This window comes from Micromonospora sp. NBC_01638, from assembly GCF_045209745.1.
Taxonomy (GTDB): Bacteria; Actinomycetota; Actinomycetes; order Mycobacteriales; family Micromonosporaceae; genus Micromonospora.
In genome coordinates this window covers 3142822-3257833 of sequence record NZ_CP109273.1, presented here as the reverse complement: position 1 = coordinate 3257833, position 115012 = coordinate 3142822, and the positions used below count along the sequence as shown (strand labels likewise).

Genomic DNA, 115012 nt, shown 5'->3' with positions numbered 1-115012 from the left:
CGTACAGGTCGGAGCTGTCGGCGACCGGATCCTTGGCTATCTCCGGAGCCTCGCGGTGGGAAGACATGGCGGACCAACCTCACTGGGCGGGAACAGGATGGCGGGGCGGAGTGTCGGGTCAGCGCCGGGCGGCACGCCGGAGCCGGTCCGCCAGACTGCGGTCGCGTACCTCGATCCGAGCCTCACCGACGAAGACGTCCATCGTTGCGGAATCGGCGTCACGCAGGTGCACGACGATCGGTTCGTCGGCTCGTCCGGCCGCGCCCGGGGCGTTCTGCGCGGCCGACAGGCCCGGCACGGTGAGTGCGGCGGCGCCGAGGGTGGCGCTGGCCGCGGCGGTCAACGTCTGCCTGCGGGTCAGTCGCGGCCAGGGCCGCTTCCGCTGATCACTGGTCATGGGCAACCTTTCGGCGGCGGCGCGAACGCGCCCGCGGGGACGGACGGGTCCGGTGCCGTCCAACGACGCCGCCGGGCCCCTTGGGGAACACCGGCGGCAGTCCTCGCCGCGACCGCCGCCGGCACCGCGTGGTACGGCCGGCGACGGGGAAAGGTTCGACCTCAGGGCCGAGCGTGACCGTACGCGGTCGTTCGCTTGCGCGCCGGACGTCCGGCCGCCTTCGCGATGGCCCGCAACTGCTCCTCGGTACGCGCCGATCCGTTGTCGGAGCCGGCCATCCGGGAGATGGTCTCCTCCATCAGCGTGCCGCCCAGGTCGTTGCAGCCACCCTGGAGCATCGCCACCGTGCCCTCGTCGCCCAGCTTCACCCAGGAGCACTGGATGTTGTCGATCCGGCCGTGCAACAGCAGCCGGGACATGGCATGCACCACCCGGTTCTCCCGCCAGGTCGGCCCGGGGCGGGCGATGCCGGCCAGATAGATCGGGGCGTTGGTGTGCACGAACGGCAGCGCCACGAACTCGGTGAACCCGCCGGTGCGGTCCTGCACCCCGGCCAGCACCCGGAAGTGCGCCAGCCACTGCCCGGGGTGGTCGACGTGGCCGTACATCATGGTGGAGCTGGACCGGATGCCCAGCTCGTGGGCCGTGCTGACCACGTCGACCCAGGCGGCGGCCGGGAGTTTGCCCTTGGTCAACACCCAGCGCACGTCGTCGTCGAGGATCTCCGCGGCGGTGCCGGGGATAGTGTCCAGCCCTGCCTCGCGCAACTGCGTCAGCCACTCGCGCACCGGTACGCCGGCCTTCGCGGCGGCGGTGACGATCTCCATGGGTGAGAACGCGTGCACGTGCATCTCGGGCACCCGGGCCTTGATCGCGCGCACGATGTCGGCGTACCCGGTGACCGGCATCTTCGGGTCGATGCCGCCCTGGAGACAGACCTCGCTGGCCCCCGCCGCCCACGCCTCCTCGGCCCGGTCGGCGACCTGCCCGACGGAGAGCCGGTACGCGTCGGCGTCCCGCTCGCGCTGCGCGAAGGCACAGAACCGGCAGCCCACGTAGCAGACGTTGCTGAAGTTGATGTTGCGGTTGACCACGTAGGTGACGTCGTCGCCGACCGCGTCCCGTCGCACGTCGTCGGCGAGCCGGCACAGCTCGTCGAGCGCCGGCCCGTCCGCACCGAACAGCGCCAGCGCGGCGTCGGTGTGCCGGGGATCGAGCAGCGCCGCCGGGTCGTCGGCCGCCAGCCGCAGTCCGGCCGCTACGGCACGGTCCGCGCCACTGCCGGTCAACGCCGGGGGTACGTCCGCTCGCCGCGCCGCCGCCTCGGGAGTGACCTTGCCGGCGACCTCGGACCAGTCGCCGTAGACGCTGTCGAAGTCGCCCCGCCGGTCGTCGGTCCGACCGGCGGTGTCGATCGTGGCGTGCAGGTCGATCCGCCCGCCGAACACCTCCTCCGGCTCCTGCCAGGGGCGGCCCTGCGGCATGGCCGACTCGACCGCCATCCCCGTCGTCGCATCGGCCAGGGCGCCGACGTGCGGCAGCAGCCTGGGGTCGAGCCACGGGTCGCCGGCGCGCACATACTCGGGGTAGATGGTCAACCGCTCCCGCAGGGTGAACCCGGCCAACTCGGTGCGCCGGGCCAACTCCTCGATCTGCGGCCAGGGGCGCTCCGGGTTGACGTGGTCCGGGGTGAGCGGGGAGACGCCGCCCCAGTCGTCGATGCCGGCGCGCAGCAGCAGGTCGTACTCGCCGGCGATGAGGTTCGGCGGGGCCTGGATCCGGGCCTTCGGCCCGAGCAGCAGCCGGGCCACCGCCACCGTGGCAGCGAGGTCGTGCAGCTCCGCGTCGGGCATGCCGCGCATCGCCGTGTCCGGCTTGGCGCGGAAGTTCTGCACGATCACCTCCTGGAGGTGGCCGTACTCCCGGTGTGCGCGGCGAATCGCGAAGAGCGCCTCCACCCGCTCGGCCGGGGTCTCCCCGATGCCGATCAGGATGCCGGTGGTGAACGGCACCCCGACCCGGCCGGCGTCGTCAAGCACCCGCAGCCGGACCGCGGGCTCCTTGTCCGGTGAGCCGTAGTGCGGGCCACCAGGCTCGGACCACAGCCGGGTCGCGGTGGTCTCCAACATCATGCCCATGCTCGGCGCGACCGGCTTGAGTCGTTGCAACTCCGACCAGGACAGCACCCCGGGGTTGAGGTGCGGCAGCAGACCGGTCTCCTCCAGCACCGCCACCGCGCAGGCGCGCAGGTAGTCCAGGGTGGAGTCGTAGCCACGCTCGTCCAACCAGCTCCGGGCCGCCGGCCAACGTTCCTCCGGCCGGTCACCCAGGGTGAACAGGGCCTCTTTGCAGCCCTGCGCGGCTCCGGCCCGAGCGATGGCCAGCACCTCGTCGCGGTCGAGGAACGGCGCCGGCAGGCGGTGCGGCACGGTGGCGAACGTGCAGTAGTGGCAGCGGTCCCGGCAGAGCCGGGTCAGCGGGATGAAGACCTTCTTGGAGTACGTGACCACGCCCGGCCGCCCGGCCGCACGCAGCCCGGCGTCCCGGACCCCACCGGCCACCCGGAGCAGCTCATCGAGCGCGTCACCGCGAGCGGACAGCAGCGCGGTCGCCTCGTCGACGTCCAGAGCCCGCCCGGTCACGGCCCGGCCCAGGGCCCGCCGCACGCTCGCGTCGCTCGGGCCGGAGTGGGTGCGATCAACCATCCGCTCAGCCTATGCGCAGCGCGAGCCCGGCCCACCAGTCCCGGCCCGCACCGTGGGAAACGGCACGCGTCCGCACTCTTGATCACTTGATGCTCAGCAGCTCAGCGGACTCGCTGACGACTACTGAGCATCAAGTGATCACAGAACCTGAGCCGTGGCTCGGTCAGCGGGGTTGGTCGGGGTGCTCGCCCGGCTTGATCTGCTGGGTGCGGTCGGTGTCCGGCTCGACGGGGCGGGAGATCGCCTGGGTCGGGTCGGCGGACGTCGGGTCTGCCGACTGGCGCGGAATGGCCTGGGTCGGGTCGGCCGACGGCGGCTGCCCGAACGGCGGCGAGGCGGGCGACGGCGGCGCGGACCGGGGGGCCGGGTTCGCCGGAGGCGCGGACTGCGGCGCAGCCGAGAACGGCGGCGCGGACTGCGGGAACGGCGGCGCGGACTGCGGTGCCTGGAACGGCGGGGAGGGCTGGGCGTACTGGCCGGGGTGCTGCGCCGGCGGATAGCCACCACCGGGCTGGCCGGGGGTCGGCCACCCGCCTGCCGGCTGACCACCGGGCTGCCCCGGAGCCGGCCAACCACCCGGCTGCTGCGGCCAGCCTGGCTGCGGCTGGCCGTAGACGCCCGGCTGGGGCTTGGGCCGCGGCACGTAGTAGTGCGCGCGCCAGACCGTGTAGACCACCCAGGCGGCGACCGCGAAGATCGCCATCCAGGCGAACCGGGCGAGCACACCGAGGAGCGCGTCGAGCACCTCGGCATCGGCCAGGCGGCCGACCGTCCAGATCAGCATGGTCAGCGTGCCGAACAGTGCGCTGACCGCGTACTCACCGAGAGCCACCTGCGTGATCAGCTTCGCCTTCGGCAGCACCGGCGAGATGTGCGTGGCCAGCAGCACGGCCAGCAGCGGGAGGCCCACCGCCTCCACCCCGATGAACGCGAAGAAGGCACTGCCCGCCCGGCCGGTGAAGGAGCTGTAGTCGTTCGGGGCGATCAACCGCAGCAGGCCCACGAAGAGGAACACGGCGTTGGCGCCGAGCAGCGCGAGCGCAGTGAGCTCGCGTAGTGGCTTGGTCAGCTGACGGGCCTGCGCCGCGTCGGAGGACGCAGGCTCGGCGGGGCTGGTCACGAGCTCCCCCTCGGGGCATGAACGGACAGGGCGCACGTGAGCCTAGTCTGCTTCCTTGTCATCGCTCATTGCTGAGCGCTTCGGATGATTCGCTCTCCGCCCGGCGGGCCGGGCTGGAGTCCGGGAGCGGCAGTCTGCTCCGATGGCGATCGGCCCGCGCCTGCACGAGCTGCTTCACCACGAAGTGCGGGGTGTGCAGGGTGATGTCGGGATCACCATGTCGTCGCAGGACGTTGATCGCGGCGTTCACGTCGGCCTGCCACACCACCCTGCACGAGGTGCAGTGAAGCCGGTCCCCGGCGCGGCGGCCGAGGCAGCCGCAGCGGTGACAGACTTGTGAGGTGTAGGCGGCGTTGACGTGCACGAGCGCAGAACCTCTGCGCTCCGACACATTCTTCAGCGCCTGCGCGGTGACTCCCTTGGTCCACGCGGCGAGACGCCGATTGGTGTTCCTGTCGAGCGGTTTGCGCCCGGCGAGCGTCTTGGTGAGGTCTTCGGCCACCACGACGGCAGCCTTGTCCACCACCTGATGCACGGCGGTAAAGATCTCCGTGCGCACCCGCGCCTGGTGACGGCCGGCCTGCCGGTCACGCTTGATCGCGCCCAGGTTGTTGCGGGCAATCCGATCAGCTTTGGCGTGGTTGCCACGCTGGGCGGCGGTGTTGGCGACTGACCGCAATCTCGCACGGCGGCGGTTCCGTTCCTTGAGGCGGTCGGACTCTGTGGTCAACAACTGACCGAGACCTGCGCCGTGGTAGTTGCCGTCGGAGTCGGTCAGCGCCTCCGTGTAGCCCTTGTCCACGCCGATCGTCGCCTCACCACCCGGTTGGCGAACTCCCCGATCCGGTAAACGCTGCTCATTACGCCCACTTGTAGCCATTTTCGGTCAAGAAATCAAGCCTAGAATCACTGCTCCGGGGCCACCGGCGGACCGGAGGCGTCACGTGCGCGAGGATGGTCGACATGCGCATTGTGGTTCTGGCCGGCGGCATCGGCGGCGCCCGGTTCCTGCTCGGCGTCCGGGCGTACGCCCGCGACGTCGGCGCGGAGGTGACCGCCGTGGTGAACGTCGGCGACGACCTGTGGCTGCACGGGTTGAAGATCTGCCCCGACCTGGACAGCGTCATGTACACGCTCGGCGGCGGCGCCGACCCGGAGCGGGGCTGGGGTCGAGTCGGCGAGAGCTGGACGGTCAAGGAGGAGCTGGCCGCGTACGGGGCGCAGCCGACCTGGTTCGGCCTCGGTGACAAGGACATCGCCACTCACCTGGTGCGGAGCACCATGCTCAACGGTGGTTACCCGTTGAGCGCGGTCACCGAAGCGCTGGCCGCTCGCTGGGAGCCGGGCGTACGTCTTGTGCCGGCCACCGACGACCGGCTGGAAACACACGCTGTGGTGGAGGACGACCAGGGTCAGCGGGCGATCCACTTCCAGGAGTGGTGGGTGCGGTACCGGGCCGACATCCTCACCCACCGCTTCGTCTTCGTCGGCGCGGAGACGGCGAAGCCGGCACCCGGTGTGCTGGACGCGATCGGTTCAGCTGACCTGGTGCTTGTCGCACCCAGCAACCCGGTGGTGAGCGTCGCGCCGGTGCTGGCCGTACCTGGGCTGCGCGAGGCGGTGACCGACGGCCCGGCGCCGGTGGTGGGCGTCTCACCGATCATCGGCGGCGCACCCGTGCGGGGAATGGCCGACCGCTGCCTCGCCGTGCTCGGTGCCGAGTGCAGCGCCGCCGGGGTGGGCCGCCTCTACGGTGGCCGGACGGACGGCGGTCTTCTGGACGGCTGGCTGGTGGCCGTGGAGGACGCCGGCACGGTGGTGCCGGGGGTGACGGTCCGCGCGGTGCCGCTGCGGATGACCGACGAGGCGGCGACAGCGGCCATGGTCCGCGCCGCGGTGGAGTTGACGTGAGGCTGGAGATCCTGCCGGTGCTGGGCATCGGCCACGTGACCGAGGGTGACGACCTGGCGGCGGTGATCGCGACCGCCGCGCCGTGGCTGCGCAACGGTGACGTCCTGGTGGTGACCAGCAAGATTGTCTCCAAAGCGGAGGGGAGGCTGGTCGATGTCCCGGCGGACGGACCTGAGCGACTGGTCGCACGGGACGAGGTCCTGGCCGAGGAGACCGCCCGGGTGGTCGCCAGCCGAGGGGCGACCCGGATCGTGCAGACCCATCACGGCTTCGTGATGGCCGCCGCGGGGATCGACGCGTCGAACGTGGACAAGACTCAGCTGGTGCTGCTGCCGGTCGACCCGGACGCCTCGGCACGGGCGCTGCGCGACGCGCTGAGCGAGCACTACGGCCTGGACGTCGCCGTGATCATCAGCGACACCATGGGCCGGCCCTGGCGCAACGGGCTCACCGACGTGGCGCTGGGCGTGGCCGGCATGCCAGCCATCCGTGACCACCGGGGCGAGGTCGATCCGTACGGCAACGAGTTGCAGTTGACCCAGATGGCGGTGGTGGACGAGCTGGCGGGTGCCGGCGAGCTGATCAAGGGCAAGTGCGATCAGGTCCCCGTCGCGGTGGTGCGGGGCTACCTCTCCGCCACCAGGCCGGACGACGCCGGTGGCGCGCGGGCGCTGATCCGCGACGCCGCACAGGACCTCTTCTCGCTCGGTACCGCCGAGGCCCGCGCCGCCGGGCTGTCCGACGCCGCCACCCTGGCCGACGGTCCCGGCCCGACGCCCGCCGACCTGACCGCGGTGCGACGGGCGATCGACGCGGTCGCCGGGGTGGTCGCCCCCGGCACGGTCTTCACCCTGGTCGACGAAACGGAGGTACGCGTCGGCCTGGTCGCCGAGATGCCCGGGTGGCCGGACGGCGCCACCCTGGTGCTCGGCTTCGCCCCGACGCCAGTCGAGCCGATCGGACTGGTCCGTTTCGGCGCCGACCTGCACCGACTGCGCGTCGCCCTGGCCGCCGAGGGTGTCGGGTCGACCCTGTTGCCACCACCGCCGGGCAGCCCGGCGAGCGCCGCGCTCGCCCTGTGACAGGTGGCCGGGTCACGCGTCCAGCATGGCCCGGCCGAGCGGAGTCAACGTGTGCAGCACGCTGTTGCGCTCCCGGTGGCTGACCAGCAGGCCGGCGTTGCGCAGCACGGTGGCGTGCTGGCTCGCCGCCGCCGGCGAGATGTTGAGCTGGCGGGCGACCTCACCGGTGGTGCAGCCCTCGTCGCTGGCCTGCAACACCGCCGCCCTGGTGCGGCCGAGCAGCGCCGCAAGGGAGTCGCGGGCAGCACCTGACGGGACCGCTGCGCTGCCGTCGATCGACGCCAGCCCGCCCAGCCGGTCCACCGGGTAGACCAGCACCGGTGGCAACGCCGGATCGAGCAGGGCGACCGGGGTGTTCGCGCAGAAGTACGACGGCACCAGCAGCAACCCCCGGCCGTCCAGGTGCAGCTCCCGGTTGTGCGGGTAGTGGCGGACCTCGAGCACGCCGCCCTCCCAGCGCATCGCCGGCCGGAGGCTGGTGAGCAGGCCCTCGACACCGCCGTCGAGCAGCGCCCGGGCCCGGCGAGCCCGGTCCGCCCCCACCGCGGCCTGGATCCTGCTCCAGTACGGGCTGATCGCCAGCGACCGGTACTGCTCCATCGACTCGGCGAGGTGGTGCAGCACCGCCACCTCGCCCCGGGCCAGCGCGGCGGCCGAGGAGGGCAGCTGATTTTCGGTCGCCAGCACGGTCAGGTCCCGGCGCAGCAACTCGGTGGGGGTACGGCGGAGCGCGTCCAGCCCGGCCTCGAAGCCGTCGACGCTGGCGTACGGGGTCAGGAAGTCGGGGAAGTAGCCGCGCGGCGGGTTCAGCGCGAAGAGCAACCGGAGTTGCTCGGAGGCGACGTTCTGACGCAACTCACGGGACACGGTGCGCCGCCAGTTCGCGGTCAGTGGATCGCGGTTGCCGCCCTGCAGCGCGTGCAGGCTGAGGACCAACTCCCAGACCGGGTTCGCCGCCGGCGCCACCCGGGTCCGGAGGATGTCCTCCCCAGAAAAGTGGATCTTCAGCATGGAGCGCTCCCGTGTCGCCGGCAGGGGGATGCCGAAAGACCGTTCGACTCTACCTGGCCGGCACTAATCTCCATCTTTAAGCCTGGACTGAAAAACCTCGACGTCGCCGGGGTCGGTTCGGCATGCTTCCAGTGGCCCGAACGCGGTGCCGGCGCGTCCTTGACGCCCCGGCCCGAGGGCACCGGGACCGGGGAGGCCCCGGTGATCGGACGGCACCACGAGGGTCTGCGGCCCTTGCTCCGCAGAGGTGCCGTCCGGTCACCCCGCCCGGCTCAGCCGCCCCAGAGCGCGACCCGTTGGTCCTCGTCCGTGACGCAGAACGGTCGTCCGTCCAACTCGGCCAGCCCCCCGACGTCGTGGAACAGGGCCAGGCAACGCCCCACCGCAGCACCGTCCAGAAGCCCCGCCGGGCGCCGTACGCGCGCAGCAGCGCCTCCGACCGCACCGGCAGCAGATCGCTGGCCGCGTTGCCGGCCACCACGAATTCGACGAGCCACCGAGCCAGCGTACGGAGCACACGCTCGTACAGTGACGGGGTGCCTGACACCGCGATCACCGGACCGACCGCCCACACGACCGACCCCGAGGCGTACGCGGCGCTGCACGCCGACACGACGGCGCTGCTTGAGGGCTGGCAGCCCACCAGCCCCGACGCAGCCGTCGCGCGGGACCGGACCCTCCGCCTGCTCGACACCGGCCCGGTCACGATGAGCCGGCAGCACCGCCCGGGGCACCTCACCGCGAGCGCGCTGGTGCTGGACGCCACCGGGGCGCGGATGCTGCTCTGCCTGCACGGCAAGTTCGGGCGCTGGGTGCAGCTCGGCGGGCACTGCGAACCGACCGATCAGACCCTGGTGGCCGCCGCGCTCCGCGAGGCCACCGAGGAGTCCGGGATCGCCGGCCTGCGCATCGACCCGGTGCCGATCGACGTGGACATACACCCGGTGCAGTGTCAGGGCGGCTCCCTGCACCACGACATCCGGTTCGCCGTGCTCGCCCCGCCCGGAGCGGTGGAGCAGGTCAGCGACGAGGCCGAGGAGTTGGGCTGGTTCCTGCCGGACCAACTGCCCGAGCCGCTGGCCGGCGGGACCGTGCAACTTGTCGCGCCGGCCCTCGCAGCCCTCAGACGTAGCCCTCTTCGCCCCGCCGTTTGAGCTCGTCGACCAGGGTCTTGACGTCCTGGGCCCGGTCGCGCGGGCAGACCAGCACCGCGTCCGGGGTGTCCACCACGATCAGGTCACGCAACCCGAGGACGGCCACCAACCGACCGGACTGCGGCACCACCACCAGATTGGTGCTGTCCTGGAGCAGCACACCCGGCTTGGCGTCGGTGCCGAGCACCACGTTGCCCGCGTCGTCGGCCGGCAGCACGTCGCCCAGAGTATGGAAGTCACCGACATCGTTCCAGCCGAAGTCGCCCGGCACGGTCGCCACACGACCCGCAGTGGCCGCGCCCTCCATCACCGCGTAGTCGACGGAGATCTTCGGCAGGGTCGGCCAGATCGCGCCGAGGATCTCGTCCTGCTCGGGAGTGCCCCAGGCGGCGGCGATCGAGGCGACGCCGGCGTGCAGCGCCGGTTGCTGGCGGGCCAACTCGGCGAGGAAGACGTCCACCCGCCAGACGAACATGCTCGCGTTCCACAGGTGCCGGCCCGAACGCACGTACGCCTCGGCGACCTCGGCGCCCGGCTTCTCCTTGAACTCGGCCACCGGCCGCCACGGCGAAACCTCGGTCTCCTCGCCGGTCTCCAGGTAGCCGTAGCCGGTCTCGGCCCGGGTCGGGGTGATCCCGACGGTCATCAACATGCCCTGCTCGGCCCCGCGGACCGCCTCCTGGACCGTGCGGACCCAGCTCTCCGGGTCGCGGATCAGGTGATCGGCCGCGAAGCTGCCCATCACCGCGTCCGGGTCCCGCACCGCGATCACCGCGGCGGCCAACGCGATCGCCGCGCAGGAATCCCGGGGGGAGGGCTCGACCAGGATGTTCTCCTCCGGCAGACCGGTCAGCTGCCGAGCCACCGCCGCGACGTGCGCGGCACCGGTGACCACAAGGGTCCGATCCGGTGTGGTCAGCGGCGCGAGCCGTTCCACGGTCGCCTGGAGCAGCGAGGCACTGGTGCCGGTCAGCGGGTGCAGGAACTTGGGATGGCCGGCGCGGGACAACGGCCACAACCTTGTGCCGCTGCCACCTGCCGGAATGACCGCATAGAGCATCCGCACATCATGCCCGACGAACCTGCCCCGAGTGGCAAGGGTCACCACAGCGACCGGGAGGGTCACGAACTGGCGCGACTCCAGGCGGCGATGTGCACCTCGGCGCTGGACTCCCAGGTGAACTCCTTGGCCCGGTCGAACCCAGCCTTCGCCAGCGACAGCCGCCGCTGCTCGTCGTCGAGCAGGGCAGCCAGGTCGATGCCGATCTGCTCCGGGTCCTCGGAGGTGTAGGCGACCGCGTCGCCGCCCACCTCAGGCAGCGAGAGCCGGGGCGTGGTCAGCACCGGGGCGGCGCACGCCATCGCCTCCAGGATCGGCAGCCCGAACCCCTCGCCGTAGGACGGATAGGCGGCGACAAGTGCGCCACCGAGGAAACCAGGCAGGTCGGCGTAGCGCAGGTAGCCGGGGCGCAGCAGACGCAGGTGCGACGGGACTTCGGCCACCGCCCGGTCGATGTCGTCGTCGTGCCCCTGCCCGCCGGCGATCACCAGAGCCGGCGGGTCAACCCGGTCGGCCACCGCGCGTGCCCAACCACGGATCAGGTTGGGCACGTTCTTACGCGGCTCCTTGGCACCGAGGAAGGCGACGTAGCTGCTGTTGCCCAACCCCAGCCGGGCTCGTACGCGGGCCTTCTCCTCCTCAGTGGGGGCGTGGAAGGCAGCCTGGTCGACACCGTGGTAGGCCACGTCGATCCGCGTCGGGTCGGCGTCGAGCAGCCGGATCAGCTCATCCCGGGTGGCCTTGCTGGGCACGATCACCCGGTTGGCGCGGCGCAGCGAGGTCTTGATGGCGCTGCGAAAGAACGTGCGGCGGGACTTGTCGTAGTGCTCCGGCTCGGTGAAGAACGTCGCGTCGTGCACGGTGACCGTGACCGGGCACCCGGCCCGCAGCGGGCAGGTGTAGAAGGGCGAGTGCAGCACATGTGCGCCCACCTGCTGGGCGAGCAGCGGCAGGCCGGTCTGCTCCCACGCGAGCCGGGCCGGGCGGTGCGCCACGGCGGCCGGGGCGGGAATGATCTCCGCGCCGGGCAGCATCCGGGTGTAACGCTCCAGGTCGGTGCGGAGGCTGACCACCGCCAAGTCCACCCCCGACCCGCACACCTTGCCGAGGGCACCGAGCAGACCGTCGACGTATCGACCGACGCCACCACGGTCGGCGGGGACACTCGTGGCGTCGATGAGCACGCGGGGCGGGCGACCGGCGGTCACGGGGCGACTCCTTGCACAAGGTCTGTGGGAAAAAACACTCCGGGGTCAAGCCTACGCCGGGGCGCGGGGCCGACGCTGACTGCGACCCGACGGTACGCCGACTTGTCATCGTCATTGAGTACGGCCCGCAGGGGCGTATCGTTCGCGCCGATGGCCGACAACATTGCCCGCGTATTCGCCGATGCGATCGCGACCGACCCGACCCGACCGTTGCTCACCTGGTACGACGATGCCAGTGGCGACCGCACCGAGCTTTCCGGCGCCACATTGGCGAACTGGGTGGCGAAGACCGCCAACCTTCTCGTCGACGAGGTCGGGCTTGCCCCGGGCACCCCGGCCGGCGTGCTGCTGCCACCACACTGGCAGACCGCTGCGGTGCTGCTGGGCTGCTGGTCGGCCAAGCTGAGCGTCACCGAGACTCCGGGCGACGTGGATGTGCTCTTCGCCGCCGTCGACCGGCTGGACGAGGCGCAGTCCTGGCCGGCCGACGAGCGGTACGCCCTGGGGTTGGCCCCGCTCGCCGCCCCGTTACGGCAGGTGCCACCCGGGTTCGCCGACTACGTGGTCGAGGTACGCCGGCACGGCGACCATTTCACCCCGCAACCCGGGCCGGGCCCCACCGACGAGCGCCTGCTGGCCCGCGCCGAGGCCCGTGCCGCTGAGCTGGGCATCCGTCCCGGCGCCCGGGTCCTCATCGACGCCGCCCGGCACCCCGACCCGGTCGACTGGCTCCTGGCCCCCCTGACCCAGGCCGCCACCGTGGTCCTCTGCGCCAACCTCGACCCAGCCCGCCTGACCACCCGCCTAACCACGGAAAAGGCCACCCACACCCTCCAGTGACCCCCGCCCGCCCCCCTACCCCGCGCCCCTGCCCCGCGCCCCCGCCCCCTGCTCTCGTCGATCTAGGGCATATCGCTGTGATCAGAGATCATCCGACGACGATATGCCCTAGATCGACGGGGCGGCGGGGGCGGCGGGCGGCGGGGCGGGGGCGGCGGGGCGGGGCGGGGCGGGGCGGCGAGTTAGGCGGGAGTGTTGTTGGTGGCTCGGCGCTGGGCGAGGGTGGCGAAGGCCGTCAGGGATTCAGGGTTGGCCAGGGCACCCTTGGCTGCGGCCTGGTCGACCGGGGTGCCCGTGAGGATCTTCTTGACCGGCACCTCCAGCTTCTTCGCCGACAGGGTGCGGGGCACCGAGCGCACCTGGTGGATCTCGTCGGGCACGTGCCGGGGCGAGAGCGCGGTCCGCAGTTCGCGGCAGATCTTGGCGCGCATCGGGTCGTCCAACTCCAGCCCCTCGGTCAGCACCACGAAGAGCAGCAGCTCACCGGCACCGCCCTCGTCGTCCTCCAGGTGCACGACGACCGAGTCGAGCACCTCGTCCAGCCCCTCGACCACCGAGTAGAACTCGGCAGTACCCAGCCGCACGCCACCACGGTTGAGCGTGGCGTCAGAGCGTCCGGTGATCACGCAGCCGCCCCGCTCGTTGATGGTGATCCAGTCGCCGTGCCGCCAGACACCCGGGTAGACGTCGAAGTACGCCTCGGCGTAGCGGGTGCCGTCCGGGTCGTTCCAGAAGCCCACCGGCATGCTCGGCATCGGCTCGGTGATCACCAGCTCGCCCAGCTCGCCGATGACCGGGGTGCCGTCGGCGGAGCGGGCCTCCACCTTCGCGCCCAGCGCCCGGCAGGCGATCTCACCGGCGTACACCGGCAGCAGCGGCACCCCACCGACGAAACCGGTGCACACATCGGTGCCGCCGGAGAGCGACTGGAGTTGGAGACGGTCACCGACGGTCTCGTACACCCAGTGGTAGCCCTCGGCGGGCAGCGGCGCACCGGTGGAACCCACGCCGCGCAGCGCCGACAGGTCGGCGACGTCGCGGGGCACCAGCCCGGCCTTGCGGCAGGCCAGCAGGAACGGCGCGGAGGTGCCGAAGTATGTCGTGCCGGTCTCCGCCGCAAGCCGCCACAGCTCGCCCAGGTCCGGCTCAGCCGGCCGGCCGGGCTCCGCCCGAACCGCCGGGTTGCCGTCGAAGAGCACGATGGTCGCGCCCACCGCCGGACCGGAGACCAGGAAGTTCCACATCATCCAGCCGGTGGTGGTGAACCAGAAGAACCGGTCGGCCGGGCCCAGGTCGTGGTGCAGGGCGAGCATCTTCAGGTGCTCCAGCAGGATGCCGCCGTGGCCGTGCACGATCGGCTTGGGCAGCCCGGTGGTGCCCGAGGAGTAGAGCACGTACAGCGGGTGGTCGAACGGCACCGGCGTGAACGTCAACGGTTCGTCGGTGGGCGCGGCCAGCTCGGCCCAGCCCAGCGCACCCTCCGGTGCGGCCGTCGGGTCCAGGTACGCGATGCTGACGGTGTGCCGCAGCGACGGCAGCGCGGCCCGGATCGCGGCGACCTCGGCGCGCCGGTCCACCGGCTTGTCGCCGTACCGGTAGCCGTCCACGGCGACCAGCACGGTCGGCTCGATCTGCTGCCACCGGTCGGTGACACTGCGGGTGCCGAACTCGGGCGCGCAGGACGAGAAGGTCGCGCCCAGGCTGGCGGTGGCCAGCAACAGGACGTACGTCTCGCCGATGTTCGGGGCGTACGCCGCCACCCGGTCACCGACGGTGACGCCGAGCCGGCGCAGCCCGGCCGACACGCGGCGGACCTGCTCGCGAAGCTCCCCGGCGGTCAGCGTGACCGGTGGTCGCGTCTGCCCGTGCGCGATCACCACCGGGTCGTCGTCGAGACGCCCCGGCATCCGCAGCACGTTCTCCGCGTAGTTGAGTGTGGCCCCGGGGAACCAGCGAGCACCGGGCATCCCCCGCTCGGCCAGAGTGGCGGTCGGCGGGGTGTGCGCGACGACCTCGAAGTGGTCCCAGATCGAGCGCCAGAACCCGTCCAGATCGGTGGTGGACCAGCGCCACAGCGCGTCGTAGTCGGCGAAGTCGAGCCCGCGGTGCTCCCGCAGCCAGCGCAGATAGCCGCCGATCCGGGACCGCTCACGTACGTCTGCCGGCGGCGCCCACAGCATGTCACCCACTGTCCCACCCTCCCCCTGGCCCGGCACGACACTGTGAATGGGCCGTGGCGCCATCTTGCCCTACCTCGAAGCGCCATTCTGCGCACCGGGTACGCCAACCGACGCGTGCCCGCCCCACACTCCACCCCGCCACCTCATGTGGGTCAGCCGGCGCGGTGGGCCTGGATGGCGCGGCGGCGGGCAAGGCGGTGCGCACGACGGATCTCCGCCTCCCTGTACCGGCGCTCGTCCTCCGCGCTCTCCGGCAGCACCGGGCGGACCACCCGCGGCGCCCCACCCACGTCCACCCCGACGAAGACCAGGTACGCGGTGGCCACCCGGACCGGCGCGTCCTCGGCCGAGTCCCATCGCTCGGCGACCACCCGCACGCCCACCTCCATGGAGGTCTGGCCGGTCCAGTTCACCTGCGCGTGCGCGTGCACGAGGTCGCCGACCCGGACGGCCTCGGAGAAAACGATCTCGTCGATCGCGGCGGTCACCGCCGTTCCGCCGCTGTGTCGGGCAGCAGCGGCACCGGCCACGTCGTCGACGAACTTCATCAGAACCCCGCCGTGCACGGTGCCGTAGAGGTTCACGTCCACAGCGGTCATGATCTTGCTCAGCGTGACGCGTGAGTACGACGTCGGCTTGCCGATCGGAGGGGCGGAGAGGTGCTCAGTCATGACGAAAACGGTACGGTGCGCGGATGCGACATCTCTGGAGCTTCCTCGCCGGGCTGGTGGTGGCGCCCATCACCTGGGTGCTGGTCACACTGGGGCAGGACGGGTCGAGCCGGACGGTCGACCGCTGGGTGGAGACCGGCACGTTCAACACCGCCAACCTGATCGAGCCAGCCGTTTACCTCGGTGTCGGCGGTGTCCTGCTGGGCCTGCTCGGCACGCTGCGCTTCTCGCCGCTGGGCCCGCTGGTGGCTGGGTTGCTGCTGGTCATCCCGTACGTCGGGATGTTCGTGGCGCCCTTCGCGGTGCGGGACGCGATCCCGCACGGGTGGAAGGTGCTCGGCGATCCGCTGCCGCTGCGTCTGCCCGTGGAGAACGGCACGCTCTTCCTGATCGGCCTGCTGCTGCTGATGGCGACCTCCAGCGTGCAGCGTTGGCGGCAGTGGCCGAGCCCGGCGACCGCGCCGGCCACCGCGCCGGCCACCGCGCCGGTCCCCGCGCCTGAGCGGGGCCCCGGCAACGACGACTTCACGCTGACCGACTGGCCGTCCCCCGCACCCGCGGAGCGCGACAACGCGCCCCTCACTCTGGGTTACCCGGACGATTCGACACCGACCGAGCCGCTGCCCCGCCGGGTGGGTGGCGAGTCGCCCTGGTCGGCCCCACCGCGCGGCCAGCCGCGCCCCGAGGACACCACCGAGGCCCGCTGATCGTCGGGGCGGGCCGGGCGACCGGCCCGCCCCCTGTCAGGGCCTGGCTCGACAGGGGGCCTTGACGCAGGTGCTAGTGCGGGGCGACCGCCAGGTCCGGGTCGACCGTGCCGAGGCTGGCGCGGGGAACGACGAGGAGCATGACCGCCAGCGCGGCGGCCATGCCGCCCGCGATGACGATCGCCATCGGTACGCTCCCGGTGCCCAGCAACCCCACCAGGGGTGCGGACACCGCGCCGATGCCGAACTGCACGGCACCGAGCAGGGCCGCGGCGGTGCCAGCGGCCTCGCTGTGCCGGCTCATGGCCAGCGCCGGAGCGTTCGGCATGGCCAGGCCCGCCGCGGCCAGGACCAGCCACAGTGACGCCAGCAGGGCGCCCAGGCCACCGAAACCGGTCGCGGCGAACATGACCAGCAGGAGCCCGGCCGCCGTTCCGGCGATCAGGGCACTGACCAGGATCTGTTGCGGGGTGTAGCGGCGTAGCAGCCGGACGTTGAACTGGGTGGCCGCGATCAGGCCGATCGAGCCCGCACCGAAGGCCAGCCCGAACTCCTGCTCGTTGAGGCCGTACTGGTCCTGCAGCACGAAGGACGACCCCGAGACGTACGCGAACAGGGCGGCCATGGCCAGCCCGGCGACCAACACCAGACCGATGAAGGTCCGGTCGTTGAACAACCGCCGGTAGTCGCGCAAGGTCGCCCTCACCCCGCCCTGCCGGCGGCGAGCCACCGGCAGGGTCTCCGGCAACCGGAACGCGGCCACGACGATCAGCAGCGCGCCCAGCACCGCCAGCGCCGCGAAGACGCCCCGCCACTCGGTCCAGCGCAGCACGCCGCTGCCCAGGGTCGGCGCGAGGATGGGCGCCAGGCCCATGACGAGCATCAGGCGGGAGAAGATCCGGGCGAAGGAGGCACCGCTGAACAGGTCTCGGACGACGGCTGTCGCGACCACAGTGGCGGCCGCGACGCCGAGCCCCTGCAGGACGCGCAGCGCGCCGAGCACCTCGATGTTGGGCGCGAATACGCAGAGCACGGATGCCACGATGTGCGCGGCCAGTCCGGCCAGCAGCGGCAGACGCCGCCCGACCACGTCGGAGAGCGGCCCGATCAGCAGCTGACCCAACGCGAGGCCGACCAGCGTGCCGGTCAGCGTCAACTGCACCGCGGTCTCGGTGGTCTGGAGACCCGCCGTGATGGCGGGCAGCGCGGGCAGGTACATGTCGATGGTCAACGGCCCGATCGCGATCATCGCGCCCAGAACGAGGACGAGTTGAAACCGCTGACGGTTGGTCATCAGGTCACCGGGCAACGATTCCTCGGTCGTACTCGGGTCTCCCCCACGGGTGCCGGGTCCGGTCTTGTCGACCAACTGCTTCATCATCTCGATCTCTCTGCGGAAGCTGGTGCGTCGTCACGCGCGGTGTTGGGCGTCATCGCACCCACGAATGCGGCGGGCACGGTGTGCGGTGCCCGACATTGGACAGCGAGAAAGTGACGAGGTAGGGGTCGTGGCGGGGATAGCCGGATGAGGCGAGCATCCCGATGGATTCTCTCGCTCGCCAACGTTCAGGAGGCGTACGACGTTCCCGGTGTGTGGGGAGTCACGCCGCCCCGGTCCCGACACGAAATCCCCTCTGGCATGACAGGCATCACGGTGAAAACAAAACCGGGGCAGCGGTACGCGTCGTCCTGCCGGTCGTGAGACGAAGTCTGGACGAGCTCGACGAGGGTGAATTGCTTCGTCGCGTCGTCGGCGCTGCGCCAGTGACGGCGCCGACCAGGCGGACGACCTCAGAGTGCGCGACCGGCCGCCACCGAGCCTCCCACCGCCAGGGCGGCACGGACCGTGCGCAGCAGGGCACCCCGGGAGGTCATCGGAAAGAAGCATCCCGGACGTCAAGAAGTAGCGCCCCCGCACCAGCGATCCACTGCCGCGGGGGCGCGTTATGCGGTGACGCAGGAAACCGCCCCGGTCAGCCCTTCAAAAGCTGCCGGGCCATGACGATCCGCTGCACCTGGTTGGTGCCCTCGTAGATCTGAGTGATCTTGGCGTCTCGCATCATCCGCTCGACCGGGTAGTCGCGGGTGTAGCCGTAGCCACCGAGCAGCTGCACCGCATCGGTGGTGATCTCCATGGCGGCGTCCGAGGCGAAGCACTTGGCTGCCGCGCCGAAGTAGGTCAGGTCCGCGTCGCCGCGCTCGGACTTGCCGGCTGCGGCGTACGTGAGCTGCCGGGCCGCCTCCAGCTTCATGCCCATGTCGGCGAGCATGAACTGAATCCCCTGGAACTCGGCGACCGCCTTGCCGAATTGCCGGCGCTCGGCCACGTACCCCTTGGCGTAGTCGAGCGCGCCCTGCGCGATCCCGACGGCCTGCGCGGCGATGGTGACCCGGGTGTGGTCCAGGGTCTGCATCGCGGTGGCGAAGCCGGTGCCCTCCGCGCCGATCATCCGGTCGGCCGGGATCCGCACGTTGTCGAGGTAGACCTCGCGGGTGGGCGAGCCCTTGATGCCGAGCTTCTTCTCGGGCGCGCCGAAGCTCACCCCGGCGTCGGACTTCTCGACCACGAAGGCCGAGATGCCCCGGGACCGGGCAGCCGGTTCCGTGACGGCGAAGACGGTGTAGAACTCAGATTCGCCGGCGTTGGTGATCCAACGCTTCACCCCGTTGAGCACCCAGTGATCCCCGTCACGTACGGCCCGGGTGGTCATCGACGCCGCGTCGCTGCCCGCCTCCGGCTCGGAGAGGCAGTACGAGAACATGGCGCCACCGGCCGCGACCGGTGTCAGGTAGCGGCGCTTGATCTCCTCGGAACCGGACAATAACAGCGGCATCGTGCCGAGTTTGTTCACCGCCGGGATCAGCGAGGAGGACGCGCAGGCACGGGCCACCTCCTCGATCACGATGGCGGTGGCCAGCGCGTCCGCGCCCGCGCCGCCGTACTCCTCGGGGATGTGCGGGGCGTGGAAGTCCGCCGCCCGCAGCGCGTCGTAGGACGCCTTGGGAAACTCCCCGGTCTCGTCGGCCTCGGCGGCGTGCGGAGCCACCTTCGCGGCGCAGACTTCACGGACCGCCTCCCGGATCGCCTGGTGCTCCTCGGGCAACCGGTAGACGTCGAACGACTCCCCTGCGGCCATGTCGGCCCTCCCCTTCACCGCTATCATGCGCAGTCTGTGACGACTCCTGACCGCCGACCGCGCAGACTGAAGACTAGCGACTGCAGTTCGGGTGACGTTACCGGCGCGTAGGTATGGGCATGAGGGTGCACCCACCCGTCGGGCAATGATGGAGAACAGACCAGTGAGCCACCCCTCCGGTGCCCCGTCCAGGCGCCGCAGCAGAATGCGACGCGACGACGCGCCGCCAGTGCGAGCGGAGAAGACAGGCGTGACGATCCCCTACCCCACCATCCAGCCGACTCCCGTCATTGCCGCGGTGACACCGCCCTCGGGCGCACCCCGGCCGCGGGTGACGTTCCTGGGGACCGGCTACCTCGGCGCGACGTACGCCATCTGCTACGCAGAACTGGGGTACGACGTGCTCGGGTTCGACGTCGACGCCGACAAGATCGCGATGTTGAACGCTGGTCAGGTGCCGATCCACGAGCCCGGCCTGGACGAGCTGCTCCGGCGCAACCTCGCCGCCGGCCGTCTCCGGTTCAGCACCGACATCGCCGAGACCGCCGAGTTCGGTGACGTGCACTTCATCTGCGTCGGCACCCCTCAGCGGGCCGACGGGATGGGCGCCGACCTGTCGTACGTCGAGGCGTCGGTCACCAGCCTCGCGCAGCACCTGACCCGCAAGGCGCTGATCGTCGGCAAGTCCACCGTGCCGGTCGGCACCGCCGACTGGGTCGAGCAGCTCGTCGGCAAGCACACCCCCCACGACCTGGGCGTCGAGGTGGCGTGGAGCCCCGAGTTCCTCCAGGAGGGCTTCGCCGTCGACGACGTGCTGCGACCCAACCGGATCGTGGTCGGCGTCAAGAGCGAGTGGGCCAACGGCATGCTCTACGCCGCCCACAAAGGCGTCTTCGACCTGGCCGCCACCGAGGACCGCGAGGTGCCGCTGGTGGTCACCGACTTCGCGACCGCCGAGCTGGTCAAGGTTGCCGCGAACGCCTTCCTCGCCACCAAGATCTCCTTCATCAACGCGATGGCTGAGGTCTGCGAGGCCTCCGGCGGCGACGTCAGCCAGCTGGCCCGGGCGATCGGGTACGACCCGCGGATCGGCAACCGGTTCCTCCAGGCCGGCCTCGGCTTCGGCGGCGCCTGCCTGCCCAAGGACATCCGAGCCTTCCAGGCCCGGGCGCAGGAGCTGGGCGCCGGCGAGGCGCTGCGCTTCCTGCACGAGGTCGACCTGATCAACCTGCGCCGCCGCACCCGGGTGCTCCAGCTCGCCGCGGACCTGCTCGGTCGCCGCACCGGGCCGGCCGGGCCGGACTTCTCCGGCACCCGGATCGCCGTGCTGGGCGCCACCTTCAAGCCCAACACCGACGACGTCCGCGACGCCCCGGCGCTCGCCGTCGCCGCGCTGCTGCAGAAGGCCGGCGCCGACGTGCACGTGTACGACCCGCAGGGCACCGAGAACGCCCGCCGCGCGGTCCCGGAGTTGACCTACGAGCCCGGCATCAACGAGGCCGTCACGGGTGCCGACCTGGTCTGCGTCCTCACCGAGTGGGCCGACTTCCGCAACGCCGACCCGGTCTCCCTTGGCGAGTTGGTCAACGGCCGCAAGGTGGTCGACGGCCGCAACTGCCTTGACTCGGCACTGTGGACCCAGGCCGGCTGGGAGTACCGGGGCATGGGCCGCCCCTGACGACAACGACCTCCGCCGGCCGGCCATCGAGCATCTCGGTGGCCGGCCGGTGTCGTTGTTTGCCCCGGACCCGCCGACAAGTGTCGAAATCCGCGCCGGCTTTAGGCATGCTGCGACAGTGGGAGTCCACAGTGCGGGTGGAGGGGTGTCGTGGCGACCTTTCAATGCTCCTCGTGCGGCCGGGAGATCAAGCCGGCCGTCCGTTGTCCGCACTGTGGGGCTGATCAGCCGCAGTGGGTCGACCACCTCTCGGATATCGAGCGTTCGATCGCGGAGATGAAGGCGCGCGACGCCGCCATCGCCCGCGAGCAGCGGCAGATCGCCGCCAAGATGCAGGCCGCACTCTTCCAGCGGGACATCCTCGCCCACGCCAGCGAGGAGCGCCTCAAGCAGGCCACCCGGCCACGCCGAGTGCTACGCCGCCGCCCCGTTCGGCGGCCACCGACCGCCACCACCGCAGCGCCGCCCCGGGTGCCACGCCAGGGCACCCCACCGGCCCCGGAGGACCCGCCGCCGCCTCCGCCCAGGGCGACCTGGCTGGACGCGGACAACCCGGAACACCCCCCGGAGGCCTCGTCGCGCGAGGTGCAGAACATCCCTCTCGGGCTGGGTGCGCTGCTGCTCGGGGTGGCGGCGGTGGTCTTCGCCGCGGTGGCGACCAGCTCGATGGACGCGCTGGCCCGGCTCGGCATCCTGCTCCTGGCCACCGTGCTGATGCTGCTCGCCCCGCCGGCGCTGGCCCGACGCGGGCTCACCTCGACCGCCGAGACCATCGCCGCAGTCGGCCTGCTGCTGGTGCCGCTCGCCGGCAACGCCCTCTGGGCGGTGGACCGGATCGGCGGTGGCAGCGCCTCCGCCACGGTCTTCACCGGAGTGATCTTCGCGGTCACCGCCGCTGTCGCAGTCGGGTACGCCGGGTGGACGGGCCTGCGCGCACCCCGCTTCGCCACCGTGCTCGCCGCCCAGCCGGTGCTGCCGCTGCTGGCGTACGACCACATCACCGGACCGGGCGGCTGGGCGCTGGTGCTGGCCCTGGTCGCCCTCGTCAACCTCTGGCTGGTCCGCTCCGGTGTGGCCGTGGAACGCCCCGTCCGGGAGGACCTGGCACCGCCGGGCACTCCGTCGGCGTCTCGCCAGCGCGACGCCGAGAGCCGGCCGGAGGGCGACCCGGAGGAGGCCGCTGAGCTGATCGACGCCAGCGCGGGGTCCGCCGACACCCGGCCGACACGCCCCGTGCCGGGGCTGCGCGAGCTGACCTGGTTGCTGCACGCGGCGGCGGTCGCCGTCTCCCTGGCGTACGCGGTCACCGCCCTCCTCCGGGCGCAGACCGTGCCGACCGCGACCGGCGCCGGGGCGGTGCTGCTGCTGGCCGCCGCGGTCGGGCTGGCCGGCGCGCTGGTGCTGCGTCGCCCGCCGCTGCCCGACGTCGCCGCCGGCATCGTCACCCTGGCCGTGATCGGCGCGCTCAGCCGGATCGCCTCGGTGGCTCTTCCCGGCCGGTCGTTGCTGCTGATCGCGGCCGTCATCACGGTGACCGGGCTGGCGGTGCGCGCGGTCCCCGAGGCGGCCCGACGCGGCCCGCAGATCGCCTCGGCGGTGGCGCTGACCGTCAGCGGTCTGGTGGTCGCGGGAGGCGCGCTACGCGCCGGGGTGGCGCCGGTCCGGGCGGCGCTGCCCGCCTGGGATGCCGACCTCAGCCGGTATCCGGGCGAGTTGGCCGCCGCGGTCGGGCCGACCACCTGGCAGCTCGCGGGCGCCGCATTCCTGCTCACCATCGCGGCGGTGCTGGCCCTGCCCACGGAGATTCGCCGCGAATTCGCGGTCGCTGGCGCGGCGCTGACCGCGCTCGCCGTTCCGGCCTCGCTCGGTCTCGGCTGGGCGACAGCACCCTGGCCGATGGTGATCACCGCGATCGGCATCGGGGTCATCGGGCTCTCCGCCCGCACCGACCGAGCCGCGGTGGCGCACGCCATCGGTGCGGCCGTGGTCGGCCTGTTCGGCGCCGGTGCCAGCCTCGCCAGCCCCACACTCACCGCTGCGGTCCTGCTCACCCTGTTCGCGGCCGGCACGCTGGTCGCGCTGGCACCCAGGGTCCGGATCGCCTCGGCCGCCTCCGACACGGTCACCGCCTGGGCCGCCGGAGGTGCCGCGTTCGCGCTGCCCGGGGCGGTGGCCGCGTTCGTGGCCGCCACCGTGCCGAGCGACCCGACCCCCACCCCGGCCAGCCTCCGGGAGGCGACCGTTCCGGTCCTGGCGGCCAGCTTCCTGGCGGTCTGCGTGACCCTCGGCTATGCCGCCGTCGTCCAGGTCTCCCAGCGCCGCATCCCCGCGCCGCTGTCGGTCGGCACCGGGCTGGGCGCGCTGATGGTCACCGCCGCCGCGTTCGGGGCGCCCGGTGCGACCGTCGCCGACGCCTGGGTGGGCGCGCTACTGCTGGTCGCGGCAGTGCTGCTCTTCCTGGCTCCGTCCATCGACGCCGGCCGTCGCGCCGACCTCACCCTCGACGGCTCGGACCTGGCCGCCGCGGCGGTCACCACCGCACTGATCGCCGCGCTGGTGCGGATCGGGGCGGTACTCGCCCCGGGTGGGCAGTTGGCGATGGCCGCCGCCCTGGTCCTGGTGGTCGCCGTGGGCGCACGCACCATGCCGGAGGAGTGGCGACGCGGGCCGATCCTCGGCCTCGCCGTCGGCGGTGTCCTCATCGGCGTACTCGCCGGCTGGTCGGCGGTGCGCGGTGGGGTCGGCGTGCTGGCCACCCCTGGCCCGCTCTGGAAGGGCGACCTGAGCGGCTGGCCGGCCGCGCCCGTCGGCGGCGCCACCTGGCAGGCACCGGTCGCGCTGGCGCTGTTGGCGCTCGCCGCCGGCATCCTGCTCCCGCCGCCGTGGCGGTGGGACGTGTCCGGCGTGGCAGTGGTGCTCGCCACGGTCGGCGCGCCGGCCGCGTTCGATCTGGCCTGGTGGTCGCCGGTCCTGGTCGGCGGGATGGTCGCCACCGTGTACGGGATGGCGGCAGTGGCCACGGAGGAAGCTCGCGCCGGGTTGTCCCGGGCCACGGTGGCCGGGGTGGTCGCGCTGCACGCCGCCGGAGCCGGCCTGGTCCGGCCGTGGACCACGGCGCTGGCGCTGGGCAGCATCGCGCTGATCGGCGTGGTGGTGGCCACGCTGGCCCGCGTCCTGGCCGGCCCACAGGTGACCGACATCGAAACCGAGGGGATGCCACCGCACCTGGTGCAGATCGGTGGTGCGGCGGTCGGCGCCGCGCTGTTGGCCCTCCCCGGTGCGCTAGCAGCGCTGGCCGCCGAATTCGGACACTCGGCGCAGGTGGTGCTGACCGCCGCGCTGGCCGCGTCCAGCCTCGGCCTGGCCGCCGTGGCCGCGGTCCGCCGGCAGGTGCCGCAATATCTGCCCTGGGTCAGCGTGGCGGTGGTCGGCGGGGCCACCATCAGCGCCCTCGCCGCCATCCCCACCGGTCTCGCCGCAGGCGTCTACGCGGCGGCCGCCGGCCTGCTCGGCGTGCTGGCCGAGCTGATCCGAGCGGCCACCGTGCCGCCTACCGGCTCCGCCCAGCCGGTCCGGCGCTGGGCGGTACGACTCGACGGCGCCCTACGGCGGCTGCCGGACGACCCGGAGCAACGGCGGTGGCGGGTCAACCCCGCCGCGGGTGCACTGGCCGCAGCGGCCCTTCCGACCGCCCTGGCACTCGCCTCGATCGCACCCGCCCTGTTCACCGCCCTGGTCGAGCCGCACCGCACGTTGGCCCGCATCTGGCAGGGGCCGCCGCCGGAGCTGCTCACCCCACCCCCGGACGTGGTCAACCCGACCCACGTGCTGACCGCGCTGCTGCTCACCGCGACCGCGGCGCTGGCCGCCACGGGGTTCAGCGGCGGGCGGCGGTCCCGGGCCGTACCGGTGGTGCTGCCCGGTGCCGCCGTCACGCTGCTGATCACGCCCATCGCGCTGGGTAGGGGCTGGCCGGCGAGCACCGTCGCCGCGCTCTCCGTCTTCACCATCGCGATGCTCGGCCTCGCGCTGACCCCGCCGCCGCCGCTGGTCGAGCAGGCCCGTTCGCTACGGCTGGCCCGGGTGCTGGTGTTCGTCATCGGGTTGACCGGCGGCAGCGCCGGGCTGGCCGGCAGCCTCGCCGACCGGCAGCTGACCCTGTTCACCCTCGGCAGCGCGGTCGGTGTGGGAGCGGTGGCGGCGCTGTTCGGCACCACTCAGCGGGCGCGCATCCTCGGCTGGCTCTTCGCCTCGCTGATGGCGCAGCTCTTCGTGCTCACCGCCGGCCTGGTCGCCGGCCTGGACGCGGTCTGGTCGGCGTTCGGGGTGCTGGCCGTCGGCGCCGTCCTGCAGGTGCTCGCCGCGACCCTGCCCCGGTTGCGCCGTCCCGAGGCGCAGCGCGAGGCCGCCACGGTGGAGTGGAGCGGATACGCGGCGGCGCTGATCGCCCTCGCCCTCGCCTTCGACTCACCCCGGCACATCGCCGCCCTGCTGGCCGCCTGGGGCGCGGTCCTCGGGGTGGCCGCGACCCGGTCCGGTCGCCGGCCGGTGGAACGCCGGATCCTGTTCTGGGCGGTGGTGGTCTGCGAGATCACCGCGTGGTGGATCCTGATGCGAGTCGCCGACGTGGCGCTGCCTGAGGCGTACACGCTGCCGTTCGCCGCACTGGCCCTTCTCGTCGGAGTTTTGGAGCTGCGCCACCGACCGGACATGAGCAGCTGGGTGGCGTACGGGCCGGCGCTGGTCGCCGCCTTCGTGCCGACGCTGGCCATCGTGTTGGCCACCGAGTCCAGCACGTTGCGGCAGATGCTGCTGCTGCTCGGGGCGGTCGCGGTTCTGATCTTCGGCTCGTCCAGCCGTCAGCAGGCACCGGTGATCGTCGGTGCGTCGGTCACCGCGATCACCGCGATCCACGCGCTGTTCAGCCTCGGCCCGTGGCTGGTGCTCATCCCGGTGGGCATCCTGCTGCTCGTGCTCGGTGCGAGCAACGAGCGCCGCCGCCGCGCCCAGGAACGCCTACAGACCGCGCTCCGCGGCATGAGATAAAAGGGTGGGGTGGGGACTACCGCAGGGTTGCCTGGAGGGCGGCTTCCTTGGTTGCCACCAGCTTCTCCAGGTCCTGCTGGTAGGTCGTCATCCTGGCGCGGAGGTTCTCGTCGTTGGCGCCGAGGATCCGTACGGCGAGCAGCCCCGCGTTGCGGGCGTTGCCGATCGACACGGTGGCGACCGGAACCCCGGCCGGCATCTGCACGATGGACAGCAGCGAGTCCATGCCGTCGAGGTGCTTCAGCGGCACCGGCACACCGATCACCGGCAGCGGCGTCACCGAGGCCACCATGCCCGGCAGCGCGGCAGCACCGCCCGCCCCAGCGATGATCACCTTGAGGCCCCGGTCGGCGGCGTCGCGCCCGTACTCGATCATCGTGACCGGGGTCCGATGCGCCGAGATCACCCGGACCTCGTACGCCACGCCGAAGTCGTCCAGCACCTCGGCGGCGGCCCGCATGGTCGGCCAGTCCGAGTCGCTGCCCATGATCAGCCCGACGGTGCTCACTGCGCCTGCTCCCTCGTTCGCGACTGCGCGGCCGGCTGGCCCGCTCACTCGTGCCCCTCGCGCAGCCAGCGCGCGGCCCGTGCGGCCCGCGCCCGTACGTCATCCAGGTCGTCGCCGAGCACCGTGACGTGCCCGATCTTCCGGCCGGGTCGCACCTGCTTGCCGTAGAGGTGCACCTTGGCACCCGGCTCGGTGGCGAAGAGGTGGTGCAGCCGCTCGTCGATCGACATGCCGCCCGGCTCGCCGCCCAGCACGTTGGCCATCACCACCACCGGCGCGGCCAGCGCGGTGTCGCCCATCGGGTAGTCCAGCACCGCCCGCAGGTGCTGCTCGAACTGTGAGGTCCGGGCACCCTCAATGGTCCAGTGCCCGGAGTTGTGCGGTCGCATCGCCAGCTCGTTGACCACGATCGCGGGCCGGCCCGCGTCGTCGCGCACCTCGAACAGCTCGACGGCCAGCAGGCCGATCACCCCGAGCGCGGTGGCCAGGTCGATGGCGAGTTGCTGGGCGGCGACCGCCAGTTCCTCGTCCAGGCCGGGCGCCGGGGCCAGCACCTCCACGTTGATGCCGTCGGACTGCACCGTCTCGACCACCGGGTACGCGGCCACCTGACCGAACGGCGACCGGGCCACCTGCACGGCCAGCTCCCGGCGCAACGGCACCCGCTCCTCGACGATCAGCCGGGTGCCGCTGGCGAGCAGCGTGACTGCCAGCTCGGTGGCCTGGGCGGCGTCGTCGACCATCCAGACGCCCCGGCCGTCGTAGCCACCCCGCGCCGCCTTGAGCACCACCGGCCAGCCGACCTGCTCGCCGAAGCCGACGAGGTCGGCGGGCTCGCCGACCGGCCGCCACGCCGGGTTGGGCGCACCCAGCTCGGTCAGGCGTTCCCGCATGACCTGCTTGTCCTGGGCGTGCAGCAGCGCGTCGGCCGGCGGGTACAGGGTCACCCCTTCCGCCGCCAGCGTGCGGATGTGCTCGGAGGGCACCTGCTCGTGGTCGAAGGTGACGACGTCGCAGCCCTTGGCGAAGGTACGCAGGGCGGACAGGTCGGTGTGGTCGCCGTACTGGACGTCGGCGGCGACAAGCGCCGCACCGTCGTCGGGGGCGGTCGCGAGCACACGCAGTGACTGGCCGAGGGCGATCGCGGCCTGATGGGTCATTCGGGCCAGCTGGCCGCCACCCACCATGCCGACAACAGGCAGACCGGTACGGGAATCCATAGCGCGGCCAGCCTATCCGGGCCGCCGACGCGCCCACCCTGAGGGCCGCCGCTCGCAGTCCGCCACCGGCCGGGTGGCAGCGGTCGCGGACTGCGGGCAACTACCGGGCGCTACGCCGGACGTCAGTGGGCTCGTTCGAGCTCGGCGAGCAACTCCTCGACAGAGGTGACCGGCCGCTGGCAGACGAACCCCCGGCAGACGTACGCGGCGGACCGCCCGTCGACCAGCGGCCGGTCGGCGAGCAGCGGCACACCGGGCTGGTCCGGACGCCCGGCGACGACCACCGCCCCGGGCGGGGCGTGCCGGCGGGCTGCGGCCACCAGAGGGTCGCCCGCCGGGTCGTCGGTCGCCACAGCGATCTCGTACGGCCCGGAGAGCAACGCCTCGCCGACCATGGCCGCGTACCCGGCGAATCGGGGGTGCTGCCCGACGATCGGCGCGACCGTGGCGAGCGCCGCCTCGGCGGCCTCCCGGTAGCGCGTCTCCCCGGTCAGCGCCGCGTACGCCACCAGCCCGGCGATCAACGCCGAACGGCCGGACGGGGTGGCATTGTCGGTCGGGTCAGCCGGCCGGGCGACCAGGCGCTCCGCGTCGTCGGCGGTGTCGTAGAAGGCGCCACCGGGCGCGGCGAAGTGCGCCAACGCGGTGTCCAGCAGCCCGCCGGCCAGCGTGAGCCAACGACCCTCGCCGGTGAGCTGGTGCAGCGCGCAGAATGCCTCAGCCACACAGCCGTAGTCCTCCAGCACACCGGCCGGCTCGCCGACCTTGCCAGCCCTGGAGACCCGGCGCAGCCGGCCGTCCACCAGGTGCACGGTGGCCAGGTGCTCGGCGGCGTCGCGCATCGCCCCGCCGGCGACGATGGTGACGCCGTCCATCAGGTTGGCGTCATTGTCGTGCGGGGACACGTACAGTGCGGCGACCTGCTGGAACTCGGCGATGGCGGTGATCGCCAGACCGTTCCAGGCGGCCACCACCTTGTCGTCGAGGGCCGGCTGCGGGCGGGTGTCCCGGGCCGCGAGCAGCCGTCCCACCACCTGCTGCCAGCGGGCGCGGACCTCGGGCGCGGCATCGTCGACGTCCCGGGCGAGCTTGAGCACGCTCAGGCCATGTTCGAAGGTGCCCTCTTCGGTGACGGTGAAGAGGTCGGCGGCGAACCTGCCGTCCTCCTCGCCCAGCGCCTCGACGAGTTGGGCGGGCGTCCACGCGTAGGTGAGCCCCTCGACGCCCTCGGTGTCGGCGTCCAGCGCGGACGCGAAACCCGCCCCCGGCCGGTGCAGCTCGTCGGAGAGGAACCGGGCGGTGTCCCGAGCCACCCGACGGGCCAGCGGGTCACCGGTGAGCCGCCACAGCTGGGTGTAGACCCGCAGCAGCAGCGCGTTGTCGTAGAGCATCTTCTCGAAGTGCGGCACCGTCCAGTGCGCGTCCACCGAGTACCGGGCGAAGCCGCCGGCGAGTTGGTCGTAGATGCCGCCACGGGCCATCGCCTCGGCGGTGTGCCTGCTGATCTCCAGGCTGCCCGGGTCGCCGGTGCGCTGGTGGTGGCGCAGCAGGAAGAGCAGGATCAGGTGCGGTGGAAACTTCGGGGCGCCGCCGAAGCCGCCGTTCGTCCGGTCGTACTCCCTGGCCAGCTTGCCGGCCGCCGCGTCGAGCAGCGTGGCGTCCAGCGGGGCGGTGGGGCCACCCACGGCCTGCGCGCCGCCGATCGCCTCGACCACCGCGGCGCCCTGGCGCAGCACCGCGTCGCGCTGCTCCCGCCAGGCGGTGGCGACCGACTGGAGCAGCTGGACGAAGTTGGCCCGCGGGAAATAGGTGCCGCAGAAGAACGGCGTGCCGTCCGGGGCGGCGAAGACGGTCATCGGCCAGCCACCCTGGCCGGTCATCGCCTGGGTCGCGGTCATGTAGACCGCGTCCACGTCCGGGCGCTCCTCACGATCCACCTTGATCGACACGAAGTTGTCGTTCATCAGGGCGCCGACCTGCTCGTTCTCGAACGACTCGTGCGCCATGACGTGGCACCAGTGGCAGGCGGCGTAGCCCACCGAGATGAGCACCGGAACGTCCCGCCGTTTCGCCTCGGCGAACGCCTCGTCGGACCAGGGCCACCAGTCGACCGGGTTGTCAGCGTGCTGGAGCAGGTACGGGCTGGTGGCGTTGACGAGTCGGTTCACCCGCCGACCATAGTGCCTCCGGATGCGGTCAGGAGGCGCCGTCGGCGCGGAGCCGGAACACGTTCGACTCCGCCGAGTCGCGCAGCGACCCCAGCACCGCGCCGATCTTGTCCGCCGGCATCGGCTTGAAGAAGTGGTAGCCCTGCGCGGAGGTGCAACCCAGCTCGGCCAGGGCCATCCGCTGCTCGGCGGTCTCCACGCCTTCGGCGACCACGCGCAGCCCCAACTCGTGGGCGAGGCCCACTGTCGTCCGTACGATCGCCGCGGCCTCCGGCGAGTCGGCCATCCGGATCACGAACGAGCGGTCCACCTTCAACTCGTCGACCGCAATCCGGGTGAGGAAGGTCAACGAGGAGAAGCCGGTGCCGAAGTCGTCGACCGCGAGCTGCACGCCCATCGACCGGAGCTTGGCCAGCACCTCGTCGATGACCTCCAGCTCACTCATCACCACCGTCTCGGTGATCTCCAGGACGAGCCGGCGCGGTGGCACCTGATGGCGGCGCAGCGCGTCGGCGATCTCCGCCGGCAACCGGGGGTCGAGCAGACTGCGCGCCGACAGGTTGACCGAGATCGGGACGTCCAATCCTTCGCGGGCCCACTCAGCGGCCACGCCGAGCGCCTTGTCCAGCACATAGCGGGTGAAGGTGCCCAGCTGCTCGCTGTTTTCCACCGGCCGGATGAAGTCAGCCGGGCTCAGCCACCCACGTCGGGGGTGCTGCCAGCGGATCAGCGCCTCCACCCCGGTGGGCGCACCCGTGGCCAGGTCGACCGCCGGCTGCAACGCCAGCACCAGCTGATCGTCAACCTTCAACGCCTCGCGTAGCTCGGCCAGCAGGGCGAGCTGGTCGGTGCTGGCCGCGTCCCGGGTGCCGTCGTACGCGGCGACGTTGCCGCCGCCCTCCTTGGCCTGGTACATGGCGATGTCGGCCCGGCGCAGCAACTCGGTCAGGTCGGCGGTGCCGGCGTTGGCCACCACCACTCCGACGGAGACCTCGATGGACATCCGTACGCCGGCCACCTCGGTCGGCGCGGCCAGCCGCTCGGCGATCTCGCGGGCCTGGCGCAACGCGTGGGCCATCGGGGCGGCCCGGTCGCCGAGCACCGGCACCGCCGTGAGCAGCAGGGCGAACTCGTCGCCGCCGAGCCGGCCGAGCAGATCGCCAGGGCGGACCAGCGCGTTGAGCCGGTTCGCGGTCAGCCGCAACAGCTGGTCGCCCGCGGCGTGGCCGAGGGTGTCGTTGACTTCCTTGAACTGGTTGATGTCCAGCAGCAGCAGCGCCACCGGGTGATCGTGCGCGAGCTGTCGCAACGACTGATCGCCCTTGCCGAGCATCGCCGCCCGGTTGAACAGTCCGGTGAGCGGGTCGTGCACCGCCTCGTACGACGAACGGGCGGTGACCAGCCGCAGCTCGCGGTGAGTTGCCGCGTCGTGCAGCGCGGCAGCGAGCGCGTCGCCGAACGCGGCCACCGCGTCGCGTTCCCGGGCGGTGGGCGGCGCCGAGCGGGGGAACCGGACCCGCAGCCGACCGACCGGTGCCGCGCCGACCGACAGTGCCCGGCTCAGCTCGTGCTCGTCCGGCTCCGACTGGTCCAGTGGGCCCGTCTCACGGTCGACCAGCTGACCGCTGGCGTCGCCCCGGTATCGGCACCACCGGCCGTCGGCCCGAGCCACGTCGACGTCCACCAGCTCGGCGTTGAACAGCGTCAGCGCCCCGGTGACCGCAGCGCTGGCCACGCCCCGCTCGTCGAGCTGGTTGAGGGCCGCCGTGGCCTCGGCGAACGCCCGCCAGGTGCGGCGCTCCTGATCGGAGCGCAGCCGGTAGCGGTAGGTCTGCTGCAACAGCCAGAGCAGCGGCGGTAGCAGCAGCAACCAGCGCGGGTCGAGCTCCAGCAGAGCGACCACCACAAGGCCGACCGCCACGTTGCCGACGAACATCAGGAGCTTGCCGCGCAGCGCGGCGAGCAGCGGCGGCCCGATCGGCAGCCCGTGCCGCATGCCCAGCGTCACCCCACCCAACCAGGCGGTCACCAGCAGGTACGTCACCGAGCCGGCGAGCACGGCCACCGCCAGCATCGGGGTGGGCGGGGCGAGCAGCGGCCGCCCGAGCGCGGTGGTCACGGAAACGGCCAGTGCCGACGCGGCGGCCAGCGACGCGGCGATCCGGACGATCTCCAGGGCCGGACGGCGGTCGTTGTGCAGCGACAGCATCGTCCAGGCCAGGCCGGTGCCGAGCAGCGTGGCGGACGGCAGCCAGCCGGCCGGCGTCAGGTAGAGGCAGACGATCAGCGCCGCCTCGCCCCAGGTGATGCTGACCATGCCTGGCGCCGAGCGGAACCGTAGCCGGGCGAGCTGGGCCAGAGCGAGGACGGCGACAGCGATGCCGAAGCGGGCCGGACCGCCGAGGGGATCGTCGGCCGGCAGCCCGGCCGGGAGGGTCAACCCGACCGCGGCGGCGACAATGGCGGTCAGCGTGACGGCGGCGGTGAGCACGAGCAGCCGGCCCGGTGTGCCACGCACCCCGAGCCGGTCGAACGGGTCGCCGGCCGGGCCGGAGGTCATCGACCTCCCCCGTCAGCCGACCGACCGACGTTACGGCGGGCGGCCGGTGCTGTGCTGGTCATCGGCGCCCCCTCCCGCACACGGCTCGGGGACTTTTGGTCCCCCCGGCGGAAGGCTAAGCCAAACGGGGTGGCCGCAACAGGGGGCGACCACCCGGTTCGGCGTGAATCATGCGCTGACTACCCGTTCCGGTGCTGCTGGTGCCCATTGGGAGCGGGCGTGGATGAATCACGCCCTCCGGTCCCGTCTGTCGGATCGACGACTGCCGCATTGACCCTGGTCGGGTCGGCCGGCCCCGTCTGCTGCGGAAACCGGTCAGGCAGACGACGCAGCCGAGCGTTCATGTTGCGGATCAGCAGGATGGTCGCGGTGGCCAGCAGCAGGATGAGGAAGAGGCCCATCGGCCCGGCCAGACCACCCGTGCGGGTGTCCCCGAAGTTGTTCTCCGCGAGCACCTGGGCAGTGGTCAGCATGGCGTTCCTCCGATGTGCGGTTGGTGACCAGGGTAGCCCCGGCCGGAATCAGCGTGCGTGCGCCGTCTCCCGTACCCCCGCGAAGAGATCGGACTCGGGCAGCGGGCTGTCGACCACCGAGCGGGCCAGCTCGTAATCCTCAGTCGGCCAGGCGCGTCGCTGCAGGTCCATCGGAACGTGGAACCAGAAGCCGTCCGGGTCGACCTGGGTGGCGTGGGCGCGCAGCGCGTCGTCGCGGACCGGGAAGTATTCGGCGCACTCCACCCGCGTGGTGATCCGCGGGCCCTTGTCCGGCCGATCCTCCCACCGCTTGAGCCACTCCTCGTAGGGCGACTCCAGACCCTCGGCCAGCATGCCCTCGTGCAGGGCCGTGACCTTGCCCTTGGAGAAGCCGATGTCGTAGTAGAGCTTCAGCGGCTGCCAGGGTGCGCCCAGCTCCGGGTAGCGCTCCGGGTCACCGGCGGCCTCGAACGCGGCCACGCTCACCTTGTGGCACATGATGTGGTCCGGGTGCGGGTAGCCGCCCTCTTCGTCGTACGTGGTCACCACGTGCGGACGGAACTCGCGCATCAGCCGCACCAGTGGGCCGGCGGCCACCTCGACGTCCTGCAGGGCGAAACAGCCCTCCGGCAGCGGCGGCAGCGGATCGCCCTCGGGAAGGCCCGAGTCGACGAAGCCGAGCCAGGCCTGCTCGACGCCGAGGATCGCCCGCGCGGCGTCCATCTCGGCACGCCGGATGTCGGCGATGTTGGCCCACACGTCGGGCCGGTCGAGTTTGGGGTTGAGCACGCTTCCGCGCTCGCCGCCGGTGCACGTCACGACCAGGACATCCACCCCCTGGGCGACATACTTCGCCGTCGTCGCCGCGCCCTTGCTCGACTCGTCGTCCGGGTGCGCGTGCACGGCCATGAGACGCAGCTGCTCTGCCAACTTCGGCGCTCCTCGTCTGTGCCGGACGGTGGACCCGACCGGGCTCGACCGGCTGACCTGCCGGGATCTTGCCTCACCGCACCCGTCGCCGGTCAGCAGCGCAGGGGATGACCTGCCATTCCTGCCGCTGGACCGGGTGCGAGGATGGGACTCTGTGTCATTCTTGCCGATGCCGCCGACAACAACGCCAGGAGATACCCGCCGGTGACCGAGACGCACGACACAATTTCACCAGGCGCGCCAGTATTCCCGGCTGACCGCTACGGCCGTCGCCGGGCATCTGGCGGAGGACGCCGTCGTACGCTGCTGGCCGCGCTGGTGCTGCTGGCGCTCGTGGCGACGCTGACCGTGATCTCGGTCCGGCTGTACCACCAGTACGGCGACCCGGTCTACGACGCCCAGGTGATCACGTACACCGAGATCACGGACACCCAGGTGCTTGTCGACTTCCGGGTGTCCGTGCCGCCGGGCGGATCGGCGGTCTGCGTGCTGCGTGCCCGTGATCGCGCGGGTGCCGAGGTGGCCCGCGAGCAGGTCACCGTGGCCGCCGAGCCCGGCGACCGGCACGTCACGGCCCGGCACCGTCTGACCACCACCGCGCGGCCGTTCATCGGCGAGGTCCTGCGCTGCCAACCCCCGTCCTGAGCTGCCAGCACAGCCGCGCGAACAAAGGCTGGAAGATCGCCTACCGGGGTCGGATCCGGACACCGGCGGTGTTGGCCCACCCGCTGCGTCGTGCCGCACTGGTAGCTTGGTAATTCACCTGTCAGCCAGCCACGCACAACTGAGGAGAACGCCTGTGTCCACTGGCAACGAGGCGCCCGCCACCTGGCTGTCGCAGGACGCGCACGACCGCCTCCAGGCTGAGCTCGACGAGCACATCGCCAACCGTCCGGCGATCGCAGCCGAGATCAACGCTCGGCGCGAAGAGGGCGACCTGAAGGAGAACGGCGGCTACCACGCCGCCCGCGAGGAGCAGGGCAAGGCCGAGGGTCGCATCCGATACCTGCAGGAGCTGCTGCGCACCGCGCAGGTCGGCGAGGCGCCGACGGCGGACGTGGTGTCGCCCGGCATGGTCGTGACGATCTACTTCGACGACGACACCGACGACACCGAGACGTTCCTGCTCGGCTCGCGGGAGATCGCGGCCACCACCGACCTGACCGTCTACAGCCCCGAGTCAGCGCTCGGCAAGGCGATCCTGGGCGGCCGGCCCGGTCAGACCTGCACCTACACGGCGCCGAGCGGCGCCGACATCAAGGTGACCGTGGTCAGCTTCGAGCCGTTCTCCGGCTGACCATCGCCGGCCGCACGACCCGCGCAGAAGCACCGCTCCCGAGGCGTGGCACCCACCGGTGTCACGCCTCGGCGGCGAAAGCCACCTGGTAGCCGCTGGCCCGCAACGCGCTGATGAGCGTGTCCGAGTGCTCCACGCCCCGGGTCTCCACCGACAGCGCGACCTCCACCTCGCCGAGGCTGAGGCGCGGGTTGGCTCGCTGGTGTTCCACGTCCACCACGTTGGCCCGGTGCTCGGCGATCTGGCTGAGCAGCGACGCGAGTTGCCCCGGCCGGTCCGAGCAGCGCACGGTCACCCGCAGATAGCGACCCGCGGCGGCCAGCCCGTGCTCGATCACCCGCATCATCAGCAACGGGTCGATGTTGCCGCCGGAAAGCACCGCCACCACCGGCGTCTCCACCTCGACCACGCCCGCCAGCAACGCGGCGACGCCGACCGCGCCGGCCGGCTCGACCACCTGCTTACCGCGCTCCAGCAGCATCAACAGCGCCCGGGAGATGTCCTCCTCGGAGACCGTGACGATCTCGTCGACCAGCTCGCGCACGTGGCTGAAGGTGATCTCCCCCGGCCGGCCGACCGCGATGCCGTCGGCGATGGTGGAGAAGGCGGGCAGCCGGACCGGCTTCCCGGCCAGCAACGAGGGCGGGAACGCCGCCGCCCCGGCCGCCTGGACTCCGATGATCCGGACGTCCGGTCGCAATGCCTTCACGGCCACCGCCATGCCCGAGATCAGACCGCCGCCACCCACCCCGGTGATGATCGTCTTTACGTCCGGGCACTGTTCGAGGATCTCCAGCGCCACCGTGCCCTGGCCGGCGATCACATCGAAGTGGTCGAACGGGTGGATCAGCACCGCGCCGGTGCGCTCGGCGTACGTGTGTGCGGCCACCAGCGACTCGTCGACGGTGTTGCCGGCCAACTCGACCTGCGCGCCGTACCCCTTGGTGGCCGCCACCTTCGGCAGCGGCGCGTTGACCGGCATGAACACGGTGGCGTGCGTCCCGACCAGGCCGGCGGCGAGGGCCACACCCTGCGCGTGGTTGCCGGCGCTCGCCGCGACCACGCCGCGCTCCCGCTCCGCCGCCGACAACCGGCAGATCCGCACGTACGCGCCCCGCACCTTGTACGAGCCGGCGCGCTGCACGTTCTCGCACTTGAGCCAGGTCGGCCCGCCCAGCGCCGCGCTCAGCGGACGGGAGGGCTCCAGCGGGGTGGTCCGGATGACGCCTGCGAGCAGTTCCCGTGCAGCCCGCACGTCGTCGAGACCGACCAGTTCCGTCATACCCCGATCGTGCCACCCGCCGTCTGAGCGCTCTGCGGCGACACCGACGTGTGCGGCAGCACCGAGGTGCGCGACGTTGACCCACTCGACATCCCTGATATCGCGGTATCAACCGCGCCTCGATAGCGCGTTTTCAAGGAGCCGGAGTGGATCAAGTGGCCGGCGACTCCGTTCCGACCCGGGGGTAGCCGGGGGCATGGCGGGCCCACGGGGCGGCCATCTCGAACTGGCCGGCCACACCGAGCAGCAGCAGCTCGGAGCCGGGCGGACCGACGAGTTGCACGGCGACCGGCAGGCCGTCCGGGCGGCGGCCGACCGGCACCACGACCGCCGGCAGGCCGGCGATGTTCCAGGGTGCGGCGTACGGGGCGTACCGGATGTTGGCTGTCATGTTCGCCCGCCAGGACCGGTCCGACCAGCGGGCCGCCTCCGGTGGCGCGGTGGCCAGCGCCGGGGTGAGCAGCAGATCGACCGAGTGGTCGGTGAAGAAGTCGACCGACCGTTGCCGCCACGCGGCCCGGTCAGCCTCCCGCACGTAACCGCGACGCTGCGCCCACTCGCCCAACGCGACGTGCCGCCGGGTACGCCGTTGCAGGCCACGCCGGTCCAACCCGGAGGCCCGGACGTCGGTGGCGGCGGCGGCGAACCAGGTGGCGATGCCCTGTAGGCCGAGCGCGGTGGGGTAGACCGGATCGGCTGGCACCGTATCGTGCCCGGCGGCGGCGAGGAGCCGGCCGGCGGCGGCGACCGCGTCCCGGTTGGGTGCGTCCGCTGCGACGCCGCGCACCGGAGAGCGCAGCGAGACGCCCACCCGCAGCCGCTGCGGCGGGACCAGCTTCTCGGGACGCCGGCCGGCGAGCACCGAGAAGCCGACCGCCGCGTCGGCGACCGTGCTGGTCAGCATGCCGTGCTCGGTGAGGCCGAACCAGTCGTCCGCGCCGAGCTGGCAGGGGACCACGCCCCGGCCGGGCTTGAGCCCGACCAGGCCGCAACAGGCCGCGGGAATCCGGATCGAGCCGAGACCGTCGTTGCCGTGCGCGATGGGCACCAGGCCGGCGGCCACCGCGGCGGCGGCGCCACCGGAGGACCCGCCGGGAGTACGCGTGCTGTCCCACGGATTACGGGTCACCGCGCTGTCGTCGTCGGTGAGCGCCCACAGCCCCAGTTCCGGCATCCGGGTCACGCCGAGGATCACGGCGCCGGCGCCGCGCAGCCGACGCACCACCTCGTGGTCGGCCTCCGCGACGTCGGTGCGTGCGGCCGTCGACCCGTTCCAGGTCGGCAGGCCGGCGACCGGAGTGTTTTCCTTGACCGCCACCGGCACCCCGGCCAGCGGCAGGTTGGCCAGGTCCTCCTGCTCGTCGACCTTCTCCGCCTCGGTGATCGCCTCGCCGCCGCGTACGGCCCGGAACGCGGCCAGCTCACGGTCGGCTCGGGAGATGTACTCGAGGTGGTCGGCGACGACCTGGGTGGCCGAGACGTCACCTCGGCGTACGCCCCGGGCGATTTGCTTGGCGGTCGCCCCGACCCAGGTCGCCACGATGTCCTGCACGGCCATCCTCCCCAGCGGTCAGCCCAGCGCCTGCTCCAGATCGGCGAGCAGGTCGTCGACCGTCTCGATGCCGACAGACAGTCGCACGAGATCGCCGGGAACTTCAAGCGGCGAGCCGGCAGCACTTGCGTGTGTCATCCGACCCGGGTGCTCGATCAGGGATTCCACACCGCCCAGCGACTCGGCGAGCACGAAGAGCTTGGCGCGGTTGCAGATCTCCACGGCGTGGTCCTCACCACCGGCGGCGCGGAACGAGATCATGCCGCCGAACCGGCGCATCTGCTTGGCGGCCACCTCGTAACCGGGGTGCGAGGGCAGCCCGGGGTAGATCACCTCGGCCACCTTGGCGTGCCCGTCGAGGTACGCGGCGATCCGCTCGGCGTTGTCGCAGTGCCGGTCCATCCGTACCCCGAGGGTCTTGATGCCGCGCAGGGTGAGCCAGGCGTCGAACGGGCCGTTGATCGCGCCCATCGCGTTCTGGTGGTAGCGCAGTTCCTCCCCGAGTGCGGCGTCGGCGACGACGAGCGCCCCACCGACCACGTCGGAGTGCCCGCCGATGTACTTGGTGGTGGAGTGCACCACCACGTCCGCGCCGTGCGCGATCGGCTGCTGCAGGTACGGCGAGGCGAAGGTGTTGTCCACCACCAGCAGCGCGCCCGCGTCGTGTGCCACGGCGGCCAGGGCGGCGATGTCGGCGATGCCGAGCAGCGGGTTGGTCGGCGTCTCCACCCAGACGATCTTCGTGCGGCCCGGCTGCACGGCCGCCCGGATCGCCGCCGGGTCGGAGACCTTGGCCGGGGTGAACTCCAGGCCCCAGCGCTGGGCGACCCGGGCGAAGAGCCGGTACGTGCCGCCGTACGCGTCGTCCGGGATCACCACGTGGTCGCCCGGCTGGCACACGGCCCGCAGCAGGGTGTCCTCCGCCGCCAGGCCGCTGGCGAAGGCGAGCCCCACCGGCCCGCCTTCCAGCGCTGCCAGGCACTCCTGGAGCGCGTCACGGGTCGGGTTGCCCGAGCGGCTGTACTCGTAGCCGAGCCGGGGTGCGCCGACGGCGTCCTGCGCGTACGTGCTGGTCTGGTAGATCGGAGGGATCACCGCGCCGGTGCGGGCCTCAGGGTCCTGACCGGCGTGGATGGCGAGCGTCTCGAAGCCGTGACTCATGCTGGTGAGGCTAGTGCCCCGTCCCGGAGGCTGGAACGGAACCCGCGCTCCCGCCGGGCCGGCACCCTGCGGTCCGGTGCTGCCGGCATAGCCTGGGCCGGTGGGCGGTTGCGTGTTCTGCGGGATCGTGGCGGGTGAGGTGCCGGCGTTCCGGGTCGCCGACACCCCGGACGGGGTAGCGTTCCTGGACACCCGGCCGGTGTTCAAGGGGCATGTGCTGGTGGTGCCCCGGGCCCATCTGGTGACCCTGGCCGAGTTGCCGGCCGACCTGCTGCCCGGCTACTTCGCGCTGGTCCAACGTCTGGCGGTGGCCGCCGAGACCGCTCTGGGTGCCGGTGGGACGTTCGTGGCGCTGAACAACAAGGTGTCCCAATCGGTGCCCCACCTGCACACCCACGTGGTTCCGCGGACCAGGGGCGACGGTCTGCGTGGGTTCTTCTGGCCGCGTACCCGCTACGACGACGACACCGAGGCCCAGACGTACGCCGACCGGGTCGCCGCCGCCCTCTGAACGGGGGCCTGACTCACCTCGGCGCGGGTAAGGAAGCAGGACTCACCGGTGTTACACGCTGGGAGAGGTACGAGAGGAGAGTCCCACGTGTTTTTGCGCCGTATGAACGCCGAAATGGTTTCGCCAGACCAGGCCCTGCCGGGCCGCCCGATCGCCATGCCGGTCGCCGACCGGCACGAGGTGCTGGGCACCCCACTGAAGGGCCCGTTCCCGCAGGGCCTGCAGGTCGCCGTCTTCGGGATGGGCTGTTTCTGGGGCGCCGAGCGGCTGTTCTGGACGTTGCCCGGCGTTTACACCACCTCCGCCGGCTACGCCGGTGGCGTCACCAGGAACCCGACATACGAGGAGACGTGTTCCGGCCGGACCGGGCACGCCGAGGTCGTCCAGGTGGTGTACGACCCGAGCAAGATCACCTACGAGGACCTGCTGAAGGTCTTCTGGGAGAACCACGACCCGACCCAGGGCATGCGCCAGGGCAACGACGTGGGCACCCAGTACCGGTCGGCGATCTACACAACGACCGACGAGCAGCGGGCCATCGCGGAGTCGTCCCGGGACTCGTTCCAGCCGATCGTGACGCGGGCCGGCAAGGGTGAGATCACCACCGAGATCGCCCCGCTCGGCGACTACTACTTCGCCGAGGACTACCACCAGCAGTATCTGGCGCCGACGAAGAACCCGAACGGGTACTGCAACCACGGCCCGAACGGGCTGAGCTGCCCGGTCGGCGTGGCCCGTACCGCGGGCTGACCGCCGCCCACCTGTGCAAACGTGATGCCCGGCCGCCCATGAGGTGGCCGGGCATTCCCATCTGCCCATGTGATCGAAATCCGTTGCCGAGCCCGCCGAGGACTCGATAACGTAGCCGTACACGTGAAGGGAGGTGGTCCAGACTTGTATAGCAATCGGACTCGTGAGGTGGCTGTCAGCTAGCCGCTGTCCTCGACAGTGATCGGTCCGCCGCGAGGCGGGCACCAGCACCATCGTCGAGACCGTGTGGCAGCGGTGCGGCGAATCCACGACAGCCACCCGACCCCCGGGGTGCCGGCCAAGTCCAGCCGGCCCGCGCACCAGCGCGGAGCGCCCCGGGGGTCGCTCCATATCCGGAGGACCCAGCGATGTCCATGCGCGAGCTGGTGGTGCTGGGAACGGCCAGCCAGACGCCGACCCGTCAGCGCAACCACAACGGGTACGTGCTGCGCTGGGACGACGAGGTGATTCTGTTCGACCCGGGTGAGGGCAGCCAGCGCCAACTCCTGCACACCACGGTCACCGCCAGCGATCTGACCCGGATCTGCGTCACCCACTTCCACGGCGACCACTGCCTCGGCCTGCCCGGCATGATCCAGCGGCTCTCCCTGGATCGGGTGTCGCACCCCGTCGCCGTGCACTTCCCGGCCGGTGGCGCCGAATACTTCGCCCGGCTGCGGCACGCCACCTCCTTCCACGAGACCGCCGAGCTGCGGGTCGAGCCCATCGAGGCGGACGGGCAGCGGATCACCCTGGGCTGCGGCACGCTGGAGGCACGCCGGCTGCGGCACCCCATCGAGACGTACGGCTACCGGCTGGTCGAGCCGGACGGTCACCGGATGCTGCCGGAGAAGCTGGCCGCGTACGGCATCGCCGGGCCGGCCGTCGGCGAGCTGATCCGCGTCGGGCACCTGGACCTCGACGGACGCCGCGTCACCCGCGACGAGGTGAGCGTGCCCCGGCCCGGGCAGCGGTTCGCCTTCGTGATGGACACCGGCCTCTGCGACGGGGTGTACGCCCTCGCCGAGCACGCCGACCTGCTGGTCATCGAGTCGACCTTCCTGGAGTCGGAGGCCGCGCTCGCCGCCGAGGTCGGCCACCTGACCGCGGCGCAGGCCGCCCGGGTGGCGACCGAGTCCGGGGTACGCCGGCTCGTGCTCACCCACTTCTCCCAGCGCTACCCCGATCCGCGCCGGTTCCACGACGAGGCGCGTGCCCATTTCGACGGTGACCTGATCATCGCCGAGGACCTGACCACGGTGCAGCTCCCACCCCGGCGGGTAACCTCGACCGGGTGACCGTCACGCTCCGCCTCGCGACCGGTGACGACCTGATGGCGGTGGGCGCCATGCACCAGCGCTCCCGGGTCGCCGCGTACTCCGCCTTCCTTCCGGCCGAGGCGTTGGCCGACCCCACGCCGGAGGCAATGGGGCGGTACTGGGCCGAGCGGTGGCACTGGGAGCAGGACAACCACCGGCTGAGGGTGGCCGAGCGCGCCGGGGCGCTGGTCGGGTTCAGCTACCTGGGCCCGGACGACGAGGACGACCCGGCCACCGGGCTGCTCAACGCGATCCACCTGGAGCCGGCCGAGCAGGGCCGGGGCACCGGACGAACGCTGATGGTGGACGCCCTGGGCGCCATGCGTGCCCTGGGCTGGCGCCGCGCGGTGCTCTGGGTGCTGCGGGACAACGCCCACGCCCGGGCCTTCTACGAACGCGGCGGCTGGACCCCGACGGGCGCGCAACGCGAGGAGTACATCGGCAGCGTCGCCACCCCCCAACTCCGCTACACCCGCACCCTGCTCGCGTAACGGCACCCTGTTGACGCCTCGACGTGACGCCTCGACGTGGCGTCGGTCGATGTTCGCTGTCGGCGGATCGGGGCATGCCGGAGCGACGGACGGCGTGGACATCGACACCGATCACACCCGGTCCGACCCGGCCGAAGAGGCCGCGCTGGACGCGTACTCCCGGGTGGTCACCACTGTGGCGGCCCGGGTGCCGCCCAGCGTGGCCGCCCTGTCGGTGCGGACCCCGCGCGGGGCCGGCGCCGGATCCGCGGTCACCGACGGCCTGCCGCTGACCAGCGCGCACGTGGTCCAGGGGTCGTCGGCGAACGAGCGGTGGTCGACGGGGTTGCAGCGGTTGACGCGCGGCCCCGCCGCTCCGCGGCCCCCCTCCGCCCCGCCCCCGCCGCCCCCCGCCCCGCCGATCTAGGGGAGATGGTCGTGATCGGAGATCAACTCACGACGGTTTTCCCTAGATCGGCGCGGAAAAGCGGCGCGGCGCGGAAAAGCGGGGCGGCGGGGCGGGGCGCGGCGCGGAAAAGCGGCGCGGCGCGGGGGTGCGGGGTGGGTTAGTGGGCGCCTAGGTGGGCCAGGAGGTCCTGGCGGGTCAGGACGCCCTTGGGCTTGCCGTCGACGAGGACCAACGCGGCGTCGGACTTCTCCAGCAGGCCCACAGCCTCGCTCACCGGCTGGCCACCGCCGATCATCGGCAGCGGGTCACCCATGTGCCGCTCGATCGTGTCGTGCAGGTGGGCCTGGCCGGTGAACAGCGCGTCGAGCAGGTCCCGCTCGGCGATCGAGCCGGCCACCTCGCCCGTCACCACGGGCGGCTCGGCCTTGAGCACCGGCAGCTGCGAGACGCCGTACTCACGCATGTAGTCGATCGCGTCGCGGACCGTCTCGGTCGGGTGTACGTGCACCAGCTCGGGAAGGCCGCCCGGCTTGCTGGCCAGCGCGTCGGCGACAGTCGGCTCCGCGCCGGAGTTGTCGAGGAACCCGTACCGGGCCATCCACGAGTCGTTGAAGATCTTCGAAAGGTAGCCCCGGCCGCCGTCCGGCAGCAGCACCACCACCACGTCGTCGGGGCCGGCCTTACGGGCGACCTCCAGCGCCGCGACCACCGCCATTCCGCAGGAGCCGCCGACCAGCAGCCCCTCCTCGCGGGCCAGCCGCCGGGTCATCTCGAAGGACGCCTTGTCGGACACCTCGACGATGTCGTCGGCGACACTCCGGTCGTACGTCTCCGGCCAGAAGTCCTCGCCGACGCCCTCCACGAGGTAGGGCCGGCCGGTGCCGCCGGAGTAGACCGAGCCCTCCGGGTCGGCCCCGATGACCCGCACCCGGCCCCCGGAGGCCTCCTTGAGGTACTGGCCGATACCGGAGATGGTGCCACCGGTGCCGACGCCCGCCACGAAGTGGGTGAGCCCGCCCTCGGTCTGCTTCCACAGCTCCGGGCCGGTGGTCTCGTAGTGCGAGCGCGGGTTGGCCGGGTTGCTGTACTGGTTGGGCTTCCAGGCGCCGGGGATCTCCCGGGTCAGCCGGTCGGAGACGTTGTAGTACGAGCGCGGGTCCTCCGGGGCGACCGCGGTCGGGCAGACCACCACCTCGGCGCCGTACGCCCGCAGCACGTCCTGCTTGTCCTGGCTGACCTTGTCGGGGCAGACGAAGACACACTTGTAGCCCTTGAGCTGGGCCACCAGGGCCAGCCCGACGCCGGTGTTGCCGCTGGTCGGCTCGACGATGGTGCCGCCGGGCTTGAGCAGGCCGGCGGCCTCGGCGTCCTCCACCATCCGCTGCGCGATCCGGTCCTTCACCGAGCCGCCCGGGTTGACGTACTCCACCTTGGCGAGCACGGTGGCCTGGATGCCCTCGGTGACGTTACGCAGACGTACCAGCGGGGTGTTGCCGATCATGTCGACGACATTGTCGTAGTACTGCACGATGTGCCCTTCGTTGCGGCGCCGGCGACGGCGGCCGGGCAGACGTTTCCTCGCCTCCCAGCGTACGTGTCGTCAGGGCACCAGCCCCCCCGGGATGACCGAGCTGCGGCGGGCCTCCCACTCCAGGAAGCGCTCGGTCTCGGCGAGCACGCTGCCGGCCAACCACGTGATCATGACCGCGTCGTCGGCCAGCCCGAAGATCGCCAGCGGGATCTCCGGGAGCAGATCGATCGGCGAGACGATGTACGCCGTCGCCGCGGTCATCAGGGCCAGCCGGAGGCCGCCGTCGTACTCCCGCTTGGTGGTGGCCCGGATCATCCGGGGCAGCGCGGCCAACCGGGTGCCGATCGACGGCCCACCGCGCGCCCCGGCCGCCAGTGCCCGCGCCAGGGCCGCGAACGCCGCGCTGCGCTTCAGTGTCTTCCCCATCGTTGCGCTCCTCTCCGCCGGATCAGCGTGGCGGGTCGGCGCAAGTCGGCCGGCCTCATCCGCACAGATACCCCGTCGCGTCGGTTTCCAGGCACCCGCGTGCCGTCACGACGACAGCGGCGTGTCGGGCCGGCGCGATAATGTCGGTGTATGGGGGTGGCTGATTCCGTCGTACCCGGAGGCGAGCGCTGGCGGCAGGCCCGGCGCTTCGCTCTCGTGGCCGCCATCGGGACGGGTGCCACGGCGGCGGCCGCGGCGGCGACCGGCGGGGTGCTCCTCGGCCAGGCCCGGCAGGCCCGACGCACCATCCCCATGGCCGAGGCACCGCCACCGCGCTGCGACGGGATGTACGGCGCGAAGTTCCCCGGCCCCGCGCTCACCATGGTCGTGCTCGGTGACTCGTCGGCGGCCGGCTACGGGGTGCACCGCCGTCGGGAGACGCCCGGTGCGCTGCTCGCGACCGGCCTGTCCCGTCGACTGCAGCGGCCGGTGCAACTGCACCGCTTCGCGGTGGTCGGTGCCATCTCCGCGGCGCTCCGCCACCAGGTGGAGGCGGCGCTGGAGTGCCGACCCGACATCGCGGTGATCCTCATCGGCGGCAACGACATCACCAACCGCACGCCGCGCGGGTTGGCGGTGCGCTACCTGGTCGAGGCGGTTCACACGCTGCGCGACGCCGGGTGTGAGGTGGTCGTCGGCACCTGCCCCGACCTGGGCGCGATCCGTCCGATCCAGCCGCCTCTGCGCTGGCTGGCGCACCGGTGGAGCCGCCAGCTCGCCGCAGCCCAGACGGTCGCCGTCGTCGAGGCGGGCGGGCGGACCGTCTCCCTCGGTGATCTGCTCGGCCCGCGTTTCACCGCCGAGCCGACCCGGATGTTCGCCTGGGATCGGTTCCATCCCTCCGCCGAGGGGTACGCGATGGCCGCCGCCGCGTTGTTGCCGGCGATGCTGTCCGTGCTTGGCGCAGGGCAGGAACGACGGGCCACACCGACGCGGGGCGAGGGCGTACGGTCGCTGCCGGAGGCCGCGCAGGAGGCGGCCCGGCACGCCGGCACTGAGGTCAGCGGCACCCAGGTCCGGGGCCGCGACCGGGGGCCGGCCGGCCGGTGGGCGCAGTTGCGTCGCAGGGCGTTCTTCGGTGTCGGCGCGGTGCCGCAGCACGGGTCCGCCTCGGGCACTTCGACAGTGGAGGAACTGGCATGAACGAGCGCAGCGAGCGGGGCGGAACCGCCGGCCTCGCCGGCCGACTGGGTCGGGCGACGGTGATCTCGCTGCTCGCCGGCACCGTTGGAGGCGCCGCCGTCCTGGCCGGCGAGGCGTTCGTCGCCCGGCACCGGCGCTACGCCCAACCGGAACTGGGGCTGGCCCTGCGGGCCACGATCGGCCGGGCGGGCGCTCCGCCGCTGCGGCTGGTGCTGCTCGGCGACTCGTCGGCTCTGGGCGTGGGTGTCGACCGTCTCGAGGACACCATCGGCGGGCAGTTGGCCACACTGCTCGCCGAGGGCCCAGCCGGCCGGCGGGTGCACCTGTCCAGCGTCGGCGTCGCCGGGTCCCGCTCGACTGACCTGGCCACGCAGGTGGCCCGGTCCCTGCTCGGCGAGCGACCCGACGTGGCGCTGATCCTGATCGGCGCGAACGACGCCACCGTGCTGCGCCGGCCCTCCGACGCGGCGGCGTATCTCGGCGCGGCGGTGCACCGGCTGCGCGAGGCGCGGGTCGAGGTGGTGGTGGGCACCTGCCCCGACCTCGGGGCGGTGCGTGCCATCGCGCCCCCGCTGCGCCAGGTGGTCGGCTGGTCCGGGCGGCGGATGGCCCGCGCGCAGACCACGGCCGTGCTGGACGCTGGCGGCTCGGTCGTCGACCTGGCCGCCGAGACCGGGCCGGTGTTCCGGGCCGACGCGGGGACGCTCTGCCACGACGGCTTCCACCCCTCCGCCGACGGCTACCGGGTGTGGGCGCACGCCCTGCTGCCCGCTGTCGCCACGGCGGCGACCGTCGCTACCCGGCGGTAGGGCCTGTTTCATAAGAACTGGCCGGCCTACGGCGGGCCCGCACGACGACCGGCGGCGTTACGCTTTCGTCCGGATACAACACCGGTATCCGGACGAAACCGCGCCTTGCCGGATCGCCGCCCGGACTCCGCCTCGGCTCGACCGCCCGTATGAAACAGGCCCTAGATCTTCCCGGCCGGGGGTGACATTTCCCGCCGCGCCGGCTCCTTCCGCGCCATGTTACCGACGGGTTAACGTTGGTCCATGCCGATTGAGTCGTCCCGCGACGCCGTCATCGTCGCCACCGCCCGCTCCCCTATCGGCCGGGCGCACAAGGGGTCCCTGCGCGACGTCCGCTCCGACGACCTCGCCGCGACCATCGTCCAGGCCGCCCTGGACAAGATCCCTCAGCTCGATGCCACCACGATCGACGACCTCTACCTCGGGTGCGGCCTGCCCGGCGGTGAGCAGGGCTTCAACATGGCCCGGGTGGTGTCCACACTCCTCGGTCTGGACACGGTGCCCGGCGCCACGCTGACCCGCTACTGCGCCTCGTCGTTGCAGACCACCCGGATGGCGATGCACGCGATCCGGGCCGGCGAGGGCGACGTGTTCGTCTCCGCCGGGGTGGAGATGGTCTCCCGCTACGCCCGGGGCAGCTCAGACGGGCTGCCTCCCGAGGCGCAGGCCCTGGTCGGCGGCAGCTGGGAGAACCCGCGCTTCGGCGCGGCCGGCGAGCGCTCCAAGCGCCGCGCGCAGGGCGACGCCGAGGTGTGGATCGACCCGCGCGAGGCCGGCGAGCTGCCCGACATCTACCTGACCATGGGGCAGACCGCGGAAAACCTGGCCCAGGTGTACGACGTCACCCGCGCCGACATGGACGAGTTCGGCGTACGCAGCCAGAACCTCGCCGAGAAGGCCATCGCCGACGGCTTCTGGGCCCGGGAGATCACCCCGGTCACCACGCCGGACGGCACGGTGGTGAGCACCGACGACGGACCGCGCGCCGGCGTCACCCTCGACGCGGTCAGCGGCCTGAAGCCGGTGTTCCGCCCGGACGGCCGGATCACCGCGGGCAACTGCTGCCCGCTCAACGACGGCGCGGCCGCCGTGGTGGTGATGAGCGCCCAGCGGGCCGAGGATCTCGGGCTCACCCCGCTGGCCCGGATCGTCTCGACCGGCGTGACCGCCCTGTCGCCGGAGATCATGGGTCTCGGGCCGGTCGAGGCGTCCCGGCAGGCACTGCGCCGGGCCGGCATGACCATCGACGACGTCGACCTCGTCGAGATCAACGAGGCGTTCGCCGCGCAGGTCATCCCCTCCTACCGCCAGTTGGGCATCCCGGAGGAGAAGCTGAACGTGATGGGCGGCGCGATCGCGGTCGGCCACCCGTTCGGCATGACCGGCGCCCGGATCACCGGCACCCTGCTCAACGCTCTCGAGTGGCACGACAAGACCATCGGTCTGGAGACCATGTGCGTCGGCGGTGGCCAGGGCATGGCCATGGTGCTCGAACGGCTGAGCTGAGCCGAGTTGACGTCAGAGCGCGCTGCGGGTCGCCGTCGCCTCGGCGGCGGCCCGGGCCAGCGCCTCGACCCCCGGATCGGCGGCCACCAGGTCCGCCGCCACCACCCGCAGCTGATCGGGCAGGGCCAGGTCGTTGTCGAGCCGGGGCACCACCCGCCGGGGCTCACCCTCGGCATCGGCGACCAGGTTGGCGATCTCCTGCACCAAACGGTGCACCAGGTCGGCGCGGGACACGTTGCCGGTGGTCGCGACCGCCGCCCAACGCGGCTGCTGCCAGTGCCCGACCTGACGGACCAGCAACTGCACGGCCTGATCCAACTCCGCTGCGCTCATCGCCGCTGAGTCTACGGCCGGCACCGGCCGCGCCTCGGCCGACTGGTCAACGGCGCAGGTAGCTGAGCAGCCGCAGCAGCTGCCAGTAGAGGAAGACCAACCCGGTGAGCAGGCCGAACGCGCTCAGCCACGCGTACCGGCGGGGTCGACCGTCGCGCACCGACCGCTCGACGAGGTCGAAGTCGAGGATGAAACTGAACGCCCCGGCGATGATGGCCACCACCGAGAAGGCGTACGGCAGCCAGCCGACCTTGCCACTGACGCTGTAGACCGCCAGGCCCGGTCGCCCGGAGATCAGGTACGACACCAGGTTGACCACGCTGAGCACGGCGATGCCGAGCAACGTGCCGATCACCAGGCGAGCCAGCCGGGGCGTCGCCCGGATCACCCGGGCCCGGTAGAGCGCCGCCATGCCGACGAACACGCCGAAGGTGCCGGCCACCGCCTGCACCACGATGCCCGGATAGACCTGCTCGAACGTGCGGCTCACCACCCCCAGCAGCAGGCCCTGGAGCACGGCGTAGCCGATGATCGGCACCGGGTTGGTGATGCCCCGCAACGAGATGACCAGGACCAGCGCGATCGACGCGAGCGCGCTGCCGGCGAGCGCGGCGCCGAGCCACACGGCGGCGGGGATCACCGCCCAGGACACCGCCGCGGCCGCGCCGGTGACGAGCAGCAACCCGACGGTACGGACCACCACGTCGTCGACGGTCATCGGCTCGACGTCGCGGGCGCCGAGCACCCGGGCCTCCACCCGGCCGGTCTCGTCCAGCCGGTTGAGCACCGGGTTGTTGCTGCGCACCGCCGCCTCCTTCGCCCGCGTACCCCCTCGCAGTCACTCTGCCCCGGGGTGCCCGGCGGCGGCGGGCAAACGGCGCGGACGACGGCGCCCGCCCCGCGAGAGCGGAAGCGGGCGCCGGTCAGCTGCGCGGACGCGTCAGTCGTCGCCCTGGAAGTAGCTCAGCAGGCGCAGGATCTCGATGTAGAGCCAGACCAGGCTGACCAGGATGCCGAACGCAGCCACCCAGGAGTAGCGCTGCGGCAGGCCCATCCGGACGCCGTCCTCGATCTCCTTGAAACTGAGCACGAAGCTCAGCGAGGCGACCACGATGCAGACCAGGCTGAAGCCAATGGCCAGCTTGCTCCCGTCGCGCAGGCCCGTGTTGACGCCGAACAGCGCCAGCACCAGGTTGATCATCATGACGGCGAAGAGGCCGACCATCACCGCGATCATGCCCTTGACGAAAGCCGGGGTGGCCCGGATGACCTTCGCCCGGTAGAGCATCGCCATCAGGAAGAAGATGCCGAAGCTGGCTGCGGCGGCCTGGAGCACGATGCCGTCGTAGCGCGTCTCGAACGCCTTGCTGACCATGCCGACGAAGACGCCCTCGACGACCGCGTACGCGATGACGAGCGCCGGGTTGGCCATCCGGGAGAACGAGATGATCAAGCCGAGGACCAGGCCGACCACCGCCGCGCCGATCCAGGCGGTACCGACCAGCGCGTCGGGCACGAGCACCCAGGCGGCCGCGGCGGTGATGCCGAGGATGCCGAGGAGGGCGACGGTCTTGACGACGACGTCGTCGACAGTCATCGGCGCCACGGTGGGCGGCGCGGCCGGGTAACCGGCCTGGGACGGGTACTGCTGGGGAATGCCGGGCTGTCCGTACGGACCGGCCGGGGCGTACCCGGCGGAGCGCTCCCGCTCGGCCGCCTGGCCGAGCCGGGCGAGCACCGGGTTCGAGGTCTTCACTGTCTGGCCTCCCTCAGGGGGTCGTTTGCACGTGAACGTGCCGTCCAAGAGTAAACGGCGCAGCCAAGTCCTGGTGATCACGGATGAGAATGTGCGCAGGCCGACGTGTGCCCGGGGCGGGGGTCGAACCCGCACGCCTTGCGGCAGCCGCTTTTAAGGCGGCCGTGTCTGCCTTTCCACCACCCGGGCGGGTGGCACCGGCGCGCCGACACGCACGGTGCAGTGTCACCGTAGCCGGTCTGCGGCGACCCGACGTACCCCGCCGGGCTCGCCACATTAGGGTCGATGTCGTGAGCAGTGCAGCCCCCACGGCCCCCGACGCCGCCCCTGAGCAGGCCTTCCGCCTCGTCGATCGGGTCAACCGTCGGCCTCGGGCCGCCCGACTGCTGGCCGCCGTCCGCCGCCACCGGGCGGACCTGCTGGCCGCTCTGCTCTTCGCGGTGCTGGCCGGCTGGCTCACCCACGGGCTGTGGCCCGACCCGGCCGGCCGCATCCTGGCGCTCAACCCGGAGGACCAGACACTCTACGAGTGGTTCCTGGCGGTCGACGCCCGCGCGCTGCTCGGCGACTTCGACCTGCTCACCAACCGGCTCAACGCCCCCGACGGCGTCAACCTGATGGCCAACACCACGGTGATCGCGCTCGGCGTCGTCTTCGCGCCGGTCACCCTGCTGCTGGGCGCGCCGGTCACCTTCGCGCTGCTCGCCGGCGCCAACCTCGCCGGCACCGCCCTCGCCTGGTACCTGCTGTTCCACCGGACGCTGCGCGCCCGCCGGCTCGCCGCCGCGCTCGGCGGAGGACTGTGCGGGTTCGGCCCTGGCATGGTCTCGCAGACCAACAGCCACCTGCACATGACCGCCCAGTGGCTGGTGCCGATGATCGTCTGGCTGGTGGTCCGACTGCTGCGCGCGTCGGACCCGGGGTCGGCGACACCCGACGGAACCGGCCGCACCCGGCCCGCCGGACCGGATCGTCGGCGGATGTTCACCTCCGCGGCGGGGCTGGCCGCGGCGGTCACCGCGCAGGTCTTCATCGGCGAGGAGGTGCTCTTCCTCGCCGCCGTCACGCTGCTGGTGATGGCGTTCAGCTATGCCGTGGTGGACCGGGACCTGGCCCGCCGGTCGCTGCCCGGCTTCGCCGGTGGGCTGGCTGTCGCCGCCGGGCTCGCCCTGCTGGTGCTCGGCTACCCGCTGTGGTTCCAGTTCGCCGGGCCGCAGGGGGTCTCCGACGGGATGTTCACCCCCGCCTACTTCTCAGCCGACCTGACCAGTTGGTGGACGGTCTCCCCGCTGTCGCTGGCCGGCAGCGGCGAATCCGCCCGGCTGACCACCGGCCCGGCCGAGTACAACACCTTCCTCGGCTGGCCCCTGCTGCTGGTCACCGTGGCCTGCGCGATCTGGGCCGGGCGACGCCGGCTGGTCTTCGCCTGCGTCGTGGCGGGCCTGGTGATGGGTACGCTCTCGCTCGGCCCGGAGGTGGTGCTCGACGGCACCAGGACAGCGCTTCCCGGCCCGTACGCCCTGATCGGCGGGCTACCCGTGGTGGACGGCGCGTTGCCGATGCGGTTCGCGCTGGCGTTGCTGCCGATCGTCGCGACGCTGCTGGTGCTGGCGGTCGACCGGGCTCTGCGCAGCACCGGTCGGGCGCGGCGGCTGGTGCCGCTGGCCGTCGGCGTGGCGCTCCTGCCGATCTTCCCGAGCCCGCTGCCGACCGCCGAACGGCCCGCCGTGCCGGAATTCATCACCGGCGGCCACTGGCGGCAGTGCGTACGCCCCGGCGGGGTGCTGGTTCCGGTGCCGCTGCCCACACCCAAGGAACCCTGGCCGATGCGCTGGGCGACCGCTGCCGACGCCAGTTTCGGTCTGCCCGAAGGGTTCTTCATCGGCCCGTACGGGCGCGGCGGCACCGCCGCGATGGGCACCTTCAAGCAGCCCACCTCCGCTCTGCTGGCGGACGTCGCCCGGCGCGGCGACCAACCGGCCATCGGCGACGAGCAACGCCGTCAGGCCGCGAGGGACGCCGACTTCTGGGGCGCCTCCTGCGTGGCGCTGACCGACGACGCCCCACACGCCGAAAGCCTGCGCGCCACCCTGGAGCAGCTCTACGGCCCAGCGACCCGAATAGCCGACGCCTGGACCTGGCGGGTCTAACGCCGCCGATCTTGCACTTACTGCCCGGACAGGACGCACCATAAAAGTGCCTAACGGCGTCCGAAAGTGCAAGATCGGCGAGGCGGAGGCCGGTCAGACGCGGGGGGCACCTACTGGTTGGGAGGCCTCGACGAACTCTTCGCGGGGGTCGTGCAGCTGGCCCAGGGCGACGACCTCACGCTTGAGGAAGAACGCCAACGACCAGTCCACCACCACGCGGACCTTGCGGTTGAACGACGGGATCCGGCTCATGTGGTACGTCCGGTGCATGAACCAGGCCGGCCAGCCGGTCATCTTGATCCCGTACACCTGGGCGACGCCCTTGTGCAGGCCGAGGCTCGCGACGCTGCCGGAGTGCTTGTGCTTGTAGTTGACCGGCTCGCGGCCCCGGATCACGGCCGTGATGTTGTCGGCCATCCGGGCGGCCTGACGCACCGCGTGCTGCGCGCTCGGCGAGCAGAAGTTGCCCGGCTCCTTGGTGAGGTCCGGCACGGCGGCGCAGTCGCCGGCGCTCCACGCGCCCTCGACCACCTGGTCGCCGTCGACCACCTGGAGAGTGGGCAGGCAGGTGATCCGTCGACGGTCGTCGCGCGGGAAGTCGGTCGCGTCCAGCATCGGCGAGGGCTTCACGCCAGCCGTCCACACGATCGTGTCGGACCGGAAGCTGTCACCGTCGGAGAGCTTGACCACCCCGTTGACGCAGGACTCGAGCCGGGTGTCCAGCCGGACGTCCATTTTCCGCTTCAGCAACTGCTGGACGGTGTAGGCGCCCATGTCCCGGTCGACCTCGGGCAGCACCCGTTGGGTGGCCTCGACCAGCACCCAACGAAGCTCGTCCTGGTTGAGCTCGGGGTAGTAGCGCAGGGCGTGGCGAGCCATGTCCTCCATCTCGGCGAGCGCCTCGATGCCGGCGTACCCACCGCCGACGAAGGTGAAGGTCAGCGCCGAACGGCGGACGTCCTCATCCGGCGTGGCGGCAGCCACGTCGAGGCGGTCCAGCACGTGGTTGCGCAGGTAGATCGCCTCACCGATGGTCTTGAACCCGATGCCCCGCTCGTGCAGGCCGGGAATCGGCAGGGTGCGGGACACCGCGCCCGGGGCCACGATCACGTGGTCGTACGTGATCTCCCGGGCCGGGCCGCTGATCGGCTGCACGGTGGCGACCTTGCGGTCGTGCTCGATCCGCGTGACCGTGCCGGCCACCATCTTGCACCGGCGCAACTCCTGCCGCAGAGGCACCACGGCGTGCCGCGGGGAGATGTTGCCTGCCGCCGCCTCCGGCAGGAACGGCTGATAGGTCATGTGCGGCTGGGGGTCCACCACCATGACCTCAGCCTCACGGGAGCTGAGCTTCTTCGACAGGCGCAGGGCGGCGTACAGACCGACATGCCCGGCACCAACCACAAGGATCCGCTTCGGATTCACGTCATCTATCTTTCCCCGGCTTGCTCAGGTAATCCCGCTCGCGCCCCCCATCTGTGACGGAGCACAACCCCTGTGACCTGCGCAACCCTCAAATCGCAGCGGTCACGGCCGCCGCAGCAGCCAGCCCAGCAACGCTGCCGTCCCCACAGCCACCAGCAGCCCCAGCACTGTCACCCACTGATATCCGGCCTCCCCGCCCATACCGGCGGCCTGCAACAACAGCACCCCCAGCACGGCGGTGCTCAGCAGGACAGCGGCCGACCGCGACAACCACCGGGTGATCAACTCGGGGTCCACCACGGCGTCGTAGGGCAACAGCGCGGCCAGCGCGCAGAGCGTGTGCGCCAGATAGAGCAGGGCGGCGAGGGCGAGCAGCCGCCAGAGGGCGACCGGGCGGCCGTACCCGTCGGTGGCGAGCAGCCAGCCACCGACCGTGACCAACGCCGTGAAGGTCGCCCAGATCCGGCGCGGACCAAAAGCGGGCAGCAGCGCCGCCACCGCCAGAAAGAGGACCGGCCGGCCGGGAAGCACCTCGGCGGGGAACGCCAGGGCGAACCCGGCAAACACGGTCACGAAGATCCCGGCCCGAACCAGGAGCGGGACGGCGCTGATGCGGGCGACAGCGTTCTGGGCCGCCCGAACCCGCCCAGTGACGGCGTCGATCATCTGTGCCTGCCCTCGCTCGCGACTGCGCGGCGCGCAAGCTCACTCCTCGCGCTCACCGACCACCCACCCGAGGGGCCGTCGCCAACCGGGCCACGTCCCGCAGCACCTGATCCAGACTGCCGGCGCCGGCCCAGGGCACCACGGGTACGCCGTGCTCCCGGAGCTGCCCGATCATGACCTCGCGATCCAAGCGCCACAGCCGGTACGCCACCTCGGCCCAGCCCCGATCCTTGGGCAACGCCAGGTCGGTCGGCAACGTGTCGACCGCCACCACGAACCGCCCGGCGCGGGCCAGCCGGGCGAGCATCTGCGCCGACCGTTCGTCCAGCAACGGGGTGAGCACCACCACCAGCGCGTCCGAGGAGAGCAGTTGCGGGCCGAACACCTGGTCGTACGGCTCGTGCGAGGACGAATGGACGGAGACGTCGAGCAGCCACTCCAGGACGGTCAGGTACTGCCGACGACCGGCGGCCGGACGCAGCCGGCGGGCTGCCGGCCCGTACTCCAGCAGGGAGACCCGGTCGCCGCGGTGCAGATAGTGCTCGGCGATCGCGGCGGTGGCTCGAACGGTGGTGTCCAGCACCGAGGCGGCGCCGCCGACCCCGCCGGAGCGGCCCGCCTCGGCGAGCACGTCGAGCAGCACCACCACCTCCGCGTCACGGTCGGAGAGGGTGGCCGCCACGTGCAGCTGCCGGGCGCGCAACGACACCCGCCAGTCGATGCGGCGCAGCCGGTCCCCCGGCCCGAAGATCCGTACGCCGGCCAGCTCGCCGCCCTCACCGGGCCGGCGGGAGTGGTGCGCCCCGACGAGGCCGGCGGCGCGGGGCATCGCCTCCACCGCCTCGAACGGCTCGGTACGCGGGTAGACCCGCACCCGGACCGGCTCGGTGATCACCGCCCGGGAGACCAGCAGGCCGCCTGCCGTGGCAACCCGGGCGCCGGCCGGGCCGACCGGGTGCCGGCCCCAGCGCAGGGCACGGCCGGCCAGTTCCAGGTCCACAGCCGTTCCGGTCGGCACCGATGTCACGAACGGCCGGTCGGCGACGGACCGGCCCGTGCCGCTGGCCGGTGCCTCTCCACCGGTCGACGTCGAAGCGGACGGTGGGGCGTCGCCGACGACCTCGTCCCCGGCGAAGCCGGCCCGGTCGATCCGCAGCCACGGCGACACGCGGGAACGCAGCACGACGAGGTCATAGTCGATCGCGTCCGGGTTGCCGACGCTCACCGCCGCCGTCACGTCGCTGCCCTCGACCAGCGACCCGCCCTCACCTGGGGTGATCCACACCTGCGGCAGCGTCGTGGGTCGACGACGCAGCGCGTACGCGGTGCCCAGCGCGAACGGGGCGGCCAGCACGATCAGGTCGACCCGCCCCAGCAGCACCCCGGCCACCAGCAGCAGGCCGGCCAGCAGCACCGCCCGGCCGAGCGCCGGGGTGGGTGCCCAGCCGGCAGCCGGTTCCGGGTCGGTGGCTTGCGGCACGGTCGGTCCGGTCATCAGCGCCGGGGCCCGCCGGCGGCGTAGCTGGGCAGCGCGCCGCTGGCCGGGGCGGGGGTCGCCTCCAGCACCTCGCCGACCACGAACGCCGGATCGACCCGGCGCAACCACATCTCCGGGCGCAGGGTGATCCGGTGGGCCAGGGCGGGCGCCGCCACCTCCTTGACGTCCTCGGGCACCACGTAGTCCCGTCCGCCGAACACCGCGCGGACCCGGGCCAGCAACAGCAGCGCCAGCGAACCACGAGGCGAGGCTCCGACCAGCACCGACGGGTGCTCGCGGGTGGCTGCGGTGAGGGACACGATGTAGCGACCGATGGAGTCCTCCACCACCACGTCCTCCAGGGCGGCCTGCATGGCCCGCAGCGTGGCCGCGTCGACCACCGCCTTGATGTCCGCCTCCTCGCGGCGGCGGCTCATCCGACGGCGCAGCACCTCCCACTCCTCTTCGTGCTGCGGGTAACCGAAGGAGACTCGCAGGAGGAACCGGTCCAGCTGCGCCTCGGGCAGCGGGTAGGTGCCCTCGTACTCGATGGGGTTGGCGGTGGCCAGCACGTGGAACGGCTCGTCCAGCTTGTAGGTCACCCCCTCCACCGAAACCTGCTTCTCCTGCATCGCCTCCAGCAGCGCGGACTGGGTCTTTGGCGGCGTCCGGTTGATCTCGTCGGCGAGGAGCAGGTTAGTGAAGACCGGGCCGGCCCGGAAGGTGAAGTCGCCGTTGCGCTGGTCGTAGAGGAACGACCCGGTGACGTCGGCGGGGAGCAGGTCGGGGGTGAACTGCAACCGGCGGAAATCCAACCCGAGCGCCTGGGCGAACGAGCGTGCGGTGAGCGTCTTGCCCAGCCCGGGCAGGTCCTCAAGAAGCACGTGCCCGCCCGCGAGGATGCCGGCGAGGACCAACTCCAACGCGTCCCGCTTGCCGACCACGACGGTGCCGACCGCGTCCAGGACCGCCCGAGCCAGGTGGCCGACCTCGGCGGGGGCAATGCTCCGGTCCACGTCGTTCATCAGATCTTCTCCAGTTCGGCGACGATCACCGCGAGGTCGCGCGGCGACGGGGTGCGGCGAGGCGGGGTCGCCAGGAACGTCCACAGCCGGGCACCCAGCAGGACACGGGCGCGGGCCGGATCCGACTCACGGGTGACGCCGTGCTTCAGGCGCATCCGCTCGTCGGCCAGTTCACCGATCCGGGGCAGGACCACCTCGGTGAATCGTTCGAGTCGGGTGTTGGACCAGTCCAGCGGCCGTTCCCAACGATTGATCGCGCCACGCAGCGCGTCCCGGGCGCCCCAGTTGTAGCTGCCGTCCTCCTCGCCCTTCCCGACCCGGCGACCCGGCGGCGGGGGTGGCGGCGCGAGCATTGCGGTGATCCGGCGGACCGCCAGGACGGCGAGCACCCCGGCGATCAGCACGGGCAGCGAGACCTGGAGGCCGACCGCGCGGAGGCCGACGAGCAGCACCGCGACCACCCCTGCGGCCCACGCGAGCAAACGCAGCAGGGGGCCCCACCGGGAACCGCGCGCCGGTGGGCCTGCCGGCGCCTCCTCCTCCTCGAACGCGAGCAGGTCGTCGATGCTGGTGCTGCTGCTCATGGGGTCACCACCGCGGTCAGCTCTCCGCGCAGCCGGCGCAGCGCCGCGCGGGCCTGCTCGCGGGTGCCCTCGACCACCGGGCGGGTGGCATACCGGGCCTCCCGGTAGACGTGCGCGAACTCGGCCAGCACGTCGGCGCTGACGATCGCCGGCACCCCGGCCGCCGGGTCACCGCGTAGCAGCCGGCTGACCAGGTCGGTGGGCGTGTCTCCGGTGAGCCGTGGAACACCGGCAGCGGCGGCGGCCTCTTCCAGTCGCACCCAGCAGGCGATCACCGCCACCCGGGGGTCGGTGTCCCGGTCGTCGAGCTCCACCAGGCCCGCATCCAGGGCGGCGACCACCTCACGGGCGGTGCCCTCGGCGGTACGCCGGGCCCGCTGCGCTGGCAGCGCCCGGGTGGTGCGACGCAGCGCGCCCCGGATCAGAACCCAGGTGAGGTAACCGAGAGCGGCGAGGATGGCCAGCCCGAGCAGAACCATCGCCACGGTGGCGATCCACTGCGGAATGTGCGCCTGGGTGGCTTCGCCGGCGTCGCGCGGCTCGATCGGGATGGACGGCGACGGCTCGACGGTCGGGTACTCGGGCACCCAGGGAACGTTGTCCGCAGCGGGTGGGATCCGGCTGGCCCCGATCGACGAGTGGGCCGACGCCAGCGCGGCACCGGCGAGTAGTGCGGCGACCGCGCCCACCGGCCACCACCGGCGGAGCAGGCCGAGCGCCGGGCGCAGCACCCCCGTCTCGGCTGCCGGGGACGGCGTGGGCGGGCGTGTTCCGTCTGTCATCGCCACCACCCCACGCGTGTCTCAGTCCACTCCGGCCAGCTGTTTAGCCTGGCCAAAGACGTCGTCCAGCATTCCTGGTGTCAGCCGCCCGGTGAAGGTGTTCTGCTGGCTGACGTGGTAGCAGCCCAGCAAGTCCGGAGCGCCCGTGCCGGACCAGTGTGCCCCATGACCGAACGCCGGTCGCGGGCTGGGCGGGCGCTGCCCGTACACCTGACGGAGCACGGGCCACCACGCGGCCCAGGCGAATGCGCCCAGCGCGACCACGACCCGCAGCGTGGGCCGGATCAGCGTGACCTCACGGTGCAACCAGGGTGCGCAATTGTCCCGCTCCTGCGGCGTCGGTTTGTTGTCCGGAGGCGCACACCTGACGGCGGAGAAGATCCGGATGTCCCGCAGCGCGAGGCCATCGTCGGCGGCGACGCTGGTCGGCTGGTTGGCCAGCCCGGCCCGGTGCAGCGCGGCGAACAGCACGTCGCCCGACCGGTCACCGGTGAAGATCCGGCCGGTGCGGTTACCACCGTGTGCGGCGGGCGCCAGCCCGAGGATGGCGATCCGCGCGTCGCCGGTGCCGAAGCCCGGCACCGGCCGGCCCCAGTACTCCTGGTCGCGGAAGGCGGCCCGGCGGGTGCGGGCAACCTCCTCCCGCCATTTGACCAGGCGAGGGCAGGCAAAACAGTCGCTCACCGCCACGTCGAGGTCGGCCAGGTCGGTCGCCCGCGCTGCGCGGGCGACCACCTGCTCGGGGGTACGGGACTCAGCCAAGCTTGGCCCGGAAGAGTTCCAGGGTGCGGGCCCAGGCGCTGGCGGCGGCGCGCTGGTCGAACGCCTCCGGCCGGTCGTCGTTGAAGAAGGCGTGCGAGGTGTCCGGGTAGTCGTAGAGGTGGCAGTCACCGCCGGCCTCCTCGATGGCCCGGCGGGCGGTTTGTACGCCCTCGGCGGCCGAGGTGCCGTCCTCTTCGGAGCAGTGGATGACCGCGGCCTTGCCGGCGTAGTCGACCCAGTCGGGGCGCATCGACTCCCAGGGCAACACGGGATAGAAGCCGGCGGTGGCGACGATCCGCTCGGAGATGGTGGCCGACCAGAGGGCCAGGCTGCCACCGGCGCAGAAGCCCACGGCACCGACCTTGCCGGTGACCTCCGGCCGCCCCGCGAGATAGTCGGCCGCGCCGGCGATGTCCTTCGCCGCCTCGTCCATCCGCATCGCCATCAGCAGCCGCTGTGCCTCGTCCGGCTCGCTGGTCGTCTCACCGTGGTAGAAGTCCGGGGCGAGTGCGACGAAGCCGGCCTCGGCGAACCGGTCCGCCACCGACCGGATGTGCGGAACCAGGCCCCACCACTCCTGGATGACGATGACTGCGGGGCTGGCCATGCCGCTGGCGGGTATCGCGAGATACCCCTCGCTCGTGCCCCCGTTGCTGCGGTAGCTCACCATCTCGCCCATGGGCTGTCCTCCTAGCGGTCAGTCATCGTTGGCTGGTCGCCCAGTGGTCCTACGTGCCGGTAGCCTGCCATGCCGCGCCCGCCGCCGGGAAGACGCCGCAACAGTGGCATTCACCTCCTGTTCGGCCGCCGTTGACTCCGGGTACGTCGACGGCGGCGGGGTTCGCGCCCGCCGCCGTCGATGCTGATCTACCGCCCCGGTCAGGCCTTCTTGGTCAGGCAGAGCACATAGCCCGTCTTGCCCGGCTCGATGCTGGAGAAGATGTAGCCCTCTTCGTTCTCCTTGAAGTACTGGTTGCAGGTGGTGTCGGCCTTGGCCTGGGCCTCGGTCTGGTCATCCAGCCGACCGACCACGGTGTACGCCGCGTCGGTGGAGGTGCACTCGACGACCTTGGCGCCGTCGACCTTCTCCTGCTCGGTGCCGCGGATCTCGGGCAGCTCGGCGATGCAGTCACCGGTCTTGGCGGCAGCGGTCTCGTCCTTGTTGAAGTAGTCGCCGATCGCCGAGGCGATGCCGAACTTCAGACCGGCGACGACGACGATTGCGAGGATCGCGCCAACGATGCCGAGGGCCTTCTTTGCACCGGACTTCTTCGCCTCCGGCTCGGCCGCCTCGGGCGCGGTCGGCTGCGGCTCGGCCGCTTGCGGCGTCTCGACGGCCGGCTGGGATGGTGCGGCGTCGGGCGCGGGGGGCGGTGCGACCTGCTCTGACACAAGGATTCCTTCCGAGGGGTTGATGAGCAGACGACACCGTAACGATCATTGATTTCCGGTGCCGTCCCGCTCGCCTCGTCCGTTCAGTTATTTCCCAGCTTCATGCACATGATCCAATTCACATCGTGGTTCAGCTCGTCGGGGTTGGGGTCGGTGCGTCGCTCGGCGTCGCGGTTTGGCCTGCCGTGGGCTGGCCGGTGGCCGTCCCGGCCGGCGTCGGCGTTCCGGTCGGACCGGGTGTGGTGCTCGGGGCCGGCGTGCTGCCCGGGTCCGGCACGGCGGTGGGCGGTGCGGGTGGAAGGGGCGCGCCCGGGGCGCGGGGCCCGAAGGGCGCCTGGCCCGGGCAGTACGGGTACGGCCGCAGCAGCGGATTGCTGTACTCGTCGAGGCGGCCTCCGCAGTCCGGGTAGCCCAGGCGGATCGGATTGCCGTTCTGATCGAAGAGCCGGGCGTTCTCCACCAGCCGACCCTCACTGTCGTACACGAAGACGTCCCGGATCTGGCTGTACTGACTGTCGACCGAGGTCTGGTCGTAGTAGTAGTCGCGGTCGAGCCGGTCCTCTGCGTGGCCCAGCGCGGCGAGCGCGAAGACCACCAGCACGAAACTGCCGGCGTGCAGCGCCCAACGCGGCCAGCGGGCCAACTGCCCGGAGCGGCGGCCGATCCAGATCGAGGCGAGCACGAAAGCGACGAGCATGACCATGCCGGCGAGCAACTCTCCACCGAACCGGGGCAGCAGACCGTAGCTCCCGCCGGTGCTCATCATCGTGACCAGCATCGCCGCCAGATAGCCGCGCAGCACCCACCAACCCGGGCGCAGCAACCGGAGGAAGTCGCTGGCCGTCTCGTACCCCAGGGGTGGGCCGAACCGCATGTCGATCGCGCGCAGCCGGTTACGGACCCGGACCACCGCGGTCGCGACCCGCTGGTCGAGGTTGCGCCCACCGCCCGGGGCGGCGCCGGCCGCGGCGCGCAGCTCGGCGGCGTACGTCTCAGGCTCGCCCAGCCGCTCGACGAGAGTGCCCTCGGCCTCGGCGGCAACCTCGGTGAGGTGGTCGGCGAGATCCTCGGTCAGCTCGTCGCGTTGCGTGGTCGGCAGGTCGGCCAGAGCGGCCCGGACCCGCGTCACATAGTCGGTGATCTCCTGCTCCGCGACGGTCATGCCGCCATCCCCCGATCGTCGAGCAGACTGTCCATGGTTGAGGCGAACGAGCGCCAGAGCTTGCCGGAGCGGGTCAACTGGTCACGCCCCGCGGCATTCAGTGCGTAGTACTTACGGTGCGGCCCGGATTCGCTCGGCACGACGTAGGTGGTGAGCAGGCCGGCGGCAAAGAGGCGGCGCAGCGTCCCGTAGACCGACGCGTCGCCGACCTCCTCCAGGCCGGCCTCGCGAAGCCGGCGCAGGATGTCGTAACCGTAGCCGTCCTCCTCTCGGAGCACGGCCAGGACGGCCATATCGAGCACGCCCTTCAGTAACTGCGTGGTGTCCACGCATAACACACTACTGCGCAATACAGAGTAGTGTCAACGAAGGCGCCCGACACGCCGGGCGAGCGCCGGGCGCGGGGCGGACGCGCGGGGCGCGGGGCGGACGCGCGGGGCGCGGGGCAGACGCGCGGGGCGCGGGGCAGACGCGCGGGGCGCGGGGCAGACGCGCGGGGCGCGGGGCAGACGCGCGGGGCGCGGGGCAGACGCGCGGGGCGCGGGGCAGACGCGCGGGGCGCGGGGCAGACGCCACTTGATCGTGCTCAATCAAGGATTTAGTGGCCTCGGCGTTGGAGGATGCCACTGTTTCCATGATCGAGCGCGATCTTGGCGTGCGGCCAGATCAACGAGAAAGATCGGCGCAACATCAGGGATGTTGCTGTCTCCTGCGCGCCGCAGGGCGCAGCATCCGGGAAGTTGCTCGGATCACTCGCCCGGCAAGGGCCCTTTCAGGCGTTCCGAGCCGATCGAATCGCGAGCAGGCCCCCTGGCGGTCCAGCCCACGAACCTGGCGAACATGTCGGCCGGGGACGGGGCGGGATTCGGATTCGATCGCTGTTATCGGTCGTCGAACAATCGACGGTACCTACCGTCAACCCATGGGCGAGTTCGTTGGGATCGCTGAAATACGAGACATGCTCGGCGGGGTTTCCCGCGCCCGAGCTTCCGTAGTTGCGTCCCGGCGCGATTTCCCGGCCCATATCAGGTGTTGCGGATGGGCCAGATCTGGCGGCACACCGACGTCGAGGAATGGATCCGGCAGCACCGGCCTGACCTGACGACGACGGACTGAAGCGAAGCCCGGCCGGGCCGGGGCCGGACGAGATCGACTCGGTTTTCAGGAAGTCGGGGCATCCCCGCTACCCGGACACCCCGATGTCAAGGAAGGCGAGTTGATCGAGCCCGCTAGCGCGTGGCTGGCTGCAGGCTCCAGGCGATGCCGTCGAGGATGTCATGCTCCGAGGCGACCACCGACGGCATCCCGGCCCGCTCCATGATCACGCGAAGCACCAGCGCGCCCGCGCCGATCACGTCGGCCCGGCCCGGGTGCATCACCGGGGTCGCCAACCGCTGTTCACGGGTCTGACCCAGCAGATCCTCGGTCACCTGGGCGACCGCCTCGTATGACACCCGGGTGTGGTGGATGCGCTCCGGGTCGTACTCCCGCAGGCCCTGCGCGATGGCGACCACGGTGGTGACCGACCCGGCGAGACCGACCAGGGTGGCCGCCTCGCGGCCGGGCACCACGGCGAGCGCGCGGTCCACCGCAGCCGCGATGTCGGCCTGCGCCGCGACGACCTGCTCGGGCGTCGGCGGGTCGCCGGGCAGGTGCCGCTCGGTCATCCGGACGCAGCCGATGTCCACCGAGATCGCCGATCGCACCCCGGCGGCCCGGTCACCGACCACGAACTCGGTGGAACCGCCACCGATGTCGACGACCAGGAACGGCTCCTTCGCGTCGGCGGGCAGCCCGCGTACCGCGCCGGTGAACGACAGCCGGGCCTCCTCGTCGCCGCTGACCACCTCGGGCGCCACACCGAGGGTGGCCTGCACCATCTCGGTGAAGTCGGCGGCGTTGGCGGCGTCCCGGGAGGCCGAGGTGGCGCACATCCGCACCCGCTGCGCACCCAGCTTCTCGATGTCGGCGGCGTACGACGCCAACGCCACCCGGGTCCGTTCGATCGCCTCCGGCGCCAGTCGGCCGGTGCGGTCCACGCCCTGCCCCAGCCGGACGATCTCCATCCGCCGGGTCAGGTCGACCAGCGGCGCCTGCGGCCCGGCCGACTCCTCGGGCAGGTCGGCGACCAGCAGTCGGATCGAGTTGGTTCCGCAGTCGATGGCCGCCACACGCGTCGTCACCCCGCAACCCTACGACAGCCCACCGGCGGCGCCGGTCTGGTGGGCCGAGCAGGCGGCAGCCGGCCTGGCGGGCCGGTCGCCCTGTTGAGCGTGATGACTACCAGGCATCAAAATGACTCAGGGGCATCACCTCAACAGGACGACCGACACCCAGCAACTCCGCGCCGAGCACGGTCAGGTGATGCCGGACGGCAGCGAGGCCAGCGTCTACACCATTCCCGACAAGGGCCACAGCTGGCCTGAGGTGGGAGTTCTTCGCCCCGCACCCCGGCGGTCCTGACTACAGGCGCAGCAACATCCGGGTGTTGCCCAACGTGTTCGGCTTGACCCGCTCCAGGTCCAGAAACTCCGCAACGCCCTCGTCGTACGAGCGCAGCAGCTGCTCGTACACCGGTTGCGGCACCGGTGCGCCGTCGATCTCCCGAAAGCCGAACGCGCCGAAGAACTGCGTCTCGAAGGTGAGCACGAAGATCCGCGCGACGCCCAACTCCCGGGCAGCGTCGATCAGCTCGCCGACCAGCCGGTGCCCGATCCGCCGGCCCCGGCAAAACGGATCCACCGCGACCGTACGGATCTCGGCCAGGTCCTCCCACATCACGTGCAGCGCACCGCAGCCCACCACGACCCCGTCCTCGGGCCGGACCGCCACCCGGAACTCCTGCACCTGCTCGTAGAGGGTGACGGTGGCCTTGCTCAGCAGCCGCCGATCGTCGGTGTAGGTGTCGACCAGCCGCCGGATGCCCCGCACATCCCCGGTGCGGGCCCGCCGCACCAGGATCTGACTCTCGGGTGCGGAGGACCCTGCCTGCGCGCTCATTCGGCCGCCGGCACGTCCACGCACGGGCCAGCCGTCCACCAGGGCTCGATCAGCGCCAACGTCTCGTCGCCGAACGGGTTGACCCCCGGGCCGGCGCCCAGCGCGTGCCCCAGGTGCACGTGCAGGCACTTCACCCGGCCCGGCATGCCGCCGGCCGAGATGCCGGCGATCTCCGGCACGTCGCCGATGGCCTCCCGACGGGCGAGGTAGTCCTCGTGCGCGGCACGGTAGTGGGCGGCCAACTCGGGATCCGTCGTCAGCCGGCCCGCCATGTTTTTCATCAGCCCCGCCGACTCCAGCCGGCTGCACGCCGCGGTGGCCCGGGGGCAGGTCAGGTAGTAGAGCGTCGGGAACGGTGTGCCGTCGGCGAGGCGGGGAGTTGTCTCCACCGCGTCCGGAAGGCCGCACGGGCATCGATGGGCAACCGCCCGGGTGCCACGGGGCGGACGGCCGAGCTGCGCGGCCACCGCGGCCAGGTCGGCCTCGGTGGCTGGCTCCCGCTGCGGCAGGGGTACGGAATCCGCCGCCGGCTCAGACGGTGGTACGACAGTCACGGTGCCCATCTCTCCTGGTGCGCTGGTCGGTGGTTCACTTGCCCGGCTGCTGGCTGTCCGCCGCCTGCACGCTCGACCAGAGCGTGTCGTACCAGGTCACCGGCGCGGTCGGGGCGGCCGAACCGGCCGACTTCCCGGCGTCTCGAGCAGCGCCCTCCGGGTCGTGCAGCACCACCATCATCTTCTCGCCCGGCCGGCCCATGAAGAACCGCTCCCGAGCCTGCGTCTTGATGTATTCGTCGTCTTTCCAGTTGGCAGCCTCGGCGGCGAGCTTGGCGATCTCCGCCTCCTGCACCGCCTGGGCCGCTTCCATCCGCTCGATGTCGGCCTGCTGGTCCAGATAGACGCGGACCGGATAGGTGTAGGCCAGGGCGAGCGCGATCAGGACCGCCAACAGCACCGTGGCCCGGCCGGTGAAGCGACGGGGGTGGGGTGCGGCGAGCCGCTTGACGGCACCACCGGCGGCGGTACGCCGAGCGGCGGCCGGACGATTCGCGGAGCGAACGCCCTCGGCGCCCCGGGCCGCGCCCGGCGCCCGACCAGCGGCGCCGCGCGGCTCGGCGCGTACGCCGGCCTCCCGGACCGATCCTCGGGTGGCCCGGCCGCCACCCGGCCGACCGGACTGACCCGGCCGGCGGGCGGGACGCTGACCACCCGGTGTGCGGCGCTGCTGCATCGTCACCCCTCCCCCGAGGCTTCGCGCGTTAGGGAGGTTGTCGGGAAGCCCCGGAACGGGCGAGGCGGGGTCCGCCGTAGCCGCTGCGGGGCTTCCTGACGACCTCTTAGGCCGAACGGTAGCGTGGGAACGCGCCGGCGCCGGCGTAGCGCGCCGCGTCGGCCAGCTCCTCCTCGATCCGGAGCAGCTGGTTGTACTTGGCGACGCGGTCCGAGCGGGCCGGCGCGCCGGTCTTGATCTGGCCACAGCCGGTGGCCACCGCCAGGTCGGCGATGGTGGTGTCCTCGGTCTCGCCGGAGCGGTGGCTCATCATGCACTTGAAGCCGGCCCGGTGGGCCAGGTCCACCGCATCCAGGGTCTCGGTCAGCGAGCCGATCTGGTTGACCTTGACCAGAACCGCGTTCGCCGCCTTCTCCGCGATACCGCGGGCGATGCGCTGCGGGTTGGTGACGAACAGGTCGTCACCGACGATCTGCACCCGGTCGCCGATCGAGGCGGTCAGCGTCTGCCAGCCGCTCCAGTCGTCCTCCGCCAGCGGGTCCTCGATCGACACGATCGGGTATTCGTCGGCCAACTTGGTGTAGTAGGTGCTCATCTCCTCGGCGGACTTCGCGGCACCCTCGAAGGTGTAGGTGCCGTTGTCGAAGAACTCCGTGGCCGCCACGTCGAGCGCGAACACGATGTCGGTGCCGAGCCGGTAACCGGCCTTCTCGACCGCCTCGGCGATCAGGTCCAGGGCCGCCGCGTTGGTCGGCAGGTTCGGCGCGAAGCCACCCTCGTCGCCGAGCCCGGTCGACAGGCCCTTCTTCTTCAGCACCGACTTGAGCGCGTGGTAGACCTCCGCGCCCGAGCGCAGCGCATCGCGGAAGGTGGGCGCGCCGATCGGCGCGATCATGAACTCCTGGATGTCGACGTTCGAGTCTGCGTGCGCGCCACCGTTGAGGATGTTCATCATCGGCACCGGCAGGAGGTGCGCGTTCGGGCCACCCAGGTAACGGAAGAGGCTCAGCTCAGCGCTGCCGGCAGCGGCCTTCGCCACCGCCAGGGAGACCCCGAGGATGGCGTTCGCGCCCAGCTCCGACTTGCTGTCGGTGCCGTCGATGTCGATCATCTTCTGGTCGATCAGCCGCTGCTCGCTGGCCTCGTACCCGATGATCTGGTCGACGATCTTGTCTTCGACGTTGGAGACCGCCTTCTCCACGCCCTTGCCCTGGTAGCGGTCGGCGTCACCGTCGCGCAGCTCGACCGCCTCGAAGGCGCCGGTGGAGGCGCCGGAGGGCACGGCGGCGCGGGCCACCGTGCCGTCGTCCAGACCGACCTCGACCTCGACCGTCGGGTTGCCCCGCGAGTCGAGAATCTCCCTGGCGACGATTCCCTCGATGGTTGCCACTAAGTCGCTCCTCGTTGTTGTGATCCGGTCCGTGGGTGGGCCGCGACGGTGCGGCTGAGGCAGGTGTTGAACGCAGCGTATCGGGCGGCGTGAACGGGCACGGCGTCGCCCGCGCACCCGAGTCGCCCCGCACTGACGGACATTCCCGGATTTCCGGGCGTCAACCGGCAACGGGTTTGCGCTGCGCGGACCAGATCCACCAGGCTGGTTGCCATGCCCGCCGCCTCGACCACCCTCCGCATGCTCGCCGTGTCGGTCATCGCGTCGCTCACGGTCACCGGCTGTCAGACATTCGAGGACGCCGGAGTCGCCATGGGTCGCTCGGAACTCGTCAACGACCTCACCGCCCGGCTCGACCGGGCGCTGGAGTTGACCTACTCGGCCGACTACCAACTCCCCGGCGGCCAGCGCGCCGCAATCGTGCAGGCGCAGAACCCGGCCCGTTCCGCGTACACCTACCCGGGCGGGCGACTCACCGTCACCCCGGAGGCCATCACCCGGTGTACGACGACCGGCGCCCGCCCGGAATGCACGCTGGTCACCCCACCCACCCCGGGCAGCAAGCCCACCGTGACGCTCTTCGACGAGGCCAACCAGCAGGGCCTCGTCACGCCGCCGGTGGTGGTCGGGCTGCTGAGCGCCGCGGCGCTCGACCCGCAGGCGGTCATCAAGCAGAGCGACACCACCATCGCCGGGCACCACGCCGCCTGCGTCGAGGTGCAGAGCTCGTCCGGTGACTTCACCGCCTGTGTGACCACCGAGGGCGTGCTCGGCAGCTTCACCGGGCCGGTCGACGGCAAACCCATGGAGCTGGCGCTGAGCAGTTACTCCGCGACGGTCGACACGGGCGCGTTCGACCCGCCCGCCGGCGCGGGTGTGGTGGACCGCCGCCCCGGCGGCTCCTGACCGGCCCAACGGCCGGCCCCGGCGGCGCGTCAGACGCCGAGCAGGGTGCGCAGGTGGCGCGGTGGCGGGCAGTCGTGCGCGAGCATCGCGTCGTGCCAGTCGCGGACCGACACCCCGTCCGGGCGGGCCGCGGCGATCTCGGCGACCTCGCTGTACCCCACGAAGTAGGTGGAGAGCTGGGTCGAGGTGAGCTGCGCCCGGCGCCACTTGCCGGCAGCCTCGCCCTCCTCCTGGAAGCCGCGCCCGGTCATCAACGCCATCGCCTCGGCCTCGGGCAGGTCCTCGGCGTGCACCAACTGGTCGAGCAACGCGTTGATGGTCATCCGTAGCTGCATCTTGAGCTGCTGCAACCGCACCGGCAGGCCGCCGAAGCCGAGCCCCACCATCAGTTCCTCCGCGTACACCGCCCAGCCCTCGATGAACGGGCCGGACTCGGCCAGTGCCCGGACCCGGGTGCCACCGACGTAACGGCGGGCGTGGGCGAGCTGGAGGAAGTGCCCCGGCATCGCCTCGTGCACCGTCAGATTGCGGATCATGTGATCGTTGTATTCGCGATAGAACGATTCGACCCGCTGCGCCGGCCAGTCCGAAGGGGTGGGCGCGATGCAGTAGAAGGTGGGCACGGCCGCGGTCTCCAGCGGGCCGGGCGCGTCGCAGTACGCCACCGCGACCCCCCGGGCGAACTCCGGCATCTCCTGGACCACGCACCGGTCGTCGACAAGGGTGACCAGGTCGTGCGCGCGGACGAAATCGGTGGCCTCGTCCAGGGTCACCCCGGCCAGCTCGACAACGGTCCCGTCGTTCGGGTGCTCGGCGGCCAGCACGTCCAGCGCCCGGCGTACGGCCGCGTCGTCGGCCGGACCGCCGACCAGCTCGACGGCCGCCTCGCGGATTTCCGCGGTGACCCGGTCCAGGTTGGCCCAGGCGCGGCGCTGAATCTCGGCGGCGCCCAGCTCGGTATCGAGCGTGTGCCAGAGTCGGGCCTCCCACCGGCGCCGGCCCAGTCGCGGGTCACGGCCAGGGCCGGCGTCGGCGGCCAGGCCGACGCGCAACCAGGCCACGAACTCCTCCAGCGCGGCGATCGCCGCCGTCGCCGCCGGTTCCACCCGGTCGAGGTGGCTCGGCGCCTGGGCGAGCAGCGCCGGCAGCTCGTCGCGGATGAGCGCGGCGGCGCCGGTGAACTGCCCGACCGCCGTCTCCGCGTGGATCCGCGGCATGTCCCGCAGCGTCGCGCGGGCGGTGGCGAGAGCATCCGGTACGGCGGCGAGCCGGCCGGCCAGTTGGGTCAGCCGCACCTCCGCCGGGGCGTACGGGCGGGCCAGCAGCGGGTGCAGCAGGGGGCCGGGGTTGTGGCGCAGCGGATCCCACTCGTGCGATCGGATCTCGGTCAGCTCGAACAGCTCCCGATCCACGAATGAGGTGAGCAGCGCGTGGTCGACCTGCTCCTCCACGTCGAGCGAGTCCGGGTCCAACTCGGACAGCGCGTTGGCCGCGTCGGAGAGCATCGCCCGATCGCCAGCCAGCGCATCGGCGGACAGGTCCGGAAGCCGGTCGTCGTAGCGGTGATCTCCCGCCGCGGTAGCAACCCCCGGCCGCGACTCCAGTAGAGCTTCGACAACCCGCTCAGCCAGTACCCCAAACGCCTCCACCCGGCCCACCCTACCGACCGTCCCCCGCACCACCACCTGTTCCGTCGATCATGAAGTTATTGCCATCCACCTCGGCGTGCCGTGGCAATAACTTCATGATCAACGGGGGTCTGGGGGTGGGGTCTGGGTTTCGGTCGCGCGGATGGCCTGGGCGTAGGCGAGGGTGGTGCGGCGGAGGGCCGTTTCGGGGTCGATTCCCGCCTCGCGGGCTGCTGCGACAGTTGCCAGGAGACTGGCGCCCAGTCTCGCCTCAGCGTCTGCCTCGGTGCCGGCTCGCGGGGGCGGGACCTCCAGCCCTCGGCGGGCGGCACGGTCCAGGATCTGCGCGGCCAGCGCCAGCGCGGGCTGACTCAGAGCCACGCCGTCCAACACCGACTTCCGAGCCTTCTCCGCGCGCTTGATCCGCTCCCAGTTCTCGGTGATCTCCTCCAGCGTGCCCGCCTCCGCACCGGCGAAGACATGCGGATTGCGCCGGATCATCTTGTCGACCAGGCCGCCCGCCACGTCGTCGATGGTCCACCGCTCATCCTCGGGCAACTCCTCGGCGAGCCGCGCATGCAGCACCACCTGCAACAACACGTCGCCCAACTCCTCGCGCAGCGCGTCGGTGTCGTCGGCGCTGATCGCGTCGTATGCCTCGTAGCTCTCCTCCAGCAGGTAACCGGCGAGGCTGCGGTGCGTCTGCGCCCGCTTCCACGGGTCACCACCGGGCGAAGCCAGCCGGTCCAGCACGGCCACCGCGTCGAGCAACCGGGCGCCCGGCGGATCCCACGAGCCGTACATCAGCTCCATCTCGGCCAAACCCGGCTGCCGGGCCAGCCGCAGACCCAGTTCCCGGGCCAGCGCCTCGTCGCCCGCCGGACCAGCCAGCCAGACCGCCGTGCCGCGCGTCGCCACCGCATCCAGCAGCGGCTGCGTCGCCGGGCCGTCCACCACAGTGACCTCGGCGCCCGCCTGACGCACGGCCGTGACCAACTCGCTCTCCGCGCCGGTCAACACCGGGTGCCGGCGTACGACGTCCCAGGCTGCGGAGGTCAGCAGGCCGGCGGGCAGCCGGGGCGAGGTGACCAGGAGGACGATCCGTGCCGTCATGCTCAGCTGGCCGTGCCCTCGGCGTCCGGGTCAGGGTTTGGGGCGTCGCTCGACGGCAGCGGCTCCGGGGTGGAGATGTCAGTGACCGGACCGGCCTTGTTGATGTACGGCAGCGAGTAGAAGACCAGCGACTGCCCGGTGCTCACCACCGACGGCACCCCGACCGCCCGGAAGCGCGGGTTGATCGAGACGTCGACCCGGCCCGCCTCTTCCTCAAGTGCGGCACTGAGTGCGGTGGCGCTGCGGACGAAACCGCCGTCACCGAACGCCTGGCGGACGTCGGTCACCGACATCCCGCCCTGGATCGCCCCGGTGTCCTTCAAAGCGTTGTAGACGGCCATCAGCGAGTCGTCGCTCAGCTCGGCCGGCGGAAGCTGCTGGTTGAGCACCTGAAGCAGGTCGATCCACTCGCCCCAGAGCTTGGCGTACTCGGTGGTGGCCGGCACCCGCAGGTTCTGCTCGAGCTGCTGCGGGGTGATCTCGTCGGGCACCTGGATGTTCTTCGCCGCCGCCACCCGCTTGCCCAGATCCAGGCTGACCAGCAGGTCGACCACGTCCTGGCGGGTGACCTCGGAGCGCAACTGCTCCGGCGACGGCGTGGCGCCCGCCTGGCCGGCCTCCCGCCGGACCGCGTCGCCGTACTTCGCCTGCACGTCGGCGTAGATCGCGTCGACCTGGTTCACCGAGTAGGTGGTGTCACCGACGTACACGGCGACGTTCGGTGCGGACTTGCCGCAGGCAGCGAGGGAGAGGACACCCAGGGCCGCGACGCTGGCGGCGGCGATCACACGGCGAGCACGCATGCCTGCCACTCTCTCATGCCCTCTCCCGTGCTGTGACGGCCCCCACCTCACCCGGCCGCCGCCTCAACTGGCCGCGACGGCGAGCGGAGCGGGGGCACCCAGCACATCCGAGAGCAGTTGCCCGCACCACTGGAGCAGCACCTGGTCACGCAGCGGTTCGCCGCCGATCCGCCGGGTGGTCGGCCGGGGGACGCTGACCTGGTCGGTGGCCTGCTTGTAGACGGCGTCCGGATGGTAGCGCCTGAGTCGCAACTGCTTCGAATCCGGCAACGGCAGCGGACCGAACCGTACGTGTTTGCCCTGCATGGACACGTCGGTCAGGCCGTACCGGCGGGCCAGCAGGCGGAACCGGGCCACCTCCACCAGGTTCTGCACCGGAGCCGGCGGTTCGCCGTACCGGTCGGTCATCTCGGCGATCACCTCGCGCAGCCGCTCCTCGTCGCGCGCCTCGGCGAGCTTGCGGTACATCTCCAGGCGCAGCCGCTCCACGCTCACGTAGTCGTGCGGCAGGTGCGCGTCGACCGGCAGGTCAATCTTGACGTCGACCTCTTCCTCCGGCCGCTCACCCTTGAACGCCGAGACCGCCTCGCCGACCATCCGCACGTACAGGTCGAAGCCGACGCCCTCGATGTGCCCGGACTGCTCGCCGCCGAGCAGGTTGCCGGCGCCCCGGATCTCCAGGTCCTTCATCGCCACGTACATGCCGGCACCCAGCTCGGTGTGCTGGGCGATGGTGGCCAGCCGCTCGTGGGCGTGCTCGGTGAGCGGCTTCTCCGGCGGGTAGAGGAAGTAGGCGTACGCCCGCTCCCGACCCCGGCCGACCCGGCCGCGGATCTGGTGCAGCTGGGCCAGGCCGAGCAGGTCGGCCCGCTCCACGATCAGCGTGTTGGCGTTCGGGATGTCGATGCCCGACTCGACGATCGTGGTGCAGACCAGGACGTCGAACTCCTTCTCCCAGAAGCCGACCATGACCTTCTCCAGGGCGTCCTCGCCCATCTGGCCGTGCGCCACCGCAACCCGCGCCCCGGGCACCAGCTCCCGCAGTCGCCGCGCCGCCCGGTCGATCGACTCGACCCGGTTGTGCAGGTAGAAGACCTGCCCGTCGCGGAGCAACTCGCGGTGGATGGACGCGGCCACCTGCCGGTCGTCCTGCGCGCCGACGAAGGTGAGCACCGGGTGCCGCTCCTCCGGCGGAGTGGCGATGGTGGACATCTCCCGGATGCCGGTGATGGCCATCTCCAGGGTCCGCGGGATCGGGGTCGCCGACATGCTCAGCACATCGACCGACGCGCGCAGCGTCTTCAGGTGCTCCTTGTGCTCGACACCGAAGCGCTGCTCCTCGTCGACGACCACCAGACCCAACTGCTTGAAGCGGGTGGCGGTCTGCAACAGCCGGTGGGTGCCGATGACGATGTCGACGGTGCCGTCGGCGACCATCTCCAACGTCCGCTCGGTCTCCTTCGGCGTCTGGAACCGCGACAACTGCCGGATCTGGACCGGGAACTGGCTCATCCGCTCGGCGAACGTGTTGTAGTGCTGCTGCACCAGCAGCGTGGTCGGCACCAGCACCGCCACCTGCTTGCCGTCCTGCACCGCCTTGAACGCCGCCCGGACGGCGATCTCGGTCTTGCCGTAGCCGACGTCACCGCAGATCAGCCGGTCCATCGGGACGGTCTGCTCCATGTCCCGCTTGACCTCGTCGATCGCGGCGAGCTGGTCCGGCGTCTCCTGCCAGGGGAAGGCGTCCTCCAGCTCCCGCTGCCACGGGGTGTCCGGGCCGAACGAGTGGCCCTTGGACGCCTTGCGGGCGGCGTAGAGCTGGATGAGCTGCGCGGCGATCTCCCGAACCGCCTTGCGGGCGCGCGCCTTGGACTTCTGCCAGTCCGAGCCGCCCATCTTGTGCAGGGTCGGCTGCTCACCACCCACGTAGCGGGAGAGCTGGTCGAGTTGGTCGGTGGGGACGAAGAGGCGGTCGCCGGGCTGGCCCCGCTTGCTGGCCGCGTACTCGATGACCAGGTATTCCCGGCTGGCGCCGTTGACGGTGCGCTGCACCAGCTCGACGTAGCGACCGATGCCGTGCTGCTCGTGCACCACGTGGTCGCCGGCCTTCAGCTCCAGCGGGTCGATGGTGTTGCGCCGCCGGCTCGGCATCTTGCGCATGTCCCGCGTCGAGGTGCCCCGACCACCGGTCACGTCGTTGCCGGTGAGCAGCACGAAGCGGGACGCCTCGTCGACGAACCCGCTGCTCAGCGCGCCACAGGTGACCACCAGCTCGCCGGGGACGGGCGCGGTCGGCACCTCCTCGGTCAACCGCGCGCCCAGGCCGGCGTCGCGCAGCACCTCCACCGCCCGCTGGGCGGGGCCGTGCCCCTCGAAGACCAGCGCGATGGACCAGCCCTCGCCGGCCCAGCGCTTGAGGTCGTCGACCAACCGCGTGGTTTCGCCGTGGTAGAGCGGGGCCGGCTGGGCGGACAGGGTCACCGCGATGGCGTCGTCCGGGGTGACGTCGGCCTGCTCCGGCGCATCTTCCCAGGGCTGCCGCGTCTCGGCCGTATCCGCCTCCACCAGGCCGAACGGCGACAGCGTCCACCACGGCTGGCCGAGCTTGCCCGCGATGGCGCGCACCTCGCCGAGGGTCCGGAAGGCGGCGGCGCCGACGTCCACCGGGGCTTGGCCGCCGACCGCGGCGGCAGCCCAGCTGGCCTGGAGAAACTCCTCCGAGGTACGCACCAGGTCGTGCGCCCGGGTGCGGATGCGCTCCGGGTCGCAGAGCAGCACGTGGGTGCCGGCCGGCATGGCGTCCAGCAGCAGCTCCAGCGAGTCGGGGCCGACCAGCACCGGTGCCAGCGACTCCATCCCCTCCACCGGGATGCCCTCGGCCAGTTTGTCCAGGATCTCGGCCAGCTCGGGGTGCTGCTCGGCGAGCGCGGCGGCCCGTTCGCGAACCGACGGGGTGAGCAGCAACTCCCGGCAGGGCGGTGCCCAGAGCAGGGGGACCTGCTCAATGGTCCGCTGGTCGGCGACGGCGAAGGTGCGGATCTCCTCCACCTCGTCGCCCCAGAACTCGACCCGGGACGGGTGCTCGTCGGTGGGCGGGAAGACGTCCAGGATCCCGCCGCGCACCGCGAACTCGCCGCGCTTGGTGACCAGGTCGACCCGGGCGTACGCCATGTCGATCAGACGGCGGGCGACCTCTTCAAGGTCCGCCTCCTCGCCTGCGGCGAGCTGCACCGGCTCCAGGTCACCGAGCCCCTTCAACTGCGGTTGGAGCAGCGAACGGATCGGGGCCACGACCACTCGCAGCGGCCCGGTGCCGCCATGCGCGTCAGTCGCCTCCGGGTGCGCCAGCCGACGCAGCACGGCCAGCCGCCGGCCCACGGTGTCCGAGCGTGGGGACAACCGCTCGTGCGGCAGCGTCTCCCAGGAGGGGAAGACCACGATCTGCTCCGCCGGCAGCAACCCGCCCAGCGCGGCGGCCAGGTCGTCGGCCTCCCGAGTGGTGGCGGTCACCGCCAGCACCGGTCGCCCGGCCCCACCCCCGCCTTTGCCGGTGCCGGTGCCGGTGCCGGTGCCGTCCGGATCGGCCGCGACGGCGGCCACCGCGAACGGACGCAGTGCCGCCGGGGCGGTGATGTCGAGGCCGTCGACCTGTGCGGCACCGGAGCGCGCCAGGTCACGCGCCCTGGCCAGCCCCGGGTCGGCCAGGGCGGCGGAGAACAGTCCGGTGAGCATGTGATCACTTCCAGGGGAGTCGACACACGACGGCGGCCCCTCGTCCAGCCGGACGAGGGGTGCACGACAACCAGCCTATCCCCGTCCACCGACACGCACCCCCTTCCGCCCCGGTCCGCGTCGCGTCGCGTTCATCCCACCCAACCGCCCCGCCGGCCTGCCATCCCACCCAACCGCCCCGCCGGCCTGTCGCCCCGCCCCGCCGCCCCGCCGCCCCGCCGGCCCGCCGGCCCGCCGGCCAAGATCCGCGCAACTTCCCGGAAACTACTGCTTCCAGGACGCGGGAGGCAGCGGTTTCCCTGATGTCGTGTGGATCTTGTTGGCGAGCGCGCTCGTCGCCGCCTGGAAAGGGTCAGTCGCACTGCCGCCAGCGCGCACCATCCGCCAAGCTCGCGCTCGATCCAGGATGTAGTCGCCTCGGAGCCGGCGGAACGCACTCTTTCCTGGATCGAGCGCGATCTTCCCCGGGTTAGCGCGATCTCACGGGTTCGAAGACCGGATCGCAGGCGAAAGGGCGGTCAGGCGGGCACCGGCCGGGCCCGTGGCGGCCGGACCGCGACGTGGATCTTGACCGATGGCTGGGCTTCGTGGTCGGGTGTCGGGATGAGTGAGCAGTGGCGGGCTCAGTTCGACGCGGAGGTGAGCTTCGCCAACGGCGGCGGGCTGCGCACCGAGGGGTTCCGGCTGGACATCCCGGGGCAGGAAATCACCGACGACGACCTGGCGGCATTGTTCGTCCGGCACCTCGGGCTGCTGATGGTCGCCGAGGTCCGAATCAGCGCGAAGACGATCATTGAGGAGCCGCACAAGGGCGGCCGGGGCGTCGCCGTCGGCGCATCCGGCGCCGATCGTCGGCTGGTCGAGCTGAGCCACGTGATCAGCGACGGGATGAGCACCCTGCCCGGCTGGCCGGCGCCACGGATCACCGACTGGCTGACCTTCGCGGCGTCCCAGGCGAACTACGCGCCGGGCACCGAGTTCCACGTGACCCGGATTGACATGATCGCCAACACGGGCACCTACCTGGACACTCCCGCCCACCGCTGGGCCGGTGCCGACGACCTGACCGGGGTGTCGCTGGACCGGCTCGCCGACCTGCCCGCCGTGGTGGTCCGGGTGCCGGCCGGCATCCGGGCCGTGGACCGACTGATGCTTGCCCCGTACGAGGTGGCCGGGCGCGCGGTGCTGCTGCACACCGGGTGGGATGAGCACTTCGGCACCGAACGGTACGGCGCGCCGGAGGCGCCGTACCTGACCGGGGACGCCGCCCAGGCGCTGGCCGACGCCGGGGCGGCCCTGGTCGGCATCGACTCGATCAACATCGACGACATGAGCCCGACGGCCGGTGGTGTACGCCCCGCACACAGCACGCTGCTCGCCGCCGGCATCCCGATCGTGGAGCAACTAACCGGCCTGGACGCGCTACCACCGAGCGGCTTCCGGTTCACCGCAGCCCCACCGATGGTGGCGGGCATGGGCACCTTCCCGGTCCGCGCCTTCGCCGTCGTCGACGCCTGACGTCGCCAATACCTGAGCGTCAGACGCCGGACTGCGCGGTGGCGAAGGACTGGAGGGCCTGGCGGTGGTCGGTCTCGGACCGGGCAGGTCGCGCTTGAGCAGGTAAACGAGGAAGATCAGGTCTCGACAGGAGGAACGATGCCCGCCGAGGGAGTCGGCAGTGATCCGCGTCGCCGCACCACGCCCGCCCGTTGGCGAGTGCTGGGGCACCCGGACGGCATGCTGATCTACCAGGTGCGGTGCATCGTGGAGAACCACGGCTGGACGGAGTCCGTCGCCGAGGACCGCCACAAGGTCATCCTGGGGCGCTCCGGGGCGTACCGGCGCCGGCTCAACGGCCGGGTCGAGCTCTCCGATGCCACGTCCGTGCTGCTCACCCGCCCCGGCGACGAGATGGCCGTGGCACACCCGTTCGGCTGCGGTGATTCGTACACCTGTGTGGAGATCAATCCGACGGTGCTGGCGGAGCGGCCGGACGCGGTGGGCTGGGTGGGCCGGCGCGGCTGGTCCGGGACCTCGGACGCCACGCTGGATCTGGCACACCGGCTGCTGGTGGCCGATTTCCGGCGTGGGGTGGACGGGTTCGAGATGGCCGAGCGGCTGCATCGGTTCCTGGCTCGTCTGCTGCACCACAGCGCCCTCACCGCCGACGACGTGGGCGGCGAGGTCGATCGGGCCGTACGCCGACGGCCGGCGACGTTGGCCGCGCACCGGCGGCTGGCCGACCGCGCCCGGGAGGTGCTGGCAAACTCACGCTTCACGCTCGGCCTGGACGAGGTCGCCCGGGAGGTCGGCAGCTCTCCGCACCATCTCAGCCGGGTGTTCCAGCGGATAACGGGCAGCAGCCTGACCGCGTACCGGAACCGGCTACGGGTGCGGGAGGTGCTGGACACCCTCGCCGAGCCCGACGGCCGTCCGCTTGGCGCGCTCGCCACCGAGTACGGCTTCGCCGACCAGGCACACCTGACCCGGATGATCCGGGAGCAGGTCGGCCATCCACCGGCCCGGCTGCGCCGGTTGCTCACCCCGTCCGGGTCGGCCTGACCGCGGGCGGCTTTCCGAGCCGGCCAGCGGCCGGCGGAGGTGCCGTACGGGGGACGTACGGCACCTCCTCACGCGCGCGCAGGCGGCTCCGTCTCGGGGCCAGCAAGGGCGTCGGACCTCCCCGAAAAGGTCCGCGTGCCCCGCTCCGGTGCCGTCCTGGCGGGGGCAGCTCCCGGACCGACGAGAACGATCTTCGCGGCGAGCGCCTCCCGCCGTCTTGAAGAAATGTGCTCGTATTCATCCGGCCCTCGCGCCGCCAGCACCAACCCGCACCCGGCGCGCAGCGGGCCGAAGGCCAGCGGGTGCGGCGAGCCAGGTCGGCCGAGGTGCACCAGCACCGACCCGCCGTGGTAGGCGACGACGCCCAGCCGCAGCGACACCACGGTCTGCTCCTCACCGTCGCGAGTGGCCTCCGGCCCCTCCGCCACCAGCGGGATCAAGGCGGTGCTCGGCGGGCTCGGGTTGGTCAGCGCGAGCCTGGTCTGCGGTCGCCGAGCCGGAAACACTGGCCCCGGATCGACCCGCTCCGCCCCGCGCCGGCCTCGGACGGTGGCTTAGATCACGCCGGAAAACGCCGCTCCCGGGACAGGAGATCACCCGGGGGCCCTCCGAACATCCGGTGCGCGCGGATACCATCCAATCAGTCGGACAGCGCTGTCCTTCGTATCCACGTAAGGGAGCGCACCGTGACCGACCAGCATGACCACAACGGCCCGGACGCCGCGCTGCGCGCCGACATCCGCCGACTCGGCACCCTGCTCGGCCAGACCCTGGCCCGCCAGGAGGGTCGCCCGCTGCTCGACCTCGTCGAGGAGATCCGCGCTCAGGTCCGCACCGACGCCCCGGCGGCCGCCCAACGCCTCGGCGGGCTCGACGTGACCACCGGCACCAAGCTGGCCCGCGCCTTCTCCACCTACTTCCACCTGGCCAACATCACCGAGCAGGTGCACCGCGCGCGGGATCTGCGCCGCCGCCGCGCAGTTCAGGGCGGCTGGCTGGACCAGGCGGCCAAGATGATCGCCGAGCGGGGGGTGCCGGCCGAGGAGATCGCCAACGCGGCCCGCCGGCTGGCGGTCCGGCCGGTCTTCACCGCGCACCCGACCGAGGCGGCCCGCCGCTCGATCCTGTCCAAACTACGGGCGATCGCCGACGAGTTGGACACCGAGACCGCCAACGCGATCCTCTACGGCGCCAGCGACGAGGGCCCGGCCAACCGCCGCCTGGCCGAGTTGCTGGACCTGATGTGGCAGACCGACGAGCTGCGACTCGACCGACCGGACCCGACCGACGAGGCCCGCAACGCCATCTACTACCTGCGCGACCTGTACGCCGAGGCCGCACCCCAGGTGCTCGACGACCTGGCCGACACGCTGCGCACGCTCGGCGTGGAGACGTCACCGACGGCCCGGCCGCTGAGCTTCGGCACCTGGATCGGCGGCGACCGCGACGGCAACCCGTTCGTCACCCCGGCGGTCACCCGCGACGTGCTGGCCATTCAGCACGAGCACGGCATCGCGGCCACCGAGAAGGCCATGGACCACCTGATCAACGAGGTTTCGGTCTCCCGCCGACTGCGCGGGGTGTCCCTGGACCTCTCCGCCAGCCTCGCTGCCGACCTGGACGCGCTGCCCGAGGTGGCGGCCCGGTTCCGCCGGGTCAACGCGGAGGAGCCGTACCGGCTCAAGGCACGCTGCGTAAAGGCGAAGCTCGCCAACACCCGGCAGAGGTTGCGCCAGGGCACCGCGCACGAGGCGGGCCGGGACTATCGGGGCTCCGCCGAGTTGATCGCCGACCTGGATCTGCTGCGCGCCTCGCTGGCCCGCAACTCCGGGCAGCTCACCGCCGTCGGCCGACTGGCCTCCACCATCCGTACGGTCTCCGCGTTCGGCCTGCACCTGGCGACGATGGACGTCCGGGAGCACGCCGAGGCGCACCACGCGGTGCTCGCCCAGCTCTACGAGGCCGTCGGCGAGGTCTCCGACTACCCGGCGCTGAGCCGGCTGGAACGCACCAAACTGCTCGCCGACGAGCTGACCGGCCGTCGACCGCTGTCCACCCTGGACACTGCGCTGTCTGAGCCCGCCCGCAAGACGTTCGACGTGTTCGGGACCATCCGCGAGGCACAGGACCGGTTCGGCAGCGAGGTGATCGAGTCGTACATCATCTCGATGACCCTGGGTGTCGACGACGTGCTGGCCGCAGTGGTGCTGGCCCGCGAGGCCGGCCTGGTGGACGTGCACAGCGGCCGGGCCCGGGTCGGGTTCGTGCCGCTGTTGGAGACCCCGGCCGAGCTGAACGCCGGCGGTGAACTCCTCGACGAGCTGCTGTCGCTGCCCGCGTACCGGGCGCTGGTGGCGGCCCGGGGCGACGTGCAGGAGGTCATGCTCGGCTACTCCGACTCCAACAAGGAGGCCGGGATCACCACCAGCCAGTGGTCGATCCACCGGGCGCAGCGCGCGCTGCGCGACGTGGCTGCCCGGCACGGGGTGCACCTGCGGCTGTTCCACGGCCGGGGCGGCACGGTCGGGCGCGGCGGCGGGCCGACGCACGAGGCGATCCTGGCCCAGCCGTACGGCACGATGGACGGCGCGATCAAGGTGACCGAGCAGGGCGAGGTGATCTCCGACAAGTACACCCTGCCCTCCCTGGCCCGGGAGAACCTGGAGCTCACCCTCGCCGCGGTGCTCCAGGCGACCCTGCTGCACACCGCACCTCGCCAGCCGGCCGAGATGTTGGAACGCTGGGACGCGACGATGGACGTGGTCTCCGAGTCGGCGTACCGGTCCTACCGTTCGCTCGTCGAGGACCCGGACCTGCCCGCGTACTTCTGGGCGTCCACGCCCACCGAGTTGCTCGGCGCGCTGAACATCGGCTCCCGGCCGGCGAAGCGCCCGAACACCGGCGCGGGGCTGTCCGGTCTGCGGGCCATCCCGTGGGTGTTCGGGTGGACCCAGACCCGGCAGATCGTGCCGGGTTGGTTCGGTGTCGGCTCCGGGCTGGCCGCCGCCCGCGAGGCCGGGCTGGCGGACGTGCTGGCCGAGATGCACCGCAACTGGCACTTCTTCCGCACGTTCCTGTCGAACGTCGAGATGATGGTGACCAAGACCGACCTGAGCATCGCCCGCCGATACGTCGAGACACTGGTGCCAAAGAAGCTGCACCCGATCTTCGAACAGATCGAGCAGGAGTACGAGCTGACCAAGCGCGAGGTGCTGGCGGTGACGTCCTCACCCGCCCTGTTGGAAAACTCGCCGGTGCTCCAGCGCACCCTGGCCGTACGCGACACCTACCTGGAGCCGCTGCACCATCTCCAGGTGGCGCTGCTGCGGCAGTACCGGGAGTCCGGTGCCGCCGGACGGGCGGTGACGACCGCGCCGGGCGGCCGACGCGCGCCGAGCGACGGCACCGCCCTGGAGCGGGCACTGCTCACCACGGTGAACGGCATCGCCGCCGGGATGCGCAACACCGGCTGATCAATCGGAACGGACGACAGGCCCCGGTCCTCACGACCGGGGCCTGTTCCGCAGGTCACTCAACGACGGTCAGAAGTCACCGCCGCCAAAGTCACCGCCGCCGAAGTCCCCACCACCGAAGCCTCCGCCCCCGAAGTCCCCACCACCGAAGCCTCCGCCCCCGAAGTCGCCGCCCCCGAAGTCGCCCCCGGCGTAGTCGCCGCCGGCATAGTCACCACCCTGGTCGCCGCCGCCGAAGTCCTGGTCGCCGCCGTCCCCGCCCTGCTCGGCACCGTCACCGAAGCCCTCCTGGTAGCCGGCGTCGTAGCCGTACCCGGGGTCGGCGAAGGCGGGCGAGAACAGCGCGTCGGCGATCAGGATGCCGCCGAGCACACCGGCGCCGGCGCCCAGCGCCGTCTTCCACCACGGCGTCGAATACCAGCCCGCCGGCACCGGTCGACCCTGATAACGCCCACCGGGGTAGTAGTAGGGCGTCTCCCGGCCGGGCTGCGGGCCAGCCCGGAAGGTCTGCCCCTGCACGTCGACCTCACGCTCCTTGGTGAGCTGCCCCACGCCGCGAGCGGCGGCCAGCGCCGGCACCTCGGGGCCCGGATCGATGCCCAGTGCGGTACGCGCCGCGCGAATGTAGGCCAGCCCCTCCAGCGCGGTCTCCCGGGCCAACCCGAACTGGTGTGGCGTGCGCGCCTGCTCCAGTTGCGAGCCCGCCGCGTTGTACCGCTCGCCAGCGTCGGCCAGCGCCTGGCGTACCGCCGGTTCGTCGCCCTGGAGGTTCATCAACTGACCGCCGAGGCGCTCGTACCACCGTTGCGCCTCCGCGCGGGCGTCGCCGAGCGCGGTGCGCTGGCGAGCGCCGGCCTGGGCGCGGACGAGCGCCGCGGCGCCCAACGCGCCCACCACCACGACGGCGAGGCAGAGCACAAGTTCCATGTCATCGACCGTACCTCCGGCTGTCACGTCGTATCCGTCTGGCAAGCTCCGGTGATGGACGTCTCGACGCTGCTCCTGGTGATCGTGTGCCTCGGTGCCGGCGGGGCGATTGGTTGGCTCGCGGCCCGGTCCCGGTCGGCGGCCGACATCGCCCGCCTCGACGCCACCCTGGCAGCCACCCGGGAGGGCGAGGGCCGGCTGGAGCAGTCCATGCGGGCCTTGAGCTACGAGGCCACCGCGCAGTCCCAGGAGGCGGTGGCCCGGGCGGTCGCGCCGCTGCACGACACCCTGCGCCGCTACGAGCAGCGGGTGGCCGAGCTGGAGCACGACCGGGTCGACGCGTACGCCGAGCTGCGCGAGCAGGTCCGCTCGATGAGCGCGGTCTCCGGTGAGCTGCGCACCGAGACCAAGCAGTTGGTGGCGGCGCTGCGGGCACCCCAGGTGCGGGGCCGCTGGGGCGAGCACCAGTTGCGCCGGATCGTCGAGGCGGCCGGGATGCTGGAGCACTGCGACTTCTCCGAGCAGGTCACCGCCGCCACCGACCAGCAGGTCGTCCGACCGGATCTGGTGGTCCGGCTGCACGGCGGCCGATCGGTGGTGGTGGACGCCAAGGCGCCGTTCGACGCGTACCTGACGGCCATGGAGGCCCGTGACGAGCGCGGCCGGGACACCCACCTCGACGCGCACGCCCGGCACCTGCGGGGGCACGTCGACGCCCTGGCCGCCAAGTCGTACTGGTCGGCGTTCGACAACTCACCGGAGTTCGTGGTGCTGTTCGTCCCCGCCGATCCGTTCCTCGACGTCGCGCTCCAGCGTGACCCGACGCTGCTGGAGCACGCCTTCACCCGCAACGTGGTGCTGGCCACGCCGGCCACACTGGTCGCCCTGCTTCGGACGGTCGCCTACTCCTGGCGGCAGGAGGCACTGGCCCGTAACGCACTCGCCGTGCACACCCTCGCCCGGGAGCTGTACGGCCGGCTCTCGACCCTGGGCGACCACGTGAGCAAGCTCGGGTCGTCGCTGGCCGGTGCGGTGACGGCGTACAACCGGGCGGTCGGCTCGTTGGAGGCCCGGGTGCTGGTCAGCGCCCGCAAGCTCGCCGAGTTGGGCGTCTCGGACGAGGAGTTGGCCACGCCCGCGCAGGTCGAGTTGACGCCCCGACAGCCGCAGGCACCCGAGCTGGCCGATCCGGCCGACGACGAGGTCTCGGCCCGCTAGCGCCCCACGGGTGGTCAGGACCGGGTGGCGCTCGACACGACGAACGGAATGCCCTGCTGACAGGTGGTCATCATGCCCGGCTCCGCCCGACCGATGACCTCGACCCGCACACCCGCCATCAGCACGTCACGCGGGCCGCCGAGAAGCAGGTAACCGTCGAGCAGCACGCAGTTGGGCTCCACGCCGCCCTGCACCGTGCCGGACAGGGTGGTCTCCCCGACCCCCGGGGGCGTACTCGGACCGCCCGGCTTCCCGGTCTTCGGACCCGATGGCGGGGTGGGGTCGACGGTCGATGGCGAGGCGGTCGGGTCGGGCGTGGGCTGGCTGGTCGCCTCCTGCGCACCCGTCGGGGTCGGTGTGGGTGTGCCACCTCCGGCGTCCTGACTGCCGCAGGCGCTCAACGCCACGCAGACGGCCAGCGCGGAAACGGCGAGCCGAAAGATCCTCATGCCGAATCTGACGTACGCCGGGCCGAGTTCGTTCCCATGCTCAGCCGCGCGCCGCCGCAGCCTTCATGTCCCGCTTCAGCTCCTGCGGAAGCGAGAACGTGAGCCGCTCTTTGGCGGTGGTGATCTCCTCGACGTCGGCGAAGCCCCGCGCGGCGAGGTGGGTCAGCACCTCCTGGACCAGGTCGTCCGGGACGCTCGCGCCGGAGGTCAGGCCGACCGTGGTGGCCCCCTCCAGCCAGGCGTCGTCGATCTCGTGCGCGAAGTCGACCAGGTGACCAGCGCGAGCGCCCGCGTCCAGGGCGACCTCGACCAGGCGGACCGAGTTGGAGGAGTTCGCCGAGCCGACGACGATCACCACGTCGCAGTCGGCGGCGATCTCCTTGACCACGTGCTGCCGGTTGGAGGTGGCGTAGCAGATGTCGTCGCTGGGCGGGGACTGCAGCAGCGGCAGCCGCTGCTTGAGCCGGGCCACCGTCTCCAGCGTCTCGTCGACCGAGAGCGTGGTCTGGGAGAGCCAGACCACCTTCTCCGGATCGCGGACGGTGACCTTGTCGGCGCCGGCCGGACCGTCGACGAGCTGAATGTGCGCGGGGGCCTCACCGGCGGTGCCGATGACCTCCTCGTGCCCCTCGTGGCCGATCAGCAGGATGTCGTAGTCCTCGGCGGCGAACCGCTTCGCCTCGTGGTGCACCTTGGTGACCAGCGGGCAGGTCGCGTCGATCGCCTTCAGCGAGCGCGCCTTGGCCTGCTCGTAGACCTCGGGAGCCACGCCGTGCGCGGAGAAGATGACGGTGGACCCCTCCGGCACCTCCTCGTTCTCCTCCACGAAGATCGCGCCCTGGGCCTCCAGGGTCTGCACGACGTGCTTGTTGTGCACGATCTGCTTGCGCACGTAGATCGGGGCACCGTAGAGCTTCAGCGCCTCCTCGACGGTCTGCACCGCGCGGTCGACACCCGCGCAGTAGCCGCGGGGGTTGGCCAGGAGCACGCGCTTGCCGGTCCGGGGGGTCGCCTCAGCCTCAGTCACGCACCCATCGTACGTGTCCCGCTCGCCACCGCCTGGCGGCCGCGAACCACCCTCGTTTTGGTTGATCATGAAGTTAGCGTCACGACACGCCGTGAAGTGGGGCGATAACTCCATGATCGACGGGGGTGGTGGGGTGGGTCGTAGGGTGAGCGGGTGAGGGACGGGGCGCGGGTGAGGGACGGGGCGCGGGTGAGGGACGGGGCGGGCGGGAGTAACAGCGCTGAGGAGCCTTGGCCGGTGCGGGTGGTCAGCCAGAAGGTGGGGGCATGGATCGCCAAGCTGGGCTGGGTGTGGGTGGACGGTCAGGTCGCGCAGATCAGCCGCCGACCCGGGGCCAGCACCGTCTTCCTCACCCTGCGTGACCCGTCGGCCGACCTGAGCCTGACCGTCACCACCAACCGGGACGTGCTGGACGCCGGGGCACCGGAGCTGCGCGAGGGTGCCCGCGTGGTGCTGCACGCCAAGCCGGAGTTCTACGCCGCCCGGGGCACGCTGAGCCTGCGAGCCGACGAGATCCGCCAGGTGGGGCTCGGAGAACTGCTGGCCCGGCTGGAGAAGCTCAAGAAGCTGCTCGCCGCCGAAGGGCTCTTCGACCGCGCCCGCAAACGCCGACTGCCGTTCCTGCCCGGCCGGATCGGGCTCATCACCGGTCGCGCGTCGGCGGCGGAACGGGACGTGCTGACCAATACCCGGCGGCGCTGGCCTGCGGTGGAGTTCCGCACGATCAACGTGGCCGTGCAGGGTCCGTCGGCGGTGCCGCAGATCGTCGACGCGCTCAAGGTGCTGGACGCCGACCCGACCATCGACGTGATCATCATCGCCCGGGGTGGCGGTGGCATCGAGGACCTGCTGCCCTTCTCCGACGAGGCGCTCTGCCGCGCGGTGTTCGGCTGTCGTACGCCGGTGGTCAGCGCGATCGGCCACGAGACGGACGCGCCACTGATCGACTACGTCGCCGACGTCCGCGCCTCCACCCCGACCGACGCGGCCAAACGGGTCGTTCCCGACCTCACCGAGGAGGTACGCCTCATCGGCCAGGCCCGGCACCGCCTCGAACGGGCGGTGCGCAACCTGGTCGACCGGGAGACGCACCGGCTCGACGGGCTGCGTTCCCGGCCGGTGCTGGCCCGGCCGCAGGTGATGGTGGAGCATCGGGCGACTGACCTGACCGCGTTGCGCCAGCGGGCCGGCCGCTGCCTGGAGCACCGGCTCACCGCCGCCGACGACGACCTGCGTCACACCCTGGCGCGGCTCCGCGCGCTCTCCCCCGCCGCCACCCTCGACCGGGGGTACGCGATCGTGCAGCGCGCGGACGGCCACGTCGTCCGCGCGGCGGCGGACGTCGGCAAGGGCGACCCCTTGCGGGTACGGCTGGCCGACGGCGAACTGGCCGCCACGGTGGACGGCTGAGTGGCGACGCGGTGACCCGGGGAGCGGTGTGCTGAGATGGACGCGATGACTGACGACACGAAGGCGAACGCCGGGCCGGACGAGCGGCTCAGTTACGAGCAGGCCCGCGCCGAGCTGGCCTCGGTGGTCGAGCGGCTGGAGGCCGGCGGCACGTCCCTGGAGGAGTCGCTGGCGCTCTGGGAGCGCGGCGAGGAGCTGGCGGTGATCTGCCAACGCTGGCTGGATGGCGCGCGGGCGCGAATCGACGCCGCCCGGCAGGAACCCGCGTCCTGACCGCCGGTGGGACGGCCGGAGCCGCCCCACCCGCGTACGTCAGTTGAACAGGCTGTACAGCTCGGCCGGCGCCTCGACGACCTGGGCCGCCGGCGGCTTCTGCGCGGCGGTGGCGGCACCGTAGTCGGAGTACGTCATCCGGATTTCCTGGGCGGCGGTCTGCCCCGCGGCCGGCAGCTGGAGCACCAGCTCGCTGAGGCGGCCCTGCGGGTCCACCTTCGCGGTGAACGGAACAGTCTTCGCCTGGGTGCCCAACGCGGCGATCGTGGCGGCGTTCAGCGAGCCCGCCTCGGCGGCCTTGGTGACGTCGATGGTGCCCGCGTACGCGCCGGCGCCGGTGCTGCGGACCTCGGTGATCCCCTGGGTCAGCACCGCGCTGCCGGCCGGGTCGACCTTGTCGAAGTCGAAGCCGAGATTGCGGTTGCCCTTGATTCGGGCCTGGTCCAGGTGCTGGTACTTGCCGAGGTTGAGCTGCTTGACGGCGGGCAGGCTGTTGGCGGTGGGGCCGGTCAGCTCCAGCTTCACCCAGCTGTCCGGCTTGTAGTGGATCACGTCGAGCTTCATGGCCAGGTCGGACGAGGGGCCGCCGATGGCGACCTTCATCGCCGCGCTCTGGCTCGGCTGGTGCACCTGCCCCTCAGCCGTCGAGCCGGCGCCGGTCAGGGTGAACCGGAAGTTGCCGTTACTGATCTCCTTGGTGGAGTCGAGCAGGGCCTGCTTGGCGTCGCCCGCCATCGGCGCGCCGGACGGGCTCGCCGTGCCGGACGCGGTCACCGTCGGGGACGCGGTCGATCCGGCGGTGCCGGTTTGACCGCTGGCGCAGGCGGCCAGAGCGGGCGAGATCAAGGCGGCGGCTACCAGGCCGGCACCGAGTCGTCGAACAGTCATACGTGTCTCCCAAGGGGTCACCCGACGACCTGGACGGCGCCGGAAACCGGGCGACGCAGCAGCACCGTCGGCTGCGCCGCGCGATCCGAGCCGAGCAGCGCGCCCGGATCACTCCCTCTTTGTTCCCTGTCGACGCGTCGGACAATCACCCTTCTGTCTGGTTGCCCAAATTGGCCACCACCAGGGGCGTCGATCGGCGGGGCCGGTCAGCGCAGGGCACCGGCCAGTTCACGCAGCTCGTTGTCCCGGGCATCGCCGACGACGATCACCGTTCGGGTCGGCTCCAGCAGGACCAGCGCCTGCTGGTTCCCCCGAGCCGTGTAGAGCTGCCAGGTACGTCCGGCCAGCTCGGTGGGGCCCTGCGGCTGGCTCTGGCTGGTCAGTTCCGCGGGGAGCAGCCGCTCCGCCGGGACGCTGCTCTGCAGGAGTTGGATGCCCCGCCCCTCCGGCGTGAGGTAGCCGAGCCGCAGGTTCGCACCGCCCTCGACGGTCTGATAGCGGGCGCTGACCGTCAACCAGCCGGAGCCGAGCCCCTGTGGCTGGCTCACCGGAAAGACGTTCGCCGACCGGGCCTGCTCGATCGCGGGGGCCGGATCGACGGTCGCTGCCTGATCGCCGCCGAGGAATCCCCGGTAGAACGCCAGCAGCAGTGCGATCGGGACAAGCAGCACCAGCAGCGAGATTGCCATGTCCTTCGGCGACCGCTCGGATTTGCCAGGTGCCACCCGCGACGGTGGCGCGGGCCGGTCCCGGGCCGGCTCGTCCGTCGGCGGCGCGGTGGCCGGGCCCGACGGGACCAGGGCCGGTTCGCCGGCAGGCGGCGTCGGGTCGGTCGTGGCGGGCTCACCACCGGGGTAGGTGGGGACGGCGACCGGCGGCTGGCCGTCGGGCGGCGTGCGGTCGGCGGGTACGCGGTCGGCTGGCTGTGCGGGTTCCACCCCACCATCTTCGCAGCCGCCCGACCGGCGGTTTCCGGGCCATCGCCGCCCCGCGCCGACGCCGGGTCGGCCATCGTGTGAGGATCAGCGACTAAGCCGGCAGTGGGATCGCCCTACCGCCGGTCGTCCCCGCACCGTCGCGAGGAGGAGCAGCCGTCATGACGAACACCAGGACGCGGATCCCACAGGATCTCGACCGAAACCTCGCCCTCGACCTGGTCCGGGTCACCGAGGCCGCGGCCATGGCCGCCGGTCGGTGGGTGGGCCGGGGCGACAAGGAGGGCGGCGACGGAGCCGCCGTCGACGCGATGCGCAAGCTGATCAACTCGATCCAGATGCGCGGCGTGGTGGTGATCGGCGAGGGCGAGAAGGACAACGCCCCGATGCTCTTCAACGGCGAACACGTCGGCGACGGCACCGGCCCTGAGGTGGACGTCGCCGTCGATCCGGTCGACGGCACCACCCTGATGAGCAAGGGCATGCCGAACGCCGTGGCGGTGCTCGCCGTGTCCGAGCGGGGTGCGATGTTCGACCCCAGCGCCGTGTTCTACATGGAGAAGCTCGCCGTCGGGCCGGTGTACGCCGATGTGGTGGACATCAACGCCGGTGTGGCGGAGAACCTGCGCCGGATCGCCAAGGTCAAGGGCACCGACGTCGCCGAGGTGACGGTCTGCGTGCTGGACCGCAGCCGCCACGACGACCTGGTCGCGCAGATCCGCCGGGCCGGGGCGGGCATTCGGTTCATCTCCGACGGCGACATCGCGGGCTCCATCGCGGCCGCCCGGGGCGAGTCGGACGTCGACGTGTTGATGGGCATCGGCGGCACCCCGGAGGGCATCATCTCCGCCTGCGCGCTGAAGTGCATGGGCGGTGCGATGCAGGCCAAGCTCTGGCCGCGCGACGAGCAGGAGCGGGAGAAGGCGATCGCCGCAGGGCACGACCTGGACCGGGTGCTGGGCACCGATGATCTTGTCACCGGCGACAACTGCTTCTTCGTGGCGACCGGGGTCACCTCCGGGGATCTGCTGCGCGGGGTGCGTTACCGGGCCGGCGGCGCGTACACCCAGTCGATTGTGATGCGCTCGAAGAGCGGCACCATCCGGGTGATCGACTCGTACCACCGGTTGGAGAAGCTGGCGCTCTACTCCGCTGTCGACTTCGACGGTCGTCCGCTGGCCGAGCAGGAGTGACCGCCGCCGACACCGCGGCCCCGCAGGTCCTGTCGGCCAGCCGCCGGATCACCGGTGTCGCGCTGGCGTCGGGCTCCGGGGTCGCGGTGGCGTTGCAGTCCCGAATCAACGGCGAGCTGGGGGTACGCCTGGCCGACGGCTTCGCCGCCGCGGTGGTCTCGTTCGGCGTCGGCCTGTTGGTGCTGCTCGTGCTGGTGCCCGCCACCCCCGGCGGGCGGCGGGGCCTGCTCGCGACGCGGCGTGCTCTGGCGTCGGGCGCGCTGCGGCCGTGGCAGTGCCTGGGCGGGATGTGCGGGGCGTTCCTGGTGGCCACCCAGGGGCTCACCATCGGCACGTTGGGCGTGGCGGTCTTCACCGTGACGGTGGTCGCCGGCCAGACCGGCAGCAGCCTCGCTGTGGACCGGGCGGGGATCGGGCCGACGGGCCGGCAGCCGGTCACCCGGCAGCGGCTGGCCGGTGCGGTGCTCACCGTACTGGCGGTCGGCCTGGCGGTCGGCGACCGACTCGAGGACCCGGGCACACTGGCGCTGGCCCTGCTGCCCCTGCTCGCCGGAGTGGGCATCGCCTGGCAGCAGGCGGTAAACGGCCGGGTCCGGGCGGCGGCCGACAGCGCGTTGACCGCCACGCTGGTCAACTTCGCCGTGGGCACGGTCACCCTGCTCGTCGCGTTCGCGATCGACATCGCGGTACGCGGCTGGCCCACCGGCCACCTGCCGAGCGAGCCGTGGTTCTACCTGGGCGGTCCGATCGGCATCGTGTTCATCGCGATCGCCGCCGCCATCGTGCGCTTCACCGGGGTGCTGCTGCTCGGCCTGGCCACCATCGCCGGCCAGATCGTCGGGGCGGTCCTGCTGGACCTGGTGCTGCCCACCGCGGCCTCGCGCCCCGGCCTGAGCACCCTGCTCGGGGCAGCGCTGACCATGGTTGCCGTGCTGATCGCTGCTCTGGCGCGACCCGCTCGCCGCTGATCACCACCCCGTCGGATGTACATAGGGCGGGTCGGGCGGCCGGTGACGGCCACCGCGCACGAGGGTCGGGTCGACGAAGCTGGCGATCCGAACGGCCAGCAGTAGGCCCGGCACAGTGGCCAGGAGTGCGAGCGCCACCGCGATCCTGCTTTGCGGCGGGGCACCGACCAGCCAACCGGCGAGCGGCAGCCCGGACAGGAGCGCGGTGAGCAGGAGGCCGGCCAGGGCCCACCCGATCCAACTGGTCAGCGCGCCCTCGTACCAGGCGCGGACGACTAGGCCGGCTGCCGTCAGCGCGCCCCACGGCAGAATGACCATGAGCACTGCCATCGTCGTTGCGAGGTCGTCTTCGCGGCCCCAGGCCCCCATCAGCATGACCCCGACGATCAGCATCGACACGCAGCCGGCAAGCCCCCACCAGCGTCGGCCGCCACTGCGGCGGATCGCGAGGTGACCGGCGACCACGGCGACCGCGAAGCCCAGGGTGAGCGCGAGCCCGACGGCGAGCAGCAGATCCGTCTGACGTTGGCCGGGCCCGCCTTCGTCGAGACTGGGCGGATCGTCCCACCGGGGGCCCAGATCCTCCTCCTGGACGAGGTAGCCGTCGCGCCGCCACTCACCGGCCGGCAGGCGGCGCACGAAGCCGTCGCGACCGTTGGCCACCAGCACCTCATGACCACCGCTGGCGGTCGGATAGACGATCAGCTCGCGGGAGGCGAAGTGCCGGTCAAGGTCTCCCGGGTTCGGGGACCGGCGGGCCAACTCCTCGCGCCGCGCGTCCGACACCTCCCAGGCCACCCGCCACGTCGCACCGCCATCGCCACTCTGCTCCACCCGCAGGTGACCGGTGACCACTCGGTAGCAGCGTCGGGGCTCGGCCGGTACGCACGCCTGCCGCTGCCCGGCGTCCTGGTCGGACAGACGCCGCTCTTCGTCCTGGGTGGCGGACCGCCATGTGGTCGCACCGTCGTCGCTGACCGACCACCGGCCCTCCGTGGTACTCGCCGGCCACGGAGTTGCATCGGTACCGGAGCCGACCGAGATCGCCGGGAGGCCGTCGAGCATCGTGGTGCCCAGGGCGTAGGGGTAGTGGATCGCGCTGGTGGCGGTCACCGCCAACAGTGCCGGTGGCAGCACCACCAGCAGCCGGACCAGCCGGGCGGTCCGTTGGCGCACCGGGCGGCGACGTGACCGCGTCCAACTCCACCAGGACAGGCCGAGCGCCGGCAGGGTGAGCAGGTCGGTCCAGTCGGCCCGGACCAGCGACGGTCCGGCCAGCGCGGTCCAGGCCGAGGAGGCGAGCTCGGCCGCGTACCCGCTGGATTTGACGACCGCGAACCCGGCGCCCACCGCGACCAGGCCGGCCAGCGCGGCGGCCCGGGCCGGCAGCCGCGGCACCAGGAGGGTCAGCAGCACCGCGACCAGCGGTGGGGCGAGCACCAGGCCGGCGACGTCGCTCAGCTTGCCGGTCATCAGGCCGGGCAGCGCGGCCTTCAGCACATGGTCGTTGACCACCAGGGCGACCAGGGCGAGCAGTGTGGCGGGGTGGCAGAGCCAGGCCAGCGTCGTCGGCGCGCCGTCGCGCGGTGTCTCGGGACCGCTCATCCCATCAGGGTCCGGCGAGCGCGTCTCGGTCCGGCTACGGACCGGCCTGCTTCCGATACCGAAGGTCAGCCGGCGTCGGAGGAGTGCCCGGGGAAGAGGTGCGCGCTCGGGTCGATGGCCACGGCAGCGTTGTTGACCGCCGTCGCGGCCTCGCCGAAGCCGGTCGCGATGAGCCGGACCTTGCCCGGGTATTCGGTGATGTCGCCCGCCGCGAAGACCCCCGGCAGGTTCGTCGCCATGGCGCTGTCCACCAGGATGTGCCGGCGGTCCAGCCGTAGCCCCCACTCGGCGAGTGGGCCCAGGTCGGCGGTGAAGCCGAGGGCCGCCACCACGGTGTCCACCGGCAACGTCTCGGTAGCGCCACCACGCACGGTCACCTCGGCGCCGGTCACCGTGCCATCCCCGATGAGTCGGCTGACCTCGGCGTTGACCACCACCCGCACCGGCAGCGACAGCACCCGGGCGACCGTCGAGGCGTGCGCCCGGAACTTCTCCCGTCGGTGCACGAGGGTCACCGAACGGGCCAACGGCTGCAGCGCCAGCGCCCAGTCGAAGGCGGAGTCTCCGCCACCGACGATCAGCACGTCCCGGTCGGTCAACTCGGTCGGCTCGGTGACGAAGTAGACGATCCCCGAGCCGGGGGCGCCGTCGGCGCACGGCAACGGCCGAGGGCTGAAGCTGCCGAGCCCGCCGGTGACCACCACCGCGCCGCAAGCGAGCTGTTCGCCGCCGGCCAGGCCGAGCACCGGGCGACCATCGGCGTACGAGAGTTTCTCGGCACGGGTGCCGAGCAGGTACTGCGGGTTGAACGGGGCGGCCTGGGCGACCAGGTTGGCCACCAGGTCGCGGCCCTTGACGGCGGGGAAGCCGGCCACGTCGAGGATCAGCTTCTCCGGGTACATGGCGGTGACCTGACCGCCCGGCTCCGGCAGCGCGTCGATCACCGCCACCGACAACCCCCGGAACCCGGCGTAGTACGCGGCGAAGAGGCCAGCCGGACCGGCCCCGATCACGGCGATGTCGACCTCGCGCATGGCGTACCGTCGCTTTCCGCTTACGGATCAACGCTGCTGATCTAGACCGTAGGCGGGTGGCAGCGGTCGGGCAAGCACGTCTCAGAGGCGCGCCGAGGAATCGGTCAGGGCAGGCTGAGTGTGGAACCCGAGTAGTCCGGGTCATCCAGGGCCGGCCGACGGCGACGGAACAGGATCGCCGCCACCACCCCGCCGAGCAGCCCGAACAGGTGGCCCTGCCAGGAGATCCGCTCGTCGGTGGGGAGGATGCCGACCAGTTGCCAGCCGTAGAGCAGACCGACCAGCAGGAAGACCGCGAAGTTCCACCAGCTGCGCTCGACGATGCCCCGGGTGAGCAGGATGCCCAGGTAGCCGAAGATCACGCCGCTCGCGCCGACCACCACCGAGTTGGGCGAGCCGGTGAACCACACCCCGAGCCCGCTGACCAGGATGATCACCAGGGTCGACCAGAGGAATCGGCGGGCACCGGCGGCCAGGACGAAGGTGCCCAGCAGGATCAGCGGGATACTGTTGCTGTAGAGGTGGTCGAAGCCGTGGTGCAGGAACGGGGAGAAGAAGACCCCGTCCAGCCCGTCGATGCGGTGCGGGATGATGCCGGCGGTGGCGTCCAGGCCGAACGCGAGCCCCTGATCGACGGCCTCGATGAGGAAGAGGAACGGGACCACCGCGCACATCGCGACGAACGCCCGACCGAGCGCGGCGTAGAACGCCTCGGTGCCGAACCGGTGGGGGTCGCCACTTGACGGGTGCAGGGTCACCCCACAACTGCTATCAGCAAAAGTCGCCGACCGCCACTCGCGTCCCGTCAGCGCAGACCGGTGTACGCGCGACGGCGGGGCGGCCGGTCGCCCACCCGCCCCACCGTCGAACCGTCAGTAGCTGCCGTTGCTCTGGAAGTAGCCCCAGGCCCCGCAGGGCGTCTTGTACCTGCCCTTGATGTAGCCCAGCCCCCACTTGATCTGGGTGGCCGGGTTCGTCCGCCAGTCGCTGGCGACGGTCCCCATCTTGCTGCCCGGCAGGGCCTGCGGGATCCCGTACGCACCGGACGAGGAGTTGCTGGCCTTGTGGTTCCAGCCGCTCTCCTTGGTCCAGAGCTTCTCCAGGCAGGGGAACTCGGCGATGCCGAAGCCCGCGTCGATCATCATGGCGCAGCCAATCTTGCGGTTGCCGCTGTACTCCTCGCAGGACGCCGGGATCGGCCCGTCGTACGGCTTGGCGGGCGCGTTGGCCGCCTCGCGCTCGCGCTTACGGGACGCCGCGGCGGCTTCGGCCCTGCGGGCCCGTTCGGCGGCCTCCTTGGCGGCCTGCGCCGCGCGCAGCTTGGCCTGGTATTCGGCGGCCCGCTGCTTGGCGAACTTCACCTGATGGGCGGCCTGCCGGTCACGCTGGTAGGCGAGATCGGCCCGGTCGACCTCGAGGCTGACCTGCTCGGTCAGGCCCTGTTGCTGGGTTTCCCGGTCTTCGCCCAGGTAGAAGCCACCGGCAACGCCCACGGAGAGCAGCGCTACAGCAGCCGTACGGGCGCCCAACCGGCTCCACAGCCGACTCACGAAGTGGTCCCTTCGTCGGGGGCAAGGGCGCGGCGCGGCGCGGGCCACAGGCGGGCCGTCAGCCGTGCCACGAGCGCCCCGACCGGTTGCCGGTCGCACCGACGCACCGACTGTCGCCGATGCCGCCCGTCTCGGGACGAACGATCACCAACGATTCCCGTGGTGCGTGGGCGCTCGTGGGACACGATTGCGCACAGTGAGGCTGATGGGAAACCAATCGGCCGGTTTGTGATTTGGGCCACACGTAAAATGCGGACAAAAGCCCGCATAAGCACCGTTAAATCGGGATGTCCTCCAGGAGATCCGTGACCATCGCGGCGATCGGCGACCGCTCCGAACGGCTGAGTGTGACGTGGGCGAAGAGCGGATGGCCCTTGAGCGCCTCGATGACGGCGGTAACCCCGTCATGCCGGCCGACCCGCAGATTGTCCCGCTGTGCCACGTCGTGCGTGAGCACCACCCGGGAGCCCTGCCCGATCCGGGACAGCACGGTCAGCAGCACTCCGCGTTCGAGTGACTGGGCCTCGTCCACGATCACATAGGCATCGTGCAGGCTGCGCCCCCGAATGTGGGTCAGCGGCAGCACCTCGAGGATGCCCCGCGAGGTGACCTCCTCCAGCACGTTCTCGTGCACCACCGCACCGAGCGTGTCGAAGACCGCCTGTGCCCACGGCGACATCTTTTCCGACTCCGACCCCGGCAGGTAGCCCAACTCCTGGCCGCCGACGGCGTACAGCGGGCGGAACACGATCACCTTCTTGTGCCGGCGCCGCTCCATCACCGCCTCCAGCCCGGCGCAGAGCGCCAACGCCGACTTGCCGGTGCCGGCCCGACCGCCCAGCGAGACGATCCCGATCGCCTCGTCGAGCAGCAGGTCGAGAGCGACCCGCTGCTCGGCCGAGCGGCCGTGCAACCCGAACGCCTCCCGGTCGCCCCGAACCAACCGGACCGACTTGTCGGGCAGCACCCGACCGAGCGCGGAGCCACGCGCCGAGTGCAGCACCAGGCCGGTGTGGCAGGGCAGCCCGGCGGCCTCGTCGACGTCGAGCGTCTCACCGGCGTACAACTGGCCGATCTGCTCCTCGCTCAGATCCAGCTCGGACATTCCGGTCCAGGTCGGGTCACTGGCCTGGCCGTGGCGGTACTCATCGGCGCGCAGGCCCACCGAGGCCGCCTTGACCCGCAGCGGCATGTCCTTGCTGACCAGGGTCACCTCCCGCCCCTCGGCGGCGAGGTTGAGGGCGACGGAGAGGATCCGGGCGTCGTTGCTCTCGCTGCGGAACCCGGGCGGCAACACGCCGTCGTCGGTGTGGTTGAGCTCCACCCGCAGGGTGCCGCCGACGTCGTTGGCGGGCACCGGTCGGTCGAGTCGGCCATGCCGGACCCGTAGGTCGTCGAGCATCCGTAGCGACTGCCGGGCGAACCAGCCCAGCTCCGGATGGTGCCGCTTGCCTTCCAGCTCGGTGATGACCACCAGAGGCAGCACCACCTCGTGCTCCGCGAACCGGTGGAACGCCGCCGGGTCGGAGAGCAGCACGGAAGTGTCCAGGACAAAGGCCTGGCCGGCTGGTCGCGGCTCCTTGGAATCGGCCGGCGCGGCGGCCGCCGCACGGCGGCTCCTGGTGGCGCGGCGGGTTGTGGCAGTCGCGGCCGGGGTCTGGTCGGCACCGGCGGTGGTACGGCGAGTCGTCACAGGCCTGCTCCGACGGATGGGCACCCGCCACCCGTGTTCCGCCTCCTCCGGTGCCCGGGGACACGGGGTCGGATGCGGAACCCCATGCGCGAGGTCGCAGATCCGGGCGGACCGGCTGGCTCGGGAGAACCCCGCGCCATGCCTAGACGCTAGCCGCGCCGGACCCTTCCGGCTAGAGGGCGGACGTGGATCTACCAAGACGGGCTGGTGAGCACCGCTTCGCGGGGCCCCTCACCACCATGGGGGTCGGAGGCGGGCGCGGCGGAACCGGCCGGGATGCATGCCCCCTGCGCGCATCCCGGCCGGTGGGGCCACCGTCACCGGTCTGACGTGGCCCCTACGGTGCGTGTCCGCCGCGGACGACGCACCGTGTTCGTGGCGCCGGTCGGCGGGCCTGCGCCCGCCGACCGACCTCAACCGGTACGTCGGACGAGCGTGCCGGTCGGGTGCCGCCCCGTGATCGGGGCCGCCGGCGCGGTGAACGACGAGCCGGTGTACGTGGTGCCGGGGCGGGCGCCGGCGGAGCGGACCACCGCTGGGGAGACCGACAGGGCCGAGGCGATCGCCGCCTGGGCATCGCGGCGACGCCGGTTCCAGGCGCCCCGGTCACCGTCGAAGTAGCCCTGCCGGTAGCCGAAGCGGTAGCCGATGCGGTAGCTGAGCTGTCCGTGCAACCTGCCGGCCGCGTAGCTGGTGGCACCGAGCACCAGGACGAGGAACACCGCGAGGAACGGGCTCATCGGGCAGCTCCGGCCCAGCCCGGACGCCAGGTCATCGCTCCTCCGGCTCGATCGTGGTGGGATCCGCGACGAGCAGCCGGTCCAGGTCGTCGGTGCTGACCTCCTCGACCAGCTCGACGCTGATCCGGCAGCCATCCAGCACGACCTCGGCCACCGACGACCGGCGGATCTCGCCGCCGGCGTCGTAGACCCGGACGCTCAGCTCAGGGCAGCCGAGATGGGTACGCCAGGCGTTCCACTCGGCGCGATCGCCGACGCTCAACGACAGGTAGCGGCAGCCTCGGGCGAGGTAGAGCCGCCAGGGAGCGGTCAGCCCCGCAGCGACCCCCTCGGCGATCAGCCCGAAGGCCTGGGCTCGGGTGGCGAGCTCGGTCACCACACCCCCCTCGCACCGGGGGCGTGACGCATGTGAGCACCAATCGTCTCATGCACGTGACACACCGTAGATTGTCCCATGGGCGTGACAGTATCAGCTTTTCGTCCGCTTCCGGTTACCACTACGGGCATCTATTCTGCCCGCGTGACACCCCTCAACAGTGACACCGAATCGTTTACCGGAAATCCGAAGGTTCCGTCACGTCTGCGTGACAGTAGCGAGCCGGGGCACGCAATCGCCGCCGGCTGGCCGTACCGTCACGGGGTGACCGAGACGGCCAATGCGCGGAAGATCGCCTTCGCCACCTTCGTGCGGCGCGCCCTGGACGAGGCACGGGCCACCCGAGCCTGGAGTGGCACCGAGGTGTCCCGGCGCACCGGCGTCTCCCGGCAGACCATCAACCGGTGGGTCCGGGGCGACTGGGCCAGCGACCCGGAGGCCGAGCGGGTGGTCGCCTTCTGCGAGGGCCTGGGGCTCAATCCGGCTGCCGCCTTCGCCGTGCTCGGCTGGGACCGCACCGCAGCCGGCCCTCGCACCGGTCAGCCCGCCCCTCCGATGGACCCCGACGTGGAGGCGCTGCTGCGTCGCCTAATCGATCCGAACGTGTCGGACGCGGAGAAGTTCCACATCCGCGAAACCATCAGATATCTCGCATACCGCCCAACGCTCCCCGTCGATGTCCGAAAAAGGGGCAATCAAGCAGGGTAGTTCCTCAGATGGCGAAAGAACGCCTGGTCAGGTTCATTCGTTTGCCTCCACGGCTGGAACGGGCACGCTAGCGTCCCTATTCGTACTGCTTGGGCTCGTCATCGGCGGGGGGACGGGACAAGGCCGAACCCAGCCCTGCGGGACAGAAGGAGGGGTCTGTCCATGACCCTGAAGTGGTTGGCAGTCGTGGTCGCAACGGTGTCGATAACACTGTGGGCGACCGGCAACGCAGTGACCCTCGCGGTCGAAGGCGGGCAGCTCCCGCTGCTCGTCAACCTCTTTGTGCTCATCGCCGCCGGCACCGCGGTCGTTCTGGCCGTCGTCGCCGAGCTGCACGAGCGTCTGAACAACCGGCTCAGCGCGCTGACCGAGTTCCTGGTTGCGCGGCTCAACGAGATCGAGAGCCACACCGGCGATCGCAACACCGGGTTCGTGGAGGGCTATCTGTTGAGCCATGGCCAGGAGGCGGCAGTGGTGCCGTTCGGCCGGCGCGGACGAGGAGCCGCCGAACGCTGATCGCGTACCGCCGAACGGGCCCGCTCGGCCGGGAATGAGCCTCCATCGCCGGGGTACGCTGACGCGCGTGCCGCCGTTGAATCTGGGCAACCAGCAGCCGAGAACCCCGTTGAACGCCGACCAGGCCTGGCGGACCACCGCCAGGCGGGCGGCCGGGACCGTGCTCTTCTTCGACTTCGACGGCACGCTCGCGCCCGTCGACGACGATCCGAGCGCGGTACGCCCGGCACCCAAGGCGCTGGCCGCGATCGAGGCGCTGGCTTCGGTCGTGCAGCGGGTCGCGATCGTCTCCGCCCGACCCGTCGAGTTCCTTCGGGAACAGCTCGACGGGCTCGCCGGCGTCGACCTCTACGGCCTCTACGGGCTGGAGCACAGTCACTCCGGCGGGGAAACCGTCACCGAGCCGGCAGCGCTGCCCTGGGTGCCGACCATGGCGGAGCTGGCCGACCTGGCTCGGGCGGAGCTGCCGCCCGGCACGCTGGTCGAGTACAAGCGGCTCTCCGTCGCGCTGCACTGGCGGACCGCTCCGCAGCTCGGCTCGACCGTGCAGCAGTGGGGGCACGCGCAGGCCGACCGGCTGGGGTTGCGGGTGCAGGCCGGGCGGATGGTGCTGGAGCTCAAGCCGCCGGTCGATCGGGACAAGGGCATGGTGATCGGCGAGGCGATCAAGGGCGCCACCGGCGCCTGGTACTTCGGCGACGACGTCTCGGACATCAAGGCCTTCGCCGCCCTGCGCGCCCGCGCCGCCGCCGACCCGGATTTCCTCGGCGTGTGCGTGGCAGTGGCCAACCCGGAGACCGGCCACGAGGTGGCCAACGCCGCCGACCTGACGATCGAGTCTCCGGCCGCCCTGGGCGACTTCCTCACCCGGGCACTGACCCACCTGCCCTGACCGGGCCGGGCCCGGCGGCGACAGACGCGTCGCCGCCCGGTTCAGGCACCGTAGCGGCGTTGCCTGGTGGCGTACGAGCGCAGTGCGCGCAGGAAGTCGATGTGCCGGAAATCCGGCCAGTTGAGCTCGCAGAAGTAGAACTCCGAGTGCGCGGACTGCCAGAGCATGAAGCCGGACAGCCGCTGCTCGCCGCTGGTGCGGATGACCAGGTCGGGGTCGGGCTGCCCCCGGGTGTAGAGGTGCTCGGCGATGTGCTCGACGTCCAGCACCTCGGCCAGCTCCTCGATCGTGCCGCCGGAGGCGGCGTGCTCCAGCAGCAGCGAGCGGACCGCGTCGGTGATCTCCCGGCGACCGCCGTAGCCCACCGCGATGTTGACCTCCGCGCCGCCGGTGCGCTCGTGGGTGCGCTCCTCGGCGCCCTTGAGCGCCGCCGCGGTCTGCGCCGGGAGCAGATCGAGCGCCCCGACGATACGCAGCCGCCAGGGGTTGCCCTCCTCCGCCAGCTCCACCGCCAGGTCCTCAATGATCTTGAGGAGGGGGTCCAGCTCACTGGCCGGACGGCGCAGGTTGTCGGTGGCCAGCAGGTAGAGGGTGACGTGCCCGACGCCGGCCTGGTCACACCAGCCGAGGACGTGCTTGATCTTTGCCGCGCCGACCCGGTGCCCGTCGTTCGGGTCGAGGAAGCCCATTTCCCTCGCCCATCGGCGGTTGCCGTCACACATCACCCCAACGTGCCGGGGCACCGGCTTACCCGCGAGCTTCGCCGTGAGCCGGCGCTCGTACACGGAGTAGATAAGCTCCCGCAGCGTCATCACCTAGCAGCGTAGCGACCCTTCGGCCAGATCATTGCCTCGGAGCCCCATCCCGACCGCGCAGACCGATGCCGATCATTGCCAAGGTGCGAGCGGTGAGACGTCCGTCACCCAGTCCCAGCTCGACCACGTCGGAGAAGACCCGGCCGTCCCGATGAGCCGCCCGGACCGCCGCGTCCACCACCCGGCGCCGCCGCGCCAACCAGGCCGCGGTCGAGCTGTGTCGCAGGTGAGTGCCGAGACGACGACGCAACCCCTGGGTGTAGCGGCGGGCGGCCCTCTCGGGTGTCTGGGCCGCCGCCGCACCGGCGAGCGCACCGGAGAGCAGCGCGTAGAAGATCCCCTCCCCGGTGAACGGATTGATCAGTGACAGCGCGTCCCCGGCCAGCAGCGTGCGCCCCCGCCCTGGTGCCGGCCGGTGGGTGGACAGCGGCAGATGATGGGCGCGCAGTGCGCTCACCGTCGCCAGGTCGGTGCCGGGCAGCAGCGCGGCCAGCCGGTCCAGCAGGTAGGCCCTGCTCAGCGGCTCCCCGCGCAGCACCTCCCCGTACCCGACGTTCGCCCGCCCGTCACCGATCGGAAACGACCAGGCGTACGCCGGCCAGCGCGCCTTCGAGGTGACGATGAGCTGCTCGGACGGGCCGGGCAGAGCCGGGGCGTACCCACGGATGGCCAGCGCCAGGTGCCGGTCGGGATTCTGCGGGTGGCCGAGCGTCCGACGCACCACCGACCCGGCGCCGTCCGCGCCCACCACCACCCGGCCGGACAACTCCCCGTCGAGCACCACCCGGTCGGCGCGCGGCTCGACCTGGCGCACGGTGTGCCGGCGCAGCTGCGCGCCGGCCGCCACGGCGGCTGCCACCAGTCGCGCGTCGAAGACCTCCCGGGGCACGGTGTACGCGGGCCGGGGCAGCGCCCGGGCCACGGCGCCGCCGCCCGGCGAGATCATGCGCAACGCGGGGAGCGGCGCATAGCCCGCCACCGCCTCGGTCACCCCCAGCTCGGCGAGCATGTCCACCGAGTGCGCGGCGATCCCGTCGCCGCACGCCTTGTCCCGAGGAAAGTCGGCCCGGTCCAGCAGCAGAACACTGGCGCCCGCCCTGCGCGCGGTCAGCGCGGCGGCTGCCCCGGCCGGCCCCGCTCCCACCACCACCACGTCGAACTCGTCGCTCACCGCGCGCCTCCCTCCGACCGATGCGGCACGGCCGACCGTTCCCGCACTGCCCCGGCGATCCCCCGCGCACCGCATGCCAACAGGTGTGATCGCCGCCACCGCCATCCTCCCCCAGCCCGCCCATTACCGACCGGCCTGCGCGGCGCGCGGCGCGACTGCCACCGCTGACCTCGCGCGATCTTGCATTTTGTGCCGCCGCTTCACGCCCTTTGCACCCTTTATCCCGACTGGAACTGCAAGATCGACGGCTGTTGGGGCGGGGCGCGGTGTAGGCCGTACAGGGCGAGCGCTGCTGCGGCGAGTAACGGGCCGCCGTCGCGGACCAGGCCGTCCAGGCCCAGCAGCCACCAGCACAGGGGCAGATCCACGGCGAGTACGGCCACCGTGACGACGACCAGCAGGCCACGCGCCCAGTCCTTGCCCCGCATCAGGAACGCGGTACAGAACAGCACCGCGTAGCTGGCCGTGATGCCCGCGCCGAACCAGAACAGCACGGCCGGTACCGCGGTCAGTCGACCATCCAGAATGGAGCCCCCGGCCACCAGCGCCGGCACCAGCATCAGTGGGCTGTAGGTGAACGCGGCCACCCGGCTGGTCAACAGCCAGGCGCTGGCCTGCGGTCGGCGCGGCGGGGTCTCCCGCCAGGAGATGCCGTCCCGGTCGATGACAAGCCGGGGTCGGTGGCGGACCAGGTGCCCGGCCAACGCCGACGAGCGGTAGAGCAGCCAGACCACCGCCGCACAGAGCGCGGTGAGCACGGCGAAACCGAGCAGGCCGGGCAGCGGCGGCACCCCCTGCCGGGGCACGATGATCCGGCCGACGGCGAAGATCGTGGTGACCGCGAGGATCAGCCCGAACGGGCGCGCCACCACACGGCCCCGCCGCACGTGCCCGATCAACAGCAGGAAGCCGAACGAACGCAGCATCGCCCAACCGGTCCGTACGGCCAGCCCGAAGCCCTGCTCCGGGGCGTACCACCAGTTGAGCAGCTCGACCACGACGGTGGCCGCGGCGGTCGTCGCGAGCAGGAAGGTGAGCACCCGGACGGCGGACGGCCGCCGGACCTCGGTCTCGGCGGCCGTCCTCATGGGATCCGATGATGCCCGCGAAGGGCCTCGTTCACACCTACCGCTGCGGTTGCGCGGCGTCCAGCCGGGCGCGCAGCGCGTCCAACTCGGCCCACAGCACGCCGGGCAGCTTGTCACCGAACTTCTCGAACCACTCGGTGATCATCGGCAGCTCGTTGCGCCACTCGTCCGGGTCGACCTTGAGCGCAATCCGGACGTCCTCCGGAGTCATGTCCAGGCCCTCGACGTCCAGCGCGTCGGGTGCCGGAACCATGCCCACCGGGGTCTCCACCGCGTCGGCCTTGCCCTCGATCCGCTCGACGACCCACTTGAGCACCCGGGAGTTCTCCCCGAAGCCCGGCCAGAGGAACGAGCCGTCCGGGTCCTTGCGGAACCAGTTGACGTAGTAGATCTTCGGCAGTTTCGCCTCGTCGCCGTCGGCGCCCTTGCCCATCTCGATCCAGTGCCGGAAGTAGTCGCCCGCGTGGTAGCCGATGAACGGGAGCATCGCCATCGGGTCGCGGCGGACCACGCCGACCGCGCCGGACGCGGCGGCCGTCGTCTCCGACGAGAGCGTCGCACCCAGGTAGACGCCGTGCACCCAGTCGCGGGCCTCGGTCACCAACGGGATGGTGTCCTTGCGGCGACCACCGAAGAGGATCGCGTCGATCGGCACGCCGTTGGGGTCGAAGTACTCGTCGGCGAGGATCGGGCACTGGGTGATCGGGGTGCAGAACCGGCTGTTGGCGTGCGAGGAGAGGCCCTCGCTCTCCGGCGTCCAGTCGTTGCCCTTCCAGTCGATCAGGTGCGCCGGCGGCTCACCCATGCCCTCCCACCAGATGTCGCCGTCGTCGGTGAGGCTCACGTTGGTGAAGATCGAGTTGCCCCGGTCCAGCGTGCGCATGGCGTTGGCGTTGGTCTTCCAGTCGGTGCCGGGCGCGACGCCGAACAGGCCGTACTCCGGGTTGACCGCGTAGAGCCGGCCGTCCGGGCCGAACCGCATCCAGGCGATGTCGTCGCCGATGGTCTCGACCTTCCAACCCGGAATGGTGGGCTCCACCATGGCCAGGTTGGTCTTGCCGCACGCCGAGGGGAAGGCACCGGCGATGTGGTGGACCTTGCCCTCCGGCGAGGTGATCTTGAGGATCAGCATGTGCTCGGCGAGCCAGCCCTCGTCGCGCCCCATCACGCTGGCGATCCGCAGGGAGTAGCACTTCTTGCCGAGCAGCGAGTTGCCGCCGTAACCGGAGCCGTACGACCAGATCTCCCGGGTCTCCGGGAAGTGCGAAATGTACTTGGTGTCGTTGCACGGCCAGGCAACGTCCTGCTGGCCGGGGGCGAGCGGGGCGCCGATCGAGTGCAGCGCGTGCACGAAGTCCGCGTTGTCGCCCATCGCCTCGAGGACCCGGGCGCCCATCCGCGTCATGATCCGCATCGAGGCGACCACGTACGGGCTGTCGGTGATCTCGACACCGAACATCGGGGACTCTGCCTCGACCGGGCCCATGACGAACGGGATGACATACATGGTGCGACCGCGCATGGAACCGCGGTAGAGATCGTTCATCGTCCGCTTCATCTCGGCCGGCGCCATCCAGTTGTTGGTGGGGCCGGCGTCCGCCTCGTCGACGGAGCAGATGAAGGTGCGTTCCTCGACCCGGGCGACATCCGTCGGGTCGGTACGCGCGTAGAACGAGTTGGGCTTCTTTTCCGGGTTCAGCCGGATCAGTGTGCCGGCCTCTACCAGTTCATCGGTGAGGCGGCGCCACTCCTCGTCGGACCCGTCCACCCAGACGACACGGTCAGGGGTGGTCAGTTCTGCGACCTCACGGACCCAGGCGAGCAGTTTCGGATGGGACGTCGGGGCCTGATCGATACCCCGCACTACAGCCGGAGCAACCATGACACATCTCCTTGTGGTCGACGCTGACCGATCTATGGGATGCACGAGACTCAGCGGCGCGATGCGTCGCCTTCGTGGAAACCTGGGATTGGCCTCAGCGTAAACCGGGCAGCCTTCCGAGTCAGTGGGACTGGTTGTGAAGAACTGCACAAGGTACGGCCACGCTGCGGCATCACGAGCTGATACCCGCTTTCCCGCGCAGTTTCACGCAAATCTTGTTGTGCACCCCGGCGGACGCTTGTTGCGGTCGGGCCGTGGACCTGCCCCGCCGACCGGTGCGTGGATCCCCGTTCCGGGCCGCGTCACTCCTCCCAATTGGTTACGCTGCGTTCAACATTTCCGCACACAGCGATGCGCTTCCGAGCGGCCACGCCCGCTTGCCGTAGCTACCCCTCCGACTGGTCGACAGCCGGTAGGCTCGCCCCGTGGCCGCCACGATGACCGGGGAACAACCGGGCCCCCGGCAGACCCGACGGGGTCTCGTCGGCAGACTGCTGGACCGCTTCGGTCACCTGCTCCGCGAGCTGAGCAAGTTCGCCACCGTGGGCGGTATCGCCTTCCTCATCGACTTCGCGCTCTTCAACTATCTGACGAGCAGTCGGGGCATCGAAGAGTTGACGGCGAAAACGATCTCCACCGTGATTGCGGCCTCCATCGCCTTCCTGGGCAACCGGTTCTGGACCTGGCGGCACCGTCAGCGCAGCAACCCGGCCCGCGAGTACGCCCTGTTCTTCTTCTTCAACGCGGTCGGCCTCGGCATCACGGTGGCCTGCCTCGCGATCAGCCGCTACGGGCTCGGCAGCATCTGGCCGGCCGTGTTCCAGACGCGCCTGGCCGACAACTTCGCCAGCTACATCGTCGGCACGGGCCTCGGGACGCTGTTCCGATTCTGGTCGTACCGGCGGTTCGTCTTCGTCGAAGCGGGAACTCCGACCCTTCCGCAGGTGAAGCCCGACCGTGACCACGAGGCGTGACCTGCCGCCCACTCGTTCGGCCGGTGGTCGCCGGCCGTACCGACTGCCTTAAGGTGTTTCGCATGCGTCTTGTCCGCCTGCTGCCTGAGCGTTGGCAGAAGTTCATCCACGAGGCGCTCAAGTTCGGCATCGTCGGCGGCGTCAACACCGTCATCAATTACGCGGTGTTCAATGCCCTTGCACTGACCGTTTTCGTCAATGGTCAGTTGAAGGCGACCGTGATCGCGACCATCGTCGCCACGATCACGTCGTATCTGATGAATCGGCACTGGACGTACCGGGATCGCCCGAAGGCGCTCCGGCGCGAATACGTCCTGTTTTTCCTGTTCAACGGGGCTGGCCTGCTCATTGAGCTGGGCGCCGTGGCAGCGGCCAAGTACGGCCTCGGCATACATGGCCTGCTGGGGTTGAACCTGGCCAAGACCGTCGGCGTCATACTGGCCACACTGTTCCGTTTCTGGTCATACCGGACCTTCGTCTTCCAGCCCGTCGCACCGGTCGAGGACGAGGCGAAGCCCGACTCCACCTGGCACGGAATCCCGCGCGACGAGTGGGACACCATGGCGGAAATGGACCCGGTCGCCGAGCTGGCCGATTCCGTGTCCGAGCTGGAAGAGGCGGAGTCCGCGGAACGCGCCGACTCAGCGCCCGGCGCACCCCCGCAGGGTCGGCCCACCCGGAGGAGGAGCGTCAGCCCCGCCGCCGACCTGGACGCGGAACTCGCCGCGGAGCTACACGTCGGCACCCGCCGCGCGCCCCGCCGGTGACGACACCCGCCGCACGCTCCGGCACCGGGCAACCCGCCGAGCTGTTCTTCGAGGATCTCGTTCCAGGGCTCACCGTCGACCTCGGCGTGGTCACCGTAGATGGCGACGAGATGGTCGCCTTCGCCCGCCGCTTCGACCCGCAGTGGTACCACGTCGACCCCGACCTGGCCGGGGCGAGCCGGCACGGCGCTCTGATCGCCAGCGGCTTCTACACGGTCAGCCTGTTCATGCGCGCGTACGTCGACCACCTGCTGTCCCGGGCAGCCGCGGACGCGTCCCCCGGCCTGGAGGAGTTGCGCTGGCTCGCCCCCGTACGCGCGGGCGACCGGCTCGCCGTTCGGGTCGACGTGATGGGCGCCCGACCGTCAACCGCCCGTCCAGGGCTCGGCACCGTCAGCCTCACCGGCACCATGCTCCGCCTCGGCTCGGACGACCGGCCCGAGCAGGAGGTGTTGCGGACCCGCTTCCGGGGCTGGTTCGCCGTGCGACCAACCGAAGCCGACCCGACCAACGCCGACCTGCCTCCCACGAGCGACCCGGCCGACACCGACCCGGCCGGGATCAGCCTGCCCGGGCCGGAACGACCCGAAACCGTCGCATCCAGGGCCGAAGCAAACGACTGACCCGCCCCGACACCGTGCGGCAGGGCGGGCCTCAATCGGTCCGGATCAGGTCGTGGTGTCGCGCAGCGGCTTGCCGTCCTGCATGTCGGCGAGGATGTCGCGCATCTCCCCGTCGCCCAGCGAGTGCCTGTCGTGCTGTGCCTCGATCAGCTCGTACAGGGTGGTCTGCACCTTCCCGACGTTTGGCACGTCGGCGAGCACCGACTGGCCCCGCTCACCGGCCGACTCGATGGTGAGCGTGCCGGCGCCGAGCAGCCGTTCGAGGAAATGCTGGTTCATCGAATGGTCATTGACCCGGGTGAGCGGAAGGTCCCGCCGGGCTCGGGAGAAGACACCCTGCTGCAGCAGCACCCGCTCGTTGGTGAACAGGTAGTGCGTGGTGCGCCAGACCAGGAACGGCCACAGACCGAGCCAGAGCACCGCGACCAGGGCGATCACTCCAATCACGGCCAGCGCGATCGAACCGCCGCCACTTTCGGGCAGCAGGAGCACACCGACCACCACTGCGGCGATGGCCAGCACCAGCACCGCGATCGGCTGGATCAGCGCCTTCCAGTGCGGGTGCAGGTGAAGCACGACATGCTCGTCCTCGGTGAGCACGTCTTCAGGAAACGCCACGGGGAACCTCCAACGCGATTTTCTTGACGCGCCGACGGTAAACCCCCAAAGGGGCATCACAACATCCGCCGCGCGGCCCCACCCACTCTTCGCGATCTTGCACTTCTGGTCGCCGCGCTACGGCCTTCGTCCGTTTCGACCGGGCAGCAACTGCAAGATCGCGGGGTGGGGATGGGTCAGCGCAGGTGGAGGACGTCGCCAGCCGCCAGGGTGCGGGTGGTTTCTGGGGTAGTGACCTGTAGTTGACCGTCTCGGTCCACTCCTGTCGCGGTGCCGGTCAGGGCCTCGCCGTTGGGAAGCAGGACGCGCACCTCGCGCCCGACCGTCGCGCAGGCCGCCAGGTAGGCGTCACGCAGGCCGCTGGCCACCGCGTCGCCGCCCGCGGAACGCCAACGGTCGTACCAGTCAGAGACCGCCCGCAGCAGTGCCCGCAGCAGCGGGTCCCGGTCGGTGGCCGCCGCGCCAGCGAGTTGCAGCGAGGTCGCCGGCAGCCCGGTCGGATTCACCGGCAGCTCGTCGGCACGCAGCGTCACGTTGAGCCCGATGCCGAGCACGATGGCCGGCGGTTGGTCTGGTGCGCGCCCCGGCACCGCCTCAGCCAGCACACCCGCGCACTTCGCGTCGTCGATCAGCAGGTCGTTGGGCCACTTCAGGGTGGCCTCCAGCTCGGCCAGCCGGGCCACCGCCTCGACCAGCGCCACGCCGGCCAGCAACGGCAGCCACCCGTACCCCGTGGGTGTCGCCGGTAGCCAACCGCGGTCCGGCACGGCCTCGCCGGGCCTCAGCAGCACGCTGGTGGCGATGCCTGCTCGGGGCGGCGACTCCCAGACCCGGCCACGCCGGCCACGCCCCGCGGTCTGCCGCTCGGCGACCACGACCAAGCCCTCGGGCTCGCCGGACCGGGCCGCCTCGGCCACGTCGGCGTTGGTGGATTCGGTCTCGGTGCGCAGCTCCAGCCGGGCCCACGGCCCGTTCGGCGCGACCAACGCACGGCGCAGCCGGGCCGCCGACAGCGGCGGGCGGTCCAGATCGTTGTACGGGGAGCCCGGCATTCCGCCAGCCTACGGCGGTGGCCGCGGCGGCACTGAGGCGTACTGCACAGCGGCACGGACCTGAACCATCGTTATATTCCCTGGGTGACTACCGAGACCGGGACCAACATCCACAGCACCGCGGGCAAGCTGGCGGACCTGGAGCGCCGGGTCGACGAGGCGGTGCACGCCGGGTCGGCCCGCGCGGTCGAGAAGCAGCACGCGCGAGGCAAGAAGACCGCCCGCGAGCGGATCGAGATGCTGCTCGACGAGGGCTCGTTCGTCGAGCTCGACGGGCTGGCGCGGCACCGGTCCACGGCCTTCGGCCTGGAGAAGAACCGCCCGTACGGCGACGGTGTGGTCACCGGCTACGGCACGGTGGACGGCCGGCAGGTGTGCGTCTTCGCGCAGGACTTCACGGTCTTCGGTGGTTCACTCGGTGAGGTCTTCGGCGAGAAGATCGTCAAGGTGATGGACCTGGCCATGAAGATCGGCTGCCCGGTGGTCGGCATCAACGACTCCGGCGGCGCACGTATCCAGGAGGGCGTGGTCTCGCTCGGCCTCTACGGTGAGATCTTCTTCCGCAATGTGCGGGCCTCCGGCGTCATCCCGCAGATCTCCCTGGTGATGGGGCCCTGCGCCGGTGGCGCGGTCTACTCGCCGGCGGTCACCGACTTCACCGTGATGGTCGACCAGACCTCGCACATGTTCATCACCGGCCCGGACGTGATCAAGACGGTGACCGGCGAGGACGTCGGCATGGAGGAGCTGGGCGGGGCGCGCACGCACAACTCCCGCAGCGGCAACGCGCACTACCTCGCCAGCGACGAGGAGGACGCGGTCGAGTACGTCAAGGCTCTGCTGTCGTACCTGCCGTCGAACAACCTCGACGAGCCCGTGGTCTTCGAGGCTCCCGCCGAGCTGGCGATCAGCGACGAGGACCGGGAGCTGGACACCCTGATCCCGGACTCGGCCAACCAGCCGTACGACATCCACAGGGTGATCGAGCACGTCCTCGACGACGGGGAGTTCCTCGAGGTCCAGCCGCTCTACGCGCAGAACATCGTGGTCGGCTACGGCCGGATCGAGGGGCGGCCGGTGGGCGTGGTCGCCAACCAGCCGATGCACTTCGCCGGCACCCTGGACATCGCCGCCTCCGAGAAGGCCGCACGGTTCGTCCGTACCTGCGACGCGTTCAACATCCCGGTGCTGACCTTCGTGGACGTGCCCGGCTTCCTGCCCGGCACCGGCCAGGAGTGGGACGGCATCATCCGCCGGGGCGCCAAGCTCATCTACGCGTACGCCGAAGCGACCGTCCCCAAGGTCACCGTGATCACCCGCAAGGCGTACGGCGGAGCGTACGACGTGATGGGTTCCAAGCACCTCGGCGCGGACCTGAACTTCGCGTGGCCGACGGCCCAGATCGCCGTGATGGGCGCACAGGGTGCGGTGAACATCCTCTACCGCTCCGAGCTGGCTGGCGCCGAGGACCCGGCGGCGGTCCGGGCCGAGAAGATCGCCGAGTACGAGGACACCCTGGCCAACCCGTACGTGGCAGCCGAGCGCGGTTACATCGACTCGGTGATCGCGCCGCACGAGACGCGCACGCAGATCGTCCGGGCGCTGCGAGTCCTCCGCAGCAAGCGCGAAACCCTGCCCCCCAAGAAGCACGGCAACATCCCCCTCTGATCTCGCCGCTGCCTGCTGACCCCGAGCCCGGGGATCAGCAGGCCGGGTTGGCGGCGGCGCACATCCGGGCTGCCGCCGCCACGGCGAGCTGCCGGAGTTTCGCCTCGGTGCCGTCATCTGCGATGCGGAGCAGCGAGACAGTGTCGCCGACCCGGACGACGGCCAGGAGGGTCGGCGGCGGTGCATTGCCGAGCGTCTGCCCGGTCTGCACGTCCCGAGGGGCCGTGAGCGAGTCCCGCAGGATGGCGGCGTCATCCCCCGCGAAGCCCCGCTGCACCACCGCCCACCGGTGGATCACCTCGATGGTGTGGGTGCTGTCTACCGTCTCCCACTGCTCGACGCTTCGCCACTCGGCGCAGGGCGCGACCAGGTCGTCCAGACTAGTGAAGAGCTGTCGAGCCGTCTCGGGTACCAGCCTGAAGAGATCCTGCATGACCAGGGCGTCGCCTGGCACGAGGACGCCCTGAGTGGGCTTCCGCATGAGGGTCTGTGAACGGGACAGGATGGACATCTGCCAGCCGTCCGATCGCCCCTGACTCGTCCGGCAGTGGCCGAGCATGTCCTCCAGCCGGACCGGCTCGCCCAGCCCTGCCTGGTTGAGCTGGACGTAAACCGGCTGCGGCAGGTCGGCCGGCTGCAACAGGGCGTCGGTGGTGATCTCGTGCCGGGTCGGCGAGGCGGAGGGCGCGGCGGCCGGCAGGACCGGTGGCGGGGACGTTCTCGGGGCGGCGACCGCCACGGCGGAGAACCCGGCGAGGGCCAGCACGACGGTCGCCACGACGATCTTGCGCTGGCTGCGGCGACGGCCCCGGGAGCGGATCTCCTCCGGGCCGAGCCAGCGCACGTCCTGCAGGTCCCGCTGGATCTGTTCGACGAACGTCGGGTCGTCACGCATCGGTTGCCTCCTCCAGGTCAGAGACGGCGAGCAGACCGGCGAGCGCGGCACGCCCCCGGGAGAGTCGAGCCTTGACCGTGCCCACCGGGGCTGCGGTCTCCCGCGCCACGTCGGCGACCGGCATGCCCATCAGGTAGTACAGGGCGATCGCGACGCGTTGCTCCTCGGGCAGTAGACGCAGCGCGGCGACCACCTCGACGGTGTCGGTGCCCGGCCCGGGAACCGTCTCGGTCGCGCCGTGCCGCAGGTACGCGCGGGCCCGGCTCCGCAGACTGCGCCACCGGCTGACCGCGATCCGGCTGGCCACCACCCGCAGCCACGCCTCCGGGTCGTCGTACCCGCTGACCGTCGACCAGCGCTGCCACGCCCGGATGTACGCCTCCTGCACGGCGTCCTGCGCCTCGCCCCGATCGCCGGTGAGGGCGTAGACGAACCCGAGGAGTCGTTGCCGACTCCCCCGGTAGAACTCGTCGAACCCGTCGACGTCCGGCACCCGCTACCTCCCCGTGTCGGTCGCTGGGAACACGCACCGGCAAGGGCCGTTGGTTGCCCGGTCAGGCGATCGACTTTTCCAGCTCGGTGAGCGGGAACGCGCCGGCCCCGATCCGCTCCCGGACCGCCCGGCGTACGGCCCGCTGCACGGCCACGTTGGCCGGCGTCGGTACGCCGTGCAGCCGGCCGAGCAGCGCGATCTCTCCGTTGAGGTGGTCGACCTCGGTCGAACCGGTGCCCCGGGCCAGGCTCTGCCAGGTCGAGCCGCCGGAGCGTGCCTCGCCGTCGACCGGGCGTTGCCCGACCAGGTCGCCGCGTTCGGCCTTCTCCTCCTCCGGCGAGGTGTGCGCGATGCCGGCGGCGGCTAGCGCGGCGACGCCCTCGGCGCGTACCCGCTCGACCAGCACGTCCGGGATGTCCCGGCCGAGCAACGCCTGGAGGCCGTTACCGAGGTTGCTGAGCAGCTTGCCGTACTTCCAGCGCAGTACGTCCGCACGTACCGGGGCGACGAACCCGGCGGCGCTCAGATCGGCGGCGATCGCCCGGTCGGTGTCGTCGGCGCCTCCGGGGTACCGCCCGATGTGGAGCATCCCGGGGTGCGGGTACCCGTTGGCCACCACCACGCCCGGGTCCAGGTGGGTGGCCGGCAGCCAGACGCAGACCGGGTGCACATCGGCGAAGAGCCGCAGCGCGGCCCGCTCGTTGGCCACCCCGTTCTGTGCGGTCACCAGCGGCAGGCGCTCGCCGGCCGTGCCGCCACCGACCACCGGCGCGTCCACCCAGGCGCCCAGCGCGGCAGCGGTGTCCTGCGACTTCACGGTGAGGATCAGCACGGTGTCCGCTGGCAGCGGCTGGTCACCGGGCCCGTCCACGGCGGTGAGCCGGGCGGTGACCTCGCCGTCGGGCTGCCGCAGGGTCAGACCCCGCGCCCGGATCGCGTCGAGGTGCGCACCCCGCGCCACCAGGGTCACGTCCCGGTCGGCGTGGGCCAGCCGTACGCCGATGGTCCCGCCGACCGCACCCGCGCCGATGATCACGTATCGCATGTCCCCATTCTGCCCGCCCCTGGTCAGGCGGTCAGGCCGGCCTTGGTGAGGATTGGGCCGGCCAGGAGGAGCGCGCCTGCGACCAGGGCGGCCAGGTTGACCAGGGTAAAGACGGTCACCCAGAAGAGCGGCGGGAACGGGGTGAGCCCGGCGAGCTGGTCAGCGTCGGAGGCGGGCATCCGGCCACGCGAGCGCATCCGTTGCAGCTCGACCACCGGCCGCACCCCGCCGAGCAGCAGGAACCACACCCCGGTGTACGCGAACGCGGCCTGGACCTGCGGCATCGCGTACCACGAGACGGCGAAGACCAGCACGCCGGTGAGCAGCAGCGACACCACACCGAAGGCGTTGCGGATCATGACGAGCATGGCCAGCAGCAGCGCCACCGCGATCCAGAGCAGCAGCGTGATCCGGTTGCCGCCCAGCAGCCAGGCGCCGGCCAGCCCGACGAGCGGCGGGGCGACGTAGCCGGCGAGCAGGGTGAGGATCATGCCCGGTCCGGTGGGGCGACCGGCGGAGAGCGTCAGCCCCGACGTGTCCGAGTGCAGCCGGATGCCGCGCAGCTTTCGGCCGGTGAGCAGGGCGACCAGGGCGTGCCCGCCCTCGTGCGCGATGGTGATGGCGTTACGGGCGATCCGCCACGGCAGCCGGGTGGAGACCACCACCAGCGCGACGGCAGCGGTGATCAGCACCAGCAGCGCTGGGGGGTCCGGCTGCGCGCCGAACAGCGTGTCCCACTTCTCGCCCAACCCGTCGATCGACATCATGGGGCGCGAGCCTACCGGCGGCGTTCCGGTGTCGATCCCCGGCCATCAGCTCGTATCGTGTGAGACTGAGCAGGTGAGTTCCGAAGCGGAAGGCGGACGCCGATGAGCGCGGCACCCCTTGAACCACACATCGGGTTGTGGACCGAGGAGGACTATTTCGCCCTCGGGGAGACCGCGGACCGGATCGAGCTGCTCGACGGGAGCCTGATCGTGAGCCCAGCCCCAAGCAAGCGGCACCAGTTGGTGTCATGGGAACTCGTCTACAGCCTGCGCCGAGCGGTACGACCACAGAACCTGCTCACCTTCGAAGCGGTCAACGTACGGCTCGGGGTGGACCGGATCGTCATCCCGGACGTGGTCGTCGCCAACACCGACGATGAGGGCACGGTGGTGGAGGCCGCTGAGGTGGTGCTGGTCTGCGAGATCGTCTCGCCGGGCAACGCAGCCGCCGACCGCTTGGTCAAAATGCAGCTCTACGCCATCGCGCGAATCCCCTGGTACCTGCTGGTCGAGCAGGACGGGGACGGTCACTCGCTGCGGCTGTTCCGGCTGGACGGCGAGCACTACGTCGAGGACCAGGTGGCAAAGCCCGGCGAGACGCTGACCGTCGTCGAGCCCTTCCGCTGGCAGCTCGACCCGGCCACCCTGCGCTGATTCGTCCTGCCCCCAGCCAACGGACCTTCATAGCCGTCAATGAAGCTTTTTTCAGTCACCCTTGTGATCTAGGGTACTTACCTCCAATGATGGGTGTCGATAGAGCGACGTCCTTGGAGGCACTCATGGCTCGTACCCGATCATCGCTGCGCCGCGCGCTCGCGGCCGGCCTCACCGTCCTCGCCACCGCGGCGGCGGCCCTGGTCGCGACCGCCGGACCGGCGGCCGCCGCCACCACACCCGGCATCGACGTGTCCAACTACCAGGGCACCATCAACTGGACCAGCGTCCGCAACGCGGGCATTCAGTTCGCCTTCATCAAGGCGACCGAGGGCACCAGCTACAAGGACCCGCGCTTCAACACGAACTACGTCAACGCGTACAACGCCGGGGTGATCCGCGGGGCGTACCACTTCGCCCGGCCGAACATCTCCGCCGGCTCGACCCAGGCCAACTACCTGGCCTCCAACGGCGGCGCCTGGTCGGCGGACAGCCGCACCCTGCCCGCCGCGCTGGACATCGAGGGCAACCCGTACGCCGGCGGCTACTGCTACGGGCTCAGCACGACCGGGATGCGCAACTGGGTGCAGGACTTCCTGAACACCTACCGCTCCCGCACCGGCCGGTACGCGGTCATCTACACCACCACGAGCTGGTGGAACCAGTGCACCGGCAGCTGGACCGGCCCGTGGGCCAACCACCCGCTCTGGCTGGCCCGCTGGTCGAGCACGCCGGGCACCCTGCCGGCCGGCGCT

At 71.6% G+C, this 115012-nt stretch carries 105 protein-coding genes, 1 tRNA gene and 2 pseudogenes (2 of these 108 running past the window's edge); 38 read left to right on the top strand and 70 right to left on the bottom strand.

Annotation, left to right across the window (positions count from 1 at the left end):
* From OG811_RS15480 to OG811_RS15460, 5 genes are all read right to left on the bottom strand, one after another.
* On the bottom strand, nucleotides 1-67 hold the start of the coding sequence (locus OG811_RS15480; protein WP_406075128.1) for a DUF4331 domain-containing protein. The gene continues 1328 nt to the left of window position 1, outside the view; 67 of the gene's 1395 nt are visible here — the first part of the coding sequence; the start codon lies at nucleotides 65-67; the stop codon falls past the left edge of the window.
* 51 nt (nucleotides 68-118) lie between these two features.
* The gene (locus OG811_RS15475; RefSeq protein ID WP_406075127.1) at nucleotides 119-397 is read right to left on the bottom strand and encodes a hypothetical protein; all 279 of its coding nucleotides are present in this window, start codon (nucleotides 395-397) and stop codon (nucleotides 119-121) included.
* A gap of 161 nt (nucleotides 398-558) precedes the next feature.
* Nucleotides 559-3102 (bottom strand): bifunctional FO biosynthesis protein CofGH, encoded by a 2544-nt coding sequence (locus tag OG811_RS15470; protein ID WP_406075125.1) that lies wholly within the window; start codon nucleotides 3100-3102, stop codon nucleotides 559-561.
* Nucleotides 3103-3265: 163 nt separating this feature from the next.
* A complete protein-coding gene (locus tag OG811_RS15465) occupies nucleotides 3266-4222 on the bottom strand; it encodes a hypothetical protein (RefSeq protein ID WP_406075123.1) in 957 nt (318 codons plus the stop codon).
* A gap of 58 nt (nucleotides 4223-4280) precedes the next feature.
* Nucleotides 4281-5102, bottom strand: coding sequence for an RNA-guided endonuclease TnpB family protein (locus OG811_RS15460; protein ID WP_406075122.1), 822 nt, complete (start codon nucleotides 5100-5102; stop codon nucleotides 4281-4283).
* An 83-nt stretch (nucleotides 5103-5185) separates the two neighbouring features.
* Between OG811_RS15460 and cofD the strand changes: the two genes are divergently transcribed.
* Nucleotides 5186-6133 (top strand): 2-phospho-L-lactate transferase, encoded by a 948-nt coding sequence (gene cofD, locus OG811_RS15455; RefSeq protein WP_406075120.1) that lies wholly within the window; start codon nucleotides 5186-5188, stop codon nucleotides 6131-6133.
* Nucleotides 6130-7215 (top strand): coenzyme F420-0:L-glutamate ligase, encoded by a 1086-nt coding sequence (locus OG811_RS15450; protein ID WP_406075118.1) that lies wholly within the window; start codon nucleotides 6130-6132, stop codon nucleotides 7213-7215. The genes cofD and OG811_RS15450 overlap by 4 nt, the downstream gene beginning before the upstream one ends.
* A 12-nt stretch (nucleotides 7216-7227) precedes the next feature.
* On the opposite strand, the gene OG811_RS15445 is transcribed toward OG811_RS15450, so the two are convergent.
* Entirely contained in the window at nucleotides 7228-8226 is a 999-nt protein-coding gene (locus tag OG811_RS15445; protein ID WP_406075117.1) for an ArsR/SmtB family transcription factor, read from the bottom strand.
* Between the two features lie 536 nt (nucleotides 8227-8762).
* Between OG811_RS15445 and OG811_RS15440 the strand changes: the two genes are divergently transcribed.
* A complete protein-coding gene (locus tag OG811_RS15440) occupies nucleotides 8763-9380 on the top strand; it encodes an NUDIX hydrolase (RefSeq protein WP_406075116.1) in 618 nt (205 codons plus the stop codon).
* Here OG811_RS15440 and OG811_RS15435 read toward each other — a convergent pair.
* Both OG811_RS15435 and OG811_RS15430 read right to left on the bottom strand, forming a co-directional pair.
* Nucleotides 9349-10440 carry a mannose-1-phosphate guanylyltransferase gene (locus tag OG811_RS15435; RefSeq protein WP_406075115.1) on the bottom strand — a complete coding sequence of 364 codons (1092 nt, stop codon included), beginning with the start codon at nucleotides 10438-10440 and terminating at the stop codon, nucleotides 9349-9351. The two genes, OG811_RS15440 and OG811_RS15435, sit on opposite strands and share 32 nt — an antisense overlap.
* A 62-nt stretch (nucleotides 10441-10502) precedes the next feature.
* The gene (locus OG811_RS15430; protein WP_406075114.1) at nucleotides 10503-11648 is read right to left on the bottom strand and encodes a glycosyltransferase family 4 protein; all 1146 of its coding nucleotides are present in this window, start codon (nucleotides 11646-11648) and stop codon (nucleotides 10503-10505) included.
* A gap of 150 nt (nucleotides 11649-11798) precedes the next feature.
* Between OG811_RS15430 and OG811_RS15425 the strand changes: the two genes are divergently transcribed.
* Nucleotides 11799-12488: a TIGR03089 family protein gene (locus OG811_RS15425; protein WP_406075112.1), complete on the top strand. Its 690-nt coding sequence runs from the start codon at nucleotides 11799-11801 to the stop codon at nucleotides 12486-12488.
* Nucleotides 12489-12670: 182 nt separating this feature from the next.
* On the opposite strand, the gene OG811_RS15420 is transcribed toward OG811_RS15425, so the two are convergent.
* Together OG811_RS15420 and OG811_RS15415 are read right to left on the bottom strand one after the other, a co-directional pair.
* Nucleotides 12671-14677: an acetoacetate--CoA ligase gene (locus tag OG811_RS15420; RefSeq protein WP_406075110.1), complete on the bottom strand. Its 2007-nt coding sequence runs from the start codon at nucleotides 14675-14677 to the stop codon at nucleotides 12671-12673.
* A 143-nt stretch (nucleotides 14678-14820) separates the two neighbouring features.
* Nucleotides 14821-15339 carry an acyl-CoA thioesterase gene (locus tag OG811_RS15415; protein WP_406075109.1) on the bottom strand — a complete coding sequence of 173 codons (519 nt, stop codon included), beginning with the start codon at nucleotides 15337-15339 and terminating at the stop codon, nucleotides 14821-14823.
* A 23-nt stretch (nucleotides 15340-15362) separates the two neighbouring features.
* On the opposite strand from OG811_RS15415, the gene OG811_RS15410 reads away from it, so the two are divergent.
* Entirely contained in the window at nucleotides 15363-16046 is a 684-nt protein-coding gene (locus OG811_RS15410) for a hypothetical protein (RefSeq protein WP_406075107.1), read from the top strand.
* A 73-nt stretch (nucleotides 16047-16119) separates the two neighbouring features.
* Here OG811_RS15410 and OG811_RS15405 read toward each other — a convergent pair whose 3' ends face one another.
* On the bottom strand, nucleotides 16120-17340 hold the full coding sequence (locus tag OG811_RS15405) for a multidrug effflux MFS transporter (RefSeq protein WP_406075751.1): 1221 nt from the start codon (nucleotides 17338-17340) through the stop codon (nucleotides 16120-16122).
* 679 nt (nucleotides 17341-18019) lie between these two features.
* Nucleotides 18020-19183 (bottom strand): acyl-CoA dehydrogenase family protein, encoded by a 1164-nt coding sequence (locus OG811_RS15400; protein WP_406075105.1) that lies wholly within the window; start codon nucleotides 19181-19183, stop codon nucleotides 18020-18022.
* 250 nt (nucleotides 19184-19433) lie between these two features.
* Here OG811_RS15400 and OG811_RS15395 point away from each other — a divergent pair, with 250 nt between their 5' ends.
* Complete coding sequence (locus OG811_RS15395; RefSeq protein ID WP_406075103.1) at nucleotides 19434-20861, top strand: UDP-glucose dehydrogenase family protein; 1428 nt, start codon at nucleotides 19434-19436, stop codon at nucleotides 20859-20861.
* Between the two features lie 150 nt (nucleotides 20862-21011).
* Entirely contained in the window at nucleotides 21012-25907 is a 4896-nt protein-coding gene (locus OG811_RS15390; RefSeq protein ID WP_406075102.1) for an SCO7613 C-terminal domain-containing membrane protein, read from the top strand.
* A 16-nt stretch (nucleotides 25908-25923) separates the two neighbouring features.
* Here the strand turns inward: OG811_RS15390 and purE are convergent, their stop codons facing one another.
* The 6 genes from purE to mca form a co-directional block, all read right to left on the bottom strand.
* Nucleotides 25924-26415, bottom strand: a complete 492-nt coding sequence (purE, locus tag OG811_RS15385; protein ID WP_406075100.1) for a 5-(carboxyamino)imidazole ribonucleotide mutase — start codon at nucleotides 26413-26415, stop codon at nucleotides 25924-25926.
* Nucleotides 26416-26459: 44 nt separating this feature from the next.
* Nucleotides 26460-27635: a 5-(carboxyamino)imidazole ribonucleotide synthase gene (locus OG811_RS15380; RefSeq protein WP_406075099.1), complete on the bottom strand. Its 1176-nt coding sequence runs from the start codon at nucleotides 27633-27635 to the stop codon at nucleotides 26460-26462.
* A 122-nt stretch (nucleotides 27636-27757) separates the two neighbouring features.
* Complete coding sequence (locus OG811_RS15375; RefSeq protein WP_406075097.1) at nucleotides 27758-29803, bottom strand: thioredoxin domain-containing protein; 2046 nt, start codon at nucleotides 29801-29803, stop codon at nucleotides 27758-27760.
* A gap of 28 nt (nucleotides 29804-29831) precedes the next feature.
* Nucleotides 29832-32363, bottom strand: coding sequence for a putative bifunctional diguanylate cyclase/phosphodiesterase (locus tag OG811_RS15370; protein WP_406075096.1), 2532 nt, complete (start codon nucleotides 32361-32363; stop codon nucleotides 29832-29834).
* Nucleotides 32364-32542: 179 nt separating this feature from the next.
* Nucleotides 32543-32836: a hypothetical protein gene (locus OG811_RS15365; protein ID WP_406075094.1), complete on the bottom strand. Its 294-nt coding sequence runs from the start codon at nucleotides 32834-32836 to the stop codon at nucleotides 32543-32545.
* Between the two features lie 48 nt (nucleotides 32837-32884).
* Nucleotides 32885-33766, bottom strand: coding sequence for a mycothiol conjugate amidase Mca (mca, locus tag OG811_RS15360; RefSeq protein WP_406075093.1), 882 nt, complete (start codon nucleotides 33764-33766; stop codon nucleotides 32885-32887).
* A gap of 204 nt (nucleotides 33767-33970) precedes the next feature.
* Between mca and OG811_RS15355 the strand changes: the two genes are divergently transcribed.
* Nucleotides 33971-34411, top strand: coding sequence for a DUF4307 domain-containing protein (locus tag OG811_RS15355; RefSeq protein ID WP_406075749.1), 441 nt, complete (start codon nucleotides 33971-33973; stop codon nucleotides 34409-34411).
* Between the two features lie 154 nt (nucleotides 34412-34565).
* The gene (greA, locus tag OG811_RS15350) at nucleotides 34566-35063 is read left to right on the top strand and encodes a transcription elongation factor GreA (protein WP_406075092.1); all 498 of its coding nucleotides are present in this window, start codon (nucleotides 34566-34568) and stop codon (nucleotides 35061-35063) included.
* A 61-nt stretch (nucleotides 35064-35124) separates the two neighbouring features.
* On the opposite strand, the gene ilvA is transcribed toward greA, so the two are convergent.
* From ilvA to OG811_RS15335, 3 genes are all read right to left on the bottom strand, one after another.
* Nucleotides 35125-36345: a threonine ammonia-lyase gene (gene ilvA, locus OG811_RS15345; RefSeq protein ID WP_406075091.1), complete on the bottom strand. Its 1221-nt coding sequence runs from the start codon at nucleotides 36343-36345 to the stop codon at nucleotides 35125-35127.
* 151 nt (nucleotides 36346-36496) lie between these two features.
* Nucleotides 36497-37903: an amidase gene (locus tag OG811_RS15340; RefSeq protein ID WP_406075089.1), complete on the bottom strand. Its 1407-nt coding sequence runs from the start codon at nucleotides 37901-37903 to the stop codon at nucleotides 36497-36499.
* 12 nt (nucleotides 37904-37915) lie between these two features.
* On the bottom strand, nucleotides 37916-39058 hold the full coding sequence (locus OG811_RS15335) for a cystathionine gamma-synthase (protein ID WP_406075087.1): 1143 nt from the start codon (nucleotides 39056-39058) through the stop codon (nucleotides 37916-37918).
* Between the two features lie 100 nt (nucleotides 39059-39158).
* Here OG811_RS15335 and OG811_RS15330 point away from each other — a divergent pair, with 100 nt between their 5' ends.
* From OG811_RS15330 to OG811_RS15310, 5 genes are all read left to right on the top strand, one after another.
* The gene (locus OG811_RS15330; protein ID WP_406075085.1) at nucleotides 39159-39569 is read left to right on the top strand and encodes an HIT family protein; all 411 of its coding nucleotides are present in this window, start codon (nucleotides 39159-39161) and stop codon (nucleotides 39567-39569) included.
* 87 nt (nucleotides 39570-39656) lie between these two features.
* Nucleotides 39657-40319, top strand: a complete 663-nt coding sequence (msrA, locus tag OG811_RS15325) for a peptide-methionine (S)-S-oxide reductase MsrA (protein WP_406075083.1) — start codon at nucleotides 39657-39659, stop codon at nucleotides 40317-40319.
* 368 nt (nucleotides 40320-40687) lie between these two features.
* Nucleotides 40688-41617, top strand: a complete 930-nt coding sequence (locus OG811_RS15320) for a ribonuclease Z (RefSeq protein ID WP_406075081.1) — start codon at nucleotides 40688-40690, stop codon at nucleotides 41615-41617.
* Nucleotides 41614-42129, top strand: coding sequence for a GNAT family N-acetyltransferase (locus OG811_RS15315; RefSeq protein ID WP_406075080.1), 516 nt, complete (start codon nucleotides 41614-41616; stop codon nucleotides 42127-42129). The genes OG811_RS15320 and OG811_RS15315 overlap by 4 nt, the downstream gene beginning before the upstream one ends.
* 49 nt (nucleotides 42130-42178) lie before the next feature.
* Nucleotides 42179-42535, top strand: coding sequence for a hypothetical protein (locus tag OG811_RS15310; protein ID WP_406075078.1), 357 nt, complete (start codon nucleotides 42179-42181; stop codon nucleotides 42533-42535).
* A gap of 139 nt (nucleotides 42536-42674) precedes the next feature.
* Here the strand turns inward: OG811_RS15310 and OG811_RS15305 are convergent, their stop codons facing one another.
* Both OG811_RS15305 and OG811_RS15300 read right to left on the bottom strand, forming a co-directional pair.
* Nucleotides 42675-44045, bottom strand: a complete 1371-nt coding sequence (locus OG811_RS15305; protein ID WP_406075076.1) for a cystathionine beta-synthase — start codon at nucleotides 44043-44045, stop codon at nucleotides 42675-42677.
* Nucleotides 44046-44117: 72 nt separating this feature from the next.
* On the bottom strand, nucleotides 44118-44474 hold the full coding sequence (locus OG811_RS15300; RefSeq protein WP_406075075.1) for a YkvA family protein: 357 nt from the start codon (nucleotides 44472-44474) through the stop codon (nucleotides 44118-44120).
* A gap of 150 nt (nucleotides 44475-44624) precedes the next feature.
* Here OG811_RS15300 and OG811_RS15295 point away from each other — a divergent pair.
* From OG811_RS15295 to OG811_RS15285, 3 genes and pseudogenes are all read left to right on the top strand, one after another.
* Nucleotides 44625-45703 (top strand): annotated as a pseudogene (locus OG811_RS15295) (SGNH/GDSL hydrolase family protein); the annotation flags it as partial.
* 33 nt (nucleotides 45704-45736) lie between these two features.
* A complete protein-coding gene (locus OG811_RS15290; RefSeq protein WP_406075747.1) occupies nucleotides 45737-46486 on the top strand; it encodes an SGNH/GDSL hydrolase family protein in 750 nt (249 codons plus the stop codon).
* Between the two features lie 243 nt (nucleotides 46487-46729).
* Complete coding sequence (locus tag OG811_RS15285; RefSeq protein ID WP_406075074.1) at nucleotides 46730-47992, top strand: acetyl-CoA C-acetyltransferase; 1263 nt, start codon at nucleotides 46730-46732, stop codon at nucleotides 47990-47992.
* Between the two features lie 12 nt (nucleotides 47993-48004).
* Here OG811_RS15285 and OG811_RS15280 read toward each other — a convergent pair whose 3' ends face one another.
* The 4 genes from OG811_RS15280 to OG811_RS15265 form a co-directional block, all read right to left on the bottom strand.
* Nucleotides 48005-48325, bottom strand: a complete 321-nt coding sequence (locus OG811_RS15280; RefSeq protein WP_406075072.1) for a hypothetical protein — start codon at nucleotides 48323-48325, stop codon at nucleotides 48005-48007.
* A gap of 46 nt (nucleotides 48326-48371) precedes the next feature.
* Nucleotides 48372-49130, bottom strand: a complete 759-nt coding sequence (locus OG811_RS15275) for a Bax inhibitor-1/YccA family protein (RefSeq protein ID WP_406075070.1) — start codon at nucleotides 49128-49130, stop codon at nucleotides 48372-48374.
* A gap of 135 nt (nucleotides 49131-49265) precedes the next feature.
* On the bottom strand, nucleotides 49266-50081 hold the full coding sequence (locus tag OG811_RS15270) for a Bax inhibitor-1/YccA family protein (protein WP_406075069.1): 816 nt from the start codon (nucleotides 50079-50081) through the stop codon (nucleotides 49266-49268).
* A 108-nt stretch (nucleotides 50082-50189) separates the two neighbouring features.
* Nucleotides 50190-50270 (bottom strand) — tRNA-Leu (locus OG811_RS15265).
* Between the two features lie 101 nt (nucleotides 50271-50371).
* On the opposite strand from OG811_RS15265, the gene OG811_RS15260 reads away from it, so the two are divergent.
* Nucleotides 50372-52231 (top strand): hypothetical protein, encoded by a 1860-nt coding sequence (locus OG811_RS15260; protein ID WP_406075067.1) that lies wholly within the window; start codon nucleotides 50372-50374, stop codon nucleotides 52229-52231.
* Between the two features lie 93 nt (nucleotides 52232-52324).
* Here OG811_RS15260 and OG811_RS15255 read toward each other — a convergent pair whose 3' ends face one another.
* From OG811_RS15255 to OG811_RS15200, 12 genes are all read right to left on the bottom strand, one after another.
* On the bottom strand, nucleotides 52325-53656 hold the full coding sequence (locus OG811_RS15255; RefSeq protein ID WP_406075065.1) for an NAD(P)/FAD-dependent oxidoreductase: 1332 nt from the start codon (nucleotides 53654-53656) through the stop codon (nucleotides 52325-52327).
* 102 nt (nucleotides 53657-53758) lie between these two features.
* A complete protein-coding gene (locus tag OG811_RS15250) occupies nucleotides 53759-54319 on the bottom strand; it encodes a hypothetical protein (RefSeq protein WP_406075746.1) in 561 nt (186 codons plus the stop codon).
* 55 nt (nucleotides 54320-54374) lie between these two features.
* Nucleotides 54375-55817: a DUF58 domain-containing protein gene (locus tag OG811_RS15245; protein ID WP_406075064.1), complete on the bottom strand. Its 1443-nt coding sequence runs from the start codon at nucleotides 55815-55817 to the stop codon at nucleotides 54375-54377.
* A complete protein-coding gene (locus tag OG811_RS15240; protein ID WP_406075063.1) occupies nucleotides 55817-56824 on the bottom strand; it encodes an AAA family ATPase in 1008 nt (335 codons plus the stop codon). Before OG811_RS15240 ends, OG811_RS15245 begins: the two co-directional genes overlap by 1 nt.
* Entirely contained in the window at nucleotides 56824-57408 is a 585-nt protein-coding gene (locus tag OG811_RS15235) for a hypothetical protein (protein ID WP_406075062.1), read from the bottom strand. Before OG811_RS15235 ends, OG811_RS15240 begins: the two co-directional genes overlap by 1 nt.
* Nucleotides 57405-58190 carry a DUF4129 domain-containing protein gene (locus tag OG811_RS15230; RefSeq protein ID WP_406075061.1) on the bottom strand — a complete coding sequence of 262 codons (786 nt, stop codon included), beginning with the start codon at nucleotides 58188-58190 and terminating at the stop codon, nucleotides 57405-57407. Before OG811_RS15230 ends, OG811_RS15235 begins: the two co-directional genes overlap by 4 nt.
* A gap of 21 nt (nucleotides 58191-58211) precedes the next feature.
* On the bottom strand, nucleotides 58212-58952 hold the full coding sequence (locus OG811_RS15225; RefSeq protein WP_406075060.1) for a uracil-DNA glycosylase: 741 nt from the start codon (nucleotides 58950-58952) through the stop codon (nucleotides 58212-58214).
* Nucleotides 58945-59631, bottom strand: a complete 687-nt coding sequence (locus tag OG811_RS15220; RefSeq protein ID WP_406075058.1) for a dienelactone hydrolase family protein — start codon at nucleotides 59629-59631, stop codon at nucleotides 58945-58947. Before OG811_RS15220 ends, OG811_RS15225 begins: the two co-directional genes overlap by 8 nt.
* A 200-nt stretch (nucleotides 59632-59831) precedes the next feature.
* Nucleotides 59832-60344, bottom strand: a complete 513-nt coding sequence (locus OG811_RS15215) for a hypothetical protein (protein WP_406075057.1) — start codon at nucleotides 60342-60344, stop codon at nucleotides 59832-59834.
* A 130-nt stretch (nucleotides 60345-60474) separates the two neighbouring features.
* Nucleotides 60475-61506, bottom strand: a complete 1032-nt coding sequence (locus OG811_RS15210) for an HAAS signaling domain-containing protein (protein WP_406075056.1) — start codon at nucleotides 61504-61506, stop codon at nucleotides 60475-60477.
* Nucleotides 61503-61835, bottom strand: a complete 333-nt coding sequence (locus OG811_RS15205; RefSeq protein WP_406075054.1) for a PadR family transcriptional regulator — start codon at nucleotides 61833-61835, stop codon at nucleotides 61503-61505. Before OG811_RS15205 ends, OG811_RS15210 begins: the two co-directional genes overlap by 4 nt.
* Before the next feature lie 900 nt (nucleotides 61836-62735).
* On the bottom strand, nucleotides 62736-63677 hold the full coding sequence (locus OG811_RS15200) for an exopolyphosphatase (RefSeq protein ID WP_406075745.1): 942 nt from the start codon (nucleotides 63675-63677) through the stop codon (nucleotides 62736-62738).
* 124 nt (nucleotides 63678-63801) lie between these two features.
* Between OG811_RS15200 and OG811_RS15195 the strand changes: the two genes are divergently transcribed.
* Nucleotides 63802-63969, top strand: coding sequence for a hypothetical protein (locus tag OG811_RS15195; RefSeq protein ID WP_406075053.1), 168 nt, complete (start codon nucleotides 63802-63804; stop codon nucleotides 63967-63969).
* Here OG811_RS15195 and OG811_RS15190 read toward each other — a convergent pair whose 3' ends face one another.
* The 4 genes from OG811_RS15190 to eno form a co-directional block, all read right to left on the bottom strand.
* Nucleotides 63970-64506: an amino-acid N-acetyltransferase gene (locus OG811_RS15190; RefSeq protein WP_406075051.1), complete on the bottom strand. Its 537-nt coding sequence runs from the start codon at nucleotides 64504-64506 to the stop codon at nucleotides 63970-63972.
* A complete protein-coding gene (locus OG811_RS15185; RefSeq protein WP_406075050.1) occupies nucleotides 64503-65060 on the bottom strand; it encodes a DUF501 domain-containing protein in 558 nt (185 codons plus the stop codon). Before OG811_RS15185 ends, OG811_RS15190 begins: the two co-directional genes overlap by 4 nt.
* A gap of 34 nt (nucleotides 65061-65094) precedes the next feature.
* Entirely contained in the window at nucleotides 65095-65736 is a 642-nt protein-coding gene (locus OG811_RS15180) for a septum formation initiator family protein (RefSeq protein WP_406075048.1), read from the bottom strand.
* 106 nt (nucleotides 65737-65842) lie between these two features.
* Nucleotides 65843-67126, bottom strand: a complete 1284-nt coding sequence (eno, locus tag OG811_RS15175; protein ID WP_406075047.1) for a phosphopyruvate hydratase — start codon at nucleotides 67124-67126, stop codon at nucleotides 65843-65845.
* Nucleotides 67127-67339: 213 nt separating this feature from the next.
* On the opposite strand from eno, the gene OG811_RS15170 reads away from it, so the two are divergent.
* Nucleotides 67340-68032: a hypothetical protein gene (locus OG811_RS15170; protein WP_406075045.1), complete on the top strand. Its 693-nt coding sequence runs from the start codon at nucleotides 67340-67342 to the stop codon at nucleotides 68030-68032.
* Between the two features lie 29 nt (nucleotides 68033-68061).
* Here OG811_RS15170 and OG811_RS15165 read toward each other — a convergent pair whose 3' ends face one another.
* From OG811_RS15165 to mfd, 4 genes are all read right to left on the bottom strand, one after another.
* Nucleotides 68062-69681, bottom strand: a complete 1620-nt coding sequence (locus tag OG811_RS15165) for a DUF885 domain-containing protein (protein ID WP_406075044.1) — start codon at nucleotides 69679-69681, stop codon at nucleotides 68062-68064.
* Between the two features lie 99 nt (nucleotides 69682-69780).
* Entirely contained in the window at nucleotides 69781-70773 is a 993-nt protein-coding gene (locus OG811_RS15160; protein WP_406075042.1) for a nucleoside triphosphate pyrophosphohydrolase, read from the bottom strand.
* A 2-nt stretch (nucleotides 70774-70775) separates the two neighbouring features.
* On the bottom strand, nucleotides 70776-71576 hold the full coding sequence (locus tag OG811_RS15155) for a hypothetical protein (protein ID WP_406075040.1): 801 nt from the start codon (nucleotides 71574-71576) through the stop codon (nucleotides 70776-70778).
* Nucleotides 71577-71639: 63 nt separating this feature from the next.
* On the bottom strand, nucleotides 71640-75308 hold the full coding sequence (gene mfd / locus OG811_RS15150; protein WP_406075039.1) for a transcription-repair coupling factor: 3669 nt from the start codon (nucleotides 75306-75308) through the stop codon (nucleotides 71640-71642).
* 603 nt (nucleotides 75309-75911) lie between these two features.
* Here mfd and OG811_RS15145 point away from each other — a divergent pair.
* Both OG811_RS15145 and OG811_RS15140 read left to right on the top strand, forming a co-directional pair.
* A complete protein-coding gene (locus tag OG811_RS15145) occupies nucleotides 75912-76826 on the top strand; it encodes a cyclase family protein (protein ID WP_406075037.1) in 915 nt (304 codons plus the stop codon).
* Between the two features lie 138 nt (nucleotides 76827-76964).
* Complete coding sequence (locus OG811_RS15140) at nucleotides 76965-77870, top strand: helix-turn-helix domain-containing protein (protein ID WP_406075035.1); 906 nt, start codon at nucleotides 76965-76967, stop codon at nucleotides 77868-77870.
* Between the two features lie 68 nt (nucleotides 77871-77938).
* Here OG811_RS15140 and OG811_RS15135 read toward each other — a convergent pair whose 3' ends face one another.
* Nucleotides 77939-78376 carry a hypothetical protein gene (locus tag OG811_RS15135; protein WP_406075034.1) on the bottom strand — a complete coding sequence of 146 codons (438 nt, stop codon included), beginning with the start codon at nucleotides 78374-78376 and terminating at the stop codon, nucleotides 77939-77941.
* 180 nt (nucleotides 78377-78556) lie between these two features.
* Here OG811_RS15135 and ppc point away from each other — a divergent pair, with 180 nt between their 5' ends.
* Entirely contained in the window at nucleotides 78557-81343 is a 2787-nt protein-coding gene (gene ppc / locus OG811_RS15130; protein WP_406075032.1) for a phosphoenolpyruvate carboxylase, read from the top strand.
* A gap of 69 nt (nucleotides 81344-81412) precedes the next feature.
* Here the strand turns inward: ppc and OG811_RS15125 are convergent, their stop codons facing one another.
* Nucleotides 81413-82270: a hypothetical protein gene (locus tag OG811_RS15125; protein ID WP_406075030.1), complete on the bottom strand. Its 858-nt coding sequence runs from the start codon at nucleotides 82268-82270 to the stop codon at nucleotides 81413-81415.
* 54 nt (nucleotides 82271-82324) lie between these two features.
* Here OG811_RS15125 and OG811_RS15120 point away from each other — a divergent pair, with 54 nt between their 5' ends.
* Entirely contained in the window at nucleotides 82325-83488 is a 1164-nt protein-coding gene (locus OG811_RS15120) for a DNA recombination protein RmuC (protein ID WP_406075029.1), read from the top strand.
* Between the two features lie 14 nt (nucleotides 83489-83502).
* Here the strand turns inward: OG811_RS15120 and OG811_RS15115 are convergent, their stop codons facing one another.
* Nucleotides 83503-83937 (bottom strand): hypothetical protein, encoded by a 435-nt coding sequence (locus tag OG811_RS15115; RefSeq protein ID WP_406075027.1) that lies wholly within the window; start codon nucleotides 83935-83937, stop codon nucleotides 83503-83505.
* Nucleotides 83938-83977: 40 nt separating this feature from the next.
* Nucleotides 83978-84964: a 4-hydroxy-3-methylbut-2-enyl diphosphate reductase gene (locus OG811_RS15110; protein ID WP_406075025.1), complete on the bottom strand. Its 987-nt coding sequence runs from the start codon at nucleotides 84962-84964 to the stop codon at nucleotides 83978-83980.
* 189 nt (nucleotides 84965-85153) lie between these two features.
* Here OG811_RS15110 and xseA point away from each other — a divergent pair, with 189 nt between their 5' ends.
* Together xseA and OG811_RS15100 are read left to right on the top strand one after the other, a co-directional pair.
* Nucleotides 85154-86374, top strand: coding sequence for an exodeoxyribonuclease VII large subunit (xseA, locus tag OG811_RS15105; protein WP_406075024.1), 1221 nt, complete (start codon nucleotides 85154-85156; stop codon nucleotides 86372-86374).
* 45 nt (nucleotides 86375-86419) lie between these two features.
* Nucleotides 86420-86647, top strand: coding sequence for an exodeoxyribonuclease VII small subunit (locus tag OG811_RS15100; protein ID WP_406075022.1), 228 nt, complete (start codon nucleotides 86420-86422; stop codon nucleotides 86645-86647).
* Between the two features lie 39 nt (nucleotides 86648-86686).
* Here the strand turns inward: OG811_RS15100 and OG811_RS15095 are convergent, their stop codons facing one another.
* Both OG811_RS15095 and OG811_RS15090 read right to left on the bottom strand, forming a co-directional pair.
* Nucleotides 86687-87535: a hypothetical protein gene (locus OG811_RS15095; protein WP_406075021.1), complete on the bottom strand. Its 849-nt coding sequence runs from the start codon at nucleotides 87533-87535 to the stop codon at nucleotides 86687-86689.
* A gap of 206 nt (nucleotides 87536-87741) precedes the next feature.
* Complete coding sequence (locus tag OG811_RS15090; protein ID WP_406075019.1) at nucleotides 87742-88473, bottom strand: DUF4245 family protein; 732 nt, start codon at nucleotides 88471-88473, stop codon at nucleotides 87742-87744.
* A gap of 158 nt (nucleotides 88474-88631) precedes the next feature.
* On the opposite strand from OG811_RS15090, the gene glpX reads away from it, so the two are divergent.
* Both glpX and OG811_RS15080 read left to right on the top strand, forming a co-directional pair.
* The gene (gene glpX, locus OG811_RS15085; RefSeq protein ID WP_406075018.1) at nucleotides 88632-89663 is read left to right on the top strand and encodes a class II fructose-bisphosphatase; all 1032 of its coding nucleotides are present in this window, start codon (nucleotides 88632-88634) and stop codon (nucleotides 89661-89663) included.
* The gene (locus tag OG811_RS15080) at nucleotides 89660-90631 is read left to right on the top strand and encodes a DMT family transporter (RefSeq protein ID WP_406075016.1); all 972 of its coding nucleotides are present in this window, start codon (nucleotides 89660-89662) and stop codon (nucleotides 90629-90631) included. Before glpX ends, OG811_RS15080 begins: the two co-directional genes overlap by 4 nt.
* Here OG811_RS15080 and OG811_RS15075 read toward each other — a convergent pair whose 3' ends face one another.
* The 7 genes from OG811_RS15075 to OG811_RS15045 all read right to left on the bottom strand — a co-directional run bounded on the left by OG811_RS15075 (nucleotide 90632) and on the right by OG811_RS15045 (nucleotide 97629).
* Entirely contained in the window at nucleotides 90632-92236 is a 1605-nt protein-coding gene (locus OG811_RS15075) for a hypothetical protein (protein ID WP_406075014.1), read from the bottom strand.
* A 65-nt stretch (nucleotides 92237-92301) separates the two neighbouring features.
* On the bottom strand, nucleotides 92302-93270 hold the full coding sequence (locus OG811_RS15070; protein ID WP_406075012.1) for an NAD(P)/FAD-dependent oxidoreductase: 969 nt from the start codon (nucleotides 93268-93270) through the stop codon (nucleotides 92302-92304).
* A 104-nt stretch (nucleotides 93271-93374) separates the two neighbouring features.
* On the bottom strand, nucleotides 93375-94028 hold the full coding sequence (locus OG811_RS15065) for a rhomboid family intramembrane serine protease (RefSeq protein WP_406075010.1): 654 nt from the start codon (nucleotides 94026-94028) through the stop codon (nucleotides 93375-93377).
* 114 nt (nucleotides 94029-94142) lie between these two features.
* On the bottom strand, nucleotides 94143-94820 hold the full coding sequence (locus tag OG811_RS15060) for a transglycosylase SLT domain-containing protein (protein WP_406075008.1): 678 nt from the start codon (nucleotides 94818-94820) through the stop codon (nucleotides 94143-94145).
* Between the two features lie 277 nt (nucleotides 94821-95097).
* Nucleotides 95098-96513, bottom strand: coding sequence for a PhoH family protein (locus tag OG811_RS15055; protein ID WP_406075007.1), 1416 nt, complete (start codon nucleotides 96511-96513; stop codon nucleotides 95098-95100).
* 413 nt (nucleotides 96514-96926) lie between these two features.
* Entirely contained in the window at nucleotides 96927-97253 is a 327-nt protein-coding gene (locus OG811_RS15050; protein WP_406075006.1) for a hypothetical protein, read from the bottom strand.
* Nucleotides 97254-97284: 31 nt separating this feature from the next.
* A complete protein-coding gene (locus OG811_RS15045; RefSeq protein ID WP_030328857.1) occupies nucleotides 97285-97629 on the bottom strand; it encodes a hypothetical protein in 345 nt (114 codons plus the stop codon).
* Nucleotides 97630-97893: 264 nt separating this feature from the next.
* On the opposite strand from OG811_RS15045, the gene OG811_RS15040 reads away from it, so the two are divergent.
* From OG811_RS15040 to otsB, 3 genes are all read left to right on the top strand, one after another.
* Nucleotides 97894-98337 (top strand): XRE family transcriptional regulator, encoded by a 444-nt coding sequence (locus tag OG811_RS15040; protein ID WP_406075004.1) that lies wholly within the window; start codon nucleotides 97894-97896, stop codon nucleotides 98335-98337.
* A 162-nt stretch (nucleotides 98338-98499) separates the two neighbouring features.
* Entirely contained in the window at nucleotides 98500-98853 is a 354-nt protein-coding gene (locus OG811_RS15035; RefSeq protein ID WP_406075002.1) for a hypothetical protein, read from the top strand.
* A gap of 67 nt (nucleotides 98854-98920) precedes the next feature.
* Nucleotides 98921-99745, top strand: a complete 825-nt coding sequence (gene otsB, locus OG811_RS15030; protein WP_406075000.1) for a trehalose-phosphatase — start codon at nucleotides 98921-98923, stop codon at nucleotides 99743-99745.
* A 41-nt stretch (nucleotides 99746-99786) separates the two neighbouring features.
* On the opposite strand, the gene OG811_RS15025 is transcribed toward otsB, so the two are convergent.
* The 4 genes from OG811_RS15025 to OG811_RS15010 form a co-directional block, all read right to left on the bottom strand.
* Nucleotides 99787-100557, bottom strand: a complete 771-nt coding sequence (locus OG811_RS15025; RefSeq protein ID WP_406074999.1) for an isoprenyl transferase — start codon at nucleotides 100555-100557, stop codon at nucleotides 99787-99789.
* 31 nt (nucleotides 100558-100588) lie between these two features.
* The gene (locus tag OG811_RS15020) at nucleotides 100589-101806 is read right to left on the bottom strand and encodes a geranylgeranyl reductase family protein (RefSeq protein WP_406075744.1); all 1218 of its coding nucleotides are present in this window, start codon (nucleotides 101804-101806) and stop codon (nucleotides 100589-100591) included.
* 143 nt (nucleotides 101807-101949) lie between these two features.
* Complete coding sequence (locus OG811_RS15015; protein ID WP_406074997.1) at nucleotides 101950-102819, bottom strand: hypothetical protein; 870 nt, start codon at nucleotides 102817-102819, stop codon at nucleotides 101950-101952.
* A 37-nt stretch (nucleotides 102820-102856) separates the two neighbouring features.
* Nucleotides 102857-104701 carry a phosphoenolpyruvate carboxykinase (GTP) gene (locus tag OG811_RS15010; RefSeq protein ID WP_406074996.1) on the bottom strand — a complete coding sequence of 615 codons (1845 nt, stop codon included), beginning with the start codon at nucleotides 104699-104701 and terminating at the stop codon, nucleotides 102857-102859.
* A gap of 136 nt (nucleotides 104702-104837) precedes the next feature.
* Between OG811_RS15010 and OG811_RS15005 the strand changes: the two are divergent.
* The 4 genes and pseudogenes from OG811_RS15005 to OG811_RS14990 form a co-directional block, all read left to right on the top strand.
* Nucleotides 104838-104927, top strand: a pseudogene (locus tag OG811_RS15005) (GtrA family protein); the annotation flags it as partial.
* 211 nt (nucleotides 104928-105138) lie between these two features.
* Nucleotides 105139-105675 carry a GtrA family protein gene (locus OG811_RS15000; RefSeq protein WP_406075743.1) on the top strand — a complete coding sequence of 179 codons (537 nt, stop codon included), beginning with the start codon at nucleotides 105139-105141 and terminating at the stop codon, nucleotides 105673-105675.
* 62 nt (nucleotides 105676-105737) lie between these two features.
* Nucleotides 105738-106442: a GtrA family protein gene (locus tag OG811_RS14995; protein WP_406075741.1), complete on the top strand. Its 705-nt coding sequence runs from the start codon at nucleotides 105738-105740 to the stop codon at nucleotides 106440-106442.
* Entirely contained in the window at nucleotides 106439-107065 is a 627-nt protein-coding gene (locus OG811_RS14990) for a MaoC/PaaZ C-terminal domain-containing protein (RefSeq protein WP_406074994.1), read from the top strand. The genes OG811_RS14995 and OG811_RS14990 overlap by 4 nt, the downstream gene beginning before the upstream one ends.
* A gap of 45 nt (nucleotides 107066-107110) precedes the next feature.
* On the opposite strand, the gene OG811_RS14985 is transcribed toward OG811_RS14990, so the two are convergent.
* Together OG811_RS14985 and OG811_RS14980 are read right to left on the bottom strand one after the other, a co-directional pair.
* Nucleotides 107111-107683, bottom strand: a complete 573-nt coding sequence (locus OG811_RS14985; RefSeq protein ID WP_406074992.1) for a PH domain-containing protein — start codon at nucleotides 107681-107683, stop codon at nucleotides 107111-107113.
* Nucleotides 107684-107859: 176 nt separating this feature from the next.
* Nucleotides 107860-108735: a biotin--[acetyl-CoA-carboxylase] ligase gene (locus OG811_RS14980; RefSeq protein ID WP_406074991.1), complete on the bottom strand. Its 876-nt coding sequence runs from the start codon at nucleotides 108733-108735 to the stop codon at nucleotides 107860-107862.
* Nucleotides 108736-108819: 84 nt separating this feature from the next.
* Between OG811_RS14980 and OG811_RS14975 the strand changes: the two genes are divergently transcribed.
* Nucleotides 108820-110403 (top strand): acyl-CoA carboxylase subunit beta, encoded by a 1584-nt coding sequence (locus OG811_RS14975; protein ID WP_406074989.1) that lies wholly within the window; start codon nucleotides 108820-108822, stop codon nucleotides 110401-110403.
* Between the two features lie 34 nt (nucleotides 110404-110437).
* Here OG811_RS14975 and OG811_RS14970 read toward each other — a convergent pair whose 3' ends face one another.
* The 4 genes from OG811_RS14970 to OG811_RS14955 form a co-directional block, all read right to left on the bottom strand.
* Complete coding sequence (locus tag OG811_RS14970; protein WP_406074987.1) at nucleotides 110438-111298, bottom strand: hypothetical protein; 861 nt, start codon at nucleotides 111296-111298, stop codon at nucleotides 110438-110440.
* Nucleotides 111291-111791, bottom strand: coding sequence for a SigE family RNA polymerase sigma factor (locus tag OG811_RS14965; protein ID WP_406074985.1), 501 nt, complete (start codon nucleotides 111789-111791; stop codon nucleotides 111291-111293). The genes OG811_RS14970 and OG811_RS14965 overlap by 8 nt, the downstream gene beginning before the upstream one ends.
* 61 nt (nucleotides 111792-111852) lie before the next feature.
* Entirely contained in the window at nucleotides 111853-112836 is a 984-nt protein-coding gene (locus tag OG811_RS14960; protein WP_406074983.1) for a ketopantoate reductase family protein, read from the bottom strand.
* A gap of 23 nt (nucleotides 112837-112859) precedes the next feature.
* Nucleotides 112860-113603 carry a M50 family metallopeptidase gene (locus OG811_RS14955; protein ID WP_406074981.1) on the bottom strand — a complete coding sequence of 248 codons (744 nt, stop codon included), beginning with the start codon at nucleotides 113601-113603 and terminating at the stop codon, nucleotides 112860-112862.
* Nucleotides 113604-113705: 102 nt separating this feature from the next.
* On the opposite strand from OG811_RS14955, the gene OG811_RS14950 reads away from it, so the two are divergent.
* Nucleotides 113706-114257 (top strand): Uma2 family endonuclease, encoded by a 552-nt coding sequence (locus tag OG811_RS14950; protein WP_406074979.1) that lies wholly within the window; start codon nucleotides 113706-113708, stop codon nucleotides 114255-114257.
* A 125-nt stretch (nucleotides 114258-114382) separates the two neighbouring features.
* On the top strand, nucleotides 114383-115012 hold the 5' portion of the coding sequence (locus OG811_RS14945; protein ID WP_406074977.1) for a GH25 family lysozyme. The gene runs 123 nt beyond the window's last position; only the first 630 of its 753 coding nucleotides appear in the window; the start codon lies at nucleotides 114383-114385; its stop codon lies beyond the right edge, outside the window.

Excerpts from the sequence above, each read along its gene's own strand:
- OG811_RS15475 (WP_406075127.1), bottom strand. The coding sequence starts at position 397 with ATGACCAGTGATCAGCGGAAGCGGCCCTGGCCGCGACTGACCCGCAGG.
- OG811_RS15470 (WP_406075125.1), bottom strand. The coding sequence starts at position 3,102 with ATGGTTGATCGCACCCACTCCGGCCCGAGCGACGCGAGCGTGCGGCGG.
- OG811_RS15460 (WP_406075122.1), bottom strand. The coding sequence starts at position 5,102 with ATGGCTACAAGTGGGCGTAATGAGCAGCGTTTACCGGATCGGGGAGTT.
- cofD (WP_406075120.1), top strand. The coding sequence starts at position 5,186 with ATGCGCATTGTGGTTCTGGCCGGCGGCATCGGCGGCGCCCGGTTCCTG.
- OG811_RS15445 (WP_406075117.1), bottom strand. The coding sequence starts at position 8,226 with ATGCTGAAGATCCACTTTTCTGGGGAGGACATCCTCCGGACCCGGGTG.
- OG811_RS15435 (WP_406075115.1), bottom strand. The coding sequence starts at position 10,440 with ATGCTCTATGCGGTCATTCCGGCAGGTGGCAGCGGCACAAGGTTGTGG.
- OG811_RS15425 (WP_406075112.1), top strand. The coding sequence starts at position 11,799 with ATGGCCGACAACATTGCCCGCGTATTCGCCGATGCGATCGCGACCGAC.
- OG811_RS15415 (WP_406075109.1), bottom strand. The coding sequence starts at position 15,339 with ATGACTGAGCACCTCTCCGCCCCTCCGATCGGCAAGCCGACGTCGTAC.
- OG811_RS15410 (WP_406075107.1), top strand. The coding sequence starts at position 15,363 with ATGCGACATCTCTGGAGCTTCCTCGCCGGGCTGGTGGTGGCGCCCATC.
- OG811_RS15405 (WP_406075751.1), bottom strand. The coding sequence starts at position 17,340 with ATGACCAACCGTCAGCGGTTTCAACTCGTCCTCGTTCTGGGCGCGATG.
- OG811_RS15400 (WP_406075105.1), bottom strand. The coding sequence starts at position 19,183 with ATGGCCGCAGGGGAGTCGTTCGACGTCTACCGGTTGCCCGAGGAGCAC.
- OG811_RS15380 (WP_406075099.1), bottom strand. The coding sequence starts at position 27,635 with ATGGATTCCCGTACCGGTCTGCCTGTTGTCGGCATGGTGGGTGGCGGC.
- OG811_RS15370 (WP_406075096.1), bottom strand. The coding sequence starts at position 32,363 with ATGACCTCCGGCCCGGCCGGCGACCCGTTCGACCGGCTCGGGGTGCGT.
- OG811_RS15365 (WP_406075094.1), bottom strand. The coding sequence starts at position 32,836 with ATGCTGACCACTGCCCAGGTGCTCGCGGAGAACAACTTCGGGGACACC.
- ilvA (WP_406075091.1), bottom strand. The coding sequence starts at position 36,345 with ATGACGGAACTGGTCGGTCTCGACGACGTGCGGGCTGCACGGGAACTG.
- OG811_RS15340 (WP_406075089.1), bottom strand. The coding sequence starts at position 37,903 with ATGGCCGTGCAGGACATCGTGGCGACCTGGGTCGGGGCGACCGCCAAG.
- OG811_RS15335 (WP_406075087.1), bottom strand. The coding sequence starts at position 39,058 with ATGAGTCACGGCTTCGAGACGCTCGCCATCCACGCCGGTCAGGACCCT.
- OG811_RS15320 (WP_406075081.1), top strand. The coding sequence starts at position 40,688 with ATGTCCATGCGCGAGCTGGTGGTGCTGGGAACGGCCAGCCAGACGCCG.
- OG811_RS15310 (WP_406075078.1), top strand. The coding sequence starts at position 42,179 with ATGTTCGCTGTCGGCGGATCGGGGCATGCCGGAGCGACGGACGGCGTG.
- OG811_RS15300 (WP_406075075.1), bottom strand. The coding sequence starts at position 44,474 with ATGGGGAAGACACTGAAGCGCAGCGCGGCGTTCGCGGCCCTGGCGCGG.
- OG811_RS15285 (WP_406075074.1), top strand. The coding sequence starts at position 46,730 with ATGCCGATTGAGTCGTCCCGCGACGCCGTCATCGTCGCCACCGCCCGC.
- OG811_RS15280 (WP_406075072.1), bottom strand. The coding sequence starts at position 48,325 with ATGAGCGCAGCGGAGTTGGATCAGGCCGTGCAGTTGCTGGTCCGTCAG.
- OG811_RS15245 (WP_406075064.1), bottom strand. The coding sequence starts at position 55,817 with ATGACCGGACCGACCGTGCCGCAAGCCACCGACCCGGAACCGGCTGCC.
- OG811_RS15240 (WP_406075063.1), bottom strand. The coding sequence starts at position 56,824 with ATGAACGACGTGGACCGGAGCATTGCCCCCGCCGAGGTCGGCCACCTG.
- OG811_RS15235 (WP_406075062.1), bottom strand. The coding sequence starts at position 57,408 with ATGAGCAGCAGCACCAGCATCGACGACCTGCTCGCGTTCGAGGAGGAG.
- OG811_RS15230 (WP_406075061.1), bottom strand. The coding sequence starts at position 58,190 with ATGACAGACGGAACACGCCCGCCCACGCCGTCCCCGGCAGCCGAGACG.
- OG811_RS15220 (WP_406075058.1), bottom strand. The coding sequence starts at position 59,631 with ATGGGCGAGATGGTGAGCTACCGCAGCAACGGGGGCACGAGCGAGGGG.
- OG811_RS15210 (WP_406075056.1), bottom strand. The coding sequence starts at position 61,506 with ATGACCGTCGCGGAGCAGGAGATCACCGACTATGTGACGCGGGTCCGG.
- OG811_RS15195 (WP_406075053.1), top strand. The coding sequence starts at position 63,802 with ATGACTCAGGGGCATCACCTCAACAGGACGACCGACACCCAGCAACTC.
- OG811_RS15190 (WP_406075051.1), bottom strand. The coding sequence starts at position 64,506 with ATGAGCGCGCAGGCAGGGTCCTCCGCACCCGAGAGTCAGATCCTGGTG.
- OG811_RS15180 (WP_406075048.1), bottom strand. The coding sequence starts at position 65,736 with ATGCAGCAGCGCCGCACACCGGGTGGTCAGCGTCCCGCCCGCCGGCCG.
- OG811_RS15170 (WP_406075045.1), top strand. The coding sequence starts at position 67,340 with ATGCCCGCCGCCTCGACCACCCTCCGCATGCTCGCCGTGTCGGTCATC.
- OG811_RS15160 (WP_406075042.1), bottom strand. The coding sequence starts at position 70,773 with ATGACGGCACGGATCGTCCTCCTGGTCACCTCGCCCCGGCTGCCCGCC.
- OG811_RS15155 (WP_406075040.1), bottom strand. The coding sequence starts at position 71,576 with ATGCGTGCTCGCCGTGTGATCGCCGCCGCCAGCGTCGCGGCCCTGGGT.
- mfd (WP_406075039.1), bottom strand. The coding sequence starts at position 75,308 with ATGCTCACCGGACTGTTCTCCGCCGCCCTGGCCGACCCGGGGCTGGCC.
- OG811_RS15145 (WP_406075037.1), top strand. The coding sequence starts at position 75,912 with ATGAGTGAGCAGTGGCGGGCTCAGTTCGACGCGGAGGTGAGCTTCGCC.
- OG811_RS15140 (WP_406075035.1), top strand. The coding sequence starts at position 76,965 with ATGCCCGCCGAGGGAGTCGGCAGTGATCCGCGTCGCCGCACCACGCCC.
- OG811_RS15125 (WP_406075030.1), bottom strand. The coding sequence starts at position 82,270 with ATGGAACTTGTGCTCTGCCTCGCCGTCGTGGTGGTGGGCGCGTTGGGC.
- OG811_RS15120 (WP_406075029.1), top strand. The coding sequence starts at position 82,325 with ATGGACGTCTCGACGCTGCTCCTGGTGATCGTGTGCCTCGGTGCCGGC.
- OG811_RS15115 (WP_406075027.1), bottom strand. The coding sequence starts at position 83,937 with ATGAGGATCTTTCGGCTCGCCGTTTCCGCGCTGGCCGTCTGCGTGGCG.
- OG811_RS15100 (WP_406075022.1), top strand. The coding sequence starts at position 86,420 with ATGACTGACGACACGAAGGCGAACGCCGGGCCGGACGAGCGGCTCAGT.
- OG811_RS15095 (WP_406075021.1), bottom strand. The coding sequence starts at position 87,535 with ATGACTGTTCGACGACTCGGTGCCGGCCTGGTAGCCGCCGCCTTGATC.
- glpX (WP_406075018.1), top strand. The coding sequence starts at position 88,632 with ATGACGAACACCAGGACGCGGATCCCACAGGATCTCGACCGAAACCTC.
- OG811_RS15075 (WP_406075014.1), bottom strand. The coding sequence starts at position 92,236 with ATGAGCGGTCCCGAGACACCGCGCGACGGCGCGCCGACGACGCTGGCC.
- OG811_RS15070 (WP_406075012.1), bottom strand. The coding sequence starts at position 93,270 with ATGCGCGAGGTCGACATCGCCGTGATCGGGGCCGGTCCGGCTGGCCTC.
- OG811_RS15050 (WP_406075006.1), bottom strand. The coding sequence starts at position 97,253 with ATGAGCCCGTTCCTCGCGGTGTTCCTCGTCCTGGTGCTCGGTGCCACC.
- OG811_RS15035 (WP_406075002.1), top strand. The coding sequence starts at position 98,500 with ATGACCCTGAAGTGGTTGGCAGTCGTGGTCGCAACGGTGTCGATAACA.
- OG811_RS15025 (WP_406074999.1), bottom strand. The coding sequence starts at position 100,557 with ATGACGCTGCGGGAGCTTATCTACTCCGTGTACGAGCGCCGGCTCACG.
- OG811_RS15020 (WP_406075744.1), bottom strand. The coding sequence starts at position 101,806 with ATGCGGTGCGCGGGGGATCGCCGGGGCAGTGCGGGAACGGTCGGCCGT.
- OG811_RS15015 (WP_406074997.1), bottom strand. The coding sequence starts at position 102,819 with ATGAGGACGGCCGCCGAGACCGAGGTCCGGCGGCCGTCCGCCGTCCGG.
- OG811_RS15010 (WP_406074996.1), bottom strand. The coding sequence starts at position 104,701 with ATGGTTGCTCCGGCTGTAGTGCGGGGTATCGATCAGGCCCCGACGTCC.
- OG811_RS15000 (WP_406075743.1), top strand. The coding sequence starts at position 105,139 with ATGACCGGGGAACAACCGGGCCCCCGGCAGACCCGACGGGGTCTCGTC.
- OG811_RS14995 (WP_406075741.1), top strand. The coding sequence starts at position 105,738 with ATGCGTCTTGTCCGCCTGCTGCCTGAGCGTTGGCAGAAGTTCATCCAC.
- OG811_RS14980 (WP_406074991.1), bottom strand. The coding sequence starts at position 108,735 with ATGCCGGGCTCCCCGTACAACGATCTGGACCGCCCGCCGCTGTCGGCG.
- OG811_RS14970 (WP_406074987.1), bottom strand. The coding sequence starts at position 111,298 with ATGCGTGACGACCCGACGTTCGTCGAACAGATCCAGCGGGACCTGCAG.
- OG811_RS14960 (WP_406074983.1), bottom strand. The coding sequence starts at position 112,836 with ATGCGATACGTGATCATCGGCGCGGGTGCGGTCGGCGGGACCATCGGC.
- OG811_RS14955 (WP_406074981.1), bottom strand. The coding sequence starts at position 113,603 with ATGATGTCGATCGACGGGTTGGGCGAGAAGTGGGACACGCTGTTCGGC.
- OG811_RS14950 (WP_406074979.1), top strand. The coding sequence starts at position 113,706 with ATGAGCGCGGCACCCCTTGAACCACACATCGGGTTGTGGACCGAGGAG.